The 112,572-nt window shown below is 65.7% G+C and carries 110 protein-coding genes and 1 pseudogene (1 of these 111 only partly in view); 56 read left to right on the top strand and 55 right to left on the bottom strand.

Annotation, left to right across the window (positions count from 1 at the left end; translation table 11 throughout):
* Positions 1–850 precede the first annotated feature (850 nt).
* From AB0L82_RS32825 to AB0L82_RS32875, 11 genes and pseudogenes are all read right to left on the bottom strand, one after another.
* A pseudogene (locus AB0L82_RS32825) lies at positions 851–955 on the bottom strand (multicopper oxidase domain-containing protein); the annotation flags it as partial.
* A gap of 33 nt (positions 956–988) precedes the next feature.
* Entirely contained in the window at positions 989–1,333 is a 345-nt protein-coding gene (locus tag AB0L82_RS32830; protein WP_364645211.1) for a nuclear transport factor 2 family protein, read from the bottom strand.
* A gap of 147 nt (positions 1,334–1,480) precedes the next feature.
* Positions 1,481–2,230, bottom strand: a complete 750-nt coding sequence (locus AB0L82_RS32835; protein WP_364645214.1) for an SDR family oxidoreductase — start codon at positions 2,228–2,230, stop codon at positions 1,481–1,483.
* A complete protein-coding gene (locus AB0L82_RS32840; RefSeq protein WP_364645217.1) occupies positions 2,227–3,243 on the bottom strand; it encodes a phosphotransferase family protein in 1,017 nt (338 codons plus the stop codon). The genes AB0L82_RS32835 and AB0L82_RS32840 overlap by 4 nt, the downstream gene beginning before the upstream one ends.
* Positions 3,240–4,889, bottom strand: coding sequence for an AMP-binding protein (locus AB0L82_RS32845; protein WP_364645220.1), 1,650 nt, complete (start codon positions 4,887–4,889; stop codon positions 3,240–3,242). Before AB0L82_RS32845 ends, AB0L82_RS32840 begins: the two co-directional genes overlap by 4 nt.
* On the bottom strand, positions 4,886–5,089 hold the full coding sequence (locus AB0L82_RS32850; protein ID WP_364645223.1) for a ferredoxin: 204 nt from the start codon (positions 5,087–5,089) through the stop codon (positions 4,886–4,888). Before AB0L82_RS32850 ends, AB0L82_RS32845 begins: the two co-directional genes overlap by 4 nt.
* A complete protein-coding gene (locus tag AB0L82_RS32855) occupies positions 5,086–5,919 on the bottom strand; it encodes an SDR family oxidoreductase (RefSeq protein ID WP_364645226.1) in 834 nt (277 codons plus the stop codon). The genes AB0L82_RS32850 and AB0L82_RS32855 overlap by 4 nt, the downstream gene beginning before the upstream one ends.
* Positions 5,919–6,914, bottom strand: a complete 996-nt coding sequence (locus AB0L82_RS32860) for an acryloyl-CoA reductase (RefSeq protein ID WP_364645229.1) — start codon at positions 6,912–6,914, stop codon at positions 5,919–5,921. Before AB0L82_RS32860 ends, AB0L82_RS32855 begins: the two co-directional genes overlap by 1 nt.
* Positions 6,915–6,926: 12 nt before the next feature.
* Positions 6,927–8,363, bottom strand: a complete 1,437-nt coding sequence (locus AB0L82_RS32865) for a cytochrome P450 (RefSeq protein ID WP_364645232.1) — start codon at positions 8,361–8,363, stop codon at positions 6,927–6,929.
* Positions 8,364–8,393: 30 nt separating this feature from the next.
* Positions 8,394–9,278, bottom strand: coding sequence for an oxygenase MpaB family protein (locus AB0L82_RS32870; RefSeq protein ID WP_364645949.1), 885 nt, complete (start codon positions 9,276–9,278; stop codon positions 8,394–8,396).
* A 93-nt stretch (positions 9,279–9,371) separates the two neighbouring features.
* A complete protein-coding gene (locus tag AB0L82_RS32875) occupies positions 9,372–10,955 on the bottom strand; it encodes a succinic semialdehyde dehydrogenase (protein ID WP_364645952.1) in 1,584 nt (527 codons plus the stop codon).
* Positions 10,956–11,099: 144 nt separating this feature from the next.
* Between AB0L82_RS32875 and AB0L82_RS32880 the strand changes: the two genes are divergently transcribed.
* Positions 11,100–11,747 carry a TetR/AcrR family transcriptional regulator gene (locus AB0L82_RS32880; RefSeq protein ID WP_364645235.1) on the top strand — a complete coding sequence of 216 codons (648 nt, stop codon included), beginning with the start codon at positions 11,100–11,102 and terminating at the stop codon, positions 11,745–11,747.
* Positions 11,748–11,769: 22 nt separating this feature from the next.
* On the opposite strand, the gene AB0L82_RS32885 is transcribed toward AB0L82_RS32880, so the two are convergent.
* Positions 11,770–12,387, bottom strand: a complete 618-nt coding sequence (locus tag AB0L82_RS32885) for a TetR/AcrR family transcriptional regulator (protein WP_364645238.1) — start codon at positions 12,385–12,387, stop codon at positions 11,770–11,772.
* Between the two features lie 44 nt (positions 12,388–12,431).
* The gene (locus AB0L82_RS32890; RefSeq protein WP_364645241.1) at positions 12,432–13,061 is read right to left on the bottom strand and encodes a helix-turn-helix domain-containing protein; all 630 of its coding nucleotides are present in this window, start codon (positions 13,059–13,061) and stop codon (positions 12,432–12,434) included.
* Positions 13,062–13,142: 81 nt separating this feature from the next.
* On the opposite strand from AB0L82_RS32890, the gene AB0L82_RS32895 reads away from it, so the two are divergent.
* The 5 genes from AB0L82_RS32895 (at position 13,143) to AB0L82_RS32915 (ending at position 18,617) form a co-directional block, all read left to right on the top strand.
* A complete protein-coding gene (locus AB0L82_RS32895) occupies positions 13,143–14,033 on the top strand; it encodes a metal-dependent hydrolase (RefSeq protein ID WP_364645244.1) in 891 nt (296 codons plus the stop codon).
* A 5-nt stretch (positions 14,034–14,038) separates the two neighbouring features.
* Positions 14,039–15,121, top strand: coding sequence for a PDR/VanB family oxidoreductase (locus tag AB0L82_RS32900; protein ID WP_364645247.1), 1,083 nt, complete (start codon positions 14,039–14,041; stop codon positions 15,119–15,121).
* 77 nt (positions 15,122–15,198) lie between these two features.
* Positions 15,199–16,053, top strand: coding sequence for a short-chain dehydrogenase/reductase (locus AB0L82_RS32905; protein ID WP_364645250.1), 855 nt, complete (start codon positions 15,199–15,201; stop codon positions 16,051–16,053).
* A complete protein-coding gene (locus AB0L82_RS32910; RefSeq protein WP_364645253.1) occupies positions 16,050–17,030 on the top strand; it encodes an alpha/beta hydrolase in 981 nt (326 codons plus the stop codon). Before AB0L82_RS32905 ends, AB0L82_RS32910 begins: the two co-directional genes overlap by 4 nt.
* A gap of 6 nt (positions 17,031–17,036) precedes the next feature.
* Entirely contained in the window at positions 17,037–18,617 is a 1,581-nt protein-coding gene (locus AB0L82_RS32915) for an NAD(P)/FAD-dependent oxidoreductase (RefSeq protein ID WP_364645258.1), read from the top strand.
* Between the two features lie 407 nt (positions 18,618–19,024).
* Here AB0L82_RS32915 and AB0L82_RS32920 read toward each other — a convergent pair whose 3' ends face one another.
* Both AB0L82_RS32920 and AB0L82_RS32925 read right to left on the bottom strand, forming a co-directional pair.
* Entirely contained in the window at positions 19,025–20,530 is a 1,506-nt protein-coding gene (locus AB0L82_RS32920; protein WP_364645261.1) for an AMP-binding protein, read from the bottom strand.
* A gap of 132 nt (positions 20,531–20,662) precedes the next feature.
* Positions 20,663–21,661 (bottom strand): AraC family transcriptional regulator, encoded by a 999-nt coding sequence (locus AB0L82_RS32925; protein ID WP_364645264.1) that lies wholly within the window; start codon positions 21,659–21,661, stop codon positions 20,663–20,665.
* 171 nt (positions 21,662–21,832) lie between these two features.
* On the opposite strand from AB0L82_RS32925, the gene AB0L82_RS32930 reads away from it, so the two are divergent.
* From AB0L82_RS32930 to AB0L82_RS32960, 7 genes are read left to right on the top strand one after another with little or no spacing between them, the layout of a single operon-like run.
* The gene (locus tag AB0L82_RS32930; RefSeq protein ID WP_364645267.1) at positions 21,833–22,690 is read left to right on the top strand and encodes a MaoC/PaaZ C-terminal domain-containing protein; all 858 of its coding nucleotides are present in this window, start codon (positions 21,833–21,835) and stop codon (positions 22,688–22,690) included.
* 53 nt (positions 22,691–22,743) lie between these two features.
* Complete coding sequence (locus AB0L82_RS32935; protein WP_364645270.1) at positions 22,744–23,943, top strand: lipid-transfer protein; 1,200 nt, start codon at positions 22,744–22,746, stop codon at positions 23,941–23,943.
* 54 nt (positions 23,944–23,997) lie between these two features.
* Complete coding sequence (locus tag AB0L82_RS32940; RefSeq protein WP_364645273.1) at positions 23,998–24,429, top strand: SRPBCC family protein; 432 nt, start codon at positions 23,998–24,000, stop codon at positions 24,427–24,429.
* 30 nt (positions 24,430–24,459) lie between these two features.
* Positions 24,460–25,338: an SDR family oxidoreductase gene (locus AB0L82_RS32945; protein WP_364645276.1), complete on the top strand. Its 879-nt coding sequence runs from the start codon at positions 24,460–24,462 to the stop codon at positions 25,336–25,338.
* Complete coding sequence (locus AB0L82_RS32950; protein WP_364645279.1) at positions 25,338–26,207, top strand: alpha/beta hydrolase; 870 nt, start codon at positions 25,338–25,340, stop codon at positions 26,205–26,207. Before AB0L82_RS32945 ends, AB0L82_RS32950 begins: the two co-directional genes overlap by 1 nt.
* 20 nt (positions 26,208–26,227) lie before the next feature.
* Positions 26,228–27,352 carry an acyl-CoA dehydrogenase family protein gene (locus AB0L82_RS32955; protein WP_364645955.1) on the top strand — a complete coding sequence of 375 codons (1,125 nt, stop codon included), beginning with the start codon at positions 26,228–26,230 and terminating at the stop codon, positions 27,350–27,352.
* 35 nt (positions 27,353–27,387) lie between these two features.
* Entirely contained in the window at positions 27,388–28,521 is a 1,134-nt protein-coding gene (locus tag AB0L82_RS32960; protein ID WP_364645282.1) for a CaiB/BaiF CoA-transferase family protein, read from the top strand.
* A 141-nt stretch (positions 28,522–28,662) separates the two neighbouring features.
* On the opposite strand, the gene AB0L82_RS32965 is transcribed toward AB0L82_RS32960, so the two are convergent.
* Both AB0L82_RS32965 and AB0L82_RS32970 read right to left on the bottom strand, forming a co-directional pair.
* The gene (locus AB0L82_RS32965; RefSeq protein WP_364645285.1) at positions 28,663–29,547 is read right to left on the bottom strand and encodes an alpha/beta hydrolase; all 885 of its coding nucleotides are present in this window, start codon (positions 29,545–29,547) and stop codon (positions 28,663–28,665) included.
* Between the two features lie 331 nt (positions 29,548–29,878).
* The gene (locus AB0L82_RS32970) at positions 29,879–30,910 is read right to left on the bottom strand and encodes an AraC family transcriptional regulator (protein ID WP_364645288.1); all 1,032 of its coding nucleotides are present in this window, start codon (positions 30,908–30,910) and stop codon (positions 29,879–29,881) included.
* A 126-nt stretch (positions 30,911–31,036) separates the two neighbouring features.
* On the opposite strand from AB0L82_RS32970, the gene AB0L82_RS32975 reads away from it, so the two are divergent.
* The 5 genes from AB0L82_RS32975 to AB0L82_RS32995 are packed head-to-tail and all read left to right on the top strand — an operon-like array spanning position 31,037 to position 37,605.
* Positions 31,037–32,548, top strand: a complete 1,512-nt coding sequence (locus tag AB0L82_RS32975; protein WP_364645291.1) for an NAD(P)/FAD-dependent oxidoreductase — start codon at positions 31,037–31,039, stop codon at positions 32,546–32,548.
* On the top strand, positions 32,545–33,504 hold the full coding sequence (locus AB0L82_RS32980; protein ID WP_364645294.1) for an SDR family NAD(P)-dependent oxidoreductase: 960 nt from the start codon (positions 32,545–32,547) through the stop codon (positions 33,502–33,504). Before AB0L82_RS32975 ends, AB0L82_RS32980 begins: the two co-directional genes overlap by 4 nt.
* Positions 33,491–34,402: an SDR family NAD(P)-dependent oxidoreductase gene (locus tag AB0L82_RS32985; protein WP_364645297.1), complete on the top strand. Its 912-nt coding sequence runs from the start codon at positions 33,491–33,493 to the stop codon at positions 34,400–34,402. The genes AB0L82_RS32980 and AB0L82_RS32985 overlap by 14 nt, the downstream gene beginning before the upstream one ends.
* Positions 34,399–35,946: an aldehyde dehydrogenase family protein gene (locus AB0L82_RS32990; RefSeq protein ID WP_364645300.1), complete on the top strand. Its 1,548-nt coding sequence runs from the start codon at positions 34,399–34,401 to the stop codon at positions 35,944–35,946. Before AB0L82_RS32985 ends, AB0L82_RS32990 begins: the two co-directional genes overlap by 4 nt.
* A 21-nt stretch (positions 35,947–35,967) precedes the next feature.
* The gene (locus AB0L82_RS32995; protein WP_364645303.1) at positions 35,968–37,605 is read left to right on the top strand and encodes an acyl-CoA synthetase; all 1,638 of its coding nucleotides are present in this window, start codon (positions 35,968–35,970) and stop codon (positions 37,603–37,605) included.
* A 98-nt stretch (positions 37,606–37,703) separates the two neighbouring features.
* Here the strand turns inward: AB0L82_RS32995 and AB0L82_RS33000 are convergent, their stop codons facing one another.
* Genes AB0L82_RS33000 through AB0L82_RS33040 form a run of 9 tightly spaced genes read right to left on the bottom strand, consistent with a single transcriptional unit; the run spans position 37,704 to position 46,289 of the window.
* Positions 37,704–38,318 (bottom strand): hypothetical protein, encoded by a 615-nt coding sequence (locus AB0L82_RS33000; RefSeq protein WP_364645306.1) that lies wholly within the window; start codon positions 38,316–38,318, stop codon positions 37,704–37,706.
* Positions 38,319–38,334: 16 nt separating this feature from the next.
* Complete coding sequence (locus AB0L82_RS33005) at positions 38,335–39,279, bottom strand: MlaD family protein (protein ID WP_364645309.1); 945 nt, start codon at positions 39,277–39,279, stop codon at positions 38,335–38,337.
* 11 nt (positions 39,280–39,290) lie between these two features.
* Positions 39,291–40,364, bottom strand: a complete 1,074-nt coding sequence (locus AB0L82_RS33010) for an MlaD family protein (RefSeq protein WP_364645311.1) — start codon at positions 40,362–40,364, stop codon at positions 39,291–39,293.
* Positions 40,361–41,467 carry an MlaD family protein gene (locus AB0L82_RS33015; RefSeq protein ID WP_364645314.1) on the bottom strand — a complete coding sequence of 369 codons (1,107 nt, stop codon included), beginning with the start codon at positions 41,465–41,467 and terminating at the stop codon, positions 40,361–40,363. Before AB0L82_RS33015 ends, AB0L82_RS33010 begins: the two co-directional genes overlap by 4 nt.
* Positions 41,467–42,531, bottom strand: coding sequence for an MlaD family protein (locus AB0L82_RS33020; protein ID WP_364645317.1), 1,065 nt, complete (start codon positions 42,529–42,531; stop codon positions 41,467–41,469). Before AB0L82_RS33020 ends, AB0L82_RS33015 begins: the two co-directional genes overlap by 1 nt.
* On the bottom strand, positions 42,519–43,526 hold the full coding sequence (locus AB0L82_RS33025; protein WP_364645320.1) for an MlaD family protein: 1,008 nt from the start codon (positions 43,524–43,526) through the stop codon (positions 42,519–42,521). Before AB0L82_RS33025 ends, AB0L82_RS33020 begins: the two co-directional genes overlap by 13 nt.
* Positions 43,523–44,569, bottom strand: a complete 1,047-nt coding sequence (locus tag AB0L82_RS33030) for a mammalian cell entry protein (protein ID WP_364645323.1) — start codon at positions 44,567–44,569, stop codon at positions 43,523–43,525. Before AB0L82_RS33030 ends, AB0L82_RS33025 begins: the two co-directional genes overlap by 4 nt.
* A gap of 5 nt (positions 44,570–44,574) precedes the next feature.
* Positions 44,575–45,438, bottom strand: a complete 864-nt coding sequence (locus tag AB0L82_RS33035; RefSeq protein WP_364645326.1) for an ABC transporter permease — start codon at positions 45,436–45,438, stop codon at positions 44,575–44,577.
* Entirely contained in the window at positions 45,438–46,289 is an 852-nt protein-coding gene (locus tag AB0L82_RS33040) for an ABC transporter permease (protein ID WP_364645329.1), read from the bottom strand. The genes AB0L82_RS33035 and AB0L82_RS33040 overlap by 1 nt, the downstream gene beginning before the upstream one ends.
* A 271-nt stretch (positions 46,290–46,560) precedes the next feature.
* Here AB0L82_RS33040 and AB0L82_RS33045 point away from each other — a divergent pair, with 271 nt between their 5' ends.
* Positions 46,561–47,751, top strand: a complete 1,191-nt coding sequence (locus AB0L82_RS33045; RefSeq protein ID WP_364645332.1) for a TetR family transcriptional regulator — start codon at positions 46,561–46,563, stop codon at positions 47,749–47,751.
* Between the two features lie 31 nt (positions 47,752–47,782).
* Here AB0L82_RS33045 and AB0L82_RS33050 read toward each other — a convergent pair whose 3' ends face one another.
* Complete coding sequence (locus AB0L82_RS33050) at positions 47,783–48,787, bottom strand: AraC family transcriptional regulator ligand-binding domain-containing protein (protein ID WP_364645335.1); 1,005 nt, start codon at positions 48,785–48,787, stop codon at positions 47,783–47,785.
* Positions 48,788–48,937: 150 nt separating this feature from the next.
* Here AB0L82_RS33050 and AB0L82_RS33055 point away from each other — a divergent pair, with 150 nt between their 5' ends.
* The 11 genes from AB0L82_RS33055 (at position 48,938) to AB0L82_RS33105 (ending at position 60,992) form a co-directional block, all read left to right on the top strand.
* Complete coding sequence (locus AB0L82_RS33055; RefSeq protein ID WP_364645338.1) at positions 48,938–50,143, top strand: lipid-transfer protein; 1,206 nt, start codon at positions 48,938–48,940, stop codon at positions 50,141–50,143.
* 35 nt (positions 50,144–50,178) lie between these two features.
* Positions 50,179–50,613, top strand: coding sequence for an SRPBCC family protein (locus tag AB0L82_RS33060; RefSeq protein ID WP_364645341.1), 435 nt, complete (start codon positions 50,179–50,181; stop codon positions 50,611–50,613).
* A gap of 15 nt (positions 50,614–50,628) precedes the next feature.
* On the top strand, positions 50,629–51,492 hold the full coding sequence (locus AB0L82_RS33065) for a MaoC/PaaZ C-terminal domain-containing protein (RefSeq protein WP_364645344.1): 864 nt from the start codon (positions 50,629–50,631) through the stop codon (positions 51,490–51,492).
* A 101-nt stretch (positions 51,493–51,593) separates the two neighbouring features.
* On the top strand, positions 51,594–52,466 hold the full coding sequence (locus tag AB0L82_RS33070) for an SDR family oxidoreductase (RefSeq protein ID WP_364645347.1): 873 nt from the start codon (positions 51,594–51,596) through the stop codon (positions 52,464–52,466).
* Between the two features lie 28 nt (positions 52,467–52,494).
* Positions 52,495–53,751: an acyl-CoA dehydrogenase family protein gene (locus AB0L82_RS33075; RefSeq protein WP_364645350.1), complete on the top strand. Its 1,257-nt coding sequence runs from the start codon at positions 52,495–52,497 to the stop codon at positions 53,749–53,751.
* A gap of 95 nt (positions 53,752–53,846) precedes the next feature.
* Positions 53,847–54,710 carry an alpha/beta hydrolase gene (locus AB0L82_RS33080; RefSeq protein WP_364645353.1) on the top strand — a complete coding sequence of 288 codons (864 nt, stop codon included), beginning with the start codon at positions 53,847–53,849 and terminating at the stop codon, positions 54,708–54,710.
* 13 nt (positions 54,711–54,723) lie between these two features.
* Positions 54,724–56,502 (top strand): long-chain fatty acid--CoA ligase, encoded by a 1,779-nt coding sequence (locus tag AB0L82_RS33085; protein WP_364645356.1) that lies wholly within the window; start codon positions 54,724–54,726, stop codon positions 56,500–56,502.
* 26 nt (positions 56,503–56,528) lie between these two features.
* On the top strand, positions 56,529–57,218 hold the full coding sequence (locus AB0L82_RS33090; RefSeq protein WP_364645359.1) for a TetR/AcrR family transcriptional regulator: 690 nt from the start codon (positions 56,529–56,531) through the stop codon (positions 57,216–57,218).
* 420 nt (positions 57,219–57,638) lie between these two features.
* Entirely contained in the window at positions 57,639–59,411 is a 1,773-nt protein-coding gene (locus AB0L82_RS33095; RefSeq protein WP_364645362.1) for an amidohydrolase family protein, read from the top strand.
* Positions 59,408–60,040, top strand: coding sequence for a TetR/AcrR family transcriptional regulator (locus AB0L82_RS33100; protein ID WP_364645365.1), 633 nt, complete (start codon positions 59,408–59,410; stop codon positions 60,038–60,040). The genes AB0L82_RS33095 and AB0L82_RS33100 overlap by 4 nt, the downstream gene beginning before the upstream one ends.
* A 10-nt stretch (positions 60,041–60,050) precedes the next feature.
* Positions 60,051–60,992 carry an alpha/beta hydrolase gene (locus tag AB0L82_RS33105; RefSeq protein ID WP_364645368.1) on the top strand — a complete coding sequence of 314 codons (942 nt, stop codon included), beginning with the start codon at positions 60,051–60,053 and terminating at the stop codon, positions 60,990–60,992.
* A gap of 378 nt (positions 60,993–61,370) precedes the next feature.
* On the opposite strand, the gene AB0L82_RS33110 is transcribed toward AB0L82_RS33105, so the two are convergent.
* The 4 genes from AB0L82_RS33110 to AB0L82_RS33125 all read right to left on the bottom strand — a co-directional run bounded on the left by AB0L82_RS33110 (position 61,371) and on the right by AB0L82_RS33125 (position 63,490).
* Positions 61,371–61,664, bottom strand: a complete 294-nt coding sequence (locus AB0L82_RS33110) for a BON domain-containing protein (protein ID WP_364645371.1) — start codon at positions 61,662–61,664, stop codon at positions 61,371–61,373.
* A 137-nt stretch (positions 61,665–61,801) separates the two neighbouring features.
* Positions 61,802–62,038, bottom strand: coding sequence for a hypothetical protein (locus AB0L82_RS33115; RefSeq protein WP_364645374.1), 237 nt, complete (start codon positions 62,036–62,038; stop codon positions 61,802–61,804).
* Positions 62,039–62,496: 458 nt separating this feature from the next.
* Entirely contained in the window at positions 62,497–63,147 is a 651-nt protein-coding gene (locus tag AB0L82_RS33120; RefSeq protein WP_364645377.1) for an HAD family hydrolase, read from the bottom strand.
* 58 nt (positions 63,148–63,205) lie between these two features.
* A complete protein-coding gene (locus AB0L82_RS33125; protein WP_364645380.1) occupies positions 63,206–63,490 on the bottom strand; it encodes a hypothetical protein in 285 nt (94 codons plus the stop codon).
* Between the two features lie 476 nt (positions 63,491–63,966).
* Between AB0L82_RS33125 and AB0L82_RS33130 the strand changes: the two genes are divergently transcribed.
* Positions 63,967–64,140 carry a hypothetical protein gene (locus AB0L82_RS33130; protein WP_364645383.1) on the top strand — a complete coding sequence of 58 codons (174 nt, stop codon included), beginning with the start codon at positions 63,967–63,969 and terminating at the stop codon, positions 64,138–64,140.
* Positions 64,141–64,211: 71 nt separating this feature from the next.
* On the opposite strand, the gene AB0L82_RS33135 is transcribed toward AB0L82_RS33130, so the two are convergent.
* The 3 genes from AB0L82_RS33135 to AB0L82_RS33145 all read right to left on the bottom strand — a co-directional run bounded on the left by AB0L82_RS33135 (position 64,212) and on the right by AB0L82_RS33145 (position 67,276).
* Positions 64,212–64,823 carry a hypothetical protein gene (locus AB0L82_RS33135; protein WP_364645386.1) on the bottom strand — a complete coding sequence of 204 codons (612 nt, stop codon included), beginning with the start codon at positions 64,821–64,823 and terminating at the stop codon, positions 64,212–64,214.
* 80 nt (positions 64,824–64,903) lie between these two features.
* Positions 64,904–65,854 (bottom strand): 2-oxoglutarate and iron-dependent oxygenase domain-containing protein, encoded by a 951-nt coding sequence (locus tag AB0L82_RS33140; RefSeq protein ID WP_364645389.1) that lies wholly within the window; start codon positions 65,852–65,854, stop codon positions 64,904–64,906.
* 9 nt (positions 65,855–65,863) lie between these two features.
* Positions 65,864–67,276 carry a cytosine permease gene (locus AB0L82_RS33145; protein WP_364645392.1) on the bottom strand — a complete coding sequence of 471 codons (1,413 nt, stop codon included), beginning with the start codon at positions 67,274–67,276 and terminating at the stop codon, positions 65,864–65,866.
* Positions 67,277–67,387: 111 nt separating this feature from the next.
* On the opposite strand from AB0L82_RS33145, the gene AB0L82_RS33150 reads away from it, so the two are divergent.
* The 3 genes from AB0L82_RS33150 to add all read left to right on the top strand — a co-directional run bounded on the left by AB0L82_RS33150 (position 67,388) and on the right by add (position 70,144).
* Positions 67,388–67,966: an XRE family transcriptional regulator gene (locus AB0L82_RS33150; protein WP_364645395.1), complete on the top strand. Its 579-nt coding sequence runs from the start codon at positions 67,388–67,390 to the stop codon at positions 67,964–67,966.
* A 97-nt stretch (positions 67,967–68,063) separates the two neighbouring features.
* Positions 68,064–69,113, top strand: a complete 1,050-nt coding sequence (locus AB0L82_RS33155) for a 2-oxoglutarate and iron-dependent oxygenase domain-containing protein (RefSeq protein ID WP_364645398.1) — start codon at positions 68,064–68,066, stop codon at positions 69,111–69,113.
* A complete protein-coding gene (gene add / locus AB0L82_RS33160; protein ID WP_364645402.1) occupies positions 69,110–70,144 on the top strand; it encodes an adenosine deaminase in 1,035 nt (344 codons plus the stop codon). The genes AB0L82_RS33155 and add overlap by 4 nt, the downstream gene beginning before the upstream one ends.
* A gap of 166 nt (positions 70,145–70,310) precedes the next feature.
* Here add and AB0L82_RS33165 read toward each other — a convergent pair whose 3' ends face one another.
* Positions 70,311–70,406 (bottom strand): GH-E family nuclease, encoded by a 96-nt coding sequence (locus tag AB0L82_RS33165; RefSeq protein WP_364645405.1) that lies wholly within the window; start codon positions 70,404–70,406, stop codon positions 70,311–70,313.
* Between the two features lie 735 nt (positions 70,407–71,141).
* Between AB0L82_RS33165 and AB0L82_RS33170 the strand changes: the two genes are divergently transcribed.
* A complete protein-coding gene (locus tag AB0L82_RS33170; protein ID WP_364645408.1) occupies positions 71,142–72,899 on the top strand; it encodes a GNAT family N-acetyltransferase in 1,758 nt (585 codons plus the stop codon).
* On the opposite strand, the gene AB0L82_RS33175 is transcribed toward AB0L82_RS33170, so the two are convergent.
* The 6 genes from AB0L82_RS33175 to AB0L82_RS33200 form a co-directional block, all read right to left on the bottom strand.
* Entirely contained in the window at positions 72,877–73,671 is a 795-nt protein-coding gene (locus AB0L82_RS33175; RefSeq protein WP_364645411.1) for a hypothetical protein, read from the bottom strand. The two genes, AB0L82_RS33170 and AB0L82_RS33175, sit on opposite strands and share 23 nt — an antisense overlap.
* A 61-nt stretch (positions 73,672–73,732) precedes the next feature.
* The gene (locus AB0L82_RS33180; RefSeq protein ID WP_364645981.1) at positions 73,733–73,915 is read right to left on the bottom strand and encodes a hypothetical protein; all 183 of its coding nucleotides are present in this window, start codon (positions 73,913–73,915) and stop codon (positions 73,733–73,735) included.
* A 172-nt stretch (positions 73,916–74,087) separates the two neighbouring features.
* Positions 74,088–75,338 carry a serine/threonine-protein kinase gene (locus AB0L82_RS33185; protein WP_364645414.1) on the bottom strand — a complete coding sequence of 417 codons (1,251 nt, stop codon included), beginning with the start codon at positions 75,336–75,338 and terminating at the stop codon, positions 74,088–74,090.
* Positions 75,339–75,499: 161 nt separating this feature from the next.
* The gene (locus tag AB0L82_RS33190) at positions 75,500–75,877 is read right to left on the bottom strand and encodes a hypothetical protein (protein WP_364645417.1); all 378 of its coding nucleotides are present in this window, start codon (positions 75,875–75,877) and stop codon (positions 75,500–75,502) included.
* A gap of 147 nt (positions 75,878–76,024) precedes the next feature.
* Entirely contained in the window at positions 76,025–77,155 is a 1,131-nt protein-coding gene (locus tag AB0L82_RS33195; RefSeq protein WP_364645420.1) for a lipase family protein, read from the bottom strand.
* A 478-nt stretch (positions 77,156–77,633) separates the two neighbouring features.
* Positions 77,634–78,134: an SRPBCC domain-containing protein gene (locus tag AB0L82_RS33200; RefSeq protein ID WP_364645423.1), complete on the bottom strand. Its 501-nt coding sequence runs from the start codon at positions 78,132–78,134 to the stop codon at positions 77,634–77,636.
* An 846-nt stretch (positions 78,135–78,980) separates the two neighbouring features.
* On the opposite strand from AB0L82_RS33200, the gene AB0L82_RS33205 reads away from it, so the two are divergent.
* Positions 78,981–79,169: a hypothetical protein gene (locus AB0L82_RS33205; protein ID WP_364645426.1), complete on the top strand. Its 189-nt coding sequence runs from the start codon at positions 78,981–78,983 to the stop codon at positions 79,167–79,169.
* 109 nt (positions 79,170–79,278) lie between these two features.
* Here AB0L82_RS33205 and AB0L82_RS33210 read toward each other — a convergent pair whose 3' ends face one another.
* From AB0L82_RS33210 to AB0L82_RS33220, 3 genes are all read right to left on the bottom strand, one after another.
* A complete protein-coding gene (locus AB0L82_RS33210) occupies positions 79,279–79,683 on the bottom strand; it encodes an ATP-binding protein (protein WP_364645429.1) in 405 nt (134 codons plus the stop codon).
* A 44-nt stretch (positions 79,684–79,727) separates the two neighbouring features.
* On the bottom strand, positions 79,728–80,081 hold the full coding sequence (locus AB0L82_RS33215) for an STAS domain-containing protein (RefSeq protein ID WP_364645432.1): 354 nt from the start codon (positions 80,079–80,081) through the stop codon (positions 79,728–79,730).
* Positions 80,082–80,281: 200 nt separating this feature from the next.
* Positions 80,282–82,618 carry an ATP-binding protein gene (locus AB0L82_RS33220; protein WP_364645435.1) on the bottom strand — a complete coding sequence of 779 codons (2,337 nt, stop codon included), beginning with the start codon at positions 82,616–82,618 and terminating at the stop codon, positions 80,282–80,284.
* A 115-nt stretch (positions 82,619–82,733) separates the two neighbouring features.
* On the opposite strand from AB0L82_RS33220, the gene AB0L82_RS33225 reads away from it, so the two are divergent.
* The 6 genes from AB0L82_RS33225 to AB0L82_RS33250 all read left to right on the top strand — a co-directional run bounded on the left by AB0L82_RS33225 (position 82,734) and on the right by AB0L82_RS33250 (position 90,187).
* The gene (locus tag AB0L82_RS33225; RefSeq protein WP_364645438.1) at positions 82,734–84,674 is read left to right on the top strand and encodes a SpoIIE family protein phosphatase; all 1,941 of its coding nucleotides are present in this window, start codon (positions 82,734–82,736) and stop codon (positions 84,672–84,674) included.
* On the top strand, positions 84,653–85,069 hold the full coding sequence (locus AB0L82_RS33230) for a response regulator (protein ID WP_364645441.1): 417 nt from the start codon (positions 84,653–84,655) through the stop codon (positions 85,067–85,069). The genes AB0L82_RS33225 and AB0L82_RS33230 overlap by 22 nt, the downstream gene beginning before the upstream one ends.
* Before the next feature lie 442 nt (positions 85,070–85,511).
* Positions 85,512–85,778 (top strand): WhiB family transcriptional regulator, encoded by a 267-nt coding sequence (locus tag AB0L82_RS33235; RefSeq protein ID WP_364645444.1) that lies wholly within the window; start codon positions 85,512–85,514, stop codon positions 85,776–85,778.
* Positions 85,775–86,206, top strand: coding sequence for a helix-turn-helix transcriptional regulator (locus tag AB0L82_RS33240; RefSeq protein ID WP_364645447.1), 432 nt, complete (start codon positions 85,775–85,777; stop codon positions 86,204–86,206). Before AB0L82_RS33235 ends, AB0L82_RS33240 begins: the two co-directional genes overlap by 4 nt.
* A gap of 302 nt (positions 86,207–86,508) precedes the next feature.
* Positions 86,509–88,308, top strand: a complete 1,800-nt coding sequence (locus AB0L82_RS33245) for a hypothetical protein (RefSeq protein ID WP_364645450.1) — start codon at positions 86,509–86,511, stop codon at positions 88,306–88,308.
* A gap of 76 nt (positions 88,309–88,384) precedes the next feature.
* Entirely contained in the window at positions 88,385–90,187 is a 1,803-nt protein-coding gene (locus AB0L82_RS33250) for a hypothetical protein (protein WP_364645453.1), read from the top strand.
* Positions 90,188–90,718: 531 nt separating this feature from the next.
* Here the strand turns inward: AB0L82_RS33250 and AB0L82_RS33255 are convergent.
* The gene (locus tag AB0L82_RS33255) at positions 90,719–91,447 is read right to left on the bottom strand and encodes a hypothetical protein (protein ID WP_364645456.1); all 729 of its coding nucleotides are present in this window, start codon (positions 91,445–91,447) and stop codon (positions 90,719–90,721) included.
* 21 nt (positions 91,448–91,468) lie between these two features.
* On the bottom strand, positions 91,469–92,122 hold the full coding sequence (locus tag AB0L82_RS33260) for a serine hydrolase domain-containing protein (RefSeq protein WP_364645459.1): 654 nt from the start codon (positions 92,120–92,122) through the stop codon (positions 91,469–91,471).
* Between the two features lie 435 nt (positions 92,123–92,557).
* Between AB0L82_RS33260 and AB0L82_RS33265 the strand changes: the two genes are divergently transcribed.
* Positions 92,558–93,046, top strand: a complete 489-nt coding sequence (locus tag AB0L82_RS33265) for a nitroreductase/quinone reductase family protein (protein ID WP_364645463.1) — start codon at positions 92,558–92,560, stop codon at positions 93,044–93,046.
* 269 nt (positions 93,047–93,315) lie between these two features.
* Here AB0L82_RS33265 and AB0L82_RS33270 read toward each other — a convergent pair whose 3' ends face one another.
* Positions 93,316–93,921 (bottom strand): helix-turn-helix domain-containing protein, encoded by a 606-nt coding sequence (locus AB0L82_RS33270; RefSeq protein ID WP_364645467.1) that lies wholly within the window; start codon positions 93,919–93,921, stop codon positions 93,316–93,318.
* Between the two features lie 125 nt (positions 93,922–94,046).
* On the opposite strand from AB0L82_RS33270, the gene AB0L82_RS33275 reads away from it, so the two are divergent.
* Entirely contained in the window at positions 94,047–95,138 is a 1,092-nt protein-coding gene (locus AB0L82_RS33275; RefSeq protein WP_364645470.1) for a hypothetical protein, read from the top strand.
* Between the two features lie 171 nt (positions 95,139–95,309).
* On the opposite strand, the gene AB0L82_RS33280 is transcribed toward AB0L82_RS33275, so the two are convergent.
* On the bottom strand, positions 95,310–96,491 hold the full coding sequence (locus AB0L82_RS33280) for a PP2C family protein-serine/threonine phosphatase (RefSeq protein WP_364645473.1): 1,182 nt from the start codon (positions 96,489–96,491) through the stop codon (positions 95,310–95,312).
* A 138-nt stretch (positions 96,492–96,629) separates the two neighbouring features.
* Here AB0L82_RS33280 and AB0L82_RS33285 point away from each other — a divergent pair, with 138 nt between their 5' ends.
* Positions 96,630–97,112, top strand: a complete 483-nt coding sequence (locus AB0L82_RS33285; RefSeq protein WP_364645476.1) for a MarR family transcriptional regulator — start codon at positions 96,630–96,632, stop codon at positions 97,110–97,112.
* 295 nt (positions 97,113–97,407) lie between these two features.
* Positions 97,408–97,758, top strand: a complete 351-nt coding sequence (locus tag AB0L82_RS33290) for an STAS domain-containing protein (RefSeq protein WP_364645479.1) — start codon at positions 97,408–97,410, stop codon at positions 97,756–97,758.
* Positions 97,759–97,837: 79 nt separating this feature from the next.
* On the opposite strand, the gene AB0L82_RS33295 is transcribed toward AB0L82_RS33290, so the two are convergent.
* Positions 97,838–98,194, bottom strand: a complete 357-nt coding sequence (locus AB0L82_RS33295) for a DoxX family protein (RefSeq protein ID WP_364645482.1) — start codon at positions 98,192–98,194, stop codon at positions 97,838–97,840.
* The gene (locus AB0L82_RS33300) at positions 98,191–98,793 is read right to left on the bottom strand and encodes a TetR/AcrR family transcriptional regulator (RefSeq protein ID WP_364645485.1); all 603 of its coding nucleotides are present in this window, start codon (positions 98,791–98,793) and stop codon (positions 98,191–98,193) included. Before AB0L82_RS33300 ends, AB0L82_RS33295 begins: the two co-directional genes overlap by 4 nt.
* 545 nt (positions 98,794–99,338) lie before the next feature.
* Between AB0L82_RS33300 and AB0L82_RS33305 the strand changes: the two genes are divergently transcribed.
* The 4 genes from AB0L82_RS33305 (at position 99,339) to AB0L82_RS33320 (ending at position 101,221) form a co-directional block, all read left to right on the top strand.
* On the top strand, positions 99,339–99,812 hold the full coding sequence (locus tag AB0L82_RS33305; RefSeq protein ID WP_364645488.1) for a roadblock/LC7 domain-containing protein: 474 nt from the start codon (positions 99,339–99,341) through the stop codon (positions 99,810–99,812).
* Positions 99,813–99,843: 31 nt separating this feature from the next.
* Positions 99,844–100,215: a hypothetical protein gene (locus AB0L82_RS33310; protein ID WP_364645491.1), complete on the top strand. Its 372-nt coding sequence runs from the start codon at positions 99,844–99,846 to the stop codon at positions 100,213–100,215.
* A gap of 138 nt (positions 100,216–100,353) precedes the next feature.
* Positions 100,354–100,848: a hypothetical protein gene (locus tag AB0L82_RS33315; protein ID WP_364645494.1), complete on the top strand. Its 495-nt coding sequence runs from the start codon at positions 100,354–100,356 to the stop codon at positions 100,846–100,848.
* A gap of 145 nt (positions 100,849–100,993) precedes the next feature.
* Positions 100,994–101,221 carry a hypothetical protein gene (locus tag AB0L82_RS33320; RefSeq protein WP_364645497.1) on the top strand — a complete coding sequence of 76 codons (228 nt, stop codon included), beginning with the start codon at positions 100,994–100,996 and terminating at the stop codon, positions 101,219–101,221.
* A 57-nt stretch (positions 101,222–101,278) separates the two neighbouring features.
* Here AB0L82_RS33320 and AB0L82_RS33325 read toward each other — a convergent pair whose 3' ends face one another.
* Positions 101,279–102,184, bottom strand: a complete 906-nt coding sequence (locus tag AB0L82_RS33325; protein WP_364645500.1) for a LysR family transcriptional regulator — start codon at positions 102,182–102,184, stop codon at positions 101,279–101,281.
* 92 nt (positions 102,185–102,276) lie between these two features.
* Between AB0L82_RS33325 and mqo the strand changes: the two genes are divergently transcribed.
* The 3 genes from mqo to AB0L82_RS33340 all read left to right on the top strand — a co-directional run bounded on the left by mqo (position 102,277) and on the right by AB0L82_RS33340 (position 104,990).
* Entirely contained in the window at positions 102,277–103,773 is a 1,497-nt protein-coding gene (gene mqo / locus AB0L82_RS33330; RefSeq protein ID WP_364645503.1) for a malate dehydrogenase (quinone), read from the top strand.
* Positions 103,774–103,949: 176 nt separating this feature from the next.
* Positions 103,950–104,723 carry a MerR family transcriptional regulator gene (locus tag AB0L82_RS33335; protein ID WP_364645506.1) on the top strand — a complete coding sequence of 258 codons (774 nt, stop codon included), beginning with the start codon at positions 103,950–103,952 and terminating at the stop codon, positions 104,721–104,723.
* 39 nt (positions 104,724–104,762) lie between these two features.
* The gene (locus AB0L82_RS33340; RefSeq protein ID WP_364645509.1) at positions 104,763–104,990 is read left to right on the top strand and encodes a hypothetical protein; all 228 of its coding nucleotides are present in this window, start codon (positions 104,763–104,765) and stop codon (positions 104,988–104,990) included.
* A 633-nt stretch (positions 104,991–105,623) separates the two neighbouring features.
* Here the strand turns inward: AB0L82_RS33340 and AB0L82_RS33345 are convergent.
* The 3 genes from AB0L82_RS33345 to AB0L82_RS33355 form a co-directional block, all read right to left on the bottom strand.
* Positions 105,624–106,358 (bottom strand): 3-keto-5-aminohexanoate cleavage protein, encoded by a 735-nt coding sequence (locus tag AB0L82_RS33345; RefSeq protein WP_364645512.1) that lies wholly within the window; start codon positions 106,356–106,358, stop codon positions 105,624–105,626.
* Positions 106,359–106,734: 376 nt separating this feature from the next.
* On the bottom strand, positions 106,735–107,097 hold the full coding sequence (locus AB0L82_RS33350; protein ID WP_364645515.1) for a hypothetical protein: 363 nt from the start codon (positions 107,095–107,097) through the stop codon (positions 106,735–106,737).
* A 168-nt stretch (positions 107,098–107,265) separates the two neighbouring features.
* Positions 107,266–107,649, bottom strand: a complete 384-nt coding sequence (locus tag AB0L82_RS33355) for a hypothetical protein (RefSeq protein ID WP_364645518.1) — start codon at positions 107,647–107,649, stop codon at positions 107,266–107,268.
* Between the two features lie 160 nt (positions 107,650–107,809).
* Here AB0L82_RS33355 and AB0L82_RS33360 point away from each other — a divergent pair, with 160 nt between their 5' ends.
* Positions 107,810–108,589, top strand: a complete 780-nt coding sequence (locus AB0L82_RS33360; protein ID WP_364645521.1) for a helix-turn-helix domain-containing protein — start codon at positions 107,810–107,812, stop codon at positions 108,587–108,589.
* A gap of 11 nt (positions 108,590–108,600) precedes the next feature.
* On the opposite strand, the gene AB0L82_RS33365 is transcribed toward AB0L82_RS33360, so the two are convergent.
* Positions 108,601–109,302 (bottom strand): haloacid dehalogenase-like hydrolase, encoded by a 702-nt coding sequence (locus tag AB0L82_RS33365; protein WP_364645524.1) that lies wholly within the window; start codon positions 109,300–109,302, stop codon positions 108,601–108,603.
* Between the two features lie 196 nt (positions 109,303–109,498).
* Here AB0L82_RS33365 and AB0L82_RS33370 point away from each other — a divergent pair, with 196 nt between their 5' ends.
* Entirely contained in the window at positions 109,499–110,245 is a 747-nt protein-coding gene (locus AB0L82_RS33370; RefSeq protein ID WP_364645526.1) for a DUF6879 family protein, read from the top strand.
* 2,203 nt (positions 110,246–112,448) lie between these two features.
* A protein-coding gene (locus AB0L82_RS33375) for a MerR family transcriptional regulator (protein ID WP_364645958.1) crosses the window boundary here: on the top strand, positions 112,449–112,572 show its 5' portion. The gene runs 170 nt beyond the window's last position; 124 of the gene's 294 nt are visible here — the first part of the coding sequence; its start codon is at positions 112,449–112,451; the stop codon falls past the right edge of the window.

Genomic DNA, 112,572 nt, shown 5'->3' on the forward strand with positions numbered 1-112,572 from the left:
GAACTCTTTCGGATACGGCTTGGGCACTGTGACATCCTCTCAAGCCTGCCGCTCGGCAAGCTATCTCGGTTGTCACCTACTCCTGCAGCAGCCCCGTGCTTCTACCCCTCGCGGTACAACGGAAGAGGGCTGCCTGCCGTTCATGTTGAACGACCTGCGCCGCTAATTCAGGGCGGGGTTGGTGGATGTGCGACCCATTTCCTGCGGGTCTGGACGGACCGCACAACACCGAATGGCGTAGCACCCCGAACGTTGGTCGTGGTTGGCGCATTCGACCCGGAATGACGATGCCGAAGCTGTCTGTCGCGGCCGTCAATGGCGTCGTCGGTCCGTCGCATGCCGACTACGAAATCGCTGGTCGCTGGCCGGGATTTGGCATCAGATTTGGCATCACGACAGGGCGGGACCCAGCGGTCGGGGTGGGATCAGGCGGACATCGTGGACGATTGATATTCCGCTGACCTGTGGAAATAGGACGCAACGGTGCACGGTGACACGTTCGGAACTGTTTCCTGTGGGCTCATAACTCAGAGGTCGCAGGTTCAAATCCTGTCCCCGCTACTGCGAAAGGCGTTCCTGGCCAATAGGTTTCAGGAACGCCTTTCAACTTTGGTCGAGGTTGATGACATCGCCGTTGGCATCACGGTGAAACGGTCATATCGGTCCGTGCCCGAGACATCGTGAAATGTGTGACTACCTGTGCTTTCCACCGGACAGGGCGAGACGGGTGGGACTGTGATCGTTGGGTTGCCAGCCCATTGGTAGCAGGTCGTCGAAGGTGTTCGGTGCTCCATATCCTCCTGTGATGGGTGATCAAGCCTCATCGACTGTCGTTAGGCTGATTGGCGGTTCACGGGGCCGGGGCGGAGAGCACCAGGAATTGGCCCATCATGCCGAGGTCCTCGTGGAACATAAGGTGGCAGTGGTACATGTAAGGCCACTGGGGGTCGGCGTAGGCGCGAGGGCCCGGGCTTGCCCGGCTGCGTTGTCAGGGCCGGTATTTCGCGGAGAAGGTGTGCGCGACCTTCTTTCCGTCGCGCACGATAATGGTGTCCGCGGCGTATTCGGCGATGCCGCCTTCCCATTCGCAGAACGCCACGTCGCCTTCGACCTTGGTATTGCTCAGGTCGGCGGCCTGGCGTACGTCGTCGGGGAAGTACTTGGTGAAGACCTCGTGGTAGAACGGCCGGATCGCGTCCTTGCCGACCAGGATTCCGGCGGCGTTGATCAGCACGCCGTCCTCGGCCCAGAGTTCCATCGATCCGTCGATGTCACCGGCCCGCCAGGCGGTGAGGTGGCGGTCGAGCACGCTGCGGGTTTCCTCGATGGTCATGATCGACTCCTTACGTCTGGTGGAACGTGGAGGTAGCGCCGATATTCAATGATGCGTCATTAATCGACCTTCATCACTCTGCGACATCAACAAAGGTTGAGGTCCAGTGATCGTGGCCCGGATCACGCGCCGGGGATCGCCAGCACCTCAGGCTCGCCAGATCTGCTCACCCGCACGGGTGATAACGATATTCGGGATGACCGCGTTGCGTGGCAGGCGGGTGACGGCGACCGCGAGTTCGGCGATATCGCCGGTGGTGAGCATGGCGGACGGTGCGAGGGTGTCGCGTTTCCACTCGGTCATATCGGTGTCGACATAGCCGGTGGACAGGGCGGTGGCGGCGACGCCGTGCGCGGACTCCTCGAGGGTGACGGTCTCGCATAGGGAGATCAGCGCCGCCTTGGTCGCACCGTAGGCGGCCAGGCCCGCCTCACCGGCTACTCCTGAAATAGAGGCCAGGGCAATGATTTTCGCGCCCCGGTGGGCGTCCTCGGCGGCGCTGCGGCGCAGTAGGGGCAGGGCGGCCTGGATGAGCGCGATGGGTGCGCGGAAGTTGACGTCGAGCATGCGTTCGTAGGTGGCGGCGGGCATATCGGCGACGGTTCCCGCGGTGCCGGTGCCCGCGCTCAGGACGAGCGCGTTCAGTCCGCCGAAGCGCTCGGCGTGGGATTGGGCCAGGGCACGTACCTGATCCAGATCGTTCATGCGGGCGGCGACGGGGTGCACCTCTACTCCCGATTCCTCGCGCACCCGGCGGGCGGTCTGCTCGAGGGTGTCGAGATTGCGGGCGGCGAGGGTGAGGTGATAGCCCTCCCCGGCCAGACGGCGGGCGATCTCGGCGCCGATGCCGCGCGAGCCGCCGGTGATCAGGGCGCTGCGGGTGCTCGGAGTGGTCATGCGAGGGTCTCCAGTCCGGCATCGAGGAGCAGGGGTACCGCGGAGCCGATGGTGGCGAAGCCGGTGCCGACGGTCTTCCCCGCGAGATAGCGCTGATGGATGCCCTCGGCGATGACTGCGAGTTTGAAATAGCCGAGTGCGCGGTAGAACGGCAGCCTGTCCAGGTCGTATCCGGTCGCCCAGGCATAGCGTTCGGCCAGCTCGTCGGCGGAGGGGAACCTGGAATTGGCGCTGGGGGCGTGCTGGACGCCGAGCACCGGCTCGCTGCGCGGATCCCAATACACTTGCAGCAGACCGAGATCCGCGAGCGGATCGCCGAGAGTGGCCATCTCCCAGTCGACCACCGCGGCGATGCGAGTCAGGTCATCGGCGAGGATGGTGTTGTCGAGCCGGTAGTCGCCGTGCACGAGCGTTTCCCCGGCTTGGGGCGGCAAGCTCGTGCGCAGCGCGTCGGCCAGGCGGTCCAGCGCGGGTAGTTCGCGGGTTGCGACCCGATCCCACTGACCACGCCAGCGTCTCACCTGACGCTCCAGATAGCCTGCGGGACGGCCGAATTCGTGCAGTCCGATGGCGTCGTAGTCCACCTGGTGCAGTGCGGCGAGGGTGTCGACCAGTGCGAGACCGCAGGCCCGGGCCTGTTCACCGCTGAGCCTGGCGGCATCGGTGCCGCTTTGCACACTGCGGCCGTCCACGAACGAGACGACCGCGAAGGGGACACCCAGCACGCCGGTGTCCTCGCAGAGCGCGACGGCCCGGGCGACGGGTACCGCGGTCTCGCGCAGCGCGGCGACAATACGGTATTCGCGCGCCATATCGTGTGCGGTGGGAGTGAGCGGGCCCAGCGGCGGTCGGCGCAGCACCCAGTCGTGGACGCCATCGCTGATCCGGAAGGTCAGATTGGACTTGCCACCGGTGATCAGGGTCGCGGTCAGGGGTCCCGCGGTTTCGGGGATGTGCGAGTCGAAATAACGTTGCAGGGCAGGAAGATTCAATGCCCGCAGAGATTCTGTCATCGGTTGGTGTCCGTAATGGGAGCAGGTTCGCGGAGCTCGCGCTTGAGCACCTTTCCCGTGGGATTGCGGGGGAGGCCGGGCACGAACACCACGTCGCGGGGGACCTTGTAGCGGGCGAGATTCGATTTCACGTAGTCGCGGACGTCGTCCTCGGTGAGGGCGGTCTCGTCGCGGGTGACGACGAAGGCGCACAGGCGTTGTCCGTAGCGGTCGTCGGGGACTCCGAGGCAGGCAGCCTCCCGGATGGCAGGGTGCGCCGAGAGCAGGTCTTCGACCTCGCCTGGGAAGACGTTCTCGCCGCCGGAGACGATCATGTCGTCATCGCGGCCGTCGATGAAAAGTCTTCCCGCGGAGTCGAAGTGGCCGACATCGCCGGAGGCCATCAGGCCGTCGACGATCTGCTTATGCCCGCCGCCGGTGTAGCCGTGGGATTGGAAGGGGTTGCCGACGAAGATCGAACCGGTCTGTCCGGAAGGCATTTCCCCGCCTTGACCGTCCAGGATCCGGACTACGGTGCCGCGCACCGGTTTCCCTACACAGCCGGGCTCGGCGGTGAGATCGTCGGGGGTGGCGATGGCGGCGTAGGCGACCTCAGTCGAGCCGTACATGTTGTAGACCACCGGACCCAGCGCGGCCAAGGCGCGACGCGCCAGGTCCGGGCCGAGTTGCGAGCCCGCGACATACACGATGCGCAGCGCCGACAGATCGGGAGCGCGATTCTGGGCGGCGAGGTGTTCGAGGATGCGCGACACCATGATCGGCACCGCGATCAAAGCTGTTCCGCGCTGTCGGACCAGCGCCTCGACGGTGGCAGCCGGATCGAATCGCCGCCGGACCACCAGTGTCGAACCGAGCGCGACCGCCAGGGCCAGATGCGCGAAGCCGAGCGTATGGAACATCGGCACCGCGACCACCGTCACCTCACCGGACCGGAACGGCACCCGATCGAGCAGCGCGCCGATCGGTGACAGTGATCGCGGCTCCGGACGGGCGGCTCCCTTCGGCGTGCCGGTGGTGCCGCTGGTGAGCAGTACGACCTTGGGAACCACACCGGGGACCGGCGGCGGAGTGCTGGGCGCGGAGACGATCAACGCCCCGAGCGTGTCCGCGCCGGTGGTCTCGGTCCATGCCCGGAAGCGGCCGTACCGCGGCTGCACCCCGTCGAGCAGCGGGCCGAACTCGTCATCGTGCACCAGCAGGTCCACGCCCTCGCGCGCGACGACCTCGCGCAATTGCGGCGCGGCGAAGTCGGTGTTGAGCAGGATGATTCGCGCTCCGCATTTGGCGGCGGCGAAGACGGCGTCGACCAGGCCCCGGTGGTTGCGGGCCAGAATGGCCACGCCCGCACCGGGTGGCAGACCGCGACCGCGCCACGCATTGGCCAGGGCGTTGGAGCGCTCCTCGAGTTCACCGAAGGTCAGCGACCCCAGATCGTCGACGAGCCCGACGCGTTGCGGGAATCGGGCCGCCGCGACACCGACGACGCCGCCGAGCATGCCGAAGCGGCGTACCGCCGCGGCCGCGGCGCGAATCCGCCGCGGTGGTTCCGGGCGCAGCAGTCCGCCGTTCACCAGCGCGCGTAGATAGCAGACCTCATCGGTGACTCGACCGGCCACGGCGGACGCCGAGATTCGCGCAGAGGTCATCCGATTTCCTCCGTGATCAGGTGTAGCGCCTGAACCGGGCAGGAGGCGACAGTCAGCCGGGCGACGTCGAGCTCGTCGTCGGGAACGGTATCGCCGAGCGGAGTCACATGGCCGTCATCATCGAGGTCGACCAAAGTGGGCGCGAGGGTCACGCACATGCCATGCCCCTCGCAGCGTCCGGGTTTGGGTTCGAGTCTCATTGGTTTTCTCCTGCCGTCCGCGGCCGCCGCACGCCGGATGGACCCGAATAACCCTCGCGGGCAGCCGAATTCGATGTCATGAAGGCACGGTCGGCACCGAGCAGGCGAGCGATGAATCGTTTGGCCCGGAACGGAGCCAAGGCGCTGGCATGGAAGACCGACACCGGCCCCGGCACGGTGACATGCATGCGTGGCCGGTCCACGCAGCGCGCGATCGCCCGCGCCACATCCTGCGGCTCGGCGGCAAATCCCAGGCGCGGCAGCGTGATTCCCTCGATCAGTCCGGTCCTGGTGAAGGTCGGCAGCACCGTGCTCACCCGGACGCCGTGCGGTGCCAGCTCGGCCGCGAGCGCCTCCGAGAAGCCGATCACGCCGTGCTTGGCTCCGGTGTAGACCGCTAGCCCCGGCACCGCCACCCGCCCCGCGATGGAGGCGACATTCACGATATGACCGTGCCCGCGCGCCATCATCGGGCCCGCCGCCAATCGGCTGCCGCGCATGACACCGAGCAGATCTATCTCGACCGTCCACTGCGTCAGCGTTTCGTCGAAATCCCCGATGGGACCGACCGGCATGACGCCCGCATTGTTGATCAGCACGTCGATCGGACCGTGTGCCTGCTCCGCATCGGCGAGGAACGCGCCGAACGACGCTTCGTCGGTGACATCCAGCGGCAAGCCGGTGCTGCCCAGTTCCTTTGCCGCGCGCCGGAGTTCGATCTCATCGATATCACCGATGACGACCGTCGCGCCGCGCTCGGCCAGCAGGCGCGCGGTGGCCAGCCCGATGCCGCGCGCGGCTCCGGTAATCGCTATCACCTTGCCGTGCATCAGAATCCACCGGCGACCCGGACCACCGTGCGCCCGGTGCCCTTGCCCGCCAGGACGGTGCCGATCGCCGAAACCACGTCGCGCACATCCACTTCGCGAATCAGCTCGTCGAGATGGCTGGGCCGCAGATCGTTTTCGAGGCGGTCCCACACCGAACGCCGGGTGGCGATATCGAGCTCGACCGAATCGATGCCGAAGAGGGTGACGCCGCGCAGGATGAACGGCAGCACCGTGGTCTGCAGGCCCGGGCCGCCGGTGAGGCCGCTGGCGGCGACCGCGCCGTCGTACTTCAGCGCCGACAGCGTGTAGGCCAGCGCCTTGCCGCCGACACAGTCGATCGCCCCGGCGTACAGCGCTTTTCCGAGCGGGCGCTTCAGCAGCTCCGGATCCTCGGGCACCCGGCCGATCACCGATGCCGCGCCGAGCGACTTCAACAGGTCGGCGGCGTCGGGCTTCCCGGTGGAGGCGACCACCTCGTATCCGGCTCCCGCCAGCAGATTCACGCCGACACTGCCGACACCGCCGGTGGCCCCGGTGACCAGAATGGGCCCGTTGCCGGGGGCGATGCCGTGGTCCTGCAGGGTCTGCACCGACAGCGCCGCAGTGAAACCGGCGGTGCCGATCGCCATGGCCTGCTTGGCGGTCAGCGTGCTCCGGCGCACGACGCATTCGGCGGGAAGCGTGGCGTATTCGGCGTAGCCGCCCTGTCCGCTCAGGCCGATGGCATAGCCGTGGGCCAGGACCGGATCACCCGGAGAGAAAGCGGGATCATTCGAGGCGACGATCTCACCGGCCAGGTCGACGCCCGGCACGATCGGATACGCCCGGACCGCGCCGCCGTTCGGCGTGATGGCGAGCCCGTCCTTGAAATTGACGCTCGAGTACTCGACGCGAATGGTGACGGTGCCCGGGGTAAGCGGTTGCTGCTCAACCGATTCCGCTGCGACGGTGATTGCGCCCTCGTGTTCGCGGGCGACCATTGCGGTGTAGGTCATGGCGGAACTCCTTCAGCCGGCCAACGGCGTGCGCAGGCCGGAAGTGTTGGGGGACAGTCGTTTCAAGGTGACGGGCAGTCCGTCGGCCACCTTCGGCATGGCGAGCATGGCCATCCGCATCTTGTAGTCCGGCGCGACCGAGAACTCGAAGGTGCGCAGCAGCTGGTGCAGCGTGGACTTGATCTCCATCCCGGCGAAGTAGAGCCCGATGCACTTGTGCGCCCCGCTGCCGAACGGCATGAAGGCGTTCTTGTGGTTCTTGTCCTCACGCCGGGCCTCGCCGAAACGGTCCGGGTCGAAGGTCTCCGGGTCGGTCCACAGCTCCGGCATATGGTGGATGAACTGCGGCAGCACCACGGCCATCGTGCCCGCCGGAATGTAGTGGCCCAGGACTTCGGTATCGCGCACCGCGGAACGGAACATCAGCGGAATCGGGGCGATGAGGCGCAGCGCCTCCTTCATCACCAGATCGAGCGATTCCAGCTGGTTCAGTTCGTCGTAGCTGGGGAACTCGCCCAGTGCCATCGATTCCTCGCGGCAGCGCTGCTGCCACTGCGGATTCTTGGCCAGGTGATAGGCCATGGTGGTCATGGTCGCGGTCGAGGTGTCATGGGCCGCGAACATGAGGAAGATCATCTGATTGACGATGTCGTCATCGGAGAACCGTTCGCCCTCATCGCTTTTCGCCGCGCAGAGGGCACTGAACAGATCGGTGCCCGGATCGGCGCGCTTGGCCGGGATCAGGGCCCGGATCTCGCGCTCGAGGTAGGCGCGCCCGGCCAGGCCGCGCGACCACGCCGTGCCCGGCAGCCGATATTTCGCACCCGGCACCGGGAAGCGCACCACCGACGAGCCCGCCGCGACGCAATCCTCGAAGGCGCGGGCCATCTTCTTGGCATCGGGTCCGAGATCGATACCGAGGAAGGCCTCGGTGGCGACATCGAGGGCCATCTTCTTGAACGCCCGGCTCAACCGCACCTCACCCTCGGGCCAGCTCTCGATGGCCCGCCCGATGGTGGGGTTCATCCGATCGAGGTAGCCGATCAGCTTCTCGCGGCCGAAGGTCACCGCCATCACCCGCTTGTGGAACAGGTGCTCGTCGAAGTCCAGCAGCAAAAGGCCGCGGTCGAAGAACTTGCCGATGATCGGGTCGTAGCCGGGCCCGTGCGCCCAGGCGCGATCCTTGTTCGACTGAACCTGCGCGACGGCGTCGGGTCCGAGCATGACCACGCCTTGGAAACCCGCGCCGCTGCGCCAGGACACGGGACCGTCCAGGTCGTACACGCGGCGCAGATAGCCGTTCGGGTCGCGCAGGTACTCCAGGAATTCACCCGCCATCGGCAGGTACGGGCGGCGGCCCGGCACCGGTTCGAGGCCGCTGTCCGGCGGCGGGGTGGCCAGTGGTTCGCGGCGGCGCACAGGTAGGGCGGGGAGGGTCGGCATCTTCATTGATGGACTCCTGAAAGTCGGAGGGGCGGTTCAGCTCTCGGCGGGACGGTTGAAGATCTTGCGCGGGTCGACACCGTCGCGCCGGTACGCCCGCACGGCCCAGGACGTGTACAGCACCCGCACCGGGAGACGGTTCAGCACGGGATTGAGCGCCCGCGCGACCGCGGTGAATCGATCGAAATTGCGCTGCTGCCGATCGCTCCACGCCAGCCGGCAGTTCTCGCGCATCCTGGGCGGCAGCGTGCCGACCACCATGGTGCGGGTGTAAGCGTTCAGCGGGGCCGACAGCACCGTCCAGATCGGCTTGGGGATGAAGGCCGGGCCGGGAATGCCCTTCCGGATATAGCCGGTGGCGTAGACGATCGTCGGGTGCGGGACGAACCGCTCGACCATCGAGTCGAAGTACTGCTGGAACTGCTCGTACGTCTGCGGCTGATTGCGCGCGCTGACCCCGTACATCGAGTACCAGACCTTGCTCTCCTGGAAGATCTGCCGCTTCTCCTGCTCGGACAGCCGCCGAATGAAGGTGTCTGTGGCGTAGATGATCTGGTCGATGAAGGTGGCGTGGCCCCAGTAGTAGAGCTCCGGGTTCATCGCGTGATAACGGCTGCCGTCGCCGACGGTGCCCTTGACCTCACGGTGGAAGTCGCGCACCTGCTTGGCTTTATCGAGCGCGTCCTCGTCGTAGAGCGCCGACATGAGGCCGATCACGGTGCGCTTGCCCCGGCCCAGGGTGTCGTTGAACACCACCGAGTGGTCCTGCACCGCCTGCCCGAGCTGATCGATGGAGTTCTGGCATCCGGCGATGCGCTGGAACCCGAATACGTGCAATCGCCAGTCGCCGTAGAACTTCCAGATCAGCGAATCCGGCCCGAGCCGCTGGGCCTCTGCGTGGACGGCGTCCGCGACGGGCATCGCCTCGGCCTCACCGACGTGCGTGACGAATGCTTCCGCAGCGGAATCGACCGGAGTCATGTGAACCTCGTTGTCCTGAGTAGTCATTCGCGCTCACCGCCAGGGGAGTGCTTGGACGAGCCGGGCCACCGGCGTAACCGCCTGTTGCCACAGCGAATTCGTGATCCCGAAAGGTGGATCGATGACCGGTAGCCGCATCTGCGCCACGGTCTGCGATTCCGCGTACTTGAGCAGACCATCGGGTCCGTGGCGGCGGCCCAAGCCGGACGCGCCCATCCCACCCATGGGCGCGGCACTGGCGGAATACGAAGGGCCGTAACCCTCGTCGAGATTCACCGAACCCGTACGCAGCCGGGCCGCGATTGCCCGTCCGGCCCGCGCGGACCCGGCCCACACGCTGGCGTTGAGTCCGTATTCGCTGTCGTTGGCACGGGCGATCGCCTCGTCGACACTCGCGACCCGATAGATCGAGACCACGGGACCGAAGGTTTCCCTTGCGGCGCAGTCCATCTCGCCGGTGACGGCGGTGAGTACGGTCGGCTCGTAGAAGTACGGGCCGATATCGGGCCGCGCCCGGCCGCCCGCGAGCACGACAGCGCCCTTGTCGACCGCGTCCCGCACATGTGAATCCACCGTTCGCAGTTGGGCTTCGGAGATCAGCGAACCCATATCGGCGGTGAAGTCGTAGGTCGCGGCCAAATTCATCTGCCGCACATTGCGAGTGAACTTGTCGATGAACTCGTCGGCGACAGCGTCTTCGACATAGATGCGTTCGATCGAGATGCACAGCTGCCCGGCATTGGCGAAGCAGGCCCGGGTGGCCGCGCGCGCGGCGACGTCGATCTTCGCGCCATTCGCGACGATCATCGGATTCTTGCCGCCCAGCTCGGCGGAGAAGCCGATCAGGCGTCGTCCGCACTGCTCGGCCAGCAGCCGCCCGGTCGCGGTCGAGCCGGTGAACATCAGGAAGTCGCAGTCCTCGACGATCGCGGTGCCGACCACCGAACCGGGCCCGGGAATCACCGCGAGCAGATCCTTGGGCACACCCGCCCGGTAGAGCAGATCGGCACCGGCGAGCGTGGAGAACGGGGTCAGGCTGTCGGGCTTGATGACGACCCCATTACCGGCGAGCAGCGCAGGGATGGCATCGGAGATGGACAGCGCCATCGGGTAATTCCAGGGCGCGATAATGCCGACCACGCCCTTGGGCTGGTACTGCACGGTGACCGCGGTGAGCCCCGGGACACCGCCCTGGACCCGCCGCGCCGCCAGCAGTCCCGGTCCGTGCTTGGCGTAATACCGCGCGGTGAACGCCAGATCCAGCAGGTCCTCCTGGGCCGACGCGCGCGCCTTGCCGGTCTCGACCTGGGTCAGGTCCAGGATGCGATCGCGATTGTCGAAGACCAGGCCGCGAAAGCGTTCCAGGATCGCCGCACGTTCGGCGAACGGCCGATTCATCCACTGCGCCTGAGCTTTTCGAGCGCGCTCGAACGCGACCCGCACATCCTCGGCGGTCCCGATCGGCACGGAGGCGATCTCCTGACCGGTGTAGACCTCCCGCACCGGCTGGGCCGCATGTCCCTGCTGATCGTCGATGGCGATCAGCCCTCGCAGTCGGACCAGATCCTCCGCGACGGCCGCCGTGCGCGCGCCACTGGTCTTCGTCGTCTCACTCACCCCCACGTAGCTGCTCGTTTTCACAACGACCCTTCCTTGCGTCGCTACACCGCTACACTTATATCAACTTTGTAGCCTAATGGCGGAGGGGTGTCAATGACAGAGGCACGAGGAACCGGGCCGCGGACGACTACGATCAACGCGGTGACCTCCGGGAACGTCGAACAGCTGCCATCGGATCCAGTGGTGACCGAACTGCTCGGCGGCATACCGGAACCGGACTCGGTCGCGGCCAAGATCGTCGACGCGGCCATCGCGGAATTCACCGAGTACGGCATCAAGCGGGTGGGCATCGACAACATCGCCCGCCGCGCGGGCATCCATCGCGTGACGATCTATCGCCACTTCCATGGCAAGGATGAGATCGTCACCGCCGCCGCGATCACCTGGTCGCAGCGTTTCTTCATTCGGATCAGTCAGATGGTGACCGATGCGCCGACGGTCGAGGAACGTTTCGTCAACGGGTTCGCGCTCGCCCTGCACGGACTGCGCGCCGAACCGTTGGTGCGCCGAATCCTCGGCGCGGACCCGGAATTCGCGCTGCCGTACCTGACCACCGAAGGCGGGCAAACCCTCGCGGCGGTCCGCATGTTCTTCGCCGTGCAACTGCGCTGGTTCTTCGGTCCGGAGGATGACACCGAGATCGACGTCGACGGCGCGGCCGAACTGGCGGCGCGCCTGGGCCTGTCGTTCCTGATGACGCCCGACAGTCATTTCGAGCTCGACGATGTCGACGAGATCCGGAGATTCGCCCGCCGCTATCTCGCGCCGCTGCTGCGACGACCGGTGTGAACGAGTTGTGCCACAAGAGCTTTCAGTGCAGTAGCGGTACGAAATAGCGGCGCGCGAACGCGCGGATCTGCTCGTCGGTCCGAAGCTCGAAATGGCTCTCCGGGGTGAGCAGGAAAGAGAGTCCGGCGCGCGCGAGCAGCTCGGCCGCGCCATCGAGATCGACGTCCTCGCCGGTTGGTTCGGCGGAGGGCACCGCGCGTAGTTGGGCGGCGAAGAACTCGCGCATCGCCGCGATGGTCATCGCGCCATCGACCGTGAGGTACGGCAGGAAGACCTCGGGTTCGGTGTGCAGTCCGCGCTCGATCAGTGGTTCGGTCCGAATGGTTTGCAGGGCGAGGACGAAGGCCTCGACGATGCGTTCCTCCCGGGTCGGCAGGGCCGCCACGGCGTCAGCGATGGTCGTGAAGAAACGGGTCGCCCAGGTGATCGCCGCCGCGCGCACCACCTCGTCCTTATTGCGAAAATGCTTGTACACGGTGACCCGATGCATTCCGGCGCGTTTCGCGACGTCGTCGAGTCGCACTCGGCGCAGGCCGTATTCGGTGAACTCCGCGATGGCCGCGTCGATGATCCGGCCCGGTGTCGAGTCGGGGGGAGCGATCGGTGCGGGCGGGGTAACCGGGGCATTCGGAGATGACACCGCCCAAGGCTAGCGGCCGCACCCTACCCGGAAGTGCTAGCGGGTTATCGGGGCGTGCCGGGGAGCATGATCGGAAGGATGGCGACCCGGGCGAATTGCTCCAGCTCCGCATCACTGGTCAGTGGCGCGACCGCGTGGGGAGTCAGTGCGATGGAGTGGATGATGCGCGCTACGGCTTCGATTCGCAGCGGGAGGTTTTCCGCGTCCAGCCGCCCCGCGTCGACGTCGGTCTGTAGGTAGCCGATGGCGCCGGCGATGGCCGCGGCCAGCACGTCCGATCCCTCGATGGTGATCTTTGGCAGGGTCGCTTCCGCGTCCAGGTAGAGCAGTCGCTGAAACAGACGGTTCGAACGGATGCGATGAATGAGTTCGCTTGTGGCGGCGACGATTCGATCGTCGAGGCTGATCGGCCGCTGGGTGATCTCCGCCATGCATTCGAACAGATGCCGCGCTTCGCGGGATACCACCGCCGAGATGATGGCGTCCTTGGATCCCATCTTGCGGAAGACCGTCATCCGCCCGACGCCGGCTCGTTTGGCGATGTCCTCGATGGTGGTCTTCTCGATACCGATTTCCTGAAACTGTTCGAGTGCCGCGTCCAGGATCCGCTCGGTTACGGGGTCGGTCGCGGCCGCCGAATCCGGTGCCTGAGCTGGTAAGACGCGGGTTGCCACGGTGAAAGCCTAACAGTCGGTGCGGCCCGCGCCCGATACCGAGCATTGATACTAAGAGAGTATCTGAGTACCATTCTCGCTATGGCAACGAAGAAAGCCGCAGCGCCGCAGCCGTACCGCGAGGAAGCGCACGCCATCCATGCCCGCGATGTGAAATTCGACTGGGACGATGTACCGCTGCACTACCTCCCCGGTGAGCCGTTCGCGACGCACTTCTGGAATGTGATGCACCTGGTGGTGCCGGTCGGTGAGAAGGCGATGGCCGGCACGCTCGCGGAGGCTCTGCCCTATATCGACGACGAGCGCCTGCGTGAGGAGGCGGTCGGCTTCATCGGTCAGGAAGCCATGCACGCCAGCTCGCACGAGGGCCTGCACGATCGCTTTCGCGAGCAGGGGCTCGATATCGAACCGGCACTGCGGAACTGGGTCTATGTCTTCCGCGGCGTCGTGAGTGGATTGGGCCTCGATAAACGAATGAGCAAGGCGTGGCTGAACGAACGCCTGGCGCTGTTCTCGGCTGCGGAACACTTCACCGCGGTCATCGGTCAATGGCTGCTGGACAACGAGGAGTTCGCGAAGGCGGGCATGCATCCGGCCGTGCTGGATCTGCTGAAATGGCATGGCGCGGAAGAGGTTGAGCATCGCAATGTGATGTTCGACGTGTTCGAGCATGTCGACGGCAGTTATGCGCGCCGGGTTCGCACCGCGCTGTTCGTCAGCCCGGCGGGCCTGGCCCTGTGGGTGCTCGTGATGCGCGAACTGTTGAAGAAGGACCCGTCGCCGGACAAGGGCCGGGCCTGGCCGATCCAGTGGATCTCCGCCACCGCCAAGGGGCTCATTCCGGGCCCGTCCTTCCTGGTCCGGGAGATTCCCCCGTACCTGCGGCGGGGCTTCCATCCCTCGGAAATGGGCAGTCTGGACGCGGCGCTCAAGTATCTGGCGACCTCGCCCGCCGCGCTGGCCGCGGAGTAATGGCCATGGTCGAACTCATCAAGGGTGATACGCCGATCGAGTTCATCGAGGGTGTCCATCCGGTATTTCGTACCGCCGTTCGGGTCGTGGACGCATACCGGAGCGGCTTTGTCGGCAGCCGATTGGACACGCTGCTGTCCCGGCCGAATCAGGTGCGGCGCAACGGATTCGACCAGGATCTGCGCATCGATCGGATCACCGGCCAGGCGCAGGACGTGGTCGCGGTGGACCTGGTCGCGCCCGACGGATCGGAACTGCCGCGATGGCTGCCGGGAGCACATATCGATGTTTTCCTGCCTTCGGGGCGGCAGCGCCAGTATTCGCTGTGCGGTGATCCGCTGGACCGGAGTCGGTATCGCATCGCGGTACGGCTGATCCACGACGGCGGCGGCGGATCGCGCGAGGTGCACGAGAGGTTGCGCGCGGGTGGGCTGCTGCGTATCCGGGGTCCGCGCAACGCTTTTCGACTGGCTGCCGCACCGTCATACCTGTTCATCGCGGGCGGTATCGGCATCACGCCGATTCTGCCCATGGTCCGCTCGGCCGATCGCGCTGGAATCCCTTGGCGGCTGCTGTATCTCGGCCGCGACCGGGCTTCGATGCCGTTCCTGCCGGAACTGGAGCCGTACGGCAGCCGGGTCGAGGTTCGCACCGACGACGTGTCCGGCCTGCCGGATGTCACCGAACTGCTGTCGCACAATCTGTCCGGTGGCGCGGTGTATCTGTGTGGACCGACGCCTTTGCTGGATGGCGCGCGCCGTCTGATGCCGGGCGGGACGCGCGAGGAACTGCATATCGAGCGGTTCGCACCGCCGCCTGTCGTGGGCGGCGTCGAATTCCCGGTCGAACTGGTGCGAACCGGGCAGACCGTACGGGTCGGCGCACAGGAGTCGGTGCTGGCCGCCGTCCGGCGGGTACTGCCCGACGTGGCTTACTCGTGCCAGCAGGGGTTCTGCGGATCATGCAAGGTCAAAGTCCTCGAAGGCGCTGTCGCGCACCAGGATACGAAACTAGTGGACGACGAGCGAGCGGATTCGATGCTCATCTGTGTCTCCCGGTCGAGCGGGCCGCTCGCATTGGACCTGTAATCCCGGATCGATCTCGCAGATTCACACTGCCGCAAGCGCTTTCGGCATCGCTGCCGGAAGCGCGGTTAGGACAGCACATGTTCGGTTTCAATCGACCATCCCTCGACGTGTGCGGGCGGACCGTCCTGGTCACCGGGGCCGGAAGCGGAATAGGCGCGGCGACCGCGCGCGCCCTGCACGAGCGCGGGGCCGCGCTCGCACTGGTGGACGTCGACGAGATCGCCGTCAAGAAGATCGCCGTCGAACTCGGCGGCGACGCACTCGCGATGTCGGCGGACGTTCGTGACCGCGCGGCCATGGCCGCCGTCGTCGACAGGACGGTCGCGAATTTCGGTCGCCTGGACATCGTCGTCGCGAACGCGGGGGTCGCCCCACCTGCCGCGACCATCCGGACCGTGGATGCGGACGCCTTCGACCGTGTCCTCGACATCAACGTGACCGGGGTGTTCAATACCGTGCGCCCGGCGCTCGAGCATGTCATCGAGCGTCGCGGGCATGTCGTCGTGGTGGCGTCCGCGGCGGCCTTCGCTCCGGGCGCGGGCGGCTCCCCGTACATGATGAGCAAGGCGGCGGTGGAACAGTTCGGCCGCGCCCTGCGCATCGAACTCGCCGCGGTGGGGGCGAGCGCGGGCATCGCGTATTTCGGTGTGGTCGAGACCCCGATGGTCCGCGACAACGAATCCGACCCGCTGATCAAGGAGATCACCGGCTTGCTGCCGTGGCCGCTGAGCCGTCGCATCAGCCAGGAGCACGCGGCCCGGGTCATCGCGGACGCGATCGCGAATCGCTCGGCGCAGACCATCGCCCCGGCGTCGTGGCTGCCGTATTCGCTGCTGCGGGGTGTGGCGAATCTGCTCATCGACGACCATGCGGCGGCGTCCAAGAGTATGCATGAGCTGCTGCGCCGGGTCGAAGCGAGGGCGTCGGCATGACCGGCACACCGCACTCGTCGCTGATCGGGGGCACGCCCAGCGTGCGCAGTATCGTGCTGGCCCAGGCGCTGCGAGTTTCGTTGCGCCCGTTGGCCGATCACGCCGGTGTCGGCGGGCCGAGGTTGACCGGGCTGCGCTGGATGAGCGATCGGATCGGTCACTTCGACGTACCGCGCGGGACGACCGTGGACGCGATCTCGGTCGGTGACCATCGTGCCGCAGTCGTGAACGCGGTCGACGCCGACCCGCGTGACGGGGTGATGCTCTATCTGCACGGTGGCGGTTTCGTGCTCGGGTCGCCGGATTCGCATCGCGCGGTGGCCGCGCGGCTGTCCCGGTCGGCGGGTGTACCGGTGCTGTTGCCCGCGTACCGCAAAGCGCCCGAGCATCCCTTCCCGGCGGCGGCGGACGATGTGCTGTTCTGGTACCGGCATCTGCTGAGCCAGGGCGTCACGCCCGATCGCATTGTGGTGGGCGGGGATTCGGCGGGCGGCCATCTGCTCTGCGGTCTGATCGAACAGCTGCGGGCAACGGGGCTGCCGGTACCCGCGGGTGCGGTGCTGTTCTCGCCGCTGCTGGATCTGGGCCTGGTCGACGGTGACGAACGGGCAGCGCGCCGCCGAGACCCGTTCTCCTCGGCGGCCTTCGCACGTCGCGCGGTCGAGGTCTATCTCGGCGAGGTCGATCCTGAGGATCCGCGCGTCGATGTGCTGTCCGCCGACTTCGGTGGTTGGCCGCCCACCCTCATCCAAGTCGGTGGCACCGAAATGCTTTTGGAGGATGCGCGAGCGCTGGCCGCCGCGCTCGCCGCGGCCGGTGTGCCTCATCAGTTGCAGGTGTGGCGCGGCCAGGTGCACTCCTTCCACCTGATGTCCATGGTCGCGCCGGAACCTCGCCGGGCGCTCGAGGACGCGGGCAGGTTCGTCCGGGACTGTCTCTCGGATGCGGCGATCGACACCGTCGACCGGGCCGGGTGAGCACTCATGACATTGCAGAGAGAGAAGACCACGATGACACGCGAGCAAGCGCACACTCCCGACCACGAGGTGGTGATCATCGGCGCCGGGTTCGGCGGTATGGGGGCCGGGATCAAGCTCAAGCAGGCCGGGATCGAGGACTTCATGATCCTCGAGCGCCGCGACGAGGTCGGCGGCACCTGGCGCGACAACACCTATCCCGGTGTGGCGGTGGATATTCCGTCCTTCACCTACAGCTACCACTTCGAACCCAATCCGAACTGGTCGCGGCCCTTCGCGCCCGGAAAAGAGTTACAGGAGTACGCCGTCCACGTCGCCGACAAGTACGGGCTGCGACCGCATCTGCGCTTCGGCGTCGAGGTGGGGTCCGCGCGCTTCGACGAAGCCGCCGATTGCTGGCGGCTGGAGCTGGCCGACGGCTCCGCGCTATCGAGCCGATTCCTCATGTCCTGCCACGGAACCCTGGTCACGCCGTCGGTGCCGACGATTCCCGGACTGGCCGACTTCGAGGGCACGATCATCCAGACCATGGCCTGGGATCACGACCACGATCTGACCGATGAACGCGTCGCGGTCATCGGTACGGGGGCGTCGGGTATCCAGGTGATTCCGGCGATCGCCGACACTGTCAAGTCCATGCAGGTCTATCAGCGGACCCCGATCTGGGTATTGCCCAAGACCAATCCCGAGCTGAACACGTTGACCCAGAAGATCTTCGAGCATGTGCCGCTGGTGCAGCGCTCGTTACGTGTGGCCACCGGCGCGTTCACCGAGATCGTCGTGGTACTCGGTGCGGTCTACAACCGGGAACTGCCCTTCGTCGTCAAGGGGATCGAGCAGGGCTGCCTGGCGTATCTGCGCTCGGAGGTCAGCGATCCGGAGCTGCGTGAGAAGCTCACGCCCAGATACGGTTTCGGGTGTAAGCGGCCATCGTTCTCCGATACCTATTACGCCGCACTGCAACGTGAGCACGTCGAGCTGGTGACCGATGGCATCCAGACCGTCACCCCGACCGGAATCCGGACCGTCGACGGGATCGAGCGTGAGGTAGACACCATTGTGCTGGCAACCGGTTTCAAGGTTTTCGATGTGCCGTACGACCTGTACGGCATCGACGGCGTAACCCTCGAGGACCGATGGGACCGTGAGCGCCGTGAATCCTACGAAGGGGTGAGCCTGCGCGGTTACCCCAATATGTTCCTGGCTCCGGGCCCCTACGGGGTCACCGGCGCCTCCTGGTTCGCGACCGTCGACGTCTGCACCTCGCATGCGGTGCGCGTGATCACCGAAGCGCGCGCACGGTCGGCGACGCGCGTGGAGGTCTCGCGAACCGCACAGGACCGGTACATGCGCAAAGTGCTCGCCCGCATGGGCAACACCATGTTCAAGAGTCCCGCCTGCGCAGGGTCGAACAGCTACTACATCGACAAACACGGCGATGCCTCGCTGGCCCGGCCCACTCCCGGAGTGCAGGCGTGGTGGGCGCAGCGCCGATTCGACCTGAACGACTACGAATTCCGTGGCCATGGTTCGTTTGCGGCAGTCCTGCGGTCGCCCGCCATGGAGGATATTGCTGGTCACCGCTAGGAATTTGGCATCAGATTTGGCATCACGACAGCGTGGGACCTGTCGGTCATAGTGGGACTGCGCGTACAGGGCGGACGATTGATATTCCGCTGACCTGTATGTACGGGACGCAGCGGTACGTGTTGACATGCCCGGAACTGTTTCCCGTTGGCTCATAACCCAGAGGTCGCAGGTTCAAATCCTGTCCCCGCTACCAACGAGGGCGGTCCTGACCGGTTGGTTTCAGGACTGCCCTCGATCTTTGTTGCGGTTCTTGGCAACGGATTTGGCAACTCGTCGCTATATCTGCACCCGCTCGGTGCACGAGAACTGCGAAACGCATTGCGAACAGGTGATTCTCGGCGGGTCCTGCGGAACGGAGCGGGACGATGAGATCGCTGGGGTGCCAACCCCGCGATCCCAGGGAGTTATATCTTGGTCGCGGCATCCCGCCAGTAAGGGTCGCGCAGGCGACGCTTGAACAGTTTTCCTGACTCCTCGCGCGGTAGCTCATCGTCGAAGACGACCACTCTGGGGACCTTGAACCCGGCGAGCCGGGCACGCACGAAGTCGCGTACCTCGGCCTCGGTCAGTTCGGCCCCTTCGGCCAATTCGATATGGGCGGCGAGGGATTCGCCGTACTCCTCGTCGGGAATACCGAATACCGCGCAGTCCGCCACCTCGGGCAGCTCGTGCAGCACGCCCTCGATCTCGGCCGGATAGATGTTCACCCCGCCCGAGATCACCATGTCGCTCATCCGGTCGGTCAGATACAAGTACCCTTCGGCATCGACGCGGCCCATATCGCCGACGGTCACGAATCCGTCGAGCTCGATATCGCGACGCTTCGTGTCGTCCCCGCGGTAGGTGAATCCTGGCCAGTAGTCCGCCGGTTTCAGGTACACGACGCCTACCTCTCCGACCGGCGCTTCCCGATTATCCGGGCCGACGATTCGAACGGCCGCACCGTCGACCGGTGCACCGACGGTTCCCAGGTGGCGCAGCCACTCTTCGGCGGAACACCACACGATCGGTCCCGTTTCCGAGCCGCCGTAATACTCCGTGACGATCGGGCCGAGCCAGTCGATCATCTGCTGCTTCACATGCTGCGGGCAGGGCGCTGCCGAATGCACGATCGAGGTCAGCGACGAGAGATCGTACTTGCGGCGCACCTGCTCCGGCAGGCGTAGCAGGCGAGTGAACATGGTGGGCACCATCTGTACCTGCTCGACGCGATGGCGTTCGATCGCGGCGAGGAACTCCTCGGGATCGAAGCGCGTCAGGATGGTGGTGTCCATCCCCAGGCGTACAGCGAACACTCCCATCGTATTCGGCGCGGTGTGGTACAGCGGGGCTGGAATGAGGGTGCGGCCGCCGGGCCGCAATCCCATCCGGGCCATCGCACCCATCGCCATTCGCACCATCGACTCGGCGGAAACCGCCTCGCGCACAATTCCTTTGGGTTTGCCGGTGGTACCGGAGGTGTAGATCAGCCCGAGCCCGCTCGCAGCGGGCGCGGCCGAGCCCTCGGGCTCGTGCCCGGCCAGCCAAGACTCGTACTCGCGATGCGAACCGGGCACGGACTCGCCCGTCGAGGACACCACAATCAAGGGGATGGACCCGACGGTCGCGTCGTCGACCACAGCCGCGAAGTCTGAATGCACGAACGCCGCCTTGGCGGCGCTGTCGGTCAAGAGATGGGCGAGCTCCGCAGACTTCCAATGCCAGTTCACCGGAACCGGATTCGCACCCGACAACGATATCCCGGCGCTGATCTCGAGGAACTCCACCGAATTCGCCAGTACGACAGCGATATTGTCGCCCGCGGTCACGCCGAGCCCGGCGAGTCCGGACGCGATGCGGGCGGCTCGTTCCTGCAACTGCGGATGGGTCCGTTCGACGGACCCGCATCGAATCATCGGAGTGTCGGACATGGTCTCCCTCTCAGCCGCATCGCTAATCAGGATGTGACGCTACGCACACCGCGGGCGGGTGCCGATGACCGCAATGCGCGCAGTGTATGACCACACCGCGCATGATCCGGTCGGTCTCGGGGTGTCCGGCGATCAGCGCGAGTCGAGGCGATACGAACCGGGTGCGATGCCGGTCCAACGGCGGAAAGCGCGGCGGAAAGCGCTCGGCTCGGAGTAGCCGAGCCGTTCGGAGAGTTCCTCGATGGTCTCCTGACCCTGGACCAGGCTTTCGATAGCGCGATCGCGCAGGATGTCTTCCTGGATCGTCCGGTACGAGGTTCCTTCTTCACGCAGCAGGCGGCGCACGTGCTGGGCGCTCAGCGACAGCCGCTTGGCGACATCCTCTGCGGCGAGCCAGTCGGTAGAAGTATTGCGCTCCAGTATGTTTCGCACCCGATCGGCGGTGGTCACGTCGTAGCGGTTGCGGAACAGCAGCCCGGCCGGCGCGGTGCGCAGGAATTCGTCCAGCTCCGCTTCGGTGCGAACCACCGGTATCGACAGGTACATCGAGTCGAAGGCGAAACCGGTGCCGGTCGCATCGAAGGTGGGTGTGACACCGTAGATGAGCCGATAGTCCGACTCGTAAGGCGGTGCCGGATAAGGCAATTCCACTGCCGTGAGCCGTATTTGCTTGCGTATCAGCCACGATGCGAATCGATGGATGACCGCGACAGCGATATCGACGACGAGTGGATCCAGCGGTGTCGCCGGATCGCCGTGCATCACAACCCTAGCCTGGGAGCCGTCCACGGTCAGCGTGACACGGGCTTCGGTGCTGAGGGCGAGGAATTCGGTGAAGCGGGTCAGTGCGGTGCGCAGGTCGGGCGCGTGCACGACGCCGTAGCTGATCATCCGGAAGGTGCCACGCGGAATCGGGCGTGGACCGAGCCCGGCCAGCTCGTCGTCGGTCAGCTCCCACAACGCTCGCACGACGCGGGCGGCCTGCGCCTCGGTGACGCGGACCCGGTCGTGGCCGATCATTTCGGGAGTGATGCGGGCCGCTCGCAGTGCGCCGCGAATGTCGATGCCGCGCGCGACGGCGGTCGTCATCGCGGCACGAATGAACTGAATCGCCACGGTGCGCGTTGCCATCGTCCCTCCTTCCGTGTCGGCAACCTACCAAAGCGGCCATGCACGTTTCTGTCACAAACCATGCGAAGTCGAGTCATTTCGGGCGATCTTCCCAGTTCATAGGCTCGAGGAACGAGCGATGCGGCCGTGCTTGCGGCCACGCACGACTCTGTGACGCGAGGAGGATGGTGAATGTCCGAGCACGTATTCGATATCGCCGGCATCGGTGTGTGGGGGCCCGAGATCGAATTCCCGGTCGAGAAGCAACGCTCGATCGCCTACGCCGAGGCGACCAACGACCCGATCGCCCAGCACCTGGACGGCACCTTCGCTCCCCCGGTTTTCGCGGTGGTCCCCGCACTGACCGACATGGCCGACCAGACGATGTCCGTGGTGCCCGACGAGCTGATGCTCCGAATCCTGCACGGTGAGCAGGACTTCCGCTTCCACCGTCCGATCGTGCCCGGCGAGACGCTGCGGGTGCGGTCCAAGGTCGTCGGCATCCGCGGCAAGTCGACCGGCGTCGTGGTGACCACCCTCGGCGAAACGCGGGACGCGGCCGGCGCGCTGGTCAACGAGCAGTATTTCACCGGCTTCTTCAAGGGCGGCGTCTGGCCGCACGAGGCCGGAATCGCCGCGCCCGCACACTCTTTCGACGAGGCGCTGCGCGACCGCGCGGCTGACTTCGTGGTCGAGCAGCAGTTCGACAAGGACCAGACCTTCCGTTACGCCGAACCAGCGGGCGATCCGATGCCCATCCACCTGGATGACGACTTCGCCAGGCAGATGGGGCTGCCCGGGATCATCATCCACGGGCTGTGCACCATGGCCTTCACCTCGCACGCGGTGCTCTCGCAGGTGGCGCTCGATGATCCGGCCCGGTTGCGACGCCTCGCGGTGCGGTTCAGCAAGCCCGCCTGTCCGGAGCAGCTCATCACCACCTCGATCTGGCATACCGGCGACACCGAGGGCCGCCGGGTCTACGCGTTCGAAAGCGCGAGCGGCGAGGGCGACGCGCTCATCCGCGACGGCATTGCCGAGATCGCGTAATCCACTGGGCCACAACGGCTATGCCACGACCTTCAGGCAGAGGAGTTCGACCAATGACCAATCGCGTCTACGTCGTCGGTGTCGGTATGACGAAATTCGAGAAGCCCGGCCGCCGCGCCGATTGGGACTACCCGGCCATGGCCTTGGAATCCGGCACCAAGGCGCTCGCAGATGCGGGCATCGCTTATGACAAAGTCGAGCAGGCCTACGCGGGCTACTGCTATGGCGATTCCTGCTCCGGTCACCGTGCCGTCTACGGGCTCGGCATGACCGGCATCCCGGTGTTCAATGTGAACAGCAACTGCTCGACCGGTTCGAGCGCGATGTTCCTTGCCGCCCAAGCTATTCGGAGCGGGATGGCCGACTGCACGCTGGCCATCGGGTTCGAGAAGATGCAGCCCGGCTCGCTCGGCTCCACCTTCGACGACCGCGAGCCGCCCATGCAGCGCCACCTGCTGGCCATGGCGGAACTGCGCGAGATCGCGTTCCCGCCCGCGCCGTGGATGTTCGGCGCCGCCGGACTCGAACACAACGAGAAGTACGGCTCCACGCCGGAACACTTCGTCAAGATCGCCGCCAAGAACCATCGGCACTCCGTGCACAACCCGTACGCGCAGTTCCAGAACGACTACACCGAGGACCAGATCAAGGCGGACAAGATGGTGTACGCCGCTGCCGGGCTGACCAGGCCGATGTGTTCACCGACCTCCGACGGGTCGGGTGCGGCCATCCTGGCCAGCGAGCGGTTCGTCGAGGATAACGATCTCGCAGGTCAGGCTGTCGAGATCGTCGGTCAGTCGCTGGTCACCGATCTTCCCGGCACGCTCGACAGCGGCAGCCTGATCACGCTGGTCGGCGCGGATATGAGCCGCACCGCCGCCCGGCGCGTGTACGAGCAGGCGCAGCTCGGTCCCGAGGACATCGACGTGATCGAGTTGCACGACTGCTTCGCACCCAACGAGCTGCTCACCTACGAGGCGCTCGGATTGGCCGGCGAAGGCGAGGCGCACAAGCTCGTCGACGCCGGCGACACCACCTACGGCGGTCGCTGGGTGGTCAACCCGTCCGGCGGCCTGATCTCCAAGGGACATCCGCTCGGCGCCACCGGTTTGGCGCAGACCGCCGAATTGACCTGGCAGCTGCGCGGTCTCGCCGACCAGCGTCAGGTGGCGGGGGCGAAAGTCGCGCTGGCACACAATATCGGCCTCGGCGGCTCGGTCGTGGTGACCGCCTACCGCCCGGCCGAACGCTGATCCGACAGCGGCAAAGACCAAATCCGACAACACGTTTCGAGAAGGACACAACTCATGGCACTCGCTTCGGCAGCCAAGGAAATCGCGGCCACCCCGGACAAGGTGTGGGCGATCATCGCCGACCCCAGCCGCAATGCGGAATGGAACACCATGCACACCAAGTGGAAAGACGAGCCGCCCACCCAGGTATCACAGGGTTCCACCATGAACGAGGTCCTCTCGATCATGGGTATGCCCAACACCATCACCTGGACCGTCACCGAGTACGACGCCCCCAAGTCCTTCACCATCTCCGGCGTCGGCATGGCGAACGCGAAGGTCACCTTCACGCTGTCGGTGCAGGCCCATGACGCCGGGTCGGTGACGAAGATCGACGCCGAATTCATCAGCCAGATGATGGTCGGCGCGATCGGCAAGGCGATCGAGCGGACCGCGCTCAAGGAACTCGACGCCTCGCTGGACCGGCTCGCCGCTCTCGTCGCCTGACCACTCAGCCACGTAGACAAGGGAATTCACATGGGATCAATGGACAATCGGGTCGCCATCGTCACCGGCGCCGGGCGCGGCATCGGCCGGGAACACGCGCTGCTACTGGCCAAGGAGGGTGCGAGCGTCGTCGTCAACGATCTCGGTGGCGGTAATGACGGCAGCGGCTCCGACGCCGGGCCCGCGCAGGAGGTCGTCGACGAGATTGTCGCCGCGGGCGGCAGGGCGATCGCCAACACCGACAGCGTCGCCGACTGGGATGGCGCGAAACGTCTTGTCGACCAAGCGATATCGGAGTTCGGCGGACTCGACGTCGTGGTGAACAATGCGGGCATCCTGCGCGATGCGTTCATCGCGGGCATCGAGAAGTCGCAGTGGGACTCGGTCCTGGGCGTGCACCTGAACGGTCACTTCAACCTGCTACGGCACGCGGCGGTGTACTGGAAGGAGCAGTCGAAGGCCGGTACTCCGCGCAATGCCGCGGTGATCAATACCGGCTCGGCGTCGGGCACCTTCTCGACGCTACCCGGCCAGGTCAATTACGCCGCGGCCAAGGCGGGCATCGCCGCCATGACACTCGTTGCCGCCGAGGAACTCTCGCGCTACGGCGTGCGGGTGAACGCGATCGCCCCGGTGGCCCGCACCCGGCTCACCCTGGCCACCCCGGGAATGAGCGCCATCTTCGCCGAAGAGGTACCCGACGGCGAGTTCGACGCCTTCAGTCCGGCGAACATCGCGCCCGTCGTCGCCTACCTGGCGAGCGAGAAGTGCCCGCTGAACGGCAAGGTGCTCGCGGTGCAGGGCGGGGCCGTCTCGCTGCTGGAAGGCTGGACGTTCAAGGAAACCGTGGAAACCGAAGGCCCCTGGCTGCTCGACGAGCTGCCCGGGCAGTTCGATCGCTGGTCGTAATGAGCACGTCGTTCATCGTGGAGCGACGCGTCACGTACGCGGGATTCGGTACCCGGGAGCTGGTAGTGGCGGGCGCAGGTCCCACGATCGTGCTGGTTCACGGATTCGGGAACACGTCGGAAATCTGGCGGCGGGTCCTGGACTCGATGTACCAGGCCGGGCAGTCGGCGGTCGCCGTCGACCTGCCGGGCTTCGGGGAGGCCGATCCGCTGCGCCCGGGAGAGCTCATGCCACAGCTCGATTCCTTCCTCGACGCCGTGATCCAGCATCACGGTCGCTCCGAAGCGGTTGTGTTGGTGGGGAACTCACTCGGCGCGGCCACGATCCTGCGCGCATGCCGCAACAGTGAGCTGCCCATTGCCGCCGTGCTGGCTCTCGATACCGCGGGAATTACTTGGAAGCCTTTGGTTTCCGCCGGTCTGAGGCCGCTGATCGCGGCCACCGGCCTGGCCACCAGGATCCGGATTCCACGCGCTGTGCATCGGGTTCTGGTCAAACGGGCGCTGAGCCATCTGCTGTACGGCCGCAGATCGGCCATCGAACCCGCGGTCGTCGGGCAATTGGCCGATGGCGTCGACGACCCGATCGAGACCCACCGGCTGATACGCCAGGGCGCGGAGTTCAAAAGGGAGCTCGACCGCACTCGGGATCACGGCGGTGTGGGCGTCCCGATGGTCGCCGTACACGGCGCGCGGGATCGGCTGGTGCCGCTATCGACCAGCCGAATTCTTCGCGATGCCAATCCGGGCAGCAGGCTCGTCGTGCTGCCGCACGCCGGTCATTGCCCGCAACTCGACGCGACCAGCGTCATAGCCTGTCTCGCAAGGGAATTCGCGACCATGTCGACCGACGCCAAGGAGATCTCGTGACCACCCACCGACCCCATTGGATGAATGAGGAACTCGACCAGGTCGCCGAACTCGCCGGCGGCTTCTTCACGAAATTCTGTGCCCCGCACGAAGCTCGCTGGGGAAAACAGCAACATGTCGACCGGGAAGTCTGGACCACCGCGGGGCAGCTCGGCCTGCTGTGCGCCAGCATTCCTGAGGAATACGGCGGCGGCGGAGGGGATTTCGCCCACGAGGCCGTGATCGCGATCGAACAGGTGCGAGCCCTCGCGCCGAGCTTCGGTGGCGTGCTGCACAGCGGCATCATCGCGCACTACATCAACGCGTACGGCACCGAGGAACAGAAACGCGCCTGGTTGCCGAAGATGGCCAGCGGCGAGATCATCGCCGCCATCGCGATGACCGAGCCCGGTACCGGATCGGATCTGCAGAACGTCAAGACGCGCGCGGTCAAGGACGGTGACGACTACGTCATCAACGGCGCGAAGACATTCATCTCCAACGGATTCCTGTGCGATCTCGTCATCGTGGTGGCCAAAACCGGTGACGAGGGCAGCATCGGCGATGTCTCGCTGATCGGCGTGGAAACCGCTGGCATGCCGGGTTTCTCCCGCGGCCGGAATCTGGAGAAGGTCGGCCAGCACGGCCAGGACACCTGTGAACTCAATTTCGAAAATGTGCGAGTGCCCCGGTCGAACCTCCTCGGCAGCGACGAGGGGCAGGGCTTCATCCAGCTCATGCACCAGCTCCCGCAAGAACGGCTCCTGCTGGCCGTCTCGGCGGCCGCGACCGTCGAAAAAGCGGTACAGGTGACCGTCGACTACGCGCGGGAACGCACCGCCTTCGGCAAACCGCTGTTCGCCTTCCAGAACACGAAGTTCGTGCTGGCCGAATGCGACACGCTCGCCTCGGTGTGCTGGAGCTTTCTCGACGGCTGTGTCGAAAAGCATCTGAGAAACGAACTCGACATCACGACCGCGGCCAAGGCGAAATGGTGGCTCACCGAGCAGCAGTGCACCGTGGTCGACCGCTGCGTGCAGGTATTCGGCGGCTACGGCTACATGACGGAGTACCCGATCGCCCGCATGTACGCCGACTCGCGCATCCAGAAGATCTACGGCGGCACCAGCGAGATCATGAAGGAACTGATTTCGCGAAGTCTGTAGTCGCCCAATAACTCTCGACAGAAAGAGAATCGACGATGGGTCCTCTGACCGGAGTCAAAGTAGTCGAAATCGCAAGTCTTGCTCCGGCGCCGTTCGGCTGCATGATCCTCGCCGACCTGGGCGCGGAGATACTGCGGGTCGATCGGGCAAGCGGTTCGGCTGCCGTCACCGCACCGGCGGGCCCCCTCGATCGGGGGCGGCGCAGCGTCGCCGTGGATCTGAAGAATCCGGAAGGCGTTGCCGCCGTACACCGTTTCGCGCGGGAGGCAGATGTCTTCGTCGAGGGATTCCGCCCCGGGGTCGCGGAACGACTCGGCATCGGACCAGACGCCCTGCTCGCGGTGAATCCGCGGCTGATCTACGGTCGGATGACCGGCTGGGGTCAGCAGGGCCCGCTGGCTCCCCGCGCGGGCCACGACATCAACTACATCGCGATCGCGGGGGCGCTCGAGCCGATCGGCCGGGCCGGTGAACGCCCACAAGCACCGCTGAACCTGCTGGGCGACTTCGCCGGTGGCGGTGCATTTCTCGCCCTCGGCGTGCTCGCCGCGCTCTATGAGCGCGAGCGCTCGGGGCGGGGTCAGGTCATCGACGCGGCCATGGTCGACGGCGCGAACATCCTGATGTCATTCCTGCACGGTATGCGCGCCAATGGAATGTGGCCGAACCCGCGCGGGGAGAACATGCTCGACGGCGCCGCACCCTTCTACGACACCTACGAAACCGCCGACGGCAAGTTTATGGCCGTCGGCTGCGTCGAACCGCAGTTCTACGCGCAACTGCTCGACACTCTCGGGATCGACGCGTCGGAACTGCCGTTTCAACTCGACGCCACCGGATTCGAGCAGATAAGAAAACTCCTCGGCGACACGTTCCGCACCAGGACCCGCGACGAATGGGCCGCCCTCTTCGCCGACTCGGATGCTTGCGTGACGCCGGTTCTTTCCCCCTGGGAAGCACACGAACACCCACACAATCAGGCACGGGACGCGTTCGTCGAAGTCGCCGGCCTGATCCAGCCCGCCCCCGCCCCGCGATTCAGCCGCTCACAACTCGACCCACCCACGGCGATGGACGCCGACGGACGCAATGTCCGTGCGGCACTGACGAATTGGGGTTTGTCGGAAGCGGAGTCACAGCAGCTCATGGACAGCGGTGCCGTGCGGTAATCGCACCATCGCCACGCCTGGCCCGGACTATATCGAACGCGCCATTCCACCGGTGGTCGCCGGAACGGTTGCGGCGGCGAACGTTTCGGCCGATCCGCGGCGGCTCGGCGGGGTCTTCAGCGTCAGCGCCAGACGGGGCGGTCAGGCCGATGTCGATTCGCGTGCGTTCTGGGCGAGCCGGTGTAGTGCTGCGGTGACGACGGTCGGCTGTTCGACCGGACCGCAGTGGCCTCCGGGCAACTCCAGCAGTCCCATTGGGTTCGGTAACAGGGACTCGAGCCGGATCGAATGGGACATCGGTAGCAGCCTGTCGTCGGTGCTCCCGATCACAAGTGTCGGGGCGGTGAGCCGGCTGTGATCGAGCTGTTCGGTGCGCAGCGCCGCTAGGGTGCGAATGAAGTGGCCGCGGGTGGTGGCTGGGGTGGTGAGGATCAGCTCCTGTATCAGTGCTCGTGCCGCAGGGGTGGCGGTCGACCCGACCGTGAGGGGTGAGAGCAGCGCCGATCGCAGGGGTAGGCGTACCGGAACCGGTGTGCCGCCGAATGTTTCGATCACGAGCCCGCTGAGTGATGTCATGAGCGCGGTCATCGATTCGGGCATCCGTGACCCTGCGGGCGGTGTCGTCAGGCCGTCGGCCAGTTCGCCGGGGGAGGTGTTCATCAGCACGGTGGCGTCGGCGAAACGGGCTACGTCGGCGGGGTATTGGTCCGCCCATGCTTGAATCGTGATGCCGCCCATGGAGTGTCCTGCGAGCAGAGCGCGTTCGCCGCTGCGGAGCGTCGAGCGCAGCACCGCGGCCAGATCGTCGCCGAGGCATTGGATGGTATGCGCGGCTTGTGGGGGACGGGCGCTGAGCCCATGTCCGCGGTGGTCGAATGCGATGACGCGGTAGTTCTCGGCCAGGTCGGCGATCTGATGGCTCCAGAAGCGGATGCCGCAGCAGACGCCGTGGCTGAGCACGATCGGGTATCCGTGCTCGGGGCCGAACACCTCGACATGGATGCGGGTGCCGTCGGCGGATCGCACCTCCGATGCCCGGCCGGAGGGCAGGCTGTAGAACTGCCGGAACTCGGCGTGGTCCTGGAGCCGAGCTAGCTGGCGGCGGCTCAGCGAACGCCACCTCCCCGCCCTCGTGTCTGTTCCGCCCCGAGGGGGAGTGGCGTCGGATGAGGTCTGCTGAAAGGTCCGGCTACCGGCTCGACGTTGAGCGCACATACCGTCACGCTAGCTAGAGATGTGAATCCTGTCTAGTAGACCTATCGGCACGCTTGCGTGATGGGTAGGTTTATTTTGCCTGATGAATGCCCACTGTCATTCTTTAAGTGAACAACAGTTAGCAAACCATTAACCGTAGTGATCAGTTCGCCCCACCTGATGTTCGACGTGTTCGCGAGTACCGGCCCGGGGGCTGGCCGCGCCAGGCCTTGAAGGCGTGGGTGAAGGACGAGGCGCTGGAGTAGCCGAGGCGTTCGGCGGTCTGTTCGACAGTGAGGCCCGCGTCGAGTAGCTCCTCGGCGAGCAGGCCGAAGGTCTCCTCGCTGAGTTCGCGGAAGGTGGCGCCTTCCTCGGAGAGTCGGCGACGCAGAGTGCGAATGCTCAGATTGAGGTCGGCGGCGACCTCGGGCTGGCCCGCGAGGCCGCCACGGCGGACCAGGGCGTCGCGGACGCGGCCGCTGATGCCGAGGCGCTCGCGGCGCCGGTTCACCAGTTCGGCGCACTGGCCTTCGTACATGGCGGCGATGGTCCGATTCGCCTGCGGCAGTGGCATGTCCAGGGCCGAGGCATCGAAGCTCAGCAGCGGCCTGGGCGCATCGAAAACGGCGGTGATACCGGAGCTGTACGTCAGGAGTTCGTCGTAGGCGGGGTCGGCGGGGAAGGGAATCTCTATGCGGCGGACCGGTAATGCCGTCGGGATCAACTCGCGTTGGATCGTCAGCGTCGCCTGCAGATCACGCTCCATGTGAAAGCGGCGCACCGCGGCGGGCACCACGCGGTCGTCGAAGGTGATGGCCGGATGTGGTCCGTCGTGATCGAGAGTGATGCGGGCGAACGAGAACGATAGTTCGGCGAACCCGATGCCGACCTCGAGCGCACTGCGGACGTCCGGGCTGCTGAGTATGGCGAAGCCCCATACGCCGTGGCTGCTCGCGTGGTAGCGGGCTCCGGCGGCCAGGCCGAGACCGGGCCGGTCGCCGAGTTCCTCGACGAGGTTTCGCAACAGGGCCAATTCCTGGCCGGCGGTGATTTCGGCGGTCGGGTCGTGCAGCACGGTCGTGCGGATTCCGGTGCCGCGCAGGAGCTGCGTCGTCGATGCGCCGTACTCGACGGCGAAGTCGGTCAGCAGCGTGGCGCTGGTGACCGCGCGGACCTTCGCCCAGGGATCGGTCATGGGGCCATGCTGCTCCGGTTTGGCCCAACTTCGCAAGTTAGTGGCCCGGCATCTCATGGTTGGCCCAGGTCAGCGGCAATACCGTCGAACATGACCGAGACCACAGTGAAGTGAAGAGGTGCTTCGATGGATACGACCGCAGCGACGCGGGCGTCCCGCCCGGCCGGAAGGGTTTCCGTGGCGATCATCGGCGGCGGATTCAGCGGACTGGCCGCGGCGATCGGATTGAAGCGGGCCGGGTTCGACGACTTCGTGCTGTTCGAGCGGGCCGAGGGCGTCGGCGGGGTGTGGCGGCACAATGAATATCCGGGCGCGGCCTGTGATGTGGCCTCGTCGCTGTATTCGTTCTCGTTCGAGCCGAACCCGAACTGGTCGCGGCCGTTCGCGCCGCAGCCGGAGATCAAGAGATACCTCGAGCACTGCGCCGAAAAGTACGGCATCGCATCGCATCTGCGCTGCGGCACCGAGATCGCCGCGGCCGACTTCGACGAGGCGGCGGGGGAGTGGACGATTACCACCACTGCTGGTGCGCGGCACACCGCCCGAGTCCTGATCTCGGCATGCGGTCAGCTGACCCGCCCGAAGATCCCGAACATTCCCGGGCTGGAAGGCTTTACCGGGGAGATCTTCCACTCGGCGGAGTGGAATCACGATTACGACCTGCGTGGTAAGCGGGTCGCCGTGGTCGGCAACGGCGCCAGCGCCGTGCAGCTGGTGCCACAGATCGCGTCGAAGGTGGAGCAGCTCACCGTATTTCAGCGCAGCGCCGAGTACCTGATCCCGAAGCCGGACTACTCGCATCGCGACCTCGAGCACAGGCTGTATCGCCGCGTGCCCGGTGCGTTGAAGGCGCTGCGCGGAGCCTGGTGGACGATCGGCGAGTACGTCAATCCCGCGCTCACCCTGGACATGAGCCCGCGGCTGCGCAAGGCGTACCTGGCCCCGTTCTTCTATGCCACCCGGGCGCAGCTGCGCCTGCAGATCAAGGATCCGGTGTTGCGGGCCAAGCTGACTCCCGACTACCAGATTGGGTGTAAGCGAATTCTGTTGTCCAGCAACTACTATCCCGCGTTGGCACGCGACAATGCGGACGTGGTCACCGAGGCGATCACGGAGGTGGCGGGCACCGGGCTCATCACCGAGGACGGCGTGAAACGCGAATTCGACGCCATCATCTTCGCGACCGGCTTCCACGCCAATGGTTTTGTCGCCCCGATGGCGGTGCACGGCGTCGATGGGCAGAACCTGAACGAGACGTGGGCGGCCGGGCCCGAAGCGTATCTGGGCCTGACGGTGTCCGGGTTCCCCAACCTTTTCCTGATGTACGGACCCAACACCAATTTCGGTGGCGGGTCGATCGTGTACATCCTGGAGAGCCAGGCCCGCTACATCGTCGATGCCGTCCGGCAGCTCGAACACAGTGGCGCACGGTATTTCGACGTTCTGCGGGACGCCTTCGACGCCTTCAGTGCCGAGGCGCAGCGACGTCTCGCCGGTTCGGTATGGGCCAAGGGCGGCTGCACCACCTGGTATCGCAACGACAAGGGCAAGGTCACCAACAACTGGCCGGGCCTGATGATCGAGTACCGTCGCCGCACCCGCCGGATGGACCTGGACAAGTACCGGGTGGTGCGATGACGGGCGTCCGAAAGCGGCTGGCGCGGGCCCAGAACGAGCTGGCCAGGCTGACCATCAACACGCTGACACCGCCCCGGCGTCTGCCCAGTCCGTTCGGGCCGGAGCTGCGTGACCGAGTACACGGCAAGACGGTGCTGATCACCGGCGCCTCCAGCGGCATCGGGCGCGGCTTGGCCGTGCGGGTCGCCGCCGAGGGTGCGCTCACCATCGTGACCGCCCGCCGCGCAACGGAATTGGCGGACGTGGTCACCGAGATCCGGGATGCGGGCGGGCAGGCCTTCGCCATCGTCTCGGACCTGTCCACCGACTCGGGCGTCGACCAACTTGCCGACGAGGTGCTCGCCGAGTTCGGCGCACCCGACATCCTGGTCAACAATGCCGGGCGCTCCATTCGGCGCTCGATCGCCAATTCCGAACACCGCCTGCACGATTACGAGCGCACCATGCGCACGAACTATCTCGGTGCGGTGGGGTTGATGCTGCGTCTGCTGCCGCCGATGCGCCGCCGCGGGTCCGGGCAGGTGATCACCAGTTCCTCCATCGGCGTCGTCGCCGACCTGCCGCGCTTCTCCGCCTATATCGGATCCAAGGCGGCCCTGGAGGCGGTCGTACGAGTTGCCGCGGTCGAATGCCTCTCCGACGGAGTGGTTTTCACCAATGTGCATATCCCACTGGTGGACACCGACATGATCGGCCCCACCGGGTGGGGTGGCTACACGGCGCTGCCGATCGAGGACGCCGTGGAGATGATGGTCGACGCGATCGTGCGCCGGCCGAACCAGCTGGAGAATCCGCTCGGCGCGGCGGCGTTGTGGACGAACCGACTCGCGCCCGGCCTCGCCCGCCGCGGACTGCATCACTTCCACCGGATGATCCCGGATTCCCCGGCGGCGAAGTCAGCCGGATACCAACCGTCGCGGTACCAGACCAAGGAGTCGAACCATGAGCAGAACTGACCTCGCAGGCAAGAAGATCGCCATCACCGGCGGCGCGCGCGGCATCGGCGCGGCCACCGCGCGGCTGCTGGCCGACCGTGGCGCGGCGGTCGCCATCGGTGATATCGACGCGGAACTGGCGGCCGAGACCGCGGCGCAGATCTCCGCCGCGACCGGGGCGCGGGTGCACGGGTTGAAAGTTGATGTCACCGACCGGGTTTCGTTCGAGCAGTACCTCGACGCCGCTGAATCGGGGCTGGGTGGCCTGGATGTACTGGTGAACAACGCGGGCATCATGCCGACCGGTGAATTCCTCGACGAGTCCGACACCGTCACCGACCGGCAGCTCGATATCAATGTGCGGGGCGTGATCACCGGCTCCAAGCTCGCGGGCCGCCGCTTCGCCGGGCGCGGGCGCGGGCATATCGTCAATATCGCCTCTGTCGCAGGCATTTCCGCAGCGCCCGGCGTCGCGGTGTACTGCGCGAGCAAGTACGCGGTGGTGGGTCTCGGTGCGGCGCTGCACCAGGAGCTCGCGCCCAAGGGCGTCACGGTCACCACCATCGCGCCGAGTTTCGTCAATACCGAGCTGATCGCGGGCCTGTCGCCGAACTGGTTCGTGCGCCAGATCGGCTTCATCGAGCCCGAGACCGTGGCCGCCGCCATTGCCGAGGCGATCGCGGGTAGGCGGGGCGGGTTCCGCACCGTCCCGAAGATCGGAGGAGTATTCCTGCGGGCGTTGATGCCCTTGCCGGAGAACCTCCGCAACTCCATCTACGGCGCACTCGGATTGCAACACGTGACCTTGAATTCGGACGAGTCGGTGCGCGCCGCCTACCGTGAACGCACCGAAAAGCCCACCCCGGCAGCCGAACCCGAGAAGCAGACCGGAACCCGCAAGACCGGAACGCGGTCGTGACCACGCATCTGCGCTCGGCGGGAGAAACCCACAGTGCCGAGTTCCCCACCGTGACCGTGACCTCGCCGCTGGATGGGCGCACGCTGAATGTGCTGTGCGCCGACTCGTCCGATGACGTGCGCGCCACCGCAACCCGGCTGCGCGACGCCCAGCCGCGCTGGGAGCAGCTCGGACTCGACGGCCGCTCGAAATGGCTGGATCGGTACCGAAACTGGTTGCTGGACAACGCCGATCGCATTACAGGGTTGCTGCACGAGGAAACCGGCAAGGCCAAGGCGGAAGCGCCGATCGAGCTCGGTCTGAGCATCGACGCGCTGAACTACTACAACGAGCACGCCGCCGAATTCCTCGGCGCCGGGCACCCCCGGCCGCACAGCTTGCTCACCGCGACCAAGCGACTCGAGGTCAACCACCGGCCCTATCCGCTGGTCGGCGTGATCAGCCCGTGGAATTACCCGCTGGCGCTGGCGCTGTTCGACGCTCTGCCCGCGCTCATCGCGGGTGCGGCGGTGCTGTTGAAGCCGTCCTCCGAGACGCCCCTGGCGATCTCGGCGGCGGTCGCAGGGTGGGAGGAGATCGGTGCGCCACCGGTTTTCGCGACTGTCGTCGGCGCGGGAATCGGGTCCACCGTCGTCGATGTCGTCGACTACGTCCAGTTCACCGGTTCCACCGCTACCGGCCGCACCGTCGCCCAGCAGGCCGCGTCCCGGCTCATCCCGTACGGGCTCGAGCTAGGCGGCAAGGATCCGGCGATCGTGCTGGCCGACGCGAATGTGGTGCAGGCGGCGGCGGGCATTGCCTTCGGCGGTCTGTCGAATTCGGGGCAGATGTGCACCGCCGTGGAACGCGTGTACGTCGAGGCCGCGGTGCACGACGAGTTCGTGGACAAGCTGGTCGAGGTGGTTGCCGCGCTGCGGCAGTGCCCCGGCGGCCCGGACGACGGTTCGGTCGACCTCGGGGCCATGGTCACCGAGTCCCAGGTCGAGGTCGCCGCGGAACAGGTCCGCGACGCCGTCGCCAAGGGCGCGGTGCTGCGGATCGGCGGCAGCGGCGGCGGCCACTACTTCGAGCCGACAGTGCTGACCGGCGTGGATCATTCGATGCGGGTGATGACCGAGGAGACCTTCGGGCCGATCCTGCCGGTCATGCGGGTCCGTGACGCGGACGAGGCGATCCGGTTGGCCAACGGCTCCGACTACGGGCTGTCGGCCAGCGTCTGGACCCGAAACCTGGAGCGCGGCAAGCAGATCGCTCGCCGGCTCGAAGTCGGCTCGGTGGATGTCAACGACGTCAACGCGCATCTGGCCTGCTTCCCGCTGCCCATGTCGGGATGGAAGGACTCCGGCGCGGGCGGCGGCCGCCTCGGCGGCGCAGCGGGAATCCGCAAATACTGCCGGACGAATACGGTGACGAGTCCGCGGATCGAGTTGTCCGCCATCGCCGCACTGCTGTGGTTTCCGTACTCGCCGTGGAAGACTCGTGCGGTCGAGAAGTCGATGCGATTGCTGGGCGGCCGGAATCTCGCGCGCCGCCTGGGAATCTGAGAGGACATCATGCTGACATCGATGACATCGCGGGCCGCCGAACGGCTGGCCGGGGTGGGCGAGATGCTCAAAGCCGCGGTACGGATGCAGGAAACCGGTGTGATCGAGCTGCGACGGCCGGACGAGATGCTGCGGCTGGCACGCGCGAATGGCGGTTACGGCCCGCAGGCGGCGGTGGCCCTGCGGTCGGCAGGCCGGTACCCGGACGCACCGGCCGTGGCCGACGAGCGGGGCGTGCTGACCTACGGGCAGCTCGATGAGCAGTCGAACGCGCTCGCCCGGGCATTGCTGGCGCGAGGTTTGCGGTCCGGCGAGGTGGTCGGACTGCTGGCCCGTGACCACCGGGGCCTGCTGCTGGCTGTCATCGCTGCGGGCAAGGCCGGGCTGCGAATCGCATTGCTGAACACCGGATTCGCCAAGCCGCAGTTCGCCGAGGTATGCAGGCGCGAGCAGGTGCGCGCGGTGCTGCACGACAGCGAATTCTCCGATCTGCTCGGCGCGCTGCCCGCGGAACTGCCCCGCCTGCTGACGTGGGTGGCCGAAGGGTACGACCTGCCCGCGGGGGCGGTCACGATCGAGTCGGTGATCGCGGTGTCGAGCCGCGAGCCGCTGCCGTTGCCGGACCGGCCCGCCGGATTCGTGATCCTCACCAGCGGCACCACCGGCCTGCCGAAAGGCGCTCCGCGCACCAAGGTTTCGCCGTTCACCCCCGCACTGATCGTCGACCGCATCCCCTTCCCGCGCCGGGGCACGGTCGTGATCGCCTCGCCGATATTCCACACCACCGGCATGGGGGCCTGGACCGTGGCGACCTCGCTGGCCAACAAGGTCGTGCTGTCGCGCCGCTTCGACGCCGAGGCCACGCTCGCGGCCATCGAGCAGCACCGGGCGCAGATGCTGGTGGCGGTGCCGACCCAGCTGAACCGGATACTCGCGCTGGGGCCCGACATCATCGGCAAGTACGACACCCGTTCGCTGACAACGGTCATGGTGGCGGGCTCCGCTCTTTCCCCCGAGCTGGCCACCCGCTTCCAGGACACCTTCGGCGAGGTGCTGTACAACCTGTACGGGTCCACCGAGGTGGCCGTCGCCACGGTCGCCCAGCCGCAGGATCTGCGCCGTGCCCCGGGCACGGTCGGCCGTCCGCCGATCACCTCCAGCGTCGTGCTCTTCGACGACGAGGACCGGCCCATCGACGCACCGAATGTGCTCGGCCGCATCTTCGTACGCACCGTCGCACCCTTCGAGGGTTACACCGACGGCCGCAACAAGCAGATCATCGACGGCTACATGTCCACCGGTGACACCGGCCACTTCGACAGCGCCGGTCTGCTTTTCGTCGACGGTCGCGACGACGACATGATCGTCTCCGGCGGCGAGAACGTCTACCCGCTCGAGGTGGAGAACCTGCTGGCGCAGCGACCCGACATCGATGACGTCGCCGTCGTCGGTGTCGACGATGCGGACTTCGGAAAACGGCTGCGCGCCTTTGTCGTGCGCAACCCCGGGACGTCTCCGGACCCGCAGGAGATCAAGGACTACGTCAAAGCCAACCTGGCTCGCTACAAGGTCCCTCGCGATGTGGTGTTCATCGACGAACTACCGAGAAACGCCACCGGCAAGGTGGTGCGCCGCGTGCTCGAGGAACACGCGCCGTAGCAGGTCCAGCGACTCCAACGACCCGCCGGTGACCGACGACCAGACCCGCAACCCGATCAGGTTGCGGGCCTTGGCTTGTTGCCCTCCCGAGGCCGGATTCACTTGCCCGGCAAGGCGGTGTCCAGGCCGCCGACGTCGGTGATCTTCCAGTCGGCGTGCTGGTCGATGGTGAGGGCGTAGGTGACGGTGGTCTGGCTGCCCTGGGGGTTCTGGGCACTGGTGGAGGTGACGTTCACGAAGACGCTCACCTTGCGGATGCCATCGGCGGCGGAGGTGACGACCGCGGTGATCGGGGTGGCGTTGGAGGTCCACTGCAGCGGCATCAGGATCTGTTCGAGTTGTGGTGCGGTGGCATCGAATTTGGCGGCCAGCTGCGGGGTGGTGTCGGTCTTGAGCTTGTCGAACCAGGCTTTGAGGTTCTTGCTGTCGATGGTGGACGCGCCGAGGGCGTAGTCGGTGGCGATCTGCTGGGCGTGCTTGTCGTCGGCGGCGCGGCCGTCGCGATCGTGCAGGTCGCCACGGGCCGACAGCCACAGGGTCGCGAAGACACCGGCGCACACGACCAGCACGGTGACGACCACGCCCGCGAGCACTGTGGAGAGCTGAATTTGTCGGGCGGAATCGTCCTTCGGGGTCGCCTTGGTGGAATCGGGTGCCGAATCCTCAGTGCTACTCGCGGTTTCGGCCTCGGGTTCGATCGTGGTGCTGGTCATGGTTCACTCTCCGGGATTACTTGACGTGGATCTCTAAATGGACGGCGCCGTCGGGGCCGACCGTGTTCAGGGCCTGGGTGATCAACGCGCCCAGGTCTATCCGTGCCGCGACGTCTCGGGTGGAGTCGAGCAGCGGTTGCAGTGCGGGCAGTTGCGCGGCGGTGCGCGGGCCGATCTTCGCCAGGTAGGCGGTGAGATCGTGCAGGAACGGCACCAGACCGTCCGGGCCCATCATCGGCCCGGGCTGGATGCCTTTGGCGAAGCTGGCCGCGGTCACGGGGATGGCCGCGCCCAGCCGGACGCCGATATCGGTCCATTCGGGACCGCCCGCGGTGAGAGCTGTTCCGGCCCAGTCCATATCGGCTCCCATGGTCTGTAGGTCGGCCAGCAGCGAATGGATGGTGGCCGTGCGGCTGAGGATGGTCGCGGCCAGCAGCTCGGTGGAGCGTTGCAGCCGCGGCATGGCGGTCGAGGTTCCGGCGGTGGCGGTGTCGAGGGTGTCGATCAGTGCACGAATGGCAGTGGGGTCGAGTTGTTTCAGCAGCTCGACCGCGCGAACCGACAACTTCGGCACGGTGGTCGGAAGCCGCACGGTGCGCGCCTCGATGACTTGCCCGTCGGCGAGGTAGGGCGCACCGGCTCGTTCCGGATCGAACTCCACATACGGCTCGCCCAGCGCCGACAGGTTCTCGATGCGCACGGTGCTGGCGATCGGGATACGCGGTGAATCAGCCAGGCGCAGTGTGATTTCCACGCCGGAGGCGACCTTGCGAATGGTGGTGACCGTGCCGACGTCGGTGCCCGAGAGCAGCACCGGCGAGCCCACGCCGATACCGCCGGAGTCGGGTACCGTCATCGTGGTCGTCAGGTGGTGGGCGAGCGGGTTGAACCGCAGCACCCCGAATGCGAGGTAGCAGACGCCGACGACGAGCACGAGAACGATCGCGCCGAAAGAGAACACCGAACTCTTCCTCATCGCACCGCCCCGATCATGCGCAGCGCGTCGATGATATGACCGGTCTGGTCCGCGGGCGCGGCACCGCTCGGGGACACTGTGGCCGAGACGATGTCCACCTTGGGTCCGTGCTCGACGAATGGAATCAGCTTGGTCGCCATGAGATCCACGAGCTTCTTCAGGTTGGACGGTGAATTCGTATCGAGCGGTCGAGCGCCGAACAACGCCGGGACGAGAGCGGTGGTCTGCGCGTCGAGCGCTCCGACCAGCGGCCCGAGCCACGCCGCCGACCGGGCGACGGGCCCGAGATCGCTGAACACGTACACCAGTTGCACCACGGAGTTGACCGCGGCGGTGGTGTGCTGCACGCCGTAGTCGGTGAGCAGCCGGTCCAGGATGTCGCGGTCCGCATCGAGGGAGCTCAGGTTCGCGTGCAGCCCGTCGAGCAGGGCGTCGACGCTGTCGAGCCGGTTGCCGACGTCCATGAGGTCGTTGCCCACTACCCCGAAAACCTGTGCGGTACGGGCGGGATCGTCGGCGAAGACCCGGTTCGCTTGCCGCACCACGTCCTGGAAGCTGGTGATCGCGCCGCTGCCCGCCGCGGTGGCCAGTCCGGCGAGGGTGTCCTCGATCTGGGTGGCGGGGCGGGTGTCGGCGAGCGGGATGGTGGCGTCGGGGGCGAGCGTGGCCCCGGTCGTGCCGGTCGTGGTGGTGAGTGCGATCTGCACATCGCCGAGCGGCGTCGTTTGGCGTAGCTGCGCGGTCGTCGAGGACGGAAGCCGCACGGAGCCTTCTATCTTCACTGTCGCGAGCACATAGCCCTGGCGTGGTGCGCCGGGATCCTGTGCGGCAGTGACGATCTTGATGCTTTCGAGGTTGCCCACGGGCACGCCGTCCGCGGTCACCTTCGCGCCGGGCGGCAGGTTCAGCACATCCGGGAACTGGATGTGCAGCACGTAGGTGTCGCCCGACACGGTGGTGCCGGGTACGGGGATTGCGGCCGGGTCGAAGCCGCAGCCGCTGACGGCGAGCGCCGCGGTCAGCGCACAGGCCGCGATCGGCAGCCGGAATGTCCTGCGCGACAGTGTCATCGGGCTCCTACCGATCCGAAGATGAGTGCTGTGAGCGGCACGTTCACCAGACCGTTGCCGTCGTCGGCGCAGCGTCCGGGTGTGAGCGCGTTGACGGCCGCGCAGACCTGCTCGGCGGCCGCCGTCGGGAGCTGTACCCGGGGCGGGGCGTAGTCGAGGGTGGTGCGGCCGGTGTCGGCGTCGACAGAGCGGGTGAAAACCCCTGCGAGGGAGGGGATCATGCGGATCACGTCGAGCAGCGAGCCGAGTCCCGCGGCGGCCCGCAGGATGAGCGGATCGGCGGCGTCCAGTTGGCGCAGGGCCTCGCCGCCGAACATGACCGTGATGTCGTTGAGCATCGGCAGCACATCCCCGATGTCGGTGAGCACCGAGGTGATCGGCGGCACCGCCATGGTGTCCACCGCGTGCAGGCCGCCGGGCAGTCCGGTCAACACCTCTTCGACCTCTCCCCAGCCGTTGGCTGCGCTGTGGGCCAATGCGGCCAGGGCGTCGAGTAATCGGCCGAGGTGCCCGATGGCGGCATCGGGGGAGTCGAGCACGGTACTGAGCGTGCGGATGATGTCGTTGATCTGCGGTCCCGTTCCGGCGGTGGCATCGTTCACCGCCGCCAGTCCGGCGCCGATGCGACCCTGCTGGGCCGGATCGGCGCCGCCATTGAGCTCGTCGGCCAGTTTCGAGACGGCGGAGAAGGTTTGGCTGAGGCTCTTGGGGGTGAGCGTCTTGGTGATGCACCGACCGGCGTCCCAGTGCGGCCCGCCGGTGGGGCGGTTCCCGATGAGCGCGAGCCGGCGGTCGGCCACGAGGGTGTCGGAGACCGTGGTCGCGCCGACGTCGGGCGGAAGCGCCTCGTCGGCCGGAATGTCGAAGTCGACCCGGGCGCCGGTGCCGGTGGCCTGGATTCGGGTCACCTTTCCGGAGGCGATGCCGCGCAGCGTGACGGTGCTACCGGCGTAGAGGCCGATGGCGTCGGGCATCGCCGCGCAGTAGGTGCGCATGGCTCGTGGTGGCTTGGCCAGGGTGTACCCGCCCACGGCGACGACGGCCACCAGGGTCAGCGTCGCCACCGAGAGGACGGCGCGGGAGGCGAACAGGCGGCGCAGCATCAGCAGCTCCTTCCCGGGACAGGGATGCACGGCGCGGTCGCCTGCACCGTGGTGCCGGACTGGTCGATGGTCAGCCCCTGATCGCCGACCAGCGGTTGCAGGCGCTGCCCGAAGGCGCGCAGCCCATCGAGCAGCGTGCCGAGCTTGTCGCCGATCTCGTGTAGCCGCGGAATCGCGTCGGCCACGGGCTGGGCCATGGGTTCGAGCGTCGACTTCCACTGCTGCCCGACCGGCACCAAGCGGCTCACCGTCGAGGCGAGGTAGTCGAGTTCGCGGGACACCTGGAATTTGTTCTGTTCGATGAGTGTGACCAGGATGCCGAGATTCCGGATCAGGCTGATGAGCACCTGCTTGCTGTCGTCGAGCGCCGACACGTACTGATCGGCCACCGACAGGGCGCTGGAGATGTCGGCGTTCTGCCGATTCAGCAGGTCGGCAATGGTTTTCGTGGCGGTAACCGCGTGCCCGATGGCCTGTGGGCTCTGCGTGATCGAGTCCTGCAGCGCGGCCAGATTGCGGCGCAGCACGTCGCCGTCGACCTGGTCGATCGGGGCGATCGCGTCCTGGAACAGTTGCGGCAGGCTGTAGGGCAGCACCACATGGTCCATGGGAATCGTGTTGTGGCCCAACGGCTTGGTGCCGGCCGGGGTGAGTGCGACATAGTGGCCGCCGACCACGGTGAGCATCCGGGCGGCCAGGGTGCTCTGCGCACCCACGAAGACGTCCTTGTTCACGCTGAACGTCATGGTCGCGCGGTCGGCTCGCAGTTGCAGGGACCGCACCTTGCCTACCGTGATGCCCGCGACGCGTACCGGATCACCCGGATGCACCGACCCGGCGTCGGCCAGATCCGCTGTGTACGTGCTGGTTCCGAGGTCGGCGACATAGACGATGCCGACTGCGGCGAGCACGACCAGCGCCGCCGCGATGCCCGCGAAGCCCCACCGCCGGTCGGTGCGGGCGGCATCACGCTCACTGCGCGGGGCGGTCCCCGTGCCCTCGAGCGAGTCGATGAGCGTGCCGAGACGCCGGGTCAGGGGTTGGATACGGGTCAGGGGTTGCACAGCTTGATCCTTTGTCCGCCGATGAACACCGCGAGGGCGGCCGGGGTGGGTGCGTCGCCGTGCGAGCACGCGGTATCGGTTCCGGTGGCCGGACCGGGGATGAGCGCGGCGAGCGATTGCAACACCGCGGGCAGCCGCTCGAGCACCTCGGTGACCTGTCCCGGATCGGGAAGCGTGTTGCGCAGCAGGGTGTTCAGATCCGGATTGGCGCCGGGCGTGAGTCCGAGGGTGGCGAGCATGTGGTCGGCGGGCTCCAGCACCGGCGGAATGATCTGCGCGAAGTCGATCAGCCCGGTGATGCGCTGGGTGAGGGTTTCGAAGATCAGGGTCAGCTGTGAGATCGACTTGATCGTGTTCCTGGACTTGCCGTTCAGCCGGGTGGCGACCGCACCGAGGTTGCGCACCAGCGTGGAGATCACCGCTTGCCGGTCGGTGGTGTACCCGGAGAGCTTGTCGATGGCGTCCAGCGCCGGGCCGATACTGGTGCTGGTGCCGTTGATCACGGCCAGCATGCTGGCGGCGAACTGATTCAGGTCCCCGGGCGTCAGCTCGGCCAGCACCGGTTGCAGTCCGTTGAACAGCGTCGTGATGTCGAACGAGGGCACGGTCTTATCGGTGCCGATACGGCTGCCCGACCGCAGTAGCGGGGTCTGCTGATCGGGTTGCTGGATATCGAGATAGCGCTGGCCGCTGAGGGATTCGTAGCGAATGGCGAAGGTCGTCCCGGTATAGAGCGGATAGTCGCGTTGCGCGGTGAAGCTCACGTCGGCGTGGCCGCCGTGTAGCTCGACGCTGCGCACCTTGCCGACCGCCACCCCGTGCAATCGCACGTCGTTGTTGGCGAAAAGGCCGCTGGCATCGGTGAATTCGGCAGTGAAGGTGTCGGTGTCGCCGCTGACCGGGCGCGTGACCGTCTGCAGGACAGTGGCGAGCAGCAGGATCATGGCCGCGCCGAACAGCGCCAGCCGGATGATCAGTCCGCGTGTCGTTCTCATCGGTCGGCCCCCGGGATGTTCGGCGAAAGCCCTTGCAACAGCGGCACTGCCAGTCCGGGCACGCCTCGCAGCGCGACATCCAGACGGAGCACCGGCCCGTCGGGAGTGTCGGGCATGGCCGCGCGCAGGCGGTCCAACAGCTCGGTCACCTCCGCCGCGGGCGGCGCGGCGTGGGCGAACGCGGTCAGCACCGGTGCGAGCGCATCGGTGTAGCCGTTGAAGTAGGGCCGCGCGGTGTTCAGCAGTGTCGGCAGCGCGGCGTCGATGTGGTCACGCACCAGAACCACACTGGCGTCGAACTTTTCGCGATCGGCGTCGGACTTCAGGTCCGGGGCGTTGTAGAACGCATCGAGCACGCGCAGCAGGCCGTCGGTTGTATAGGGCAGCCCGGACAGCGTGGAACCGTACTGCTGCAACAGGAACGACGACGGCAGTCGCTGGGTGTCGGCGACCTGCTGCGCGGTGGCGACGATGGTCTGCAGCAGCGGGGTGAAAGCCTTCAGGTCACCGGAGATCTGGCTCAGCACGGTGGCCAGCCGAGGGGTGAGCACCTGGGTGGTGAGCTGCCCGAGCGATTGCAGCAGCGTCGAGATGGTGGCGTCCACCACGCGCCCGGCCTCGGCTCCGGTGAGGTCGACGACGGCGGCATCGTCGAGGCGTCGGCCGCCGGTGCCCGTCCTCAGGGTGAGCTCGCTGATGCCGAACAGATTTCCCGGCGCGTACGCGATCGAGAGATTGTCGGTCAGTCCGAACAGCTGACTTCGCGTCAGCTGCAAGTTGATTCGCTGACGTCCGGTCCCGGCGTTCGCGATGCCGGAGACCGTGCCGACCTTGACGCCGTCGAGGCGGACGTCGACGCCGGACTCGATGCCCGCACCGACCTTGTCGGTCAACAAGGTCACCGACATCGTGTCCGGGTCGGGGCCGAACGGCGCGATCCGCCAGCCGGCCAGTAGGGCCACCGCGACGGCGGTGGCGATCACCCCGGCGCGCCGCGCCCCCGTGGGGGACGCGGTCACTCCGGGCATTCCGAATGCGGGCATGCAGGTCACCCCGTGAAAGACAGGGGCGTACTGAAGCCCCAGAGCGTGATGGTCAGGATCATGTCGAGGGTGATGATGGCGACCAGACTGGCGCGGATCGCCCGGCCCGATGCCACACCGACCCCCTCGGGGCCGCCGGTGGCGAAATACCCTTGGTAGCAATGGATGATGATCACCGCGACCGCGAAGACCAGCACCTTGACGGTGGCGCAGAAGATATCCCAGGCCACCACGAACTGATCGAAGTAGTGGTTGTAGACGCCGGTCGGCTCGCCGTGGATCCCGGTGATGACGGCGGCGGTGGTCAGGTAGCTGATGATCAACGCGATCAGGAATGTCGGCACGATCGCGACGACTCCCGCGATCACCCGTGTGGTGACCACGAACGGCACCGAGCGCACGCCGAGGGACTCGATCGCATCGATTTCCTCGGAGATTCGCATGGACCCGATCTCCGCGGTCATCCGGCACCCGGCCTGCGCGGCGAACCCGACGCCCGCGGCGATCGGAGCCAGCTCGCGGGTATTGGCGAAGGCGGAGATGACACCGGCGAGCTGACCGAGGCCGACCAGGTTCAGTGAGCTGTAGGCCTCGATGCCGATCATCGCGCCCACCGCGCCGCCCATCACCAGCATCACCGCGGCGGTGCCGCCGCCCACGATCACCGACCCGCGGCCCCAGGTCATATCGGTGATCGTGACCATGGTCTGGGCGCGATAGTGCTTGAGCGTCAACGGAATAGAGGACAGCACCTGCCAGACGAAGGCGAGGATGAAGCCGAGCCCGTCGAAGGGGGCCCAGGGCCGCACGCGATGGCGCAGGCGAGTGGCCCAGCGCAGGCCGGGCGGTGCGTAGGAGCTCGCGGTCATCAGGCGAACCTCGTCGGCAGGAACATGGACGCGATCTGGGTGATCAGGACATTCATCAGCGCGGTCGACACCACCGAGAGAATGACCGCGGCGTTCACGCCGTCGGCCACGCCACGCGGCCCGCCCTTGGCCTCGAGTCCGCGCTGGCAGGCGATCGCGACGACCAGAAAGCCGAACACCGTCGATTTGAGCAGTGACACCCACACGTCGGCGGAGGAGGCGAAGGCCCCGAACGACAGCCAGTAGCTGCCGGGCGGCACATCCAGCGCGGTGATCGCGACGATGTACCCGGAAAGCACGCCCATGAAGATGATCAGGATGTTCAGCAGCGGCGCGACGAGCAGCATGGCCGCGATGCGCGGGGCCACCAGTCGCTGCACCGGGTTGATCCCCATCACGCGTAGTGCGTCGATCTCTTCACGAATGGTGCGGGCGCCCAGATCGGCGGCGATGGCCGCGGCCCCGGCTCCTCCCAGCAGCAGGCCGGTGGCCAGCGGCGCGCCCTGTTTGATCACGCCGAGCCCACCGGCCGCGCCGATCAGCGAATTCGCCCCGAGTTGGTGGACGACATTGCCCACCTGCGCCGAGACCACGACTCCGAACGGAATCGCCATCAGCACACCGGGAATCGCGGTGACGGTGATGAGAAACCACGCTTGCGCGAGGGTTTCGCGCCATTGAAACCGCAGGCGCACCAGATCGACTATGCCGATCACGGTGGCCTGTACGCCACCGCGCATGGCTCGCCCGAAGGTTCCCACACTCGACAGCACGGTGTTCGAGAAGTTGTCGCGCAACACCTGCCGGGCCGAGGGCGGCCGGTCGGCGGTCGCGGAGCCGGGTGTCGCCATGACGCCCCCAATCCGATATGTGAATCATGTATAGTGTAACTGGGGTCACAGAATAGGGTGACACTAGATTATCCGCAACATCAGACCAGATGAAAGCGGCAAAATTCAGTGATCTATATGCGAATTCTCCGGCCGATGGATGTTAAGTGAATATTGCATCGTGATAAATTGGTCAATGGTCCAAAGATGTGGGCGCTGGGCGGTCAGCACACGGGGACCGGGCGATAGCATCACTTGTTTGTGACAGGCCGAGGGATCGGAGATCAACGAGATGGCGAGCGGGTCCGCGGCACGCACCCAGGGTGAACCGCTGCGCGGCACCCGCCCCGCGAACCGGCGCGAGCTGATCGTGCGCGCGGCGGCGGAGTTGTTCCACCGCAACGGGTACGCCAAGGTGGCCATGGGTGAGGTCGCGGAGGCGGTGGCGATCGGCCCGTCCGCCCTGTACCGCCACTTCCGCGGCAAACAGGACCTGCTCGACGCGGTCGTCGGCGACGCGCTGCACACCGTCGAGGACGCCTTGCGATCCGCCACCGTCGAGAATCTCGCGGCGACAATGGCGAAGGTCGCGCTCGAACGCCGTGAGATCGGCATCCTGATCCGGCGCGAATCCCGTCAGCTGTCCGTGCCGCGCCGCCGTGTGCACCGTGAGCTCCTCGACCGCATCGGATCGGGCGTCGCGGAACTGATCCGCACTCGTCGGCCGGAGCTGGGCGTTGAGGAGTCCGAGCTGCTGGCCTGGTCCGCGCTCGCCGTCGTGAGCAGCGTTTCCCACCACCGGCTTTCGCTGCCGGATCCCGAATCGCCCACGCTGCTGACCGAACTCGTGACGGCGGTGATCGACACTCCGATCACGCTGCCCGCCGCGCACCGCGCTCGCGCCGGACGCCGCCCGGCACTGACCATGTACTCGCGCCGCGAGGCTCTGCTGGCCGAGGCCGTGCGCCTGTTCGCCCGCGACGGCTTTGCCGGCGTGAGCATGGAGGATATCGGCGCGGGTATCGGCATCGCCGGACCGAGTGTCTACAACCACTTCGCGGTCAAGTCGGAACTGTTGTCCGCGGCCATGTTTCGCGGTGGCGAATGGCTGCGTATGGAAATGGCACGCGCTTTCGCCGACGCCGCTGATGCCCGAGATGGCCTGCGTCGCGTGCTCACCGGATACCGAGCCTTCGTCTTCGGCAACCCCGACCTCATCGAGGTGCTCGTCTCGGAATCGATGCACCTGCCCGAATCCGACCGGCATCGCGCCCGCGCCACACAGCACGACTACATCGCCGAATGGGTCCACCTGGCCGTGCGGATCCACCCGGCCTGGGATCCGGTCAGCGCCCGAATCCGGGTGCAGGCGGTCCAAACCATGATCAACGACATTTCGTTGCTACCTCACCTGAGTGCCCGTCCGGGTGTGGACGACGCACTGGTCACGATAGGTGCACGCCTGCTGATGATCTCGGAGTGAATTCGCTGGCCCGGAACAGCCGCGCCATACTTCAATGCGGCAGTGCCGCCGACCGGTAGTCGGTGGGGGTACTGCCCGTCCAGCGCAGGAACGCGCGGCGGAAGGCTCGGGGTTCGGAGTAGCCGAGGCGGGCGGCCAGGTCCGCGATCGACTCCTCGCCTCGGACCAGGCTCTCGATGGCCCGGTCCCGCAGGATCTCCTCTTGCAGGGTGCGGAACGAGGTGCCCTCGGCGCGCAGCAGGCGGCGCAGGTGCGGCGGGCTGATCGACAGGCGGCGGGCGACCTCGTCGGCGCTGAGCCATTCGGCGGAAGGGTTGCGCTCCAGGATCTTTCGGACTCGGGAGGTGTTCGTGTAGGTCGCGCCCTGGTGGAAGACCAGGCTGCCGGGGGCGTCGCGCAGGAAGATCTTCAGCTCCTGCTCGGTGCGGACCACCGGCTCGGTGAGGTGTCCGGCGTCGAAGGACAAGGCGGCGCGGGGGGCGCCGAAGGTCGGGCGGATTCCGAAGACGATCCCGTATTCCTCGGCCAGATGCTCTGCGCTGAAAGGGAATTCGACCGAGTGCAGGGGGATGGGGCGGCGGATGAGCCAGGTGGCGAAGCGATGCAGGCCGGTGAGCACGGCGAAGATGACGAACGGGTCGAGGCGATGCCGCGGCGGATCGGGGAATTCCACTCGGACGACGCCCGGGTCCGCGACCGTGATGGTTGCGCGCAATCCGGTGCTCAGCGCGGCGAATTCGGTCATGCGCGACAGCGCGGCCCGCAGATCCGCGCAGTGGATGACCGACAGACCGAGCATGCGCAGCACGCCACGGGGGACGGGTTGTGGGCCCAGGCCGAGCAATTCGTCATTGGTCTGCTCCCACAGCGCTTGCGCCACCTTGGACGCCTGTTCCGGTAGCACGCGTGCCCGGTCGTTGCCGTACATCTCCCAGGTCAGTCCCGCCGTGTGCAGCGCGGCGCCGATATCGAGATCGCGGCGGGCAGCGGCTTCGACCGTCGCGCGAACGAACTGAATGGGGAGGGTCCGGCCCACCTGCGCTCCTCTCGGCTGGGAACCGCTCGAAACCTACCAGGCGGTCGATGATCGTTTCGGTCCCCCGGGTTGCCAGGTTCGGTCCTCGAAACGCCCGCACCTCCGCCGATAGCGTTTTCGACACAGCTATTCGACGTGGAGGAGCTTGCCGTGGGCAACAGAGTGTTCGTCATCGGTGTCGGCATGACGAAGTTCGAGAAGCCCGGTCGCCGCAAGAACGAAGACGGCAGCGACTGGGACTACCCGGACATGGCGCGGGAGTCGGGAACCAAGGCGCTCGCGGATGCCGGTATCGACTACCGCCAGGTACAGGAGGCGTACGTCGGTTACGTCTACGGCGAGTCGACCTCCGGTCAGCGGGCCGTGTACGAGTTGGGCATGACCGGAATTCCGGTCGCCAATGTCAACAACAACTGCTCGACCGGATCGACCGCGCTGTATCTGGCCGCGCGGGCGATCAAGGGCGGTCTCGCGGACTGCACCCTGGCGCTGGGCTTCGAGAAGATGCAGCCCGGCTCGCTCGGCACCACATTCAACGACCGCGAACAGCCCATGGGCAATCACATGGAGAAGCTGGCGCAGATCTCCGAGGTGCAGTTCCCGCCCGCGCCGTGGATGTTCGGTGCCGCCGGTCGCGAGCACATGAAGCAATACGGCACCACCGCAGAGCATTTCGCGAAGATCGGGTACAAGAACCACAAGCACTCGGTCAACAACCCGTACGCGCAGTTCCAGGACGAGTACTCACTCGAGGACATCCTGTCCTCGCGGATGATCTACGACCCGCTGACCAAGCTGCAGTGCTCGCCGACCTCGGACGGCTCCGGCGCGGCGATCCTGGCCAGCGAGGCGTTCGTGGACAAGCACGGGCTCGCGGGGCAGGCCGTGGAGATCGTCGGTCAGGCCATGACCACCGACTTCGAGTCCAGCTTCGACGGGACCGCGAAGAACATCATCGGCTATGACATGAATGTGCAAGCCGCACTGCAGGTTTACACGCAGTCGGGCCTCGGTCCGGAGGACTTCCAGGTCATCGAACTGCACGACTGCTTCTCCGCCAATGAACTGCTGCTGTACGAGGCCCTGGGCCTGTGCGGCGAGGGCGAGGCGGGCAAGTTGATCGACGCGGGTGACACCACCTACGGCGGCAAATGGGTCGTCAACCCCTCGGGCGGACTCATCTCCAAGGGACACCCCTTGGGCGCAACGGGTTTGGCGCAGTGCGCCGAGATGACCTGGCAGCTGCGCGGCACCGCCGAGAAGCGTCAGGTCGAGAACGTCACCGCCGCACTGCAACACAATATCGGGCTCGGCGGCGCGGCCGTCGTCACCGCCTACCAGCGCGCCGAGCGCTGACCCCACCTTCATTCGTCGCAGCAAGGAGAACAATCATGGGACACGTCGAATCCACCAAGGACCTGAACGCCACCCCCGAGGCCGTGTGGGCCGTCATCTCGGACCCGCAGACCTGGGACAAGTGGTTCACCGTGCACGCGGGCTGGCTCGCCGAGCCTCCGGCCACCCTGAGCCAGGGCAGCAAGCTGGTCGAGAAGATCGTCATGCTCGGCATGGCGAACAAGCTCGAGTGGGACATCGTCGCCTACGAGGAGCAGGCCAAGCTCACCATGGCGGGCACCGGCATGGCGGGCGTCAAGGTCGAGTTCTCGTTCCTGGTGGAGCCGGCCCCCGCCGGTTCCAAGTTCTCGGTCATCGGTGACTTCGAAGGCGCGCTCATCAAGGGTGCGCTCGGCAAGGCGGTCGCCAAGGACTTCGGCCTTCAGCTGGACAAGTCCGTCTCCCAGCTCGACGCCCTCGCCACCGTCTGATCGGCGGATTCGACTATGTCCGAAGAGAATCTGGCCTTCGACGACGCCGGACTGAATGTCTGGTCCGATGAGGAGAAGTTCGAGGTCGAACGCGAACGGCTCATCGCCTACGCCGAGGCCACCAACGATCCGATCGCGGCGCACCGCGGCGGTGACCTCGCGGCACCGGTCTTCGCCATCGTGCCGGTCTTCGACTCCATGCTGGGTCCGGCCCTGGACGTGGTGCCCATGGCGCTCATCGGCCGAGGTGTGCACGGGGAGCAGGACTTCCGTTTCCACCGGCCGATCAAGCCCGGCGATGTGCTCATCTCGCGGGCCAAGATGACCGGCTACGAGGGTCTGCCCAATGGCACCCGTGCAGCGGTGTACATCGAATGCCGTACCGAGACAGGTGAACTCGTCAACGAACAGTTCGTGACCATGTTCTTCCGCGGTCACGATGTGGGCAAGGCCGAGGGCGAACTGACACCGGGCCACAAGTTCGAGACGAACCTGCGCGACCAGCCGCCATTGGCGACGCTGGTGCAGCACGTGGACGCGGATCAGACCTTCCGCTACGCCCCGGCCTCGGGTGACCCCATGCCGATCCACCTGGACGAAGAGGTCGCCAAGGACGCCGGTCTGCCCGGCATCATCGCGCACGGGCTCTGCACCATGGCCTTCACCTCCTGGGCCGTGCTGACCCAGGTCGGCGGCTCGGATGTGAACCGGCTCAGGCGATTCGCGGTGCGCTTCGCCAAGATGGTGCTGCCGGGCGACGATCTGGAGACCCGCATCTGGCGCACCGGCTCGGAGAACGGCGTGACCACCTACGCCTTCGAGACCGCGCGCGGTTCGGAATTCGTCATCACCGACGGTCTGGCGGAGATCGCCGACTAGCGAGCTCGCCGCGGCGCACGTGAACTCGCACCGTGCGTCGTGGCGGCACCACTTCCTATGTGCCTCGCGCACTGAGACTTTCGCAATCAAGGAGTAGCACGATGGGTGCACTGGACGGGCGTATCGCCGTCATTACGGGCGCGGGCCGCGGCATCGGCCGCGAGCACGCGCTGCTGTTCGCCGCGGAAGGTGCGGCGGTCGTCGTCAACGATCTCGGCGGCAGCAACACCGGCGAGGGCGCCGATATCGGCCCCGCGCAGGAGGTGGTGAACGAGATCCTCGCCGCCGGTGGCCGCGCGGCCGCCAACACCGACAATGTCGCCACCTGGGATGGTGCGAAAGAGCTGGTGGATCAGGCGATCACGGAGTTCGGCGGCCTCGATGTCGTGGTGAACAATGCCGGTATCCTGCGCGACGGCTTCATTGCCGGAATGCCGGAGTCGCAATGGGATTCGGTCATCAATGTGCATCTCAAGGGCCACTTCTCGGTGTTGCGGCATGCCGCGGAATACTGGAAGGCGCAGAGCAAGGCGGGCAATCAGCCGGTGGCGGCGGTGATCAATACCGCCTCCGGGTCGGGGCTGACGGTGCCGAATGCCGGGCAGGCCAACTACGGTGCGGCCAAGGCCGCCATCGCCGCCCTGACCCTGGTCGCCGCCGACGAGTTGGAACGCTACGGCGTGCGGGTGAACGCCATCGCCCCCATAGCGCGCACACGGCTCACCGAGGCGACTCCCGGCATGGGCGCGATCATGACCGCGGAGCTGGAACCTGGTGAGTACGACTACTTCTCGCCGGCCAATATCGCGCCCATCGTCGCCTATCTCGCCACCGAGAAGTGCCCGCTGACCGGTCAGGTCTTCGCGGTGCAGGGTGGGGCCATCTCCACCCTGGCCGGCTGGCACGACGTCAAGACCATCGAAACCGACGGTCCCTGGCTGATCGACGATATCGCCGCCCGCCTCCCCAACTGAATCACCCTCCCGTACAAAGGAGTACGCCATGATCGAATGGTCCGAGACCGACCTGATGATCCGTGACGCCATCAAGTCGTTCGTCGACAAGGAGATCCGCCCGCACGTCGACGAACTCGAGCACGGCGATCTCCCGCCGTACGAGATCATTCGGAAGATGTTCGCGGCCTTCGGTGTCGACGCCATGGCGCGGGACACATTCACCAAGACGATCGAGCGGGAGAAGGCCACGGCGGCGGCCCTCGCGGCGGGCGCGGACCTGCCCGAGCGCAAGAAACGGCAGGGCGGTGGCGGAGGCCAGCAGCTGTCCATGGCGCTGGTCGCCTTCGGCGAGATCTGCAAGGTCGCCATGGGTGTCTCGACGGCCGCCGGGGTCAGTGTCAGCATGGCCGCGACCACCATCATGAGCCGCGGCACCACCGCGCAGAAGGAACGCTGGGCCCTGGATCTGCTGACCTTCGAGAAAGTCGGCTCCTGGGCGATCACCGAACCCGATGCCGGTTCGGATGCCTTCGGCGGCATGAAGACCACCGTGAAGCGCGACGGTGACGACTACCTCCTCAATGGCCAGAAGACCTTCATCACCAATGGCCCCTTCGCCGACATCATGGTCGTCTACGCCAAGCTCGACGACGGCAGCAATACCGATCGACGCACCCGCCCGGTGCTGACCTTCGTCCTGGACAAGGGCATGCCGGGACTGACCCAGTCCAAGCCCTTCCGCAAGATGGGCATGCACTCCTCGCCGACGGGCGAATTGTTCTTCGACAATGTGCGGCTCGGCAAGGATCGCCTGCTCGGCGAGACCGAGGAGAACAAGGGCGGCGACGGCCGGGTCAGCGCCCGCGCCAATTTCACCTTCGAACGCCTCGGGGTCGGCGCGATGTCGCTGGGCATCATCGAGGAGTGCCAGCGACTGTGCATCGATTACGCCAAGTCCCGTGAGCTGTGGGGTAAGAAGATCAGCGAATTCCAGCTCATCCAGCTGAAGCTGGCGCGCATGGAAATCGCGCGAATCAATGTGCAGAACATGGTCTTTCGTGCCCTGGAGATGGCGGCGGCCGGTAAGCCGCTGAGCCTGGCGGAGGCGTCCTCGATCAAGCTCTACAGCTCCGAGGCCGCCACCGAGGTCGCCATGGACGCCGTACAGCTCTTCGGCGGCAACGGCTATATGAGCGAATACCGGGTCGAACAGCTGGCCCGCGACGCCAAGTCGCTCATGATCTACGCCGGGAGCAATGAGGTGCAGGTGACCCATATTGCCAAGGGACTGCTCGCACAGTAGCGAGCCGAGGGCGCGGAGCCGCTCCACGCGCCGCGGGCGGCTCCGCACCCGACATGCGAAACAGCTTGCCGGACAACAGGATGAGGAGTGTGGCAATGACGCCACCCGATCCCACCCCAGCACTCGAGCGCACCCGCACCTATGACGGTGCACGGACGACAGAACTGTACTGCGAGGGAACAGGCCCGGCGATCGTGCTGCTGCACGGCGTATTCGACCGGGCGCAGACCTGGCGGCTGGTGCTCGACCGGTTCGCGGCGGCCGGTCGGCGCGCGATCGCCGTGAACCTGCCGCCGATTCACCACCGGCGGGTGGGCGAGCCCATTCTGCCGCGCCTGGATTCTTTCGTTGCCGCCGTGATCGAGGCGCACGCGGGTACGGAAGGCGTTGTCCTGGTAGGCAATTCGATGGGCGCGGGCCTCACCCTGCGTGCCGCGCTGAATCCCGCGCTGCCGGTCCAGGTGGCAGTCCCGGTCGACATTCCGGGGTTCGGCTATCGCTCGCTGATCTCGGCATCGGTCGGACCGTACGGCCCGCCGGAGTCGGTGCTCGCCGGAATGCGGCTGCCGCGGAGCGCCTTTCGTACCCGCGTGGCCCTGCGGGCAGCCGAACGAACCGTCTACTTCCGCGGTCGTGGTGTCGACACGATGGATGCCCGGCACTTCCTGGACTTCCTCCGCGGCGCCGAGCGACTCGGCGATGTCCTGGCGGCCGGTCGCGCCCTGCTCGCCGAATTCGACGCGGGCTTCCCGCCGGGCGATCCCTCCCCGCTGCTCTTCGTACACGGCCGCGACGACCGCCTGATCCCGTTCACCGCCGCATACCGAGCCTGCGCCCACTACCGGGGCTCGCAGGTCCGCATTCTCGAAAGCTCCGGCCACTGCCCGCAATTGGACCAGCCGCGAGCACTGACCGAGCTGATACTCGACTTCGAAAGCCGGGTGTCCCACGCCGCATGAAGGATCTGATCTGATGGGGAATAAGACCGCACCGCGCACCCTGGTCGAAGCGTTTCAGGCGACCGCCGCACGCCATCCCGACGCGGTGGCGCTGCGGACGCCGGGCGACACTGTGACCGTGACGTGGCGGCAGTACCGAGATCGGGTGCGGTCCATCGCGACCGGGCTCGCGAGTCTGGGAATCGGGCCGGGGGACACGGTGGCCATGATGCTGACCAATCGGCCGGAGTTCCACCTGTGCGACACCGCGACGCTGCATACGGGGGCGACGCCGTTCTCGATGTACAACACCAATCCGCCGGAGATGCTGGCCTATCTCTACGGCAACGCCGGGAATCGGGTGGTGATCTGCGAGCGGCAGTTCGTGCCGGTGGTATTGGCAGCCAAGGAAATCGGCGGGAAGGTCGAGCATGTCGTCTGCGTCGACGGTAGCCCGAAGGGGACCATCGGGCTCGACGAGTTGGAAGCGCGCGCGGCGGACGGGTTAGATTTCGAGGAACGCTGGCGGTCGGTGCGACCGGATGATCTGCTCACCATCGTCTACACCTCCGGCACCACCGGGCCGCCCAAAGGCGTTGAGCTGACGCATGCCAACTTCATCGAGAATGCCCGAATCCTCGATGAACTCGGCGGTATCGACCAGCATGACCGGGTCATCTCCTACCTCCCCGACGCCCACGCAGCCAATCGCTGGTTCGCGCACTACGCGAATCTGCTGAGCGGAATACAGGTCACCACCCTGGCGGACATGAAGCAGGTGGTGGCGACCCTGGGGGAGGTGCGGCCCACGGCCTTCGTCGCCGCGCCGCGCGTCTGGGTGAAGGTGAAGGCAGCGCTCGAATCCGCCATCGCGGAAGAACCGAACACCGCCAAACGAGCCTTGGCCAGCTGGGCTTTCGGCGTCGGACGGGCCCGGGCACGGCTGCTCTCCCAGGGCCGGGCTCCCGGATTGTCACTGGCGGTGCGGCATGCGCTCGCCGATCGGCTGGTGCTCTCGAAGATCAGGACCAAGCTGGGTCTCGACCGGGTGCGCATCGCCGTCAGTGGTGCCGCGCCGATCTCGCCCGAGGCGCACGAATTCATTCTGGGCCTCGGTATCTCGGTATGCGAGGCGTACGGGCAGTCCGAATGCACCGCCGGACTGACCATCACCAGGCCCGACCGGATCAAGCTCGGCACCGTGGGCAAGCCGGTGCCGGGCGCGGAGATCCGACTGGCAGCCGACGGCGAAGTTCTGGCGCGTGGCCCGATGGTCATGCGTGGCTACCGCGATGATACCGAAAAGACCGCCGAGACAATCGATTCCGATGGCTGGCTGCATACCGGCGACATCGGCCTGCTGGACGACGAAGGGTTCCTCTCGATCGTGGATCGCAAGAAGGAGATCATCGTCAACCAGTCCGGGAAGAACATGTCCCCCACCAATATCGAGAACACCGTGGCGACCAATTGCGCCCTGGCCGGCTCGGTCGCGGTGATCGGTGACGCGCGACCCTACATCACTGCCCTGATCAGCCTGGACCCTGACGCCGCCGCGGCCTTCGCCGACAAACACGGCCTGCCCGAACGAACACCGGCCGCCCTGGCCGCGAATTCGATGGTGCGCGACCATATTCAGGCCGGAATCGACGCGGCCAACGCCAAACTCTCCCGAGTGGAGCAGATCAAGCGCTTCACCATCGTCGCCGACCCCTGGCTGCCCGGGAGCGACTACCTGACCCCCACCGGCAAGCTCAAGCGCAAGCCGATCGCGACCGCCTACGCGACCGTCATCGAATCCATGTATTCCTGACCGCGTTCCAAGCGCGAGAGACAACGATGACCGAGGCGGTGCCGACACCGCAATCTCCGCCGCGACGCGGCGCACGGAGGTCGCAGGAGCAGCGTAGTGCCCGCACCCGGGAACAGTTGGTGTGGGCAACGATCGACTGCCTCGCGAGGAACGGCTTCCATGACGCCACCGGTACTCGGATCGTTCGCGGGGCGGGCCTCTCGCGTGGAGCGCTGACTCATCACTTCCCCTCGCATAGGGACCTGGTCACCGCCGCCGTCCAGCATCTGAGTGAGGTGCGAATCGAAGTGGCCGCGAGGGAACTTCGCGATATCTGTGCCGGCGGAACCCTCGAGCAACTACTCGACCTGCTCTGGCGACTGCACCAAGGCCCGCTATTCGCCGCCACCATCGAATTATGGGTCGCTGCGCGCGCCGATCGGCAACTCTCCGGCCAGTTATGTGCACTGGAACATCAGGTGCAGGTGGTCGTGAAAGACATAGCAGTGCAGCTGACCCCGGACGGCACATCGCCGATCCCAGTGCAGGGATGGATATTCACCGCTGTGGAGTCCATCCAGGGCCTGCTTGTCGCAAACCCGCCGCACGGTCGAACACTCGAGAGCGAACAGTGGAATCGAGTGCGAACTCACCTGCTCCGCACCGCACAACACAGCCTTGCCGACCAGTCGACGGCAGCACACTCGGCGTCATTCGATCGTTGCTGCCGCAGGTGATGCCCGGCCTTGTCGGTACGTCCGGAGGCTCCGCCAGCCGAATCCGCCCAATTTGGCAACGAATTTGGCAACCGGACATCGCGAAATCCAGCGGGCCGGGTGACACGACGCGGACAGCACGGACGAACGTAACCCCGCTGACCAGCACAGAATGGATTCATCGGAACATAGAGGGACCGTGCGGGACGGGTCCTCGTTGGCTCATAACCCAGCGATCGCAGGTCAACGTGCCACCTCGGCTGTCGGACAGAGTCCTCCAGAACCCTGGACCTGTCCGGCCTGCCGTGCCTGTCGCTCGGACCTTTCTCGGGTACGACCAGGCGGGCGCACAGCCGGATGGCCATCTTGACGACCCCAAGCGACCTTCGATAACGTTCATTACTGAATAACGGACGTTATCGAAATTGAGGGGGCGACGTCATGGATGACTTCGATCTGGTGATCCGGGGCGGATACTTCTTCGACGGAACCGGTGCCCCACCCGCGATTCGCGACGTAGGAGTACGTGCGGGACGGGTGGCGGCGATAAGCGCCGAGCCTTTGGCTACACACGGGGCGGAGGTCGTCGACGCTGCGGGCCTGTGGGTTATGCCGGGCCTTATCGACGTCCACACTCACTACGACGCCGAGGTGCTGGTTGCCCCCGGGCTCTCGGAATCGGTGCGCCACGGCGTCACCACAGTGGTCTTCGGGAACTGCTCGCTGTCCACCGTGTACGCCTCGCCCGAGGACTGCGCGGATCTGTTCTCACGCGTCGAAGCGCTGCCGTGGGACGCTGTCCATTCGGCGGTCGAACAACGTCAGACCTGGACAAATCCACACAGCTACGTGGAGGCACTCGAGTCTGGCCCGCTGGGACCCAATATCGCCGCGCTCATCGGGCACTCCGATATTCGCGCGGCCGTCATGGGTCTGGATCGGGCCACCGATCCAGGCGAACGACCGACCGCTGCGGAGTTGGACCGGATGCGCGCGATGCTGACCGATGCGCTCGACGCCGGCTTCCTGGGTTTGTCGACCATCAGGAGCTCGTTCTCGAAGCTGGACGGCGTGCGCTACCCCTCACGCCAACTTCCCTCCACCTATGCGACCTGGAGTGAGTATCGGGCTTTGAACCGCGTGCTCCGCGACTACGGGCGTGTGCACCAGTGCACGCCCAACGCTGCTCGCAAGAGCGAGATCGTCAAGTTCTTCGCTCAAAGCGCTGGTCGAGGCAGGGCGCCCTTGAAGACCACGATGCTCACCGCGGCAGATCTCAAGGCGGACCCGAAGCTGATCTGGATGATGACCAAGGCGACGGCCTTGCTGAATCGGGCTATCGCCTCGGACCTGTGCTGGCAGCATCTGCCGGTGCCGTTCGAGGTATACGCCGATGGCATCGACCTGGTCGTCTTCGAGGAGTTCGGTTCCGGCGCTGCGGCTCTCAACGTGCGTGACGCGATCGAGCGCGGCAAGCTCGTGGACACCGAGCCTTACCGCCGGCGGTTCCGTAAGGACTTGGAGCGACGGTTCGGCCCGAAGCTTTGGCACCGCGACCTGTTCGACTCCGACATCGTCGACTGCCCAGACGCCGCGGTGATCGGCAAGTCGTTCGGCAGCGTCGCCCACGAGCGGGGCATTCACCCCGCTGACGCCTTCCTTGATCTGGTGGTCGCCCATGGCGCCGCCCTGCGCTGGCGAACCACGATCGCCAATCACCGTCCCGACGTGCTCGACAAGATCGCGGACAACCCGCAGATCCAGATGGGTTTCGCCGACTCCGGCGCTCACCTGCGCAACATGGCGTTCTACAACGCCGGACTTCGGCTCCTGCGGCGGGTCAAGGAGGCCGCTGACAACGGTCGCCAGTTCCTCAGCCTCGAACGCGCCGTGCACCGGCTCACCGGCGAACTCGGTGACTGGTACGGCGTGGACGCCGGCACCCTCCGTCCGGGGGACCGCGCCGACATCGCCGTCATCGACCCCGCCGGGCTCTCGCAGGCCTCGGCCGACTACGCCGAAGCGGTCCTCGACGGGCTCGGGCCCGTCTCCCGCATGGTCAACCGCAACGACGACGCGGTGGCCGCGACCATCGTGGGCGGTCACCTCGTTTACCGCTACGGCACCTTCGCCGACGGGTTCGGCACGACGCGACGCTTCGGATCCTTCCTGCGGGCAGGAAAGACACACTCCAACGCCGGATGGCCCTCATGAACACAGTCCCAGTCCCCGTCACTCGCCGCACGCCTCGGTCCGAGGTCCGCGCCCGGCTGCTGCGGGCCGCCTCCACGGTGTTTGCCGAACGCGGCTTCGCCGGAGCCACCATGCAACAGGTCGCCGCCGCCGCCGGGTTCACCACCGGTGCGCTCTACTCCAACTTCGCGAACAAGGACGACCTGTTCTTCGAGCTCTTCGATCAAGAGGTCACCGGCCGGATCACCGCCGTCCGTGCGATGCTCGCCCAGACCGACCTCGCCGTCACCAACGAGGCGACCGCACTCGCGGCCGGTCGGCACATGACCGCCGCCATGCAGCACAGCCGCGAATGGCAGCTGCTGTTCACCGAGTTCTGGCTTCGCGCAGCCCGCGACGACCAGCTACGCGAGCGATGGGTCGACAAACGCCGCGACTACCGCCGGCAACTGACCGAGTTGGCCGAGGAAGCACTCACCGGATGGGGTGCAGGCACAGCCGTCTCTTCCCGCACTCTCATGTTCACCATGTTGGCGCTGAACAACGGCCTCGCCATCGAAGAGCTCGCCGATCCGGGCAGCGTTCCAGCCGACACGATCGGGACCGTCCTGGTCCGCCTGCTGGGTCTCGAATCCACGACCACCGCGTGAGGAAAAGCTCGTGACCACGAAGAACACACCATCACGCGGGCGGCGGCTGGTCAGGTCGATGCGCGATCTGACCGGGCGCACCAGCGCCGAGCCGGCAACAGGCGGCACGGGAACCGTCATGTGCGTCGATGGCATCGACCTGCACGTCCGAGCGGACGGCCCGGTCGAGGGGCCCGCATTGCTGATGCTGCACGGCTTCGGTGCCTCCACGGCATGGTTCGACCAGCTCGTTGTCCGCCTGCCGGAATGCCGGACCATCCGGGTGGACCTGCTCGGGCACGGCGGATCGGCACGACCCACGACCGGCTACGACCCCGACAGCCAAGGTCGGCTCTATGCGCGGCTGCTCGACGAGTTGAACCTGAACGAGGTTACGGTTGTCGGCCACTCGATGGGCAGCCTGTTCGGCGTGGCCACCGCCGAGCACAGCACCCGCATCACCCGGCTCGTGCTGATCGGTGAAGGGCCAGATACGAGCACCGGAACACTGCCACCGGGAGAATGGATGATCCACACCCCGTGGATCGGTCCGATCCTGCAACACCATGGTCCTGCGTTCGTGACCAACCGCGTGGTGCGGCGAGCCTTCGCGCGGGGCTTCGACATGGCCACCGCATTCACCGACCCGCGTCAGGGCCTGGCCGATGCCCGCAGCCTGAACCACCCCGCATTCACCCAATCCATCAAGCGGCGCCAGGTCTGGACCGAGCGGCTCGGGTTGGACGCACGGCTGGACAATCTCGCACTGCCGGCGCTGGTCGTCTTCGGCCGAGAGGACCGCTTCTACAACGTCGATGCCACACTGACGCGCTACCGGGCGGTGCCCACGATTACGACCGCGGTCCTCGAGCACGTGGGGCACACGCCGATGATCGAGTCGCCCGATCGCGTCGCTGAGCTGATCCGCGAGTTCCTTTCCGCCGGTGACAAGGCTGCCGGAACCTCACCCTGACCCCGCCGACACCACTGGGAGAACCCCGACGCCTGGGTAGACGACCTGCGCCGCGCGTTCCGCCCGCTGCGCTGAACCGGTTCCCCGCCACGCATGCCGCCTCGAAAACTGGTGATGCGCCACGCCCACACCATGAATCGCGACCAGTGCCTGTGCCAGTGCGTGACTGAGCGCGAAGGCGGATTCATCGAAGGGCCCGAATTCGCTCACCGCGTGTCCTGTACACGCACAATCGCACTGCTGGCAGTCGTGCGTCGGCGCGACGCGAGCACACAGTCGATCGACGGCCCTGCCCGGTATTCGGGTAGGGGGCCAATCATTATGAGGTTCAGTATCTTTGGTCAGGTCGAGCGGTCACAACGGTTCGGGCACCTACCGCTATGGACCGGACACGTCGAGATTGTCGGAGTCGATAGCGGCTACTCCTGCCACGTTGCCGATCGCCGATATCAGATTATTCTTGGTGCTTGCGTAGGGCACCGAGCCGGACAGCGTGACGATTCCTGTTGTGCCGTCGAATGTGATCTCTACATCGGAGACATCGATCTGCTGGGAAGCAGCATGAAATCTAAGGGCGCGAGCAACGCCCGCATTCGAATCAGCCTGCGCTCCTTTCGGATTGGCGGAATCGACTCTCTTGCCATCGTCATTGGTGACGTTGAACGAGGACATGGCCTTCCCCTCCAGGCTTGCCGCGGGTCCGATAGAGGCGGCTCGGCGACGAATCTCGTGGTTGTCGGTGGGACGACGGGCCGGAGTGCAGGTTCGGCAGACAGATGCCGAGTTGTCACTCCGGCCCGCAGCAGCAGTTAGTTGGCGATCGGTTGCCCGAGGATCCACCCGTCGAGCGTGCCGCCCTGGCACAGTTCGTACCGATTCCCAGTCTCTTGGTTGTACCGCACCACGACCTGGCCACCGCTGCCTACGCAATATTCAGCGCCGGTTGCCGCGCTCGCCCGGGCGCCGACAGCCAGCACTGAGATCCCTACCGGCATGCCGATCAGCACGGCCGCCGAGAGCCCCGCCATTATCAACTTCGTCAACATTCCATTCCTCCTGCGATCTCGTGCTGAGCGCGCTCCCCCCGACACCGGTCCCGAATACACACTGCGAGCGATCCGTTCGTGTGTGCAGATCCGGACAGCGGATACGGCGTTCCCAGCACGTGTGTTTCCTGTGGCCGGCTCGATCCCCGTGGGGCGTCGAGCTGCGGGTCCCAGTGAAGTCCTCAACGCCGCGGCGGCGAAAGTGAATCATGCCCTCCGGCCTGCGAAACTGCTGCTACAGGCCATGATTCGAGTTCCCCGGTCCGGACAACGACCGCCCGGATCGACCGCCCTTATCGACCTCGATGGCGGCTCTAGGTGGTCGGTGTCGAGGCTGCGCCGACGCACTCACTCCAACCGAACTCGCGGCGTTCTGGTGCTGCGGAGGATGAGGCAGGGCGACCATCAGGTGCGACCCTCATACTGAGCTGAGCGCCCGTCACCATCGCACACGGGAATCATTCCTGTGCAGTCATCAGCGTGAGCACTGTGTCGACGGCATCACCGGTGTCCTGTGCGCTGGCGTCAGGTCCAGGCTCACCGCTGGTCCATTCGCGGCCGTGTGTGACCCAGCAGGTCGACATTCCCGCGCTGTGTCCGCCTCGGATATCCAGGATCGGATCGTCGCCGACCATCCAGCCGCCCTCAGCGGTCTCGGCGCCTGCACGCTGGGCAGCGAGACCGAAGATCTGTGGGTCCGGCTTGCGCACACCGACCGCCCCCGAGATGGCAAAGCCATCAACATGTTCGGCCAGCCCCGTGCGGCGAATCTTGCCAAGCTGGTTGTCCACGGCGCCGTTGGTCACGATGCCGACCATCCACCCCTCGCGCCGCAAACGCGCGAGACCTTCGAGAACACCGGGACGAGTGCGTGCCAACTCCGGGATCCTGCGCCGATACTGCATCCACAGTTCATCGACACTGTCGAGGAGCCCGAACCGGGCCTTGGCCTGAGCAAGCAACCGATCCTTCGGGCCAGGGAAGGTCTTCGGGGCATTGGTGAGCCAGCTGATCGAATCGTCTCCCAGCCGGTGACGCTCGGCGAATTCAGCGGCCCACCGGGAGTAGGCGCCGCTCTGATCGATCAGGGTGTTGTCGAGATCGAACAATGCAAGTCGCGAGGTTCTGCTCAGTTGGTCCACGAAGGTGGGTAACGACAGTCGCGGATCAGTTCTCGGAATTGCGATCAGCGCGATGCGATAACCGCTCGGTGAACGTTTCCGCCCACGCGGCCGACTCGGACTCGTCGTCGAACTTCGACGCGCGCTTCACCGCTTTCGACTGACTGAATTCGCCTGCCCGTTTTCCGCCGCCCGGGCGGGCTTGCACCGCGATGATCCGAATACACCACGAGGCATACGCCTCCACCGACATGCCCGCGGCCTCGGCAGCATCGATCAAGGTGTGCCAGTCCTCCTCACCGACCGTCACCACAATCTCTTTGCTCACCATGGCAACAACGCTAGACCCCGGATACCGCCTTTGCTCGATAGCCCGGCTCAGTCTCCAACTAGCCGCTTACGGGTCGACTACGCGCGGCAGGCTGTCCGAGCCGTATTGGTACCCCGATTCGGCGCTGACGACACCGGACCCGACCCTGCTGCGGCCGACACGACCACCGACCGACCGCCCACTTGACTGCGGCGCCGGGCGCGCTGCTGTGCGACGCCCCCGCCGTGGTTGGCGGCGTGTCTGCCTGCCGACGTCGGTCCCATCCATGTTCTCGAGATCGACGCGATCGACACCTATGGAGCCCTGAGGGCCGCGCTGAATCCACGGCCCGACGAGGTATGGATCGTTCGGCCTGATACCCCTTGCCGCAGTCGTGCGACCCGAGGAGGTTCCCGGCGCGCTGCGTCGCGCGACCGGTCAGGACCTCGGGGAGACCTCCTGACCGGTTGTCAGGGCCGGTATTTCGCTGAGAAGGTGTGGGCCACATTCGCGCCTCGGTGCGGCTGCCCGGTGACGTCACCGCCGAACTGCGGCAGGCGACCCCGCTCGGTGACGTGCACATCGCACTGCTCACCGACCCGAACAGCCGCATCGCCCCGATGCCCGCGGAGGCCACCATCCCGCTGTCCCGGACCCCTCAGGTGGAGTGACACCCTGGCCGGGCTGGCGTCCGCCCTGGGCAGTGGCGCGGTCACCGACGTCCAGGACACTGTGCGCCGGCTCAACACCAGCAGCCGCCGAACGACGAGGTGTGCTCGTCGGTCTCGATCGACTCCTCGCGCAGCACGGTGGACGCGCCCTGCGGATCGAAGTGCAGCACCGAGCTCACCGGGTCATGCCGGATCCACACAGCCACCGACAGCGGATGCTGCGGGCGGAAAATGTAGGAGACCAGCTCGATCTCGCCAGGCTTACCGAGACCGCGGACATCGGACACCGCCGCGCGCATCCGTGGTCCCGACAGATCCGCCGCGGCGAACGCGGTCTCGCCCGCATGCAGGTCGGTGATCGAGTCCATGTCCTGCACCTCGCCGTCGCGTACCCAGTAGAGGTGAAGCAGGCCGTCGGCGGCGACGGCCTCGACGGAGATGAGGTTGGAGGTGACATCGACTCGCCGCATCGGCAGCCCGCCGAGTTGGGTGCGCACCACGTCCAGTTCCGAGTCCAGCCGCGGCGAGGAGAACAGGTCCTCGCGCGATGTGCCACTCAATGCCCGGCTGATCCGACCCGGCGCGTCGACGGACACCGCGATCACCGCGATGATCGCGACAGCGATGACCGCGAGGTACCTCGCCCGATAGGGCGGGCGAGGTGAGCCCGATTCGTTGTCCATGCCGCTCATTCCCTCTCCCGCGTACTGGGACAAGGCTACTGGGGCCTCGCCAACCGGAAAGGGTTGGTGCGGACGAGTTATTACCGGGTCGCGACGATGACCGAGTTCAGTTTCTGCTCCACATATTCGCCGGCGATGACCGGTGGATAGCCGGTGCCGCCGCCGTATGGGGGTGCGAGGGTGTCGACGCGGGCGTCGGTGCTGAGCTCGTGGAAGAACGCCATCGACAGGAGTTCCTCGGATGCGGCGGCCGGGTCCGGCGGGAGGACGCGGTGCCGAGTCGAGCGCCATCGGTTGCCGGTGAGACGTTCGAGGAGGTCGCCGATATTGATGGTGTACGCGTCCGGGTAGGAGGGTGCGTCGATCCAGCGGCCGTCGAGGGTGCAGATTTGCAGGCCGGCCACGCCCGGTTCACGATCGAGGATGGTGACGCAGCCGTAGTCGGTATGCGGGCCGATGCGGAAGCGGTCGGGCTCGGGCGTGCCGATGCGTTCGATCGAGGGGTACCAGTTGAGGGTCAGCTGGCTCGGTGGGTGGGCGGCGAGCGCGGTCAGGTAGTGCTCCTGCAACCCGAGGGTGCGGGCGAAGAGGCGCAGTAGATCGTCGCCCAGGCGTAGCAGTTCGGTCGCGTATTCGGTCATGACGGAACGGAATTCCGGGTCGGCGGGCCACAGGTTGCGCGGTTGATCCGCGTAGGGGCCGTAGGGCTCGCGTCCGATGTTGAAGCTCTCCTTCACATCGGGCAGATGGTCCTCGCCGGAGGCGAGTCCGGTGGCTTCGTCGCCATTGCGTACCCAGCCGCGATAGTTCGCGGCGGCCACCTGCTCTTTCTCCGAGTCGGGCAGGTGAAAGAAGCGGCGAGCGACTTCTCTGGTGCGAGAACGCAATTCGGGTGGTACCCGATGTCCGGTGATGAGCAGGAAGCCGGATTCGGTGAGGCAGCGGTCGATGTCGGAGAGGAGACGGTCGAGGGATTCGGCCGGGCCTTCGTACCAGGGCGTGAGATCGAGCAGGGGCAATGCTTCGGTCATGGCGATTCCTTACGAGTTGTGTTCGGCGGGAACGGTTGTGCGGGCGAGCAGGAAGTACACGAGGCCGCCGATCAGTGCGCCGGCCGGGACGGACAGATCTGCTCCGCCCAGTGCGGCGGCCACCGGTCCGGTCCAGATGCTGGTGTCGATGCACAGTGCCGCGGCGGCCATTCCCGCGAATTGTGCGATGAGACCGGGTGAATGCAGCCCTCGCGGTCGGTGATATCGCCCGCCGCGGGGCTCGACCACCGATTCGATGTCGTATCGGCCGCGGCGCAGCAGGAAATCCACGCTGTAGATGGCTGCCCACGGCGCGAACCAGATGATCATGAAGAGCAGGAACGAGGTGACGACGGTATTGAACGATGCCGAGTACACGATGAACGCGGCCAGCACGGTCGCGACCACCGCGTCGAGTGCGATGGCTTGCCAGCGAGACACTTTCAGCCCGATGGCCTGCAGTGTTACCCCGGACGAGTACAGGTCGAAGGCATTGACCGCGATCATCTGCACGATGACCGCGAGCAGGTAGGGCACCAGGAACCAGGCCGGAAACGCGGTGGGCAGTCCGCTGATCGGATCACTGGCGGTCGGGACCAGGGTGGCCACCAGGGCGCCCAAGGCCATGAGCGCGATTTGTGGAATACCGCCGCCGAGCGCGACACCGAGCACGATCCGAATGCGGCTGGTCTGCGCGGGCAGATACCGCGAGTAGTCGGAGGCGTTCGCGGTCCAGCCGAGCCCAGATGCCGAGGCGGACAAGGCGATTCCGGCCAGGAACACCTGCCATGAGGCAGGGGCGGTGACCGGCGCCGAACCGAGGGTGTGCGCGGTGAGTCCGGCCATGACCGCGAACAGCACCACGAACGGAATCGCCAGCACGCGCAGCGCCCGGGTGATGGCGGCATGGCCGATGATCGGGAGCAGACTCTGCAGCAGCGCCATGACGAGCAGGATCACCGCGGTCGAACCGTTGCCGATGGGCAGGCCCGCCTTGGCCAGCAGCACCTTCGCGCTCAGCACCATGATGCTCAGGTCCACTGTCTCGTAGCCGACCTGCATGAGCCAGTTGAAGATCGCGGGTAGCCGATTTCCATTGCGCCCGAACGCGGCTCGGCTGCCGATGAAGGCGGTCGAGCCGGTGGCCGGCCCGGGCAGGCTGAGCAGGCCGGTGACGAGCCAGGTGAGATTGCCCAGCGCGATGGCCCCCAGGGCCTGCCAGATATTGAGCCCGAAGGCGATGAGCAGCGCACCGTAGGTCAGGGTGGTGACGTTCAGGACGCAGCCTGCCCAGGTGAGCATCAGACTGCGCACGGATCCGGTGCGTTCGGTGGCGGGGATATGGTCGATACCTCGCTTCTCGATCCACGAGGGAGCGGGCGGATCGAGCTGGGTGGGGGCTGTGGGCGCGGTGAGGCTCACGGCAACTCCTGGGAAGGTTCGCGTAGCGCTCGGACAGTGCGCCACGCTGATAAGTGACACTTATGAAGATATGAGTGGATTGTTGCCGTCGATGAGAGGCGTGTAAGGGACGTGTTACGAGACGAGGCCGAACTCAACCGGATGATCGGGCGCCGACTGCGCTCACAGCGGGAGAAGGCCGGGATGTCGATGCGGGAGCTCGCCCAGCGGGTGGAGGTCAGTCAGCCGTTCCTGAGTCAGCTCGAGAACGGGGTGAGCGCGCCCTCGATGTCGACGATCTACCGGCTGGCCACCGCGCTCGGTGTGGTGCCGGGTGATCTGCTGCCGCCGACCGCCGCGGCGCAGGTGACGGTGGTTCGTGCGGGCGAAGGCGCGTTGCTGCCGGTCACCGACCGTCCGGACGCGGCGGTGGGCCGCATTCTGGTCTCGCAGTCGAGCCAGGCGCTCGAGGTCATCGAGTATCACATCCAACCGGGTCAGTACCTGCAGGAGTGGTTCGAATCCGAGGGCGAGATGGCGCTGTACCTCATTGCGGGCGCCCTCGAGGTGCAACTGGACGGGGTCGGTTCCTGGCAGCTGGAGGCGGGGGATCTCATCCACCATCCCGGTGCGGTGCGACACCGTTGGCTGCTGGTCGACGATCAGCCGGTGCACCTGGTGCTCACGGTGTCCCGCACGCCGAGGGGGTAGCGCCACCGTTTGCGCGCGATATAAGTGTCAATTATCTTGAGGGAGTAGTCATGCGACCCGTTCGGGGTCGAGGCCCCATTCCCGAGGGAGCTACCTCATGAGTTCAGCGCAATCGATCGACGGCGCCCTGCAGGTTCCGATCATCGACATCTCCGGATTCGGCGACGGTGACGCCGCCGAGCGCGCCCGTATTGCGGACCACATCGACAGCGCCGCAACGGAAGTCGGATTCATGCAGATCGTCGGCCACGGCATTCCCGAGCAGGTGTGCGCCGGCCTGGTCGAGGCGATGGACACCCTGTTCGGTCTGCCGATGGCGCAGAAGCGAGCGTGCATCGCACCGGCGGGCGTCAATCGCGGATACACCGCTCCCAAGACCGAGCGCTTGAGCTACAGCCTCGGCGTCTACTCGCCGGATGATCTGTTCGAGGCGTTCAACATCGGCGTACAGGCCGCTGACTTTCCCGACATCGCCTTGCCGCCAGAGCATTACCCGGCCAACATCTGGCCGGCGGGACAGCAGCGGCTGCGCGCGCAGATCGAGGACTGGTTCACCCACGCCGCGCAGGTCGCCCGCACCATGACCCGGATCTTCGCGGTCGCCCTAGGACTGCCCGAGGAGTTCTTCGCGCCGTACCAGGACCACACCATGGATGTGTTCCGAATGAACAACTATCAGCTGCCCCCAAACGACGCGGTCGTCGAGCCGGGTCAACTGGGCATGGGAGCGCATACGGACTACGGCATCCTCACCATTTTGTGGGCGGACGCGGTCCGTGGGCTGCAGATCCTGGACACCGACGGCGTGTGGCACGATGTGACGCCCGCGCCGGGCGCCCTGCTGGTCAATCTCGGTGACCTGCTTGCGCGTTGGACCAACGACCGCTGGATCTCCACTCTGCATCGTGTGCTCGCGCCGATCGGCGAGGACGGCCGCCTCTACCGTCGCCGTTCCGCGGCCTACTTCCACGACGGCAATTACGACGCGGTCATCGACACACTGCCCGGCTGCACGAGCCCGGCCCGCTACGCGCCCATCACCGTGGCCGCGCATCTGACCCAGAAGATCGCCGGTTCGCGGGAGCTGGCATTGAATACCGGAGCCGGACGCGAGGCGGACCGGCTGCGCGCCGCGCTGAGCGAATGATCGACGAGTCGTTGCTGCGGCGACTTCCCAAGGCGGAGTTGCACTGTCACCTCGAGGGTGCGGTTCCGGCCGAGACGGCGATCATGCTCGCGCGCCGCAATGGCGTACGGTTGCCGACCTATGACGCGCAACAGCTGTATCGGTTCGCCGATCTGCCGCAGTTCCTGACCGTCTATCGGGCGGTGTGCGCGTCCATTGTCACCGCCGCCGACTTCGCCGAGGTGGCCTACGCCGCCCAGGCCGACGCCGCGATCGCCGCAAACCTGCGCTACCGCGAGCTTTTCGTCAATCCCACCAACCACCCGGACCTGCCATACCCCCGGCTGCTCGCCGGAGTGCTCGACGGTCTGCGGGCGGCCCAGGTCGATCACGGCGTGATCGGGCGGCTGATCCCCGCCATCAATCGCGAGCAATCCGCCAGTGTCGCAGGCGATCTCGTCGAGGCGGTCATCGCGCATCGGGTGGATGAGGTGGTGGGCATCGGTCTCGATCACAATGATGTGCTCGGGCCGCCCGTCAAATTCGCCGGCGTCTATGCGCGGGCGAGGGCCGCCGGGCTGCGCCGCACCGCGCACGCGGGGGAGATCGCGCAGGCCCGGCAGGTCACCGAATCCATCGAGGTGCTGGGCTGCGAGCGTATCGACCACGGCTACGCGATCATCGATGATCCGGTGGCACTGGCCCATGCGCTGGCGTCGGGGGTGCACTTTGCCACCTGCTGGTCCACCTGCGCGTGGTTTCATCCGGATCGGATCGGCGTGGCCTCCCCGATCGTCGCGATGGCCGCCGCAGGGCTGCCCCTCTCCATCAACTCCGACGACCCGCCCATGTTCGGCACCGACATCGGCCGCGAATACCACGGCGCGGCAACCGCTTTCGGTTGGACCCTCGACGACGCCCAGCGCGCTGCGCTTACGGTGCTGGACGCCGCGTGGATCGACGACACCGAGCGGCGGCAACTGGTCGACGAATTCCGCAGGGAAACCACCGATCTGGGCGCCTCGACCGCGGAGCTGGATATCGCCGAGTAGGACCACACTCTCACCCGTGGCCCCCGAATTCCGTAGCGCCATGACCGGACCGCCGACGTGAATAACGAACCTCGCGGACAGCGCTCACCAGCGGCGCGAGCATCCGAGGGTGATCGATCAGTGCCGTGGCCCGCAATGATGCTGGTCGGTCACCGAATTGCCCGGTCTACTCCCAGTCGTGGCTGGCGTTGCAGGATCGGCATTCCAGCCGGAGGTTGTTCAGGTTGTTGTACGCCGCTTTGGCTTCAGCGGGGGTGGTCACGGCCGCGGCCTTGAGATGGTCCCGCCATTTCTGGATATGGCCCAGTTCGATACCGCTCTCGCTACACCCGTTGCCGCAGGTTTCGATGGCCTGCGGTTCGAGCCAGCACCAGACGAGCCGCCGATCCCTGAACCGCCGATCCGTGAAGAACTACCAGGCTATGGCTGGATCGATCCCTACGCCGAACGAGTACCAAGTATTGCGTTGCCGATTCGACCCGATGTCGATGACTGTGCACAGTCCTATCCGCACGTACTGGTCGAGCACGCCACCGACTTCTTGTGCAAACACGCAACCATCACTGGCCGCGCGGCGCGGAGAATCCGACGGTCGGATGGTCCGCTGATATCCGCAGATGTCGTGTATCGCAGTGTTCGAAGTGGCCACGCGGCGTGCCCGAAGATCAACGGGCACAGAGCAGTTCAACCCCAGCGACGCACCTTGATGTCGATTGCACGATGTTGTCCGGCGCAGACACGAGCCGAATGAGGATGCGGAGTCCGTTCTAGTGGCTGCGATTTCAGTGTTCTTCTGGGGCGAGAGGGTGTCGATGATGTTGTGCGTTCCTGATCGATCGGCGGTGCGGAGGACGCGGTTCAGGTCAGCGTGGCGTACCAGGGATTGCATCTGTTGCTGGGAGACGAGCTGCGCGACTGCTCTGCGCCTCCGTCGAACAAGCTGGGGCACAATGCAAGACGCCGCCGTTCGGAAGAGGGTCTGCTTGCTGGTTGAATCATGGTGAAGGTTCCAGAAGGTGCTCTACCAGCCCCGCCGCAGAGCTATGGTCGACACGGCATGGATGAGGTGATCAGCGGGCTCGTGGTGCGGGCGGCGCGCCCGAACGAGGCCGGGCTGCTCAGTGAATTGACGGTGCGGTCCAAGGCGGTGTGGGGTTACGGTGACGACTTCCTCGCACAAGTGCGTGAGCAATTGCGTATTCGACCCGAGGAGGTCTTGGTCCGGCGTGTAGTGGTCGCCGAGTACGAAGGTCGCGCGGTAGGTGTGGCCACGCTGGAGGGCGAGCCTCCCGAGGGCGAGTTCGGCCTGCTTTTCGTCGAGCCCGAACTGCTGCGCTGTGGTGTTGGGCGGGTGCTCTACGAACACATGCTCACCCGAGCCGGAATACTCGGGTTCACTGTTGTGAATGTCGCCGCGGATCGGCACGCTGTGCCGTTTTATCGGGCAATGGGCGCCGAGCGGTCCCAGGTCGCCGATGCGGCTGATCTCGTTGGCTTCCAGGTTTACCCGATCTCTCCGGAACCATCTTGGGTCAGAGCCTGGAACGGCGGGACACGCCCGGTGATGGTGGGCAACGTGGCGGAGTTCCATGGGCAGTTCACCGGTGTCCGGGCCGAGCCCGACCACTACTCGTGCCTGGCCGCATTTTGCGGACCGGAACCGGCCAAGGTGCTACTGCCATTGCCGGTCGCCGACTGGTGGAGAGAACACGTCGCCGAGACGCTCGGTTGGGACGAGCTGGCGGTGGGCACACCCGCTGAGCGCGGTATCGGCCCGGGCGTGCGGCCCTGGGGGTGGACCTCGTCCTGGGTGCCGCAGCACTGCGAGTTACTCAGGGCGGTCCACCATTTCGAGTCGAAGCGGCATGCGAACGCTCTCTTTCATGAGCTCGCCGGACAATGTCGCGGGATCGTCGTGCCCGCACAGCGATCGCTACGCTCGGCGCGGGCACTGCACAAGGAATTGGCCGAGGGCGGGCGGGTGGTCCTCAAACGCGAGTACGGAGCCGGTGGATCCGGCACGATGATCGTCTCGCGCGAGACGCCCGGGTTGTACCGGCTGCTCCGGGAGTGGTCCAGGACAGGGGTTTTGGTCGAGGAGTACATCGACGGGGTTTCGACTGGCCGTGACGTCACTTTCGACGCGGTCATCGACGCTCAGGGGTGGGTGTATCCGGTCGGCGTGGCGGAAATGGATGTGGCGGGGACGGCCTACATGGGAGCCACTGTCGGTCCTGGCGTCGTGCCCCCGGATCTCGACCGGACGGCTTCGCGGTTTGCGATGATGGTGGGCCGAGTGCTGTCAGGGTGGGGGTACAGGGGATGGTTCGACGTCGACTTCGTCGTCACGGCAGCAGGTGCGCTGGCACCGATGGAAATCAATCTGCGGTTGACCGGACCGGCCGTGACGTTCCACATACGAAACACCTTGGACAGGCTGCACGGTGGACGGCACTTCGTTCGGACGCTGGACTGCCTTCGGATCGGTGCCCGACTGCCGGACCCGGCGCTGCGCGCGCATGTCGGCGGACTCGTCGAATCGTGCCGGGCTCTGGGCGTCACCTTGCTGGTCACGATTCCAACAGCCGCCTTCGATCCCGCGCCCTATCTCGGGATCGCGCTCGCCGGCCGATCCTTGGAGGCGATCGGTGCCGCCGAGGCCGAGGTCAATCGACGCAACAGCGACCTTTGGCGGGTCGTATCCGCCCGGATTCCCCAGAATCCGACCGGGTTCAGTGACGACGTGGTCCACTGACGACGAAGGCGACGACCGCCAGCGCTGCGAGCATCAAGGTTACGTTGAAGCCATACACCAGCGCTGCCTGCCGCGGCCAGTCGTTCTTGGCGGTTAGCCGGTAGAAATTATCCTGCGGCCACCAGGCCAGCAGGAGCCAGGCGATCGCCACGAAGGCGAGCAGGGTCCGGCCGAACGGGCGTCGGAGACTGGCCATCGCAGGCCAGGCCAAAAGCACGAATGCGACGCCGGCCCCGAATGAGATCACCTCGGCGGCATAGAGTCCCCGGAACCACCACGACCACGGCGTGGGCACTAAGGCCAGGTCCGTCGAACCGGGCCACAGAGTTCCGGTGAACGCAAGCGCGAACACGGCGATGATCGCAGTGCAGATGACGCCACCGACCACGCGCCCATCCGTGGGAGAAAGCCCTGCCTTGCCGGCGGGTACGGCGGAATGGATCGGCGGTAGCGGAAGTGCCTCACGGTCTACTTTGCCGCGCAACGTGCGCGGCAGCGCGGTCATCATGACCACGACCTGAGGCAAAACCCTCTCCGAAAGTCCCGAGTCGCTCAGGAACCCCTGGATCTGCTCGCTGCTGAGGCTATCGGTCTCGACGTAGGCGATCACGTTGTCTTGGCCTCGACCGGCGGGGACACTCAGCACCGCACTCGCGCGAATCTCTGGATGGCGTGCCAACGCCTGCTCGATTTCATCGTGGCCTGCCATCGAACCCTCCCGCCACATCACTGCTTCCAGCAAAGGATCGTACGGCGGTGGTGACAGAGCCACAGCGTGAATGATGGTGCTGCCTGGCGATTGATCATGCCCCGCATCCCGAAGCACAGAGCCATCACCACCCGAGATTGTGCCGGTCGCAGGCGAGAGGTTGTTCAGTGTTGCGGGACAGTGGGATTGAGGCTGATCGGCAAGCTTTCATCGCCGCCCACTCCGACTCATGCTCACCCTTGATCTCGGCGAACATCCGCACGGCCCGCTCACGCAACTCCTGCGGGTACTTCTTCGAACTCGACACGACCCCATCCTTCACAGAGGCCGAAGTCCCCCGACACCCCGGGGCGATTCATTCTGCCGGTTGATCGATCAGTTCCGAGCAACCAGAAAGCCCACCGCCGCAGGGGAAGTCGGGGTATCTGAACCCGGGTTGTCGGTCACAGTAGAGGGCTCGATCGCCGCTGAGAAACGTGCTACTTGTCCTTCTTATTCGGTTTGTCTGTCTTCGTATGCTCGGGCTTGTCTCGGTGATCTGATGGAACCCATTGTGCGCCAAGACCTTTGGCGACAACGCACTCGAGGAGCGTGCCGTCTGCCGCGGTGGAAGGTTGGTCGGTGTCGGGATTGCAGCGTTGTCCTGCGACAGGAATGGATGCGGTCGTGCGGGTCGCGGCTGGCGGCCGCGAGGTCAGTGACGAGACTGCTTCGGTGGAGGTGCCGCCGTTCCCGGTCTCCGCACCGAGCAGCTGTGAAATCCATACCGCCACAGCGATTGTCGCGGCGACGACGGCCACCAGGGCCGCGGGCGCGAGTCGACGATTGTGCGCCGCGGTCTTGGTGACGGACACCGATGGGTGTGGCGTTCCGACCGTGAGCGGCTTCGTCGCGTTGAATTCGGAGGTGCTGGATGCGGGTGTTGCGATCGCCACGCGTGCGGCGTGCGCGAAGGCACCCGCACTGGAATAGCGTTGGTTCGGGTCTTTGGCCATTCCACGCGTAATGACATCGTCCAACGCGGCCGGGACTCGAGGATTCACTACCGCCGCGCGCGGCGGCTGCGTGCTGAGATGATCATGTATCTGACACGCGGGCTCGGAGTCTCCGAAAGGCCGCATCCCCGTGAGGCATTCGTAGAGCACGCAGGCCAGCGAGTAGATGTCCGAGCGCGAGTCCGCGGTGCCGCTGAACCGTTCCGGTGCCATGTATGGCAGCGTTCCGATGACCTGGCCGGTAGCGGTGACCGCGCTCTGCCCGGTGTGGTGCGCGGTGCCGAAGTCGATCAGGTAGACGAAACCGGTGGGGTGGACCACGGTATTGGCCGGTTTGATATCGCGATGGATCAGTCCGGCCCGATGTACCACATCGAGCGCGGCGGCCATCTGCGCGACGATGTCCACTGCCGCGTCCGGGCTCATCGGCCCGTTGTCGCGCAGCAGTGTGGCGACATCGATGCCGTCGATGTACTCCATATCGATGAACAGTCGGCCGTCGATCTCACCGAAGGTGTGGATCGTGACCAAATGCGGTCCCCGCAGCTGTGCCGCGATACGAGCTTCCCGGTCGAATCGCTGTCGGTAGAGCTGGTCCGTTGCCAGCTCCGCGGGCAGGACCTTCAGTGCGACAGCACGATCGGTCGCGGTGTTGTGCGCAAGCCAGACCTGCCCCATGCCGCCACTGCCGAGAAGCCGTTCGAGACGGTAGTGACCGAACCATCCCTGGTCCATGACTGAATCTCCCTAACGCTGGCCTCTGCATGGTCGGACTACCCGAAATCCGCGCCGACACCACGGAATACGAGAGGACGGTGCTGCCGTTCGACATTGTGCCGCAGGTCGCGCATCGCCACGGTTCCCTTGCCGCTTTCGCTGAGCGCGAGAGCGAGGAGCTACTTTTCCACCACCTGTGCCAGGAGCGCGAGCCCGGTGCATAGGCTGAACATGATCAGCGCTATTGCCAGCACCGGCCATATCCACACCCGGCGACCACTCAGCGTCGAGACGATCAGCATCACCAGCGAACCGACGACGGCGCACAGGATGCCGCCCCACGAGACTCCCACCGCCCAGTCGAGATAGCGCGGGTGGCAGATCTGCGCCTTGTACACACAGTCGTCGTCTTCCACGGTGAAGAAGACAGTGAGGTAGCCGGCGAACAGCGCGAGCGCGCACACCACCGGAAACAGCGCCCAGCCCGCCGCCACATCACACCAACGCCGCACAGGTGGACCGGACATCTGTTGCGCGGCAGTGGAATTCTGGGTCATACCCTGGATCCTGCCGACCCTGAACGAATCCACCCACCGCGAAACTACTCACTTGCTGCGAGCGCTATTTGCCGCACGGCACGCTGACCGGACTGGCCGGCCTACCGAGAGTCCGGAAGAAGACGAGCGGTCAGGCGAGTACGTGGCTCAGGAAAACAGGCGGGCGACGAAGGGTGTGCTGTCGGGCAGCGAGCCGTTCACGGTAGCGCTGTGGTCCTTGCCGGGATAGAAGTGCGCCTCGGGGTGGAAACCGTGGGCTTCGAGTTCGGCGATGAGCGCGATGGTGCCCGGAGCTATCACGTCGGTGTCGGCCAGCCCTTGGCCGATGAACAGTGGCCGGTCGTAGCCGGTGACCGGCACATCGAAGACCTGGTGGCCGATTTCGCCGAAGTTGCCGTCGCTGAGCGGGCGAGCGAACAGGTCCTTGATGGTGGCGCCCGGGTGCACTTCGACCAGGTTCTCCAGGCACACCGTGCTCGCGGCGCGCACGACGTCCATACCCAGAGGGGTGAGGTAGTAATCAGGGTCGAAGTCCGGACGCGCGGAGTGCAGCGCGGCGAGGACGAAGGCTGGGTAGACGTTGGTGTGCGGGTTGGCGATGGTGGGTGCGACGGTGCTGGTGGCCAGGGTCATCTCCTCTACGACGTGGCTGGCCGGCCCGGTCGCCACCGCGCCCCGGTAGTCCAGTTCGGGGGCATAGCGGGTCGCCATCGACGCCGTCCATACTGCCGCGCCACCGCCCTGGGATTGCCCGATCGCGACCCATGTCGAGGACAGCGATGGCTCGATACTGCGGGCCGCGCGGACCATGTCGATACCGGAGTGGGCCTCGGCGCGCCCGTCGAGGTAGGGCTGCACCCCGTCGACGCTCAGGTAATCGGTGGCCACGATCGCGTATCCCTGACCGAGCCAATGCGCCAGATAGTCGGTGTCGCGCTGTATTCGCCCGGCGGCCGAGGGCTGGCAGTGATCGGCCAAGCCGACGGTGCCGTGTTCCCAGGACACCACCGGCCAGCCACCCGCCGGGGGGTTACCCGTCGGAAGGAAGATCGCGCCTGTCGACTGGGCAGGTGTGTCGTTATTGGTGCGGGTCCAATAGGTAATCCGCTCGCTCTTGGCCGCACCTGGCACCTCGGCAACCGAGGGCAGCGGTCCGGTGCTCACGACGGTGCCCGGCGCGGGGTCGACGGGGTCGGCGACGGCTACCGCAGTCGAGGGCAGAGCGAGCGCGGCGGTGGTGGCCAGAACGGCGAGGAAACGTATCGGACGGACCTTCACTTGTTCACCTCGTCGTCTCTCAATGGCGGCTTTGCGGGCGGCTTTGCGACTACGGAACCATTCGAAGTCTCTTGAGCGACTGACAAAGTGCGATACGCGTTCGGGGAACCCGAAACGGTTCCTGGCAGCTGTGGCGCGCTCAGCGGGAAAGGCTAACCGATGACGAAGCTGTCGGGAGCCCGCCGCGCGGACATAGTTGCCACCATCAAACGGGTAGGCCGGACGTGACCCTGTCCGGCGTCATCTATCAGCCCACAAGCTGAGTAGCAGCACGGTGACATTTCCCGGAGCGCCTCGGGGCATTCGGCCGTCAGCCTCGCACGGCACCGCGACACCATCGAGGCCCTATGAGCTGGACGAGATGTTCCTGCCACCCGGCCTAAACGGCCGGAAGTCAGCGCCCGAGGCGTACGCCTGGGTAAGCGCCTGGACGTTCGTCATCGTTCCCGACGAGGTGCGTGAGTTGTTCGAGGCGGGACTAGACGCGCACCCGGGATTCGGCGGCGGTCTTGAGCATCTGCAGCATGGCGTCGTGCCCGGCGCGCAGCTTCTCGGAGCTGAAGAAGAGAGTGAGCAGCGGACCGGCGAGGGATTCTTCCATGGTGATCTCGGTGCGGTGTTCGCCCAGTGGGCTGAGCCGCATGCGGTCGACTGCCTTCATGCAGCCCATGGAAACTCCGGTCCAAGCCAGTTCGCGTTCGGGGACAACGGTGGCGAAGACAGCCTTGATGGTGCTGCCATGCAGCTTCCAGCGGAAGGGCGCGTCCACCCGCAGCTCGCCGAGCTCGAGCACGCGGGCGTCTGAACGCCACTCGGGCCAATTCCGCATATCGGTGAGCAGTTGCCACACGATGCTGACCGGGGCATCGATCACGACGGTAGACGATGAGCGCACCGGGGCGTTGTCGTCCAGCAGGCCCTGCTTGGCGTAGTTCTCGTGCAGGTCGGCGGTGGACGGTCCGGTGTAAAACAGGGTCATGACTAGCTCCGTGTGATCGATGTTCCGTAACAAGAGCAATGCTCTCCTTTGGCGCGAGCATTGTCAAGAGCACTGCTCTCGATTGTGGGCACCGGCCGGAGGGGGAGTGCCCGGTTATGGGAAAGCGGGCAGGGGTGCGTACCCGCCGGGCTGACGGTGATGTCACCCAGCGGCCGCGCTCGCGTCAGACCCTCCTGCCCCGACTCCGGTGACGTGCCGACGCGAAGAGTCCGGCTGACATCACGCCCAGTACGAGTGAAACCGTCACCGCGCCGGCGACCAATGCCGCGTCCAGACTCGACATTCCCGCGTGTCCACCGATCATGACCATCGCGGCCACCGGGCCGAACGCAAACCCCACAGGAACCAGAGCGAGCAATCCTACAGTTATCGCTTTGTGTGCATCGGAACGCGACTTTTCGTCGGTCGCGTTTCGTGCGGCGCGCTCCCCGCGCGTCATTGCTCGAGTTGAAACAACCATCGGCACGCCCCTGTCTCAGTGGTGAGTCGGACCCCGAAAAGTGGCTTTACAAACTGGAATTCACGGAGAATACCGTCGAAGGCCAGTTGCTCGCAGTGGGGTAACCAGATCGATATCCAGCCCGTACACCTGAGTTCGATCGACGGTGAACCATTGCCACGCCCATTGCAGCACCAATTTCTACGTACACCGAGCCCAATAAGCAAACTAATGGCAATCAATATGGCGGTCTGGTTGAGATATCAGTACGACAAACCGAGATGCTCGAGGTTTGCGCACGCGCTGGCTGGGCATCACGTGCTCGATCTGCTCGTCTCACTTTCCCCGGACGCGATCGCGAGCGGGGCAGTCTCAGGAGGTCGGTGATGAACGAACCGGTGCTCGATGCCGGGGTACGGGCGCTGGTGGGTCAGATCTTGGCCCGCTACGGCACGATCGACACATTCTGCCTCTACCTGCGCGATGTCCTCGGCGCACCGACGTGCGAGCTTCCCGTGCTCGTCGCGCCGACGGTAGGCCGTCACCGGCTGCGCGAGCGTGAACCTGTGGGCTGAGGCTCCCCGCCGCCGATCCCGGGACCGGGCGCCGACGCGGGCGTGCCCTGCTTCGTTTCAGCAGTGGCACGTGGGCGATGTACCCGAATGTGGCTGTCGGCCACCGGATTCAGGCAGGGATCGGTGCGGCGAATTCCACCACGGTGCCGTTGTCGTCGGTGCGGACCTGTACCTCGGGGACCAGTGCGCGCATCAGGTGTAGGCCGAGGCCGCGGACGGTCGTGGGCGGGGACTGGTGCACGCGCCAGGTGCCACCGTCGATGACGGTGATGCGGACCTGTTCGTGGTCGGCGACGGCGTGCAGCCGTAGGTTACGGCCGTCACCGCGATGGCCGTGTTCGACGGAGTTGGTGCAGGCTTCGCTGACGGCGAGCAGCACGTCGTAGGCGCGGCGCTCGTCGGTGATGATGTCGCGCAGCCAGTTTCGCAGGGCGTGGCGTACTCGTTGTAGTTCCTCGTTGACGGCACGGAATTCGATATCGAACCTTCGCGTGCCGTGATCAGAGTCGTCCATCTTGTCCTCGTGGTCGGTGAAAAAGCCTATCTGGGATCGAGTGGTCAAGCCTGCCCGGCGGCCGTCGCGTCGTCCAGGGAGTCGTACAACTCGAAAACCGTTGTCAGCCCGGTGGCTTCGAGGGGGCGTCGTACCGGGTAGGAGGGTACGAGTCGGAGCGGGGTGGCGGAGGTCTTGGCTGCTGTGAGCAGCACGTTCACTCCGGTGGAGTCGAAGAATTCGACTCGGGAGAGATCGATCACGAGATCTCCGGCGTATTGCGCGCGGGCGTGCTCGAGAGCCTCGTGCAGGTGCGGGGCGGTGGCGATATCCACTTCACCGGTGGCGACCACCACCACGGCGGAGCCGATCGACACCACGTCCACATCGAACCCACGCTGTTGATCCGTCAAGCGCACAAAAACACACCTCTCTGCACATATCCGCGGGCCAGAACCCACTGGGCCGCACGAATCATGCGGGCCGGCACATGATTGCTGGGGTGCCCGGGTCTCCGGCTCTTAAACCGAGTGCCGGAGACAATGCGGCCGACTGTTTGCTCAATCGCCGTGCCCGTCAGCATATCCGGATGGCTCGTGCGGCTCAGTCCTGTCCGCGTCTAAGGGCGCTCTTGGTGCGATAAGCCCTGGTCAGGCTCTGCGGTGAGGGTGAACCACACCGTGGTGCCTGCCCCCGGGGTGGAGTCCAGCCAAAGCCTGCCGCCATGGCGGTTGACGATGCGGTCCACGATAGCCAGGCCCGCACCGTGCCCGCCGCCGTGTGTGCCGCGCGGATGCAGCCGCCGGAACAGCCGCAGCGCGTCCTGCTGATCGGTGCCGGGAATCCCGATGCCGTTATCGGCGACGAAAAAGGCGTAACCGCCCGAACTCTGAGTGACCGCACCCACGGCGACCTCGCGCGGCTGCTCCTCGCGCGCGTACTTGGCGGCGTTGACGAGCAGGTTGATCAACACTTCCTGGAGGCGGTCCGGGTCGGCGCTCAGCGTGATGCCCGGCTCGGGCAGTGTCAGCGTGACGTGTTGCTCGTCGAGCCTGGCTCCGGCGATTTCGAGGGCCCGTTCGGTCGCCTGGCGCAGATCGATCTCTTCGCGATGCAGCTCGGCGCGGCCGAGCTGCGCGAAATGCAGCAGCGAGTTGATCAGCTCATCCATGCGTTTGGCGAGTCCGCGGATGGTGTCGAGTCGGCGCACGGTGACCGGGTCCAGGGTGTCGGCGACGTCCTCCGTGATGAATGTCGCCGAGTTCGCGATCCCGCGCAGGGGTTCCTTGAGCTCGTGCGCGGCGACATGGGCGAAGGTGTGCAAGTCATTATTGACCCGGCTCAGCTCGGTGTTGAGCGCGGCCAGCCGGGCGCTCTGGCGTGCCATCACCTCGGTGACCGCATGCCCGAACTCTTCGGCCACGGCCACATCGGCCGTGGTCCACGGCAGACTGTGCCCGCGCACGATCGCCCGGTACACCGCGGACGAGCCACGCGGAGTGAGCCGTTCACCGTGCGGGCCCAGGCGCACGGGCGCCGCCGGATCCGTCGCCCAGGTGCGCGCGGTGTGCCGTTCGCTGCGCAGCCAGACGATGAGGTCCTCCGAGCCGCTCACCCCGAGTGCGAGCGCGCCGCAGACCGCCGGTGCCAGCGCCTCCAGTTCCGGAGCCTGCTCGCCGAGAAAGTCGCTGCTCCATACTCTTCCAGCGTCCAGTGAGGGCAGATGCCGGCGCAACACGGCCAGCTCCGCGTCCGTGATCAGCTCGTGCGAACCCGTCACCAGCATCGTCTCCCCGTCGATGTACAGGGCTACCGCGTCGGCGTCGACCAGCTCGCCGAGTAGCCGCCCGTTGCCGGTCACCGAGGCGGTGATATCGGCGTCGAGAGCGGTGACCAAGCGGGACAGGGCCTGGCGGGCGCGCTGGCGGGCCTGCGCGGATTCCGCGTCCTGCAACGCCGCCAATTGCAGCGACAGCATGACACCGAAAAGCTCACAGGCTGCGCGGATCTCGGGCGAGAGCCGCCGCGGAGCCAGCCCGTGGCAGGCGATGAGCCCCCACAGCTGGCCCTCGCGCAACAGTGACACCGACATCGAGGAGGCCACGTCGATATTGCGCAGATACTCGAGATGGAAGCCCGATACCGTGCGCAGGGTGGAATCCGACAGATCCAAGGGCCGCCCGGTGTGCGCCAGCAGCGGCGGTATCAGCGCGGCGGTCGCGTCGTCGACGTCGCCGATGACCCGAATCCAGTTGCGCTCATAGAGTTTTCGCGCCTGCGGGGGAATGTCGGTGGCTGGAAACCACAGCCCGAGCCACGGGTCGAGCTGATCGGACACCGATTCCGCGATCACCTCGCCGGGGCCGTCGCGTCCTTCGAAGCGGTAGGCCACGACCCGGTCGTATCCGGTCAGCGCTCGGATCTCGGCGACCGCGGTTGCGCACACATCGAGCACGCCGTGCCCGCTCTGCAGCCGGGTCAACGTGGCGCGCAGGCTCGGATAGAAGCGCGAGAAGGTGAACGGGCGGCCCGTGGACGCGGGCTCGAATTCCAGGACCCGATACTGATCGGAGCGGTAGACGGTGACGTCGAATTCGGTGCCCTGAACGCTCAGCAGCGTCACGCCGCGGTCTCCGGTGGGCGCGGCCAGCGTCGACTCCACCGCGGCCATGCCGTCCGCGCCGATCACCGGCTCGATCGGCGAGCCCACCAGGTCGTCGGGCGAAACACCCAGCACCGCTGCGCAATTGGCGCTGGCGACGGTGACGACACCGGTGTCGTCCAGCGCGAGCAGCGCGCCATAGGACTGGATGCCGCCGAGTTGGTGGATCGGCTCGTTCAGGCAAATCGACAGATCGAAACTCGGCCCCGCCGCCGCCTCGGCCAGCCGCACCCGTTCCTCGGGCAGCCAGGTGGTGTTGTCGCCGGGAGCACTGTCCTCGGGTGGTCGATTCACAGGCATACCTCCCGGCGCAGGCGGCCCGGGTCGCAAGCCGCACGATCACGATCTCGTCGCGGACCCTACAGTAGGGGCGGGCGTCCCCGACTCCCGGAAGGGAGCGCGAGGTCGTATGCAACAGCTACCGTGGTCGGCCCAACTGCATGAATGGTGGTCGACCCTGGCCGAGTCCGCGGACCCCACCGCGGAGATGCTGAGCGGTCTGCGGGATCGGCCGGAGGTGGCAACAGCCTTCAGTATCGGCGGCCCGCAGGCCATGGCGCAGCTGTGGGCGGACGGTGACGGAACGCACCGGCTCGCAGCGGAATCGGCCGCGCGACTGCTCGACGCGGCCGCGGACACCGAACTCCTCGAACTGCCTCCGGACCGGCTGCGCGAGCTCATGGCCGGGGACGACGGCGACCGATTCACTACGGGCACAGCCGATTACGCCGTACTCGCCTCCTACGGCCGGGCCGACGGCACCCGCGCGGTGATCGGGGTGATCACCGCCGCGCCCATCGGCTCCGGCATCGTCAGCGCGCTGCGGCAGGTGCGCGATATCGCCGCGGCCGCCGACAGCGGGCGGGCCGAGCGCGAGATGCGGGTCACGCGTCAGGTGCAGGATGCGATCCTAGCCGAGGCGTCATTGCGGATGAGCTCCTCGCTCGACATCGATGACACGCTGCGCGCCATCGTGCGCATGGTGGTGCCCGCCATCGCCGATGGCGCGGCGGTGCACATCGAACGCAACGGCCGCATGGAGCCGGTCGCGGTGGCGCACGTCGATGCCCGCCGGGAATCGCGGCTGGCGGCGTATCTGCGTGAAGGCCGTTGGGCGGGGAGCGTTTCCGAGCACGGGCAGCAGGCCGGTGCACAGGACTCGGCGCTGCCGCGGCCCGCCGCTCTTCCCGAGGACGCCAACCTGGACACCATGGCCACGATGGTGCTGCGCGCGCACGGCCGCGAGGTGGGCCTGTTGAGCGTGTTCCATCGGCACGGCTCATCGCGAATCGTAACGGCGGAGTTCCTGCACAACCTCGCCGGGCGCGCGGCGCTGGCTGTGGACAATGCCGCGCTGCACGATCGGCAGCGTCGCGACATGCTGCTGCTGCAACAGCATCTGCTTCCCGCCACCCTGCCCGTCGTCGACGGAATCGACATCGCGTCGTCCTATCAGGTTGCCGAGGGGACCTTGGAGGTCGGCGGTGACTTCTACGGCGCGGTCATCGCGCCCGACGCTCGCCTGCACGCCCTCATCGGCGACGTGTGCGGTCGTGGCGCCGCCGCGGCGGCCCTGACGGGACTGGCTCGCCATACCGTGGAGACGCTGCTCACCGAAGGCCACAGCGTCGAACAGGCATTGCACGCGCTCAACGCGAAGATGGTGCACGAGAAGATCAGCCGCTTCCTCACCATGGCGGTGGCGAGCCTGAGCGTCGATTCGGACGGCGGAAACGATTGCCGGGCAGAGCTTTTCGCCGCGGGCCATCCCCGGCCGCTGGTGCTGCGGCGCGACGGGACGGTCGAGGAGGCCGACTGCTCGGGCAAGCTCGTCGGGTATCTGCCCGAGCTGTCCCTCAAACCCACCACGGTCCGGTTGCGGCCCGGAGACAGCATCCTGCTCTACACCGACGGCCTGTCCGAGGCGCGCGACGACGCCCGGCGGTTCTTCGAACCCGAACTCGCCGCGACGCTGACCGGCCTGCGTGAACTGCCACCCGCCGAACTGGCCAGGGCCCTGACCGACGGGGTCGGCCGATTCCGCATCCACGACGATGCGGCCGTGCTGATCCTGCGCTACCTCGGCCGGGTCGCCTTCGACGCCCGTGTCGCGACCTCGGACGCGCTCGCACTCGCGGTCGAGGCGGTCTCCGCGCTGCGGCACGGTACGGAGAATCGTTCCCTACCAAGGGAATTCGAGGATCGCGTGCGGGAATGGCTGGCCGAGGGCATCGACACGGTACATCTGCGGGTCTGCGGCGACGCCGCGTGGACACGCCTGGACATCACCCCGGCCGGACCGGGCGCGGCGGAGAACGGAGCCTCGGCATGGACCGAACTGATCAGCTGATCGAGCACCCCGTGCTGCTCGTGGAGGACAGCGACGAGGATCGCGAGGCCATCGAACGCGCCCTGCACGCCTCACATCCCCACCTGCGCCTGGAATTCGTGACCGACGGCGGATCCGCATTGACCCGCCTGCGCGACCACACTCAGCCGCGCCCGAGGCTGGTATTCCTCGACCTCAACATGCCGGGCATCAGCGGATTGAGTGTGCTGCAACAGATTCGGGCCGATGCCGACCTGACCGGCCTCACCGTGGTGGTGTTCACCTCCTCGACCACCGCCGAGGACATCGACCGCTGCTATGCCGCCGGGGCTGACAGCTACATCTACAAACCGGTCGACTTCGCGCTGTTCCGGACCGTGCTGCAGGGCGCGATGGACTATTGGACGGCCTCCTGAGCGTGGCTGGCGCCGGTCCAGGACTGGTGCGTGTGTCAGTACCGCGGAAGTTCTGCGGCAGCGAGGTCGATGACCTATTCGGGATCTGATCGGTTTGGGCGAACACGCGGTCCCGGTTGGGATTCGGGGCGAAGGAGTGCTGATAAATCATCGACGCGCCAGGCTGTCAGGAGTGATCCGGTCGTGCAGGCGCCTCGAGTCGGCGGTGGGGGAAGTGCAGAACGTGAAACGTTCGGTTACCGAATCCTCGCAGTGGTGCGGTCGGAAGGGCGAGAGGTCCCGGCGGCAGTGAAAACTGTTGGTATGACGAAAAATTGCGGCCATTTTCGGTGAATTGACGTTGACAGTCCGGAGGGTCACGCAGCAACCTTGGCTATGAATCGGCAAACTGCTCGCTGTGGAGCCGGGCAGCTCTGGCTTCATGAGGGATCGAGGGATATGGGTGAGACAGATACCGGCGGACCGGCAATCACGCAGTGGCCGGAACGATCTCGGGATCACCGCGTCGCATGAGCGTGCGGTGTGTGCCCAGACGGATCCGGAGTTCTTCTTCCCGGACAAGGATGATCCGGCGTACGCGGCCAAGCAGATCTGCGCGGAGTGCACCGTGCGGGGGGAGTGCTTGGACTTCGCTTTGAGCCACGAGCAGCGATTCGGCGTATGGGGAGGGCTGTCACCGCAGGAACGCCTCGACTTGCTCGCCTGGTGAACGGTACCTTCATGCGCCGCCTCAACGGCGCGGTCGACCGCTGGGAGGGGCATCACCAGATGCGGATGACCAGCACCGAATTGGTATCCCGCCTGGCCGAATATGGACAGGGAATCTCCCTGGCGTACATGTCTCAGCTGCGGAGCGGACGCCGTAGGCAACCATCACCGGAACTGCTGACAGCACTCGGGCGAGTGCTCGGGGTGCCATCGGAGTACTTCACCCACCAATACGGCGCTCCGCCAACGACACCTGACGAAATCGTGAGCGGACTCTCCGCCGGTGGTCTGCGTCGGCTGCTGTCTGCGTCGGTGGGATTGTCCGCCGAATCGCTGGACTATCTCAACGCGGTAGCCGAGCGCTTTCGACGAGCCGAACGGCTCCCCGCCGAGAACCAGACTGCGGAATGGGTCCTTCGGACCGGCTGACGCTTTCGCGAGAGACGGTGCGGTGACGCCGCGGGCCACCGCGGCGGAACTCCGGAGTTCGGTTCCAGAGCTTGGTGCGCGGGATTCGATACCGACAGCCCATCAGCAGGATGGACCGTGGGCTGTCGGGTTGGCGATCGATATCGAGACGGTCATGCATGTGCACAATTGGCGCCCGCGCTTTTCTCGATGCCGCCACTGGTGATCACAGTTTGCCGGTGATGTGCTGTTTCCGACGATGTGGTCAGCGGTTTCGCGTGCCGGTCGTCTCGACATTCGAAGTAATGAAAGGGGCCGACCTCGTGGTTGGGCTTAACGGTCCGCGCAGGCAGCGCGACCTTCCGGGGAATATCAAGCGGCTCGCCGCACTCGCGGTCGCCGCGACCGCGACCGTGATCGCGCTGCCGGTGGGGACCGCCGGCGCCGAGGAACCGGCTCCCGCCGGTGTCGCGACCGATCGTCAGGAGCAGATCCTCGAAACCCGTGATGGTCTCATCATTTCCAATGTCACCTATTCGCTGCCGCTGCCCGCGGGCGCTCCGGCCCACCCGGCCGCGTGCGATCGCGTCGGGTATCTGCGTTACCGCCCGGTCGGGGGACCGGAGAAGTCCAGTGATGCGGACAAGGTGATCATCCAGCAGCCCGGTGCCATCGGGGGCGCGGTGAACAACGACAGCGTCGCGGCCAATACCGTCATCTCGGCCCGGTCGTTGGGTCAGAACGTCGAGTTCTGGGCGCTGGCGCGGCGCAGCTCCTGCCTCGATGAGAACACCGGATTCGACTACGCGCTGCGCACCGGCAACTACCTGGACGCGGTCGACTTCTACTTCAACCACAAGCCGATCGACGGCCAGGTGTTCGGCGGGTTCAAGGAATCGCAGGATCTGGCGGTGCTGGACCTCATGGGCACCGATCGGGTTGTCCGCGACGAGTACGAGATCATGCTCGCCGAGATCCCCGATCAGGTTGTGCGCCAGCAGAAATACGTGTGCACCGGTATCTCGCTCGGCGGTTTGATGACCGGCTTCTTCAGCGACTGGGACTTCGACGGTAATCCGGCCACGACCCGTGACGCCGGCTACAACCAGTGCGCCGCGTTCGCCGCGCAGGACACCATGATCTCCTCCGATCCGGTCGCCATCCAGAACACCCCGTTGCTGCACGACCTCACCAACGCCATCGTCGGGCCCACCAACGATGTGGTGAAGGCCGTCGCGAACGCCGGTGTACTGCCGCGTGCGCTGGTCTCGGTTCCGGTCGTCGGTGCGCGCACCTTCATGATCTACCGGCTGGCCGGGCTCGCCGCGCACCTCGAGCCGGACGCGGAAAGTCAACTGCTGGCGCATCTTCCGCACGATCTGGATATCGACGCCACCCTGGACTTCATGTTCTCCGGGACGCTGGGGTCGTTCGCCACCAATGGTGCGGACGGGGCGGGCACCATGCGCGACTACCGATTCACCAACACCGCGCTGCTGGGTGAGTTCATCGACAACAACTCGGGCAATTTCGCGCTGTTCCAGCAGGGCGTCGGTGCACTCTCCGGTGGACCGGTGAGCGAGAAGAGCTTCCCGGTACCGGGTTCGGTCACCCAGGTGCCGCTGATGGGCGGATTCCTGCGCACGGTGGCCGGCTCGCAGACGCGGGTGCGTCCTACCGATCGCACGGTGCTGTACACCTGGCGCAACTACGACGACGTGCAGGGCGTGCCCTACACCTCGCCGAATCACGAGACGTCCGACATCCGTGACGCGGCACGGCAGCTCGGCACCGGCGGACCGTACGCGTACTGGGAGACGTACTTCCCCGCACGCCTGTACATCGACCTCGGCGCCGGTTTCGGCGGCGCGCGCGGCGGCGATATGACCAATCTGCGCTACCACAACATGGCCAACACCAAGCCGCGGTACATCGCGTATGCCGGAGATGGGTTCGTGCAGTTGGGCGCCAGCCTGGCTGTGCCCCCGCCGCCGACCGCTCAGGTGGTCACCCTGCCGGGCTACAGCCACGTGGACGTCATCGGCGCGGCGCGAGTGCAGAACAACGGCAAGCCGGACGCGAGCGCGCAAACCCTCGCCGAGTTCGTCAAAACCCTGCCATGACAGTCGAATTCACTTTCACCTCGTTCGGAAAGCGGGAGCAATGAGGCTCACCAGGCGGATCAGACCGCTACTGTCCATGACTATTCCTTTGGCCGTCACCGCGACCCTGGTCGTCACCGGCTTGACCATCCCGGAATCGGTTGCCGCACCGGTGTTCTCGGGAACGGCCGATTCCGAGACCGTCACCCCGGTCACCGGTGATCCCGGTCTGGGCGACGATGTCGAGGCGAGCTATGTCCGTCTGCACTACCCGAGCCGGTACTCGACCATGGCGCATCCCGAGGCGTGCGACTGGATCTCGTTCGTGCGCTACCGATCCAAGAAAGGACCGGAGAAGACCTCCGACGCCGACGCGGTGCTCAGCGTGCAACCCGGCACCTTCTCGGGTGCGGCGAACCTGAATCCGCAAGGGCCGCAGGTGGTTCGCAAGGCCGCCGCGACCGGCAAGTTCGTCGAATACATTTCCCTGGATCGCCGGGCGAACTGCGCCGAGGACCGCACCGGGTGGGACGCCGCGCAGCAGGCGAGGGACTATCACGTCGCCGCGGACTACTACTTCGGCGGCAAGTCGATCGACGGTAAGTCCTACCACTATCAGACTCCGCAGGATCTGAACTATCTCGGCGAATACGGCTTGGCCCTGACCCTGGACGACTGGCGAGTTGTCATCGAGTACCTGCTGCCCGATCCCGGCGCCCGGACCAAGAGCTTCTGCGGCGGTCATTCGCTGGGCGCGTTCCTGACCGGGCCGATGATGGCGTGGGATTTCGATCAGGACGCCGCCACCACCGACGACGCGGGTTTCAACCTGTGCGGTGGCGGCCTCGTTCCCGAAGACGGATTCGCCATGACCGACCCCGCCGGCTTCGCCGGTGCGCCGCCGTTGGACATGTTCTTCTCCGCCGTGGGCGGCGCGGCGCGGAACGGCGTGGACTGGCTGCTGAAGAACGGTCTGAGCGTGGCGCAATGGCCGGTGACGTCGGCCAGTGAGATCATGAACGCCTATCAGCTGGCGGGCATGGCGGCGGACCAGAACCCGGACGGCGAAAGCGATCTCAAATCCCTGGTGCCTGCGGACCTGCGCAGCGAACCATGGATGCGCCTGATGTACGGCAAGGATTATCTGGACCTGTTCACCGGTCAGAACCTTCCCCGCGATTACCGGCTTACCAACGCCGCCGCGCTGGGGATGCTGTTCGATCAGAACTCGGCGGAATATGTCATGCAGGCGGGGCTGGGATTTTACGACTGTGCGACGGTCGGCAAGACCTACCCGGTGCCCAACGGACTCGCCTCGGTGCCGATCCTGGGACCGACCCTGTTCATCATCCCGCTGCGGGTCGGGTACGGGCAGAACTACACCCCGGTCGACCACAACCGGCTCTGCGGCTGGAAGAACTACGATCAGATGCCGGCCTCCACGATCGACGGTATCGATCCGGTCCGGGGCAACCCGACCGATCGCGACCACGAGGTGACCGATATTCGTCAGTTCGCCCGTGCGATGAATCCGGGTGGGCAGCCCACCGACTTCTTCGAGCAGTACACCCCGCTGCGCATCATCACCGACACCATTTTCGCGCTCGGCCTCGGCCGCGACGGGGAGCTCAAGCAGTTGCAGAACCGCAGTGGCGGCATCCTGAACTTCCTGCTGCACGGTGACCGCTGGCAGAGCACCCCTTCGGCCAGGCGCAACCTGACCCTGCTCTCGGGGGACTCGCCACTGCAGAACGCGGGTTACGCCGGTATCTTGCCCGCCAATGCCAAGATCATTCCCGGCTACCGCCACTATGACGTGGTGACGGCCGCGGAACGACAGAACAACGGAATGCCGGAAATGGCAAGCACTCTCATCGCCAATTTCATCACCCAGCCGTGAACCGTGCGGACGATATCGGACCGGCACAGCGCCGACCGGGATCGTCCGCGTACTCGGTCTCACGCCGGGGCGCACCGACCGGGCACGAATAGTCGGTATGCCCCGGAGCCGCTGACCCGAGGACGATGTGATCGATCGGCGCGAAGTCCGCGCAGAGGATTGCCTCGTGCAGCGGGTCGCGGTGTCATTCCCGCATGGCGGATGCGTTCCGGGCAGGGGTGTTCGTATCCGCCATGCGGGAGTGACGTGTCCTTCAGGACCGCCATGATCGCCGCGAGGGGCTCGGTCACGGAGGCCTGGACATGCGGTCCGCACGGGTTGGGAAGCGGCCAGGGAGCTCGTGCTAGCTGGCCCGAAAGTCATTGTCGCGGTGTGTGATTCCGAGCGGACTGCGCGATCGTTGTGGCGCCGGGGGCGTGGTCTGCGAGTCTTCCTCGATGCCGCCGTGCGGCCGTATGCGCTCGATCCTGTGTCGGCGCAACGCCTGTGGTCCCTGTCCGCGGAGCGGACAGGGACCGATATCACTCGCGGCTAGCGCTGGCCGTGGTTCAGGCCGCGCAGGGCTGCGCCGATCTGCCCGGTCGAATCGAGCATGGTGGCGAAGATGTCCTGCGGGACGGCTTTGCCGTTGCACCACAGCAGATTACAGTTGCTCGACGCGTAGGGACCGACGCCGAACAGGACCTGGCTGAGTCCGGCCGGGTCGGTCCAGAACGCGAGATCGTCGAGATTGCTCACCACGGGCCCGAAGGTGTCGCCGTAGCGGTAGGGGTCGTCATTGGGTTCGGCGGGCAGATCGGTGACCGCGGCGGTGACGCGGCGCAGGAATTCCTTGTTGTCGGGATTCGATTCCGCGGCCAGCGAGGTCTGCACGTTGTTCAGGTCGATGCCGGCAGGAATGCCCATGCGCACGATGACCATATCGCGGCTGGGGACCACGGCCACGAACTGCCCGAGCGCGCCGACGAAAGCGTACATATCGCGGGGCGCGCCGGGGAACATCGCGTGCTGGAACACCTTCGCAGTCGGCACGGTGGCGGTCTTGTAGGAGTCACCGGCATTGAGCCAGAACAGGAATCCATACCCGCCGTTGGCCTCGGTGGGCTGCTGAGCCTGGCGGATGTAGTCCCCGTCGACCAACTGCCGCTCACCCCAGCGCCCGGTCTGCAGCATGAGCTGGCCCAGGCGGGCCAGATCGTCCGCACGCATGGCCAAGCCGCCGTTGACCGCGGTATTGCCGCTGCGGTCCCGTAGCCACACCCATTGATCCCGGTCGATTCCCTAGGGCGCCATCAGTTCTCGCTGTACGAAGTCCTGGAAATCCATGCCGGTGGCGATTTCCACGATCTTGGGCAGCAGCACCAAAACGGCCTGGCCGTATTGGAAGGTCGTACCCGGAGCGAAGGCGAAGGGATTGTCGAGGGTCTGCGATACCTCGTCGGTGGCGATACCGGCGATATCGGCGGCCCAGGTGAACCGGAGCCCGGTGGTTTGAGTGAGCACCTGGCGCACGGTCAGCGCGGCATGTTCGGGATCGGCCTGCGGGAAGAATTTGCCCAGCGGATCGTCCAGGCCGAAGTACCCCAGGGAGATCGCGCGTCCCACGGCCACCGAGGCGACGCCCTTGCTGGCGCTGGCCAGGGGCATGGGCAGATTGCCGATGCGGGTGTCGTCCCCGACTCGGCAGCCATGGCGATAGACCTGAATCGCGTACGCGCCCTTGCTCGTTCCGAAACCGATGGCGTCGTTCAGGGCTGCGGGGTCGATGCCCACGTCCGCCGGATCGGCGTGCCGGAAGCCCTGATTCTGAGTGGGGGAGGAGCATGCGCTGGTGGCCGGCGGTGCGGCCGCGGTCGTCGCGGGGACGGCCAGCAGCGAGCACACGGTCAGGACGGCGGCGCCGACGCCCTCGATCCGGTTGCGACGGGCGGTCATGAAATGCGTTGTCCTTCTTCGGTGTTCGAGAAGCGGGCGTGCGTCACGGATCGGCGGGTGCGATAGAAACGGGGCGGTACCGGGACACCGGACTGGGCGTCAATGCGAGACCGACAGGTCTCGAACAAAGGCTAGGTCCCCGGCCCGCGCCGCCCTATATGTGTGATGACGAAGTCTGCGACGCCCCGTTGTGCTGATGCACGGCGTGCGGCAGATTCCTGTCAACGCAGGCGAATTCGAACGGCGAAGGCACGGGCTGTTCTGACTTCGTCGCCGACACCCAGCATCTCGGCTGTGACGTGCGTAGAGTCGCTCTCACGTCACCGTAGCTCGAAATGGCCAGTGATGCAGGGCCTTTGGTCTCTATGTCTCGATCGCCAGGCCCGGCAGAGTACCTGGTTGACAGGGAAAGCCGGAATCGTGAGGAGGCTACTGATGTGGCCGTATTCCGCGGCACGCTTGCGGGCCATGTACGCGGGTGGGCGGGGCGATGCCACTGCGCGAGGGTTCGCGCGGTTGTGGTCGGCGGTGTTCGCCCTGGGTCTGCAGCCGCGGCGATGGGTGACATTGGAAGTGCCCGGACGTCGGACGAGGAAGGTGCGGCAGTTCCCGTTGGGTATGGCGGACTGGCACCACCGGTGGTATCTGGTCTCGATGCTCGGCGAGCACTGTGACTGGGTGCGCAACGTCCGTGCCGCACAGGGAAAAGTCGTGCTTCGACACGGGCGCCGACGCCGTGTCCGTCTGGTCGAGGTGCCTGTGCCCGAACGCGCCGAGATCTTGCGTCGCTATCTCGACACGGTGCCGGGCGCCCGCCCGCACATTCCGGTCGACCGCCATGCCGCATTGACCGAGTTCGACATGATCGCCGCTGACTATCCGGTGTTTCGAGTCGAGCCCGACACTTCACCGGCGGACCGCTGATTGCCTCCGACTAGGACGTGCCTCGGGGCAAGCAATTCGCGTGGGGCGTCGTCAGCGCGAATGGGCTCATCCAGGCTTCGGAGGGGCTACGGGCATTGGAACGAAGACCCCCGAAGCCGAAGTATCCGGCGTCGGTCGCACGTACTGCTTGCCGAGTGATCGCTCGACCGATCAGGAGTGCTCGGGGGAGCGATGGCCTTGGTCGTGTTCAGCGCCCGGGTGGATTGGAGTTCGTGCGTCGTCCACGGTGTCGTGTCGACCGACACCTCTCATTCCCGGTGATCAGGTCGGGTGATGCCGTGGGTGATGAACGGCCACACACGTCGGACCGCGGCGGCGAGTTCACCGCCGTCGGCCAGTATCAGGCGTTGGGTGTCCAGGCAGGCCAGGATCATGTCCGCCGCGGTGTCGGGGTCCGGGTCATCGCGAAATACCCCGCTGGCACTGCCGCGACGAAGGATGTCGCGTAACCGGTCGCGCAGGGGTGTGATGTGGTCCATGAGTGCTGCGCGCTGGGCTGGTGGCAGCGCGGCGGCGAGATTTCGGGCGTTCGAGGAGGCCACGGCGAATTCGGACAGCACAGTGACCACGACGGTTCTCAGATTCTCGCTGGGGTCGTCGCTATCGGCGAGTTCGCGGTCGAGAAGGCGCAGGTACTGGTCGACGCGATGTTGTGACCAGGCCAGCAGGAGGGCGTGTTTGTCGCGGTGATAGTTGTAGATCGAGCTGCGGGACACCTCGGCGTGCTCGGCGACATCGCGGAGAGTGAGCTGTTCGTACCCACGCTCGGCCAGCAGGGCGTCGAACGCGGCGAGCAGTCGCTGGGAGACGTCCTCGCGGTGTTCGGCCATCGACGAACCGGTGATCTTGGGCATGGGTGACTTGTTCCTTTCGATCCCTGTTTTTATGACACCGTGTCGTCATATTACTCTCGGGCGGCATTCCGCTCTCGGGCGGCATTCCGCTCACGGGCGGTCGTATCGATCGAAGGAACACCCTGATGATGGTCTCGGCATTGTTCGGCGTGGTGTCCGCTGGACATCTGGCGGTGGCGCTGTGGGGCGCACATCGGTTGCGGCGCAACGGAAATCGGCTGCTGATCGTCCCACTGCTGTTATGTATGGCCCTGGTGTACGACAACGCCGTCATTGCGGTCGGCGCGGCGCTCGGGCCGGGTGCGGTGCTCGAGGTCGCGAGCATCCCGCGATTCGCGGTGCACGCCGTGCTCACCCCCACGCTGATCCTGTGGGCGCAGACGGTGGCGTGCCGCGCGGGAGTGCGATGGGCTGATTCGCGGGCGGGCACGGTCATCGCGTGGGCACTGGCTCTGGGTTCGATCGCGGTGGCGATCGTCAACGATGTGGTCGGGTTGTCGCTCCGGCCGCTCTGGTGGGCCGGCACCCTGCGGTACGCCAATATCCCTGTCCCCGATACCGAAGCGCTGCCGGTGGTAATCACGGGAGTGTTCGTTCTGGTCGCCGGTATCGGGGTGTGGCAGCGGCGACGGTGGCTACCGATGATGCTCACCGCGGCGGTGATGACCTTTGCCGCCGCAGTGGCACCGGAGTCCCCGTTGGTGGGCAATATGGGCGAGCTGGTGCTCGCGGCGGGTCTGATGGGTACCGCGCACTGGCTGCGCCGCGAGCCGGACACCGCGGCATTACCTGCGACCGCTGTCGCGAAGCTCACCCGCCGCGCAGGCTGGATCGCGTTTCCCGCCCTCGTTGTGACGACCCTGTGGCCGGGCGTCGGCGTGGTCGCGCTGGTGCAACCGGTCTACGAGATCCTGCTCGTCGTACACGCCCAACTCGGAATCACCACCTTCGGGCTACCGCCCAAAGGCAACCGGCTGCGGCGCTTTCACACCGGCTTCGGCTACGCCAACATTCCTCTGCTCGCCGCAGGCCAGCTGCTGGGACTGTTCCCTCCCACCCGCGATTTGGCTGCCGCGGTGACCTGGGCGCTGCTGATTTCCATCACCGTCCACATCGGCATCGGAGTCGTATTCGCGCTCCGGCGCCGGGCCGCACGCCCAGCGCGCCGTGCTGTCCCGAGCAAAGGCCCGCGAACATACACGAACTCTTCTCATTGACGCGGTCGGCGGCGTAGTCGCTGACGGCACCGCGAGTTCCGGTGTAGCAGAAGCGCTATGGCGTATACCGAGCCTGGCCGTATCGGTCCCGCGAGGGTTGCGCCATGGTCGTTCGTCAGTCGGGGTGGTGCATACCGGGACGGTTGAGCAGACCTGGTTGTTCCTGTCGGCTCATTTGCCGTGGGGGTGGTTCCAGTCGATGCAGACCACGACCGCGTCATCGACCAGGTCGGTGCCCTCGTGGTAGTCGAGCAGTTCGGTGATGATGGCGCATGCGGCCTGGGAGGCGGGCAAATTGCTGGAAGCGCGGATGGATTGGTCGAGATTGGTTGTGCCGTAAGCGATTCCAGCGGGAGACTGGGCGGTGTGCACGCCGTCGCTGACGATGACGAGCCGGTCGCCGGGTTCGACGTGGAAACTTTGTTCGCGATAGTCGGTGCGGTCGAACATGCCCAGCGGCAGTTGCGCGTCGAACTCGATCGGCTCGACCGTGCCCGCGCGCAAGCGAAGTACGCGCGGCGAGCCCGCGTCGACGACTCCGACGCGGCCAGTGGCGATTTCGAATCGCAGCAGCAGGGTCTCGACGTGCTGACTGCCTCCGTGTTGTGCGAAGAGGGCCTGATCGGCCAATGAGGCCTGGTCGGCGATGTCGAGTCCGGCTCGGCGCGCGTTGCGCAGGGCGCTGATGGCGAGGTTGGTCAGCAGCGCGGCGCCGATGCCGTGGCCCATGCCGTTGGAGACGGTGACGGTGAGGTGGTCCGCCGAGGTGCTCCAGTCGAAGTTGTCTCCCCCGATGGTGTAGGCGGGTTCGAGCTGCCCACCCAGGGAGTATTCCGCGCGAGAACAGCCGCGTCCGGGCAGCAGCTGCCATTGCATCTCCGCGGCGAGGCTGAGGCGTTCGCGGCGGCGCGCTTGCAGGTAGAGGTCGGTGTCGCGTTCGGCGACGATCAGTTCGTGGCCCAGCATGGTGGCCAGCGCGGCCAGCGCACGCTGGTCCTTCTCGGTAGGTACGCCGGGCAGTTCGATCCGCAGGATGCCCAGCCGGTCCCCGCGCACGGCCACCGGTACATGGATTACGACGCCCTCGGCGGCGGGGCCGGGTTCCAGCAGTGCCTGTTGGGCGGTGAATGCCCGGCCCGCGGTCGTGGTTCTGATCGCCAGCGGTGTCGCGGTGTGGGGCAGCTCGGTAACCGGTTGCAGCACCGACAACCGGTAGTCGGCCAGCAGCAGCTCGACCGAGAGTGCCGCGAAATCAGTTCGGAGAGTGTCCCGGATGACGTCGAGCAGAGCGTGCGGGGCGCTCGCGCGCAGGGCGGTCTCGGCGTGAGCGAGCGGGTCGCCGTTGCGGGTCATGTGGGCCTCTGAGAGTCGGCGAGCCCCCGGGGGCTACGCGGCTGTGGTCGATCGCGGCGATTGTCGCACGACACTAATTCGACGACGGTACCGCGCGCGGGGTGTGCTCACGACGAGAGGACGTGTCACAGTAGTGCGATGAGCAGTGCGCAGCGGCCGGACCGTTCCGGGACCGACCTTACTGCGGCCGTGGAACAGGCCGCGGAACGGCTGGTCGTGCTGTGGGGCCAGGCCCAGCAGTCGGTGGGGACACGAGTCTCGCCCTCGCAGCTGCAGGCGCTGATGATCGTGCAACGCCATGGGCAGATCAACCTCAACGGTTTGGCGGTCGAGTTGGAGGCGATGCCGTCGTCGGCGAGCCGATTGTGTGACCGTCTCCAAGCCGCGGGACTGCTCGCCCGCACCGCGAGCCCGGCCAACCGCCGCGAGGTGATGCTCGCGTTGACCAGGGATGGGCAGCGGCTGCTCGCCGAGGTCAGCGACACTCGACGGCGGGATTTGGCCCGGGTACTGCGCAGGATGAGCCCAGCAGGGCGGCAGGCGCTGCTGGCGGGTTTGACCGAGTTCGCCGCGAGCGCGGAACACGGCAGCGACATCGCACCGCAGGAGCGTCGCGCCTGACCGGACGGACCGCTGACGGAATATTTTCCGTGCGGCAATCGACGGCATCGTCAGTGAGAGTTGACGTGGGCGAGCCACTTCGACCGCATGGTCGCGCGTTGTGGCAATCCGGTCGCGATCCGCGTCCCCGCCCTGGTCTTGCTCACGGCATAGCAAGTTCGATGCGCTGACATCGCTGTCCGCTGGTCGCCATCGGGGTAATGGATCGCGCACTGCGGTTCGCCGTTAAATATTTGTCGTGCGACAATTGTTCGGGTGGCCGTATCGAGCCGGTCCACTGGAGACGAGGTCGATTGTGAGTTCACCCAGCGGCACCCCCCGGGCCGTCGCGCGGTCGCGGCGGTATCTGGACATTCGACCAGGTGAGGTGTGGTGTGTCCTGCACGGAGACCTTCCGGGGGTGGTGATGCGTGGTGAGATCGACCTGGCCACCGAACCCCAGTTGGACAATGCCTACGGAGAACTCGTACAGCTAGCACCCGCCGACGTCATCCTCGACCTGGCCGAGGTCACCTTCATCGGAGGTGTCGGACTGCGACTGATAGTCCGCCTGGCCGCACGCCTGTCGTCCACCGGGCACAAGCTGATCATCGAGTCGCCGAGCCGGCCCGCGCAACGTCTGCTGGAACTGACCGGCTTTGCCTAGCCGACTGTTCCAGGTCTGACGGTTGCGCGGGTGGCTCGCCGATGGTCGAGGTCGGGCGCAGTCGAACGGCGCGTGCCGTTTACGCCACGTACGGAACCGCTGCCGCCACGGACAGGGTCAGCATGCCGAGGCAGTTGATCCAGAACTCGTATCCCAGGAACCTGGCCCGGTAGTGGGAGTACGCGGCGCAGGTGAAGTAGGCGATCACCCCGACCACGGTGGCGAGTCCGATGCCCGGATATTTCAGTCCGACAAGCAATCCGGCGGTGGCCGCCAGTTTGATGGCGATCAGTGTCCACCACCAGTCGCGCGGAAATCGGACGCCGTCGAGGCATTGCTGAATGAACTTCGGCGGGCGGATGGACATGAGCGCGTCGGCGAACAGTGAAAGCGCGAGTAGTGCTGGCAGCCACCAGGGTTCGGGTGCGTGGATCATTGTTTTCCGTTCGGTTGTGCGATGACGAAGTCGATGGTTTGGCGTAATTGGTCGGCCGCGTCGGGCATCGTGATGGCACCGCTGGACGCGGTCATCAGCAAGCCCAGGTAGGCGAGATAGATGGTCCGAGCGCCGGGGCCGACCTGGCTGCGGGGGAGCGGGGAACGGGCGAGGACGGTTTCGAGTTCGGCCAGCAGGGCCAGCGCGAGGTCCCGAAAGATCACCGACTCATGGTTTCCGCGGACCAGGATCGCGGTGTACTCGCGGGAGAGTTCGGGGTCGAGCGCGAAGTATCCGACGAAGGGTACGAAGAGTTTCAGTACGTCCTCGGTGGTCGCGGTCGTCGTCGAGGGTGCGAGCTCGGTGTGCCTGTCGTTGTGCACCGAGGTGATCCAGGTGTCGAAGATGGATACCAGCAGCGTGTCCTTTCCGCCGACCGCCATGACTGTCCCGGTGCTCACGTTCGCTTCGGCGGCGATCTGTCGAATCGTGGTCGCTTTGAAGCCTTGGGTGCGGAAGAGCTGTTCGGCTGCCGCCAAGACTTTCTGTCGGGTCGCTGCTTGTTGCTCCGACCGTGACTGAACATGTTCACTGAACATGTTCAGTAAAGTATCACGACGGTCGCGCGATGGCCATCAGTGAGGTTTTTCCCACAGTGGACCTAAGCGTCGGACCGCTCGAGTCGGACAGCTCGCCCGTCATCGGCGTCGACCGAGTGTGGGCGTGCTCGGAATTGGACTGTCGCCCAGCGTGATCGGCATGGCTCGTCGGGGAGAGGCGGTGTCGATTCCGGCCCTATCTGGATTTGTAGCTCCGCATTCGCCATCGCCCCGCTATGCTGTAAATACGTAGCAAGGGTAGCGAAAAGGTCAGTGCCCCAAGGGTACTGGTCAGCTCCCAGGTGCCGGTCCGGATTGCTGGGGCGGTCTGACGATGCTGCGGCAGGCCCTTCCGGTCCTGGATTCGGGAGAGCGAACTTCGATAAGCGCACGAATGGCGCAGCGGGTCACAATGATTCGCGCTGCGTAGATACGGTTGCCGCCGAGCCGGTCCCATTGGGCACAGTGGTTGTGGTGTCCGAATGGTCGGCGTCGGTCACGGCGGGGCAGATGGTCCGGGGAACACTCCAGGAAGGGGCGATCGTTTGCACTCTCACCAGGCACCGCCGAACAGTGACATCGAACTCCGACTATCCGAACTACGACAGCGCCTTCCGTATCTGATCGGCTCGGTGGTGGCGTCGAGTGACGGTCTGCTGATCGCGGGCGACCTACCCGAGTCGATCGAGCCCACCGGTATCGCCGCACTGGCGGCCGCGCAGCTGTCGCTGTCGCTGACCTTCGTCGCGACGACCCACGGTACGGACCTGCACGAGGTGGTCATCGACAGCGGCGCCGGACATGTGGTCGTGTATTCCGCAGGTCCGACCGCGTCACTGACAGTTCTGACCGCCGCCGACGCCGTACTCGCTCGGGTGCATCTGGAGGCGCGTCCGGTGGCACGAGTGATCGCGGAATTATTGGCCCCTTCCGTCACTCCGCCCGAAACGGTGATGACCACCGCAGGATTCGTGATGTCGTCCAACAGGTCCCAGCTGGAAGTTCCGAAAACCTACTGAGCCGCAACGCGATACGGGAAAGAGGTGAGCGATGTCGAACCTGGATGTGGCATTGAAGGACATGATGAACATCGACGGCGTGCTGGGCGCGGCGGTCGTCGACTGCGCCAGCGGAATGGCCCTCGGCACAGCGGGAGGATCTCGGTCGCTGGATCTTCAGATCGGCGCGGCCGGCAGCACCGAGGTGATGCGAGCCAAGATCCGCACGATCGAACAGCTCGGCCTCAATGACGGGATCGAGGACATCCTGATCACGCTGTCGGGGCAGTATCACATTCTGCGCCCACTGAGCGCCCAGCGTTCCACGGGCCTGTTCCTCTACCTGGCGCTGGACCGTATGCGCGCCAATCTGGCTCTCGCACGCCACCATCTGCGCAAGATCGGCGACGAACTCGAGATCTGACTGAAGATCCAGCCGACCCGAATCGGTGCCGGCGGTGAGCGGGATGCCCTCCGATGCTTCGGCTAGGCTCCGGGACTGTGGCCTTTTGCTGATGAAGAGTCGTTCTGGGCGTGGGCGGCCGACCCCGATGCGGTGTTGATGGAGCAGGATGAGGACCTGTTGCTCCATGACCCGGCAGGGCTGCCGCTGTTGGTGAATGCCGTCGCGGATGCTGAATGCCCGAAGCGGAGTTATTGCGCCACGGTTCTGCACGACTACTCCCGCCGGATCATGGGATGGCAAGTCGCGCATGAGTATCCAGCCTTGCGCTCCGCCGCTGATCGAGCGTCGAGCAGTGGCGATGGGTGGGTGCGGTGGTGGTCGGAATATGTGAGCCGGTTGTTCTCCTACCTCACCGATGTCCGGCCCGTGAACCGAGCCGCCGCCGAGCGGATGGCGATAGATCTACTCGCCGGTCCCGCCGACAATCTGGTGATTCAGCTCGCTGCGGGCCAAATGCATTGGCAATGCGCTGAATCCGGCCACTACCCGACATTCCTGTACATCAGCCGACGCAGCGGTGAGTACCGGATGACACGGCCGCACCCGCTCTCCAGACAAGAAATCGAGGCGCTCTACCGCCAGCGATCCTGACGACCCGCTGCCGACGCGGGCTTCGCGCCTGAATGACCCCGTCCTCCCGATGGCAACGGTTTCCGGGGCTGTCTCGGCTGGAACGCACCTGGATATTGTTCGCACCGCGCCGGGATTCTGCTCGGCCGCACGAAAGGACCTCAGTATGCGAACTCGTCTCGGTGTCGTGATCTTCACCGCCGCAACGATTCTGACTCCGCTGCTCGCTGCCGGATCGGCGTCGGCCACGCCAGCGAATCCGCCCGCTGCCAGCGGCCCGATCGCCGACAGCGGCAGTGCGAGCGCGTCGGTGCAGTTCCTGTGTTTCCTGAAGGATCTCACCGACTCACTGTCCGCCCGGGCCGGCAGCAACTGCGTACCTCTTCGACCCTGAAGACGTTGAGCCGCATGGCCGAGTTGCGTGCCCGAAAGCTGTGGCAGTCACCGCGGGTCAGCTTCCGAGGCGGGTTGGCGCGTGTTCTGCGATATAGCTGTGGAGTCTGGCGACGGCGGGTGTGGGTTGGTGGTGTCCGGAGACAAGACCGATAGTGCGGTTCCGGGGGAGAGTGAGGGGGATGGGGCGCAGGCCGGGGTGCGGGGTCTCGGGTTCTGGTAGTAGGGCCACTCCCAGGCCGTGGGCGACGAGGGCGCGCAGGGTTTCGAATTCGGTGATCTCGAAGGCGACGTGTGGTGCGAATCCTGCTTCGTCGCACCAGGTGTCGAGCATGCGGCGCAGGTGATAGTTGGGTGGGTTGGCGATGAAGTTCTCGCCTGCGGCTTCGATGAGGTCAATGCTGTCGCGCCCGGAGAGGTGGTGGGTGGAGGCGGTGTAGAGGTGGATGCGTTGGTGCCCGAGCGTCATAGAGGGCAGATCGGTCGGCGCGGGGATCATGACGGCGAGATCGAGCAGTCCCTCGCGGATCATGCTGGCCAGCGCGTCACCGTGCGCCTGGACCAGGTGCAGTCGGATACGGGGTGCCGCGGTGTGGAAGTCGGCCAGCAGCGAGGGGACGCTGACCGGCCCCAGCGTGAGTGGGAATCCGAACCGCACCAGACCGGCGTCGGGGTCGGCGTTGCTGCGGACCACGCTGACCGCGTCGCGCAGGGAGTGCACCAGGCCATGCGTGCGTTCATACAGCTCGCGTCCAGCCGGAGTGAGTGTGATTCCGCGCCCCGCCGGTTGGAACAGCTGCGTGCCGACGCTCTTCTCCACGGCCTTCAATCGTCGGCTCAGCGAGGATTGCGGAACCCCCAGCGCCTGTGCGGCACGTGTGATGTGTCCCTCGCGTGCGGCCGCGTCGAAGGCCGCCAGCAACGGCACCAATGTCTCGACCTCAGCCGATCCGGAGTCATCCATTTCTGGATGATAATCATCGAGTTCTGCCTGTAGACGGATCGGTCCGGTGCGCGTGAGGATTCCCTCGATACAGCACCAAGGGGAGATCTCACATGCATTCAACACGTACCACTGATACGAAATCCGTTGCACCGGAGCAGATTCTCGATGTCGCGTTGATCGGAGGCGGCATCATGTCGGCCACGCTCGGCGCGCTACTCGCCAAGGTTCAACCCGACTGGTCGATGGCCATGTTCGAACGCCTCGATGTGATCGCCGCCGAGAGCTCCCACCCCTGGAACAATGCCGGCACCGGCCATGCCGGGCTCTGCGAACTGAACTACATGCCCGATCCTGGCGACTCAGCCAAAGCCGAGCAGATCAGCGAGTGGTTCCACGTGTCGCGGCAGTTCTGGACGGCGCTGGTGGCGGATGGCGACCTGCCCGACCCGGCCGCCTTCATCCATTCCGCCCCACACATGGATGTGGTTTTCGGTGACCGAGATGTGCGCTATCTACGACAGCGGTTTCAGACGCTGCGGTCGGTGCCGTTGTTCTCGGCAACGCAGTACTCCGAGGACCCCGCAGTGATCGCCGAGTGGGCACCGCTGCTGATGGCAGGCCGCGACCGCGGCGAGCCCATCGCCGCCACCCGCTACGCCGCAGGCACCGACGTCGACTTCGGCGCACTCACCGAAGGCTTGACCCGCGTCATGGTCGAGGTCGGCGCACACGTGCACCTGTCCCACGAAGTCACCGGACTGCACCGCGACCCCGAGGGCATCTGGACAATCACAGGCCGTAACCGTAAAGCCAAGCAGCCCTTCACCGTTCGTGCCCGATTCGTCTTCGTCGGCGCGGGCGGATACGCCCTCAAACTGCTGCAGAAAGCTCGCATCCCCGAAGTCCGCGGGTACGCGGTGTTCCCGTTCGGTGCGCAGTTCCTGCGCACCGACAACCCCGATGTGGTCGCACGTCACGACGCGAAGATCTACAGCCAAGCCGCGCTGGGTGCGCCACCGATGTCGGTGCCGCACCTGGACAAACGCATCGTCGACGGACAGGAATCACTACTGTTCGGTCCCTACGCCACCTTCAGCACCCGACTGCTCAAACACGGCCGACTCACCGACCTGTTCACCACACTGCGTCCCGGAAACCTCGCGGTCCTGCTCGCGGTCGGCCTGCAGAATCTGGGACTGGTGCGCTATCTGATCGGGCAGCTCCTTTCAACCCGCACCCGGAAATTCGCACAGCTGCAACGGTTCTACCCGAACGCGCACCCCGCGGACTGGCACCTGATCCAGGCCGGGCAACGCGCCCAACTGGTCAAACCAGACCCACGTACCATCGGTGTCCTGACCTTCGGCACCGAACTCGTCACCGGCGCCGAGGGAACAATCGCGGGACTTCTGGGTGCCTCACCCGGCGCCTCGACAGCGCCCGCTGTCATGACAGACCTGCTACAACGATGCTTCCCGCCGCACCGCGAGGAATGGGAGCCGATCCTGCGTGCGATGATGCCCGGCCTGGCCGCACCTGTCGGAACTGACCAGCAACGCGTCGACGACACCTACGGTCTCACCGCACAGGGTCTGGCATTGAGCTAGAACCGGCCAGTCGGCGCCCTGAAAGATCAGCGGGCTGAATGCCACTCGGCTTCTGGGAGTGCACTGGAATGCCGAATTTCGTACGGCTGAGGAGAACCTTCGGCGGAGCCCGCACGGTATACCGGGTGTTGTTCGCTGCTTGACCCTGACGTGGCGTGAGGGTGCATGGTGAAAGAGTGACTACTTCCGGAGGCTGGACAGTCGGACCGCTTGCCGAGGCCAGCGGTGTGACTGTGCGGACATTGCATCATTGGGATGCGATCGGTGTTCTGAGTCCGTCTCGGCGGACGCCCGGCGGATATCGGGAGTACACCGGAGAGGACCTCATCCGTCTGTATCAGGTTCTGGCGCTGCGTAGTTTGGGTTTGAGCCTGGAGTCGATCGTTGTCTGCCTGGATGCGGGCGTCGATTCGGCCCGGGTCGTCAGCGACCATCTGCGCGGTGTCGAGGCGTCCCTCGCGGCACTGGATGCGGTGCGGCGGAAACTGGTGCGGCTCGCCGCCGAATTGGCGACCGACCAGGGCGCGACACCCGAAACACTGCTGCAGGCGCTTGGTGCGCTCGGCGGTGCGAGCCCGGCGAGCGAGCAGGTACTGAACCGGCATCTGGATACCGATCAGATCCGACGACTCGATGCTCAGGCGACAGCGCTCGGTCCCGCGAAACACTATCTGCTGGAGATCGAATGGCCGGAGCTCTATCGCAGGGCTGATCGGCTCCGGCGAGAAGGGGTGGCTCCCGCTGACGACCGCGTTCGACGCCTGGCGCGCCGCATGGACGAGTTGAGCGCGCTGTTCACCGGCGCGGACGCCGGGGTCTCGGTGGGAGTTCGTAACGCCTGGCATGACAACCCCGCCGCCATGTCCGGCGATCCCGCCGTGCCCGCCGATGAGTGGCGAGCAGTTGCGGACTACCTCGACCGTGCGCGCCACGATCCCACCCGCGACTAACCCTCACCGAAATCCTGCGCTGTGCAAGGGAGTAACTCCATGAACCACCGAGTGCGCCTGTCCATCGCCATCGCTTCGATGCTGCCGATAGGACTGGGTGTCCTCATCTGCTGTCTGTTGGTCGCCGCGGGAACATCACCCGCCGGTGTGGTCTCGGCGCTGGCAATCGCTGTCGTGGTGCTGGGCATCTTCACCTATATCCGGCTATACCGGGCAACGCTCACTGCTCGACGCGGGCGACCCAGCGCCGATAACAGCAATCCGTGAGGAACGGTTCGGTCCGGCGAACGCAGCCTGAGGCTCGGCGACGGCGCCAACACCTACGATGCAGTCGATCTCTAGTCGGACCTTGTTGCTGCGACGGGCGAGATTGAGCAGAGGTAGGTGTAGCTGCGACGACTGCAACATAGAGGGAATGGGTTGCGGTCCTGGCGATTTGACCGTGCAGCTCGACCTGGTCCGGTGGATCTGGACTCGCAGCCACTGCTCATTCCAGGCGAATGCGTCATCTGGCCCTGACCGGATACCTCGCGCAACTCCGATACGCGCCGGCCGCATGGTGCGCTGACCGAACCAGGTCGTGCGGGTCGCACATCGACTTCTGTCGATCCTGGGCAGCGCGTGGACGTGGCGCGTGTTACCGGAGGAGTTCTTCTCCGAAATGATCACCGCGGTAAAGCAATTGGCGGCGCAGGGTGGGGACCGGCAATGCACAGCGGGTAGTTGATCGCCCCCACACAAGCGGGGTGCCTTGGAAAGTCAACGGGCGTCCCAGGCGGTGAGATGCGGCCACGTGGTCAGGGCTGAAAGATCAACGGGCCGAATGCAACTCGACTGGCGAACCGCTGATCGGCAGAATGCAGATTGAATACGGCGCTGGCGGGAGGACGGCACCGTCGGTTATCGGGACTGGCTGTCGGCCTGGCTGATGATGCGGTGGGCAGCTCGGATTAGGCTGGCATTGCTCTCGGCGGGGGACTGGTCGGGGTGGTGGAGCACATCTTCGAGACCGATCCGGGTATCCAGGCCGCGGGCGGCGGCCATGGACAGGATGGTCCAGGCGGCGTCGTCTTCTCCGTGGAGCAGGATCGGTACATCTGTCACCGCGCTGAGCGTGCCCAGGAGAGCGGCGGCTGTCTGTGGGGCGGTGGACGGGTCGGTGTCGGTGACTTCGGCCAACACACGCAGGACCTGGTGGGCATGGGGCCAGTTGAGGAATCGTGCGGCGGAATCGGTTCCGGACCAGATCCCGGCCTCGATCCCGATTCCCTTGGCCAGCAGCGTTTCCGCGATTGCGACCGCACCGTCCTCGTGCCAGTTCACCGAGGCGTGATCGGGCAGCACGGTCCATCCGCGCACGTGTGCGAGAAGCTGGTCGGCGTGCTGGGTGGTCCACGCGCCCGTAGTCACACCGACACGCACGCTCGGTGCCGCGGCACGCACCGCAGTCACCGCGGCGGCGACGTGCTCGGGCTCCACGGTGTCGTGTCCGGCGGCGTCCTTGGGGTGCAGATGAATATCCGCGGCTCCGGCGCGCACCGCGTCGCGGGCCGCTGCCGCCAGCTCGTCAGGTGTCACCGGAAGAGCGGCGAAGTCTTTTCGGGTTCGGGCACCGTTCAGGCATACCTGCAGCATGCGACCGAGTTTCTCAGATGAGTGAGACATCGATGGGCTCGGTGAGCGTGATCGGTTGTCTGGCAGGGCAACTCGCTCCTCGCCCGCAACCGCCCACATGTCGTCAATACGTCGCCGGCACCCCGGCAGGGTCTATCCCGCCACCCGCTGCGCCACCATCGCCACTTCGTTCAGGGAACGCGCGATCGCGGTAGCCACGTGGGCCGCGGTTGCCGGCGTCGCCGCCGCGATCGGCCCGGTGGTGGGCGGGTGGCTGCTCGACCTCGACCACGCCCCCCAACAACGCCGGTCTCGAAGTCCTCACCGGCACGCGAAAACGCGCACCTGAATACCGCCGGAGTCAGCTGATCGTGCTGGGAACGACCGAGCTAATACGTCATCGTTCGCCAGGTCCGGTCCAGGGTTGGATGATTCTCGGTGTGCCCTCGGGTTGTTCCTCGTTGTCGAGATAGATCGTGTACAGGCGTTGTTCGGCGAGCAGATACACATCTGGGCAGCCGTCGATATCGACGGGATCGATGTCGCCGAGGTGTGCCAGGTCGGGTACGAGCACGTACGAGGGGTCGTCGGTCCGCACAAGGGTTTCCAGGCGTTCGACCTGGTCAATCGATGGTGCTTCGGCGTAGGCGATAATCGTCAACTCGATGCCGAATCGTGTTGCGGTGTCCCACATCTGGTGTTCGATCTCCGAGCGCCGGTCACCGGCGAGGGTTTTGCTCACGTATCCGATTCCGCGCATGGTTGTCGCTCTCCACAATCTCAGGGGCGCAAGACCCCCGGGGCACGTACTGGTCGAGTAGGTAGTTGCGGTTGCCTGTATCAACCGAACCCCGGGGGTCATCGAGTGCTCAGTCCTGGATGCTGTCCCTGGACCACCTCCGTTTCTTCCCGAGCATCGTGCGGTGGCCTATCGCGGTTGGGCCTGGTGCGCCTGGGGGCGACGCGAGTCCAACGCGTCGTGAAGTTCCTTCTCCGACAACCGCAAACGCCACCGGTACCGCATCGCCGGATCAGCGGTCTGAAGCTCGGCGAACGCGGTCACATCCACCGAATCCCCGCCCAGGTGACCAAGATTCGGCGTAATCACGATCCCCGCATCCACCTTGCGGACAGTGTTGTACAGGGTTCGTAGGTGAGCGCCGTCCGAGTTGCCCAAAACAACGACGTCCGCGACCCGTAACCCGAGGTCGTGCGCCCGTTGGCGAGAGTGGTACTCCGTCCAATCCCGTTCGGTTTTGGTGGTCAACACACCCAGATTGATGTAGATCACGGCCTTCTCGGCCTGGTTCATGTCCGCCCCTTTCGCCGCTGGTTGGCAGTCCGAGCCCGAACCGTCCCTGATACGCCTGGTGTTGACGTTATGGAGCGCGAGAAGACGTAGAAACCGCGTGCTGGGGGCGTTGTGGGACGTATCCTCCGACAGGAAACGCCCCTAACGTCCCCGAAGGACCATGCCCAACGAGCGGCTCCGCGCCACGTTGCTTGACAGTGATTACGACGAGCGTTCGTTGGCGACTGAACTCGGCCTGGATCCCAAGAGCGTTCAACGCTGGATCACCCGAGAAGTCACGCCTCGGCGGAGTACTGCCCTCCGCGCTGCGAGAGTTCTCGGTGTCTCGCATTTATGGCTGTGGCCGAACTTGGAGATGGATAGACAAGCAGCTTCACAGGCTGAAATCGTGACGTTGTATCCGCACCGTTCGGAAGTTCCGAGACATCTCTGGCTGGATCTGCTCGCTACCGCAAGCAAGCGAATATGGCTCTACGCTAATGCAAGTCTGTTTCTTCCCGAGGACAACCCGGATTCGATAGAGATCCTCAGGCGAAAAGCAGAGAACGGCACTGAGGTTCGTATTCTAATGGCGGATCCGGACAGTGAACTGTGCGTAAGGCGAGGCGTAGAGGAACGGCTCTTCGAGGGGATACCTGCTCGCGTTAGAATGGCCCTGTCCTACTATGCTCCGCTGGTAGGCACTCCACGAATTGACTTCCGATTGCAGTCGGAAACCCTGTACAACTCGATCTTCGTCTATGACGATGAAATGTTGATAAATCAACCCGTCTACGGCATGTATGGATATATGGCCCCGATCCTCCATCTGCGCCGGATGGAGGGCGGAGACTTCTTCGAAATGTATGCACGAAGCTTTAATCGTGTCTGGGATGTATCAAAGGGGATTGAAGAATCGAACTTCTGGAAGCATCGCGCCGATCCCGTGGTTCGAAACTAAGGGTCGAGAATTTAATTCTGAAAACTCTTGATGGCCGCAATGATATTTTGAGTATTTCTCAGATCGGGCCAGACGATATCCGCACCTGCGGCATCAAGTTCTTCGACGCTGTCGGAGCCGGAGGCTACGGCGATCACGTGAGCACCACCAATTCTTCCTGCCTGGACATCCCGAGTTGTGTCTCCGATTACCACAGTATTGGCGCTGTCGAACCTGACATCGAACTTCGCTGATGCCCGCTGCTGCGCGACGGCGACCAGTTGCGACCGGACATCGTGGTCGGAGCCGTATCCTCCTACCTCGAAGTCTATGAAGCCATCTAGGTCAAATGCTGACAGTTTAGTGATCGCATTTGGCTTGATATTTCCTGTGAGTACGGATTGAATAATTCCTTCGGTGGATTGAAGTGCGGCTAGCGCTGCACGCGCTCCGGGCAGCTCGTGGCCTCGGGCGCGTAATTTATCCGCATTGGAGGCGGTTGCGGAATCGAGAACTTCAAGCATTTGAGACTCGAATGAAGGGGTCGGTTCTATTCCGTGGTCAAGGAGCATGTTCCGCATGACTACCGGCTCGGTACGTCCATCGGTTCGAGCGCGATGCACCGCGGGGCATCCGGTCAACCGCTCGAACGCCAGTCGGTATATCTCCTTGTTTACGCCGTTGTTCTCCGTCAATGTGTGGTCGATGTCCCACAAGACGAGTACGTCACCCATGGCTCGGAATCCTACCGGAGTAAGCAACCGGATCGGAAATATCAGATATGGTTACACCAATTTGATCTTAAGAAGAGAGGGGAGCCCGGCCGTTCCCTAGGCTAGGGGTGAGGCTTAAGTGAAAATTTCTCACTAACCAGTTTTCAATATCTGATCGAAAATCCTACTGATGTCGATTGTCTCATTTTCAATGACAATGAATCTGACCGAATGTCTGCGCGTCACTCTTTGGCGGTTCCCGATTTTTGTGGACTATTTCGAATTCTCTGTTGAAGGTTCCGGTGATCATTGGTCGATCTCTTCACGGGGAAATTTGTATTTCTGCGATGCCGGAGAGATGGTAATATCCAGAGTTGCAACGGTTTTGTCCACTTACGAAACCGCCATCGCGGTGCCGAAAGAGGAAGGACCTACGACGGAAATGCTGCTAGTGCAGGGTGACGCGTTCAACAACTTGTTTCACGAGGCGAAACGTGAAGCATTCCACCTCGAAGTCAGAGATGACTACTATCCCGCGGACTATCCTCCTTTGGTCCGCTTCCTCAATGGCGAGCCGGACAGCTACGACTGGTTCCAGCCTTGGTTGAACCAGGTCCGGGGGACCACAGGTCGAGGTGTGGCAGTGAACAGGGCACGGGTAGTTACGGTGCCGCACAACGACTACACCCGCTACGCGAAGCACGTGGCTCGCCTCAATGTGGAGGCTGGTGAAGACGTCCGGTACCTACCCCGCCACATGATCGCGGTTGACGACCTGACCACAGACGACTGGTGGCTGTTCGATGACTCGGTTGTGTCGTTCACAGTGTTCGAGCCCGGTCCGAATGGACGTTGGGTAGGCGGCGCTGTGACAACCGATCCCGCGATCGTCGAATACGTCCGCACCGTCAAGAATCGGGTGTGGTCCCTGTCGATTCCGCTGTCGGAGTACGGCGAACCGTGACAGGTTCGCTCAATCAAGCTAGAGAAGCTCTCGGGGTCAGGGGGGCTGCTGCAGGGGTAGGTGACAACCTGGCCTGCCCTACTCTTGGGGTTCCAGGTTCGGTGACTAACTGGCGGCCTTCGCGAGAGGCTGATCGACATGCTACGTCCCTGTCCTGCCGACTTCCGAGCGCGAGCGGTCGCACTGGTGCGCGCGGGCAAACCCGCGAACAGACGGCCGTCAAACGGGGGATCCGTCCGGTGACACTGTCGAAGTGGTTGCGCCAGGACGACATTGATCGAGGACTACGACTGGACAAGTCCTCGACCGAGTCACCCGAGCTCCGCGCTGCGCGACGCGCGAATTCGGGATGATCTGGAGGATGCGGTGACCGCTCTCATGGGGCGTCAGCGCATTCTTTATCAACGCGATGGTGGGCGACCTGGGAAAGGCTGCGAAGGGGAGGCCACCTCTCGCACACCCATACCTCTGGTAGCGGAGGTGGTTCTGCCTCCAGTTCCACCGGATACGCCCGGGCAGGGCGGCCCGGACGCCACTCGGAGATCGTGACGTCCGGGCCGCGCAGATCCGAGAGGGTCCCGTGCGCGGGCGCTGCGCCCCGGGTCGGTGCACAGTCGAGCCACCGACCATCTCGGGCGCCGGGGGTGCGTTGACGCGCACAGGAGTGGTTTCACCGCCGGGACCTACCGGCGCTGCCCCGCCGGCGAACCAAGTATGAAACACGCACATTCCGACGGGGGTGAAAACCGTGTGCTGAGGGGCAGGCCGGGCCAATCCGCGCACGGTCCCCCCAAGCTGTGTCACGTCTGTCAACCCGGGTGAAAAACTGTGCGGTACAACTACTTTGATCACGCAGCCGATGCCATCATGTTGTTGTGAACACGTCGAGCTGTCGAGTGCCCCCGGAAAGGAGTAGATCATGCACGGCACGCGACAGTGGATCAGGTTGTCCTCGATTCAGGTGCGTTGGTCCGAAGCCGATGCCGCATTCGTGGCGCGCTCGGATCAGTTTCCCGGCCTGATCCACACCGATCCGTTCTCCTCGCTGGCCGCGATGGAGGGACTCGTGGATGCGATCGAACGCTCCATCGCCGGAACTGGGCCCGGTGCGACCCGTCCACCACCGGTGAGGCGGTGTGGCAGTGCGCGGCCCGTCGCGCCTCGGCGCGATCGCCACCAGACCTCCGCACGATCGATTCGCCGGAGGGGGTGAGCAATGAACGAGTTGATGTGGGCACCCGGTCCCAACGGTCAGGCCGGTGACAACTGGAACGAACCGGTCAACGCTGACGACGACGACGGGCAGGACGACCGGGCACAGCCGCGGCGGCGGTGAGCCCTGATCGATGAGGACCGAAGGGCGGGACAGCAGTGGCTTGCCCTTCGGCTCGTCACCCGATCAGCCAGATGCGACCGGCGAACCGCTCGACGAGCGAAAACTGTAGAAGCCGTGGTCTTTTGCCACATTCGCCGACAGGATCCCTCCGGATAGCGCACCCCGCGCGGATCGGTGCCCGCGAATTCACTACAAGAAATCTCGATACGTGTCGACACCGCCGGTGAGGGACAGGGTGTGAACGAAGCAGGGCGAATCTGCGAGCGCTGCTCGATCAGATACTGACCCGCTACGGCAGCGTTGATGCCTTCGGCGCGCAGCTGTACCTGCTACTGGACTACTCCACCACCGAACTGCCGATCCTGGTCGAGGACCGTCGCGGTGCAGGCAGGCGCCGGCTGCTCCACGCGTGCTGAAGTGCAGGCATATCGCCCCACTGGGCGAGGCGGCTTCCCGTCCCCAACTCACCAGAAAAACTGTAGTCGCGGGTATAGACATAGCGGCATCGTGCATGTAGGTTCAATCTTGTTGAGAATGAAGAAAGATCCTGAGGGCGCGGGAGGCGACGAACTGCCCGCGAAGTCGATGGGACGGGGACCGCATATGCGAGAACGACTTCGCTGCGGTCCCCGAGCAGGACAGCAGTACGAGGAATAGCAAGAAACAGTAAGTACGCGACCGGCGACCCGCGCCTATCTTCCCGGCGGGCCCACTGATTCCCCCCGCTTCGGTGGGACGGTCGCATCCACCCGGACCCCGGTGCCGCACTCGCGGCACCGGGGTCCTTGTCCTGTAAAGGAACACATGCCCCCTGACCAGCACACCGGTACCGAAAAATTCGACGACGAGGACTACCCCGCCTACACAATGGGCCGCGCCGCGGAAATGCTCGAGGTCACCCCGGCGTTCCTGCGGAGCCTGGACGAGGCACGACTGCTGACTCCCCAGCGCTCCGAAGGCGGGCACCGCCGCTATTCGCGCTATCAACTCC

Source organism: Nocardia sp. NPDC052001 (assembly GCF_040680615.1).
GTDB lineage: Bacteria > Actinomycetota > Actinomycetes > Mycobacteriales > Mycobacteriaceae > Nocardia.

Excerpts from the sequence above, each read along its gene's own strand:
- AB0L82_RS32830 (WP_364645211.1), bottom strand. The coding sequence starts at position 1,333 with ATGACCATCGAGGAAACCCGCAGCGTGCTCGACCGCCACCTCACCGCC.
- AB0L82_RS32835 (WP_364645214.1), bottom strand. The coding sequence starts at position 2,230 with ATGACCACTCCGAGCACCCGCAGCGCCCTGATCACCGGCGGCTCGCGC.
- AB0L82_RS32840 (WP_364645217.1), bottom strand. The coding sequence starts at position 3,243 with ATGACAGAATCTCTGCGGGCATTGAATCTTCCTGCCCTGCAACGTTAT.
- AB0L82_RS32845 (WP_364645220.1), bottom strand. The coding sequence starts at position 4,889 with ATGACCTCTGCGCGAATCTCGGCGTCCGCCGTGGCCGGTCGAGTCACC.
- AB0L82_RS32850 (WP_364645223.1), bottom strand. The coding sequence starts at position 5,089 with ATGAGACTCGAACCCAAACCCGGACGCTGCGAGGGGCATGGCATGTGC.
- AB0L82_RS32855 (WP_364645226.1), bottom strand. The coding sequence starts at position 5,919 with ATGCACGGCAAGGTGATAGCGATTACCGGAGCCGCGCGCGGCATCGGG.
- AB0L82_RS32860 (WP_364645229.1), bottom strand. The coding sequence starts at position 6,914 with ATGACCTACACCGCAATGGTCGCCCGCGAACACGAGGGCGCAATCACC.
- AB0L82_RS32865 (WP_364645232.1), bottom strand. The coding sequence starts at position 8,363 with ATGAAGATGCCGACCCTCCCCGCCCTACCTGTGCGCCGCCGCGAACCA.
- AB0L82_RS32870 (WP_364645949.1), bottom strand. The coding sequence starts at position 9,278 with ATGCCCGTCGCGGACGCCGTCCACGCAGAGGCCCAGCGGCTCGGGCCG.
- AB0L82_RS32895 (WP_364645244.1), top strand. The coding sequence starts at position 13,143 with ATGGCAACGAAGAAAGCCGCAGCGCCGCAGCCGTACCGCGAGGAAGCG.
- AB0L82_RS32900 (WP_364645247.1), top strand. The coding sequence starts at position 14,039 with ATGGTCGAACTCATCAAGGGTGATACGCCGATCGAGTTCATCGAGGGT.
- AB0L82_RS32905 (WP_364645250.1), top strand. The coding sequence starts at position 15,199 with ATGTTCGGTTTCAATCGACCATCCCTCGACGTGTGCGGGCGGACCGTC.
- AB0L82_RS32910 (WP_364645253.1), top strand. The coding sequence starts at position 16,050 with ATGACCGGCACACCGCACTCGTCGCTGATCGGGGGCACGCCCAGCGTG.
- AB0L82_RS32915 (WP_364645258.1), top strand. The coding sequence starts at position 17,037 with ATGACATTGCAGAGAGAGAAGACCACGATGACACGCGAGCAAGCGCAC.
- AB0L82_RS32920 (WP_364645261.1), bottom strand. The coding sequence starts at position 20,530 with ATGTCCGACACTCCGATGATTCGATGCGGGTCCGTCGAACGGACCCAT.
- AB0L82_RS32925 (WP_364645264.1), bottom strand. The coding sequence starts at position 21,661 with ATGGCAACGCGCACCGTGGCGATTCAGTTCATTCGTGCCGCGATGACG.
- AB0L82_RS32930 (WP_364645267.1), top strand. The coding sequence starts at position 21,833 with ATGTCCGAGCACGTATTCGATATCGCCGGCATCGGTGTGTGGGGGCCC.
- AB0L82_RS32935 (WP_364645270.1), top strand. The coding sequence starts at position 22,744 with ATGACCAATCGCGTCTACGTCGTCGGTGTCGGTATGACGAAATTCGAG.
- AB0L82_RS32940 (WP_364645273.1), top strand. The coding sequence starts at position 23,998 with ATGGCACTCGCTTCGGCAGCCAAGGAAATCGCGGCCACCCCGGACAAG.
- AB0L82_RS32945 (WP_364645276.1), top strand. The coding sequence starts at position 24,460 with ATGGGATCAATGGACAATCGGGTCGCCATCGTCACCGGCGCCGGGCGC.
- AB0L82_RS32950 (WP_364645279.1), top strand. The coding sequence starts at position 25,338 with ATGAGCACGTCGTTCATCGTGGAGCGACGCGTCACGTACGCGGGATTC.
- AB0L82_RS32955 (WP_364645955.1), top strand. The coding sequence starts at position 26,228 with ATGAATGAGGAACTCGACCAGGTCGCCGAACTCGCCGGCGGCTTCTTC.
- AB0L82_RS32960 (WP_364645282.1), top strand. The coding sequence starts at position 27,388 with ATGGGTCCTCTGACCGGAGTCAAAGTAGTCGAAATCGCAAGTCTTGCT.
- AB0L82_RS32970 (WP_364645288.1), bottom strand. The coding sequence starts at position 30,910 with ATGACCGATCCCTGGGCGAAGGTCCGCGCGGTCACCAGCGCCACGCTG.
- AB0L82_RS32975 (WP_364645291.1), top strand. The coding sequence starts at position 31,037 with ATGGATACGACCGCAGCGACGCGGGCGTCCCGCCCGGCCGGAAGGGTT.
- AB0L82_RS32980 (WP_364645294.1), top strand. The coding sequence starts at position 32,545 with ATGACGGGCGTCCGAAAGCGGCTGGCGCGGGCCCAGAACGAGCTGGCC.
- AB0L82_RS32985 (WP_364645297.1), top strand. The coding sequence starts at position 33,491 with ATGAGCAGAACTGACCTCGCAGGCAAGAAGATCGCCATCACCGGCGGC.
- AB0L82_RS32995 (WP_364645303.1), top strand. The coding sequence starts at position 35,968 with ATGACATCGCGGGCCGCCGAACGGCTGGCCGGGGTGGGCGAGATGCTC.
- AB0L82_RS33000 (WP_364645306.1), bottom strand. The coding sequence starts at position 38,318 with ATGACCAGCACCACGATCGAACCCGAGGCCGAAACCGCGAGTAGCACT.
- AB0L82_RS33010 (WP_364645311.1), bottom strand. The coding sequence starts at position 40,364 with ATGACACTGTCGCGCAGGACATTCCGGCTGCCGATCGCGGCCTGTGCG.
- AB0L82_RS33015 (WP_364645314.1), bottom strand. The coding sequence starts at position 41,467 with ATGCTGCGCCGCCTGTTCGCCTCCCGCGCCGTCCTCTCGGTGGCGACG.
- AB0L82_RS33025 (WP_364645320.1), bottom strand. The coding sequence starts at position 43,526 with ATGAGAACGACACGCGGACTGATCATCCGGCTGGCGCTGTTCGGCGCG.
- AB0L82_RS33030 (WP_364645323.1), bottom strand. The coding sequence starts at position 44,569 with ATGCCCGCATTCGGAATGCCCGGAGTGACCGCGTCCCCCACGGGGGCG.
- AB0L82_RS33035 (WP_364645326.1), bottom strand. The coding sequence starts at position 45,438 with ATGACCGCGAGCTCCTACGCACCGCCCGGCCTGCGCTGGGCCACTCGC.
- AB0L82_RS33040 (WP_364645329.1), bottom strand. The coding sequence starts at position 46,289 with ATGGCGACACCCGGCTCCGCGACCGCCGACCGGCCGCCCTCGGCCCGG.
- AB0L82_RS33045 (WP_364645332.1), top strand. The coding sequence starts at position 46,561 with ATGGCGAGCGGGTCCGCGGCACGCACCCAGGGTGAACCGCTGCGCGGC.
- AB0L82_RS33060 (WP_364645341.1), top strand. The coding sequence starts at position 50,179 with ATGGGACACGTCGAATCCACCAAGGACCTGAACGCCACCCCCGAGGCC.
- AB0L82_RS33065 (WP_364645344.1), top strand. The coding sequence starts at position 50,629 with ATGTCCGAAGAGAATCTGGCCTTCGACGACGCCGGACTGAATGTCTGG.
- AB0L82_RS33070 (WP_364645347.1), top strand. The coding sequence starts at position 51,594 with ATGGGTGCACTGGACGGGCGTATCGCCGTCATTACGGGCGCGGGCCGC.
- AB0L82_RS33075 (WP_364645350.1), top strand. The coding sequence starts at position 52,495 with ATGATCGAATGGTCCGAGACCGACCTGATGATCCGTGACGCCATCAAG.
- AB0L82_RS33080 (WP_364645353.1), top strand. The coding sequence starts at position 53,847 with ATGACGCCACCCGATCCCACCCCAGCACTCGAGCGCACCCGCACCTAT.
- AB0L82_RS33085 (WP_364645356.1), top strand. The coding sequence starts at position 54,724 with ATGGGGAATAAGACCGCACCGCGCACCCTGGTCGAAGCGTTTCAGGCG.
- AB0L82_RS33090 (WP_364645359.1), top strand. The coding sequence starts at position 56,529 with ATGACCGAGGCGGTGCCGACACCGCAATCTCCGCCGCGACGCGGCGCA.
- AB0L82_RS33095 (WP_364645362.1), top strand. The coding sequence starts at position 57,639 with ATGGATGACTTCGATCTGGTGATCCGGGGCGGATACTTCTTCGACGGA.
- AB0L82_RS33100 (WP_364645365.1), top strand. The coding sequence starts at position 59,408 with ATGAACACAGTCCCAGTCCCCGTCACTCGCCGCACGCCTCGGTCCGAG.
- AB0L82_RS33110 (WP_364645371.1), bottom strand. The coding sequence starts at position 61,664 with ATGTCCTCGTTCAACGTCACCAATGACGATGGCAAGAGAGTCGATTCC.
- AB0L82_RS33115 (WP_364645374.1), bottom strand. The coding sequence starts at position 62,038 with ATGTTGACGAAGTTGATAATGGCGGGGCTCTCGGCGGCCGTGCTGATC.
- AB0L82_RS33125 (WP_364645380.1), bottom strand. The coding sequence starts at position 63,490 with ATGGTGAGCAAAGAGATTGTGGTGACGGTCGGTGAGGAGGACTGGCAC.
- AB0L82_RS33135 (WP_364645386.1), bottom strand. The coding sequence starts at position 64,823 with ATGGACAACGAATCGGGCTCACCTCGCCCGCCCTATCGGGCGAGGTAC.
- AB0L82_RS33140 (WP_364645389.1), bottom strand. The coding sequence starts at position 65,854 with ATGACCGAAGCATTGCCCCTGCTCGATCTCACGCCCTGGTACGAAGGC.
- AB0L82_RS33155 (WP_364645398.1), top strand. The coding sequence starts at position 68,064 with ATGAGTTCAGCGCAATCGATCGACGGCGCCCTGCAGGTTCCGATCATC.
- add (WP_364645402.1), top strand. The coding sequence starts at position 69,110 with ATGATCGACGAGTCGTTGCTGCGGCGACTTCCCAAGGCGGAGTTGCAC.
- AB0L82_RS33170 (WP_364645408.1), top strand. The coding sequence starts at position 71,142 with ATGGTGAAGGTTCCAGAAGGTGCTCTACCAGCCCCGCCGCAGAGCTAT.
- AB0L82_RS33185 (WP_364645414.1), bottom strand. The coding sequence starts at position 75,338 with ATGGACCAGGGATGGTTCGGTCACTACCGTCTCGAACGGCTTCTCGGC.
- AB0L82_RS33190 (WP_364645417.1), bottom strand. The coding sequence starts at position 75,877 with ATGACCCAGAATTCCACTGCCGCGCAACAGATGTCCGGTCCACCTGTG.
- AB0L82_RS33200 (WP_364645423.1), bottom strand. The coding sequence starts at position 78,134 with ATGACCCTGTTTTACACCGGACCGTCCACCGCCGACCTGCACGAGAAC.
- AB0L82_RS33205 (WP_364645426.1), top strand. The coding sequence starts at position 78,981 with ATGAACGAACCGGTGCTCGATGCCGGGGTACGGGCGCTGGTGGGTCAG.
- AB0L82_RS33210 (WP_364645429.1), bottom strand. The coding sequence starts at position 79,683 with ATGGACGACTCTGATCACGGCACGCGAAGGTTCGATATCGAATTCCGT.
- AB0L82_RS33225 (WP_364645438.1), top strand. The coding sequence starts at position 82,734 with ATGCAACAGCTACCGTGGTCGGCCCAACTGCATGAATGGTGGTCGACC.
- AB0L82_RS33230 (WP_364645441.1), top strand. The coding sequence starts at position 84,653 with ATGGACCGAACTGATCAGCTGATCGAGCACCCCGTGCTGCTCGTGGAG.
- AB0L82_RS33250 (WP_364645453.1), top strand. The coding sequence starts at position 88,385 with ATGACTATTCCTTTGGCCGTCACCGCGACCCTGGTCGTCACCGGCTTG.
- AB0L82_RS33260 (WP_364645459.1), bottom strand. The coding sequence starts at position 92,122 with ATGACCGCCCGTCGCAACCGGATCGAGGGCGTCGGCGCCGCCGTCCTG.
- AB0L82_RS33265 (WP_364645463.1), top strand. The coding sequence starts at position 92,558 with ATGTGGCCGTATTCCGCGGCACGCTTGCGGGCCATGTACGCGGGTGGG.
- AB0L82_RS33270 (WP_364645467.1), bottom strand. The coding sequence starts at position 93,921 with ATGCCCAAGATCACCGGTTCGTCGATGGCCGAACACCGCGAGGACGTC.
- AB0L82_RS33275 (WP_364645470.1), top strand. The coding sequence starts at position 94,047 with ATGATGGTCTCGGCATTGTTCGGCGTGGTGTCCGCTGGACATCTGGCG.
- AB0L82_RS33280 (WP_364645473.1), bottom strand. The coding sequence starts at position 96,491 with ATGACCCGCAACGGCGACCCGCTCGCTCACGCCGAGACCGCCCTGCGC.
- AB0L82_RS33285 (WP_364645476.1), top strand. The coding sequence starts at position 96,630 with ATGAGCAGTGCGCAGCGGCCGGACCGTTCCGGGACCGACCTTACTGCG.
- AB0L82_RS33295 (WP_364645482.1), bottom strand. The coding sequence starts at position 98,194 with ATGATCCACGCACCCGAACCCTGGTGGCTGCCAGCACTACTCGCGCTT.
- AB0L82_RS33300 (WP_364645485.1), bottom strand. The coding sequence starts at position 98,793 with ATGTTCAGTGAACATGTTCAGTCACGGTCGGAGCAACAAGCAGCGACC.
- AB0L82_RS33310 (WP_364645491.1), top strand. The coding sequence starts at position 99,844 with ATGTCGAACCTGGATGTGGCATTGAAGGACATGATGAACATCGACGGC.
- AB0L82_RS33315 (WP_364645494.1), top strand. The coding sequence starts at position 100,354 with ATGGAGCAGGATGAGGACCTGTTGCTCCATGACCCGGCAGGGCTGCCG.
- AB0L82_RS33320 (WP_364645497.1), top strand. The coding sequence starts at position 100,994 with ATGCGAACTCGTCTCGGTGTCGTGATCTTCACCGCCGCAACGATTCTG.
- AB0L82_RS33325 (WP_364645500.1), bottom strand. The coding sequence starts at position 102,184 with ATGGATGACTCCGGATCGGCTGAGGTCGAGACATTGGTGCCGTTGCTG.
- mqo (WP_364645503.1), top strand. The coding sequence starts at position 102,277 with ATGCATTCAACACGTACCACTGATACGAAATCCGTTGCACCGGAGCAG.
- AB0L82_RS33340 (WP_364645509.1), top strand. The coding sequence starts at position 104,763 with ATGAACCACCGAGTGCGCCTGTCCATCGCCATCGCTTCGATGCTGCCG.
- AB0L82_RS33345 (WP_364645512.1), bottom strand. The coding sequence starts at position 106,358 with ATGCTGCAGGTATGCCTGAACGGTGCCCGAACCCGAAAAGACTTCGCC.
- AB0L82_RS33350 (WP_364645515.1), bottom strand. The coding sequence starts at position 107,097 with ATGCGCGGAATCGGATACGTGAGCAAAACCCTCGCCGGTGACCGGCGC.
- AB0L82_RS33355 (WP_364645518.1), bottom strand. The coding sequence starts at position 107,649 with ATGAACCAGGCCGAGAAGGCCGTGATCTACATCAATCTGGGTGTGTTG.
- AB0L82_RS33360 (WP_364645521.1), top strand. The coding sequence starts at position 107,810 with ATGCCCAACGAGCGGCTCCGCGCCACGTTGCTTGACAGTGATTACGAC.
- AB0L82_RS33365 (WP_364645524.1), bottom strand. The coding sequence starts at position 109,302 with ATGGGTGACGTACTCGTCTTGTGGGACATCGACCACACATTGACGGAG.
- AB0L82_RS33370 (WP_364645526.1), top strand. The coding sequence starts at position 109,499 with ATGAATCTGACCGAATGTCTGCGCGTCACTCTTTGGCGGTTCCCGATT.